Raw genomic sequence first — 111,697 nt, 5'->3', positions numbered from 1 at the left:
TACGCGGCCGACCGGTTCGTCACGGTCGTGCCGGAGATCGAGACACCCGGACACGTCCGCGCCGCGCTGGCCGCGTACCCGGAGCTCGGCGTGCACCCGGAGCGGCAGCTCGACGTGTGGACCGAGTGGGGCATCGCGCACGACGTGATGAACGCCGAGGACAGCACGGTGCGGTTCTTCACGGACGTGCTCGACGAGGTCGTCGCGCTCTTCCCCTCCGAGTACATCGGCCTCGGCGGCGACGAGTGCCCGAAGGACCAGTGGGAGGACGATCCCCGCACCCAGGAGCGCATCCGGGAGCTCGGCCTCGCGGACGAGGAGCAGCTGCAGGCCTGGATCGTCGGGCAGCTCGCGGCGCACCTCGAGTCGCACGGACGCCGGGCGTTCGGGTGGGACGAGATCCTCGAGGGCGGCACGCTGTCCCCGTCGGCGACCGTCGTCTCGTGGCGCGGGTTGCAGGGTGCGATCACCGCCGCACGGCGTGGGCACGACGTCATCTCGACACCGGACGACCAGGTCTACCTCGACTACCGGCAGAGCGACCTGCCGAACGAGCCGATCCCGGTGTCGATCGTGCTCACCGTCGACGACGTGTACGCCTTCGACCCGGTGCCCGCGGAGCTCACCGAGGCGGAGCGGGCACACGTCATCGGTGGGCAGGCGAACATGTGGACCGAGCACGTCGACACCGTCGGCCGACTCGACTACCAGCTGTTCCCGCGCGTGGTCGCCCTGTCCGAGGCGCTCTGGTCGGCGGACGTCGCCCGCCCTCGCGACATCGAGGAGTTCCGGCAGCGGTTGACGCACCACCTCGCCCGGCTCGACGCGCTCGGCGTCGCGTACCGGCACGAGTCCGGCCCGCGCCCGTGGGAGGAACGGCCCGGTGTGCCGGGTCGCCCCCAGACGCGCGCGGAGCGCGCTGCGTACATCGACGCGGTCACCGCGAACATCGCGGACGGCGCGTCGACGCCGTAGTCGCGACCGGGCGGCGGACGGGAGGCTCGTGGCGGCACCGCGCCGCGCCTCCCGTCCGCCACGCGTCGAGACGGAGCCGTGGTCGCGTCGCCGGGACCGGCGTCAGTCCTCGGCTGCGGGGATGATCGACTCGAGCAGGCGGAGCACCCGCTCGCCGTCGACCGCCTCCGGGTCGAGCAGCCACTGCACCTGCAGGCCGTCGGACGCGGCGATGCCGAGGCTGGCCAGGTCGACCGGGTCCAGGTCGGCCCGGATCCGTCCGGCGGCCTGGTCCGCGGCGATCAGCTCGGCGAGGTCGGCGCGGAGCCGGGTGAAGCGCTCGCGCATGAAGTCGCGCGTTGCGGGGTGCCCCTCCTGCACGGCGTCGGCCGCGAGCGTCGTGTAGAGCTGCACGAGCCCGGGGACCGCGCGGTTCCGCGACGCGCTCTCCCGCATGTCGCCGATCGCGGACCGCAGGCGGTCCGGGGCGTCCTGCTCACGCACCTCGTGCTCGCGGTAGACGGCGAGCAGCAGTTCGTCGCGGCTCGGGAAGTAGTGCCGGAGCGCCGCGTGGGTGATCCCGAGCGCGTCGGCGACCGAGCGGAGCGACGACGCGTCGACGCCCTGCGCCGCGACCATGCGGATCATCTCGTCGAGGATCTGCGCACGGCGTTCGGCGCCCTTGCGGTACCCGCCGCGCCGGGGCGGGGTCGCGCCGTCCTCGTCGACCTCGTGCGTCATCCCCCCAACTTACCGCTGGAAGGTTTTCGCACCACCCTGCGGTCGCCGCTAGGAGTCGTTCGGCTCCGCAGCGCCGTCGGGGTCGACCGTGTACTCGTCGACGGGTGTCGGGGTCCCGACCGCGAGGGCATCGGTGATCTGCGACAGGCAGCGCGCGAGCACCTCGTTGTCCTCGCTCGACAGGTGGTCCATCACGCCGACCACGGCCTCGTGGAACCGGGCGTACGACGAGTCGATCTTCTCGGCGGCCTGCACCGTCGGCTCGAGCACCTGCGCCCGTCGGTCGGTGGGGTGCGGGACGCGGACGATGTCGCCCTTCGCCGCGAGCCCGTCGACGATCTTCGTGACCGACGCGTTCGAGACGTTGAGCATGACGGCGAGGTCCTTCGGGCCCATCGCCCGACCGTCCCGGTGCGCCTGCAGCATGTACCGCACCGTCAGGAACTCGTTCTTCGTCAGGCCGCTCTCGGTGCGGGCCTGCTCGAGCTGCTGCTCCTCGACGTGCTGCAGACGCAGGAGCGCGTCGACGGCGACCTTCGCGGCCTTCGACCGCGGCTCCCTGGCGTAGAGGTGGACGTGCTCACGGCGGACGACGGTCAGGGGCATCGGCTGGTGGGGTCTCTCTGTCGGGCGGATCCGGTCGGAGCGGGTGGCTACGCGGTGGGCGCCGTGAAGAAGTCAGCGTACGACGGTTCGCTGCGCGTCGACAGGAGCGACGGGTCCTGGATGCGCCGGGACACCCAGGCGTCGATCACGGCGGGGTCGGTCAGGCCGACCCGCGTGTGGGTCGCGGACATCCGTGTGGTGCGCGGCATCCCGGAGTACGTGCTGTGCATGACTGATCCCGCCTTCCTACGTCGTTGCCGTCCTGGTCGGACGACTGAACTGTTTCACGACGCGAACGATCAGTGCAACGAACCTTTCGCGTTCTGTACGGTTCGCGCGGCACTCGACCGGGCGAGGCCAGGATGGGTCCCATGTCCTACATCGCCGCGGACGACCGCTACGACTCCATGCCCTACCGCCGGACCGGCCGCTCCGGCCTCGACCTGCCACTGCTCTCGCTGGGCTACTGGCACAACTTCGGCGACGACAAGCCCTTCGAGACGCAGCGGGCGATCAGCCGCCGGGCGTTCGACCTCGGCATCACGCACCACGACCTCGCGAACAACTACGGCCCGCCCTACGGCGCCGCCGAGGTGAACTTCGGTCGGCTGATGCGGGAGGACTTCCGTCCCTACCGCGACGAGATGGTGATCTCGACGAAGGCGGGCTGGGACATGTGGCCCGGGCCGTACGGGCAGGGCGGCGGCTCGCGGAAGTACGTGCTCGCCTCGCTCGACCAGTCGCTCGAGCGGATGGGCCTGGACTACGTCGACGTCTTCTACTCGCACCGCCTCGACGCCTCGACCCCGCTCGAGGAGACCATGGGCGCACTCCACACCGCGGTCCAGCAGGGCAAGGCGCTCTACGTCGGGATCTCGTCCTACGACGCGGAGCGCTCCCGACAGGCCGCCGAGATCCTCCGCGACCTGGGCACGCCGCTCCTCATCCACCAGCCCTCCTACTCGATGCTCAACCGCTGGATCCAGGACGAGGGCCTGCTCGACGCCGCGGGCGACCTGGGCTTCGGCGTGATCGGCTTCACCGCGCTCGCGCAGGGCCTGCTCACCGGGCGGTACCTCGACGGCGTGCCGGAGGACTCGCGCGCCGCCGCCGGGAAGTCCCTCGACGCCGGGTCCCTGACGGACGAGGTCGTCGGACACCTGCGGGCGTTGAACGACATCGCGTCCGACCGCGGGCAGAGCCTCGCGCAGCTCGCACTCGCGTGGGCACTGCGCGACGAGCGGGTGACCTCGCTCGTCATCGGGGCGTCGCGCGTCGAGCAGCTCGAGCAGAACGTCGCGGCGCTCGGCAACCTGTCCTTCACGGACGACGAGCTGCGCCGCATCGACGAGCACTCGGTCGGCGTGCTCGACGTCGACCTGTGGTCGGGAGCCCGTTCCGGTCAGGTGAGCTGACCCCGGACCGGCTCCGTCCGGCCTGGCCCGGCGCGGATCACGGAACGCAACGTCGGCGGTCGCTCGCAGCGCTGTACCGCTGCGAGTTGCCGCCGACGTCGCGTCGTGCGGGACGGTGGCGTCAGCGCAGGCCGAGCCGCTCGTCCAGCAGCGCCAGGAGCCGCTCGCGGAAGGGCACCGAGGACCAGGCGTGGTCCGCACCGTCGACGACCGTGAGTCGCGCACCCGGCAGGAGGTCGGCGTACCGGCGACCGTACGACACCGGTACGATCGCGTCCTCGCTGCCGTGCACCACGTCGACCGGTCCGCCGTAGCCCGACACCGGCCCGTACACGTCGAGGTCGTCCTGCACGTCGGCGATGAACGCGCCACCGAGGGGCATCCCGCCGAAGTCGAACCAGCCGCGCTCGCGCACCGGGGCGAGCGGCTGCCCCTGGATCACGTCGTGCTCCGTGATGTCGTCCACGACGACGCCGGCGGGCGACCACAGCGTGAGCGTCTGGACGAGCGAGGGCTCCCGCGCAGCGGCGAGCGCCGACTCGACGGCCCCCAGGCTGTGCGCGACGACGTGCACGCCCTGCCCACGGTCGGCGGCGCGGATCATCGTGACGACCTGCTCCACCTCGTCACGGATGGTGATGTCCGCGAACTCCCCGTCACTGACGCCCTGTCCGAGTCGGTCGTGGCTGCGGACGACCGCGCCTCGGGCGACCAGGTGCCGCGCGGTCTGCACGAACAGCTGGTGCCCGCCGAGCGCACTGTCGCTGAAGCCGTGCACGAGCAGTACGACGGGCGCATCCGCGGCCGCACCGTCCTGCGGCTCCCACTGCCAGCCGCGGACCGTCCGACCGTGGTGGTCGAGCGTGGTCGGGGTGGTGCGGGGATCGGCGCCCCGCAGCGGCACGACGGACATCAGTTCGTCCGGTCCGCCCAGCCGGCCGGCAGGTCACCGGGAGCGGTGTCGATCACGGTCTCGTCGTCCGCACCGACGTGCTCGAACAGGGTGATGTGCGCGAACTCCGGCACGACGTAGATCGGGTAGGTCGGACCCTCGTCGCGGAAGCGGTGCATCTCGTCCAGGTGGTCGTTCTGGAACAGCACGGTCTTCTGCCCGTCGAGCTCGATCCAGCGCGGGAAGAAGATCGTGCCGTGCAGGACGCGCTGCTCCGGAACGACGTTGACGACGACGCTGGTACCGGTCGGCTCGTTCCAGGACACCTTGTAGACGCCGGGGGCGAGGGCGACGAGGTCGACGGTCTGGTCCTTCACCCAGCGGCCGCCGACGTGGCCGGTGTGGATGCGGTAGTCGATGGTCGTCGCGTTCTTGACGTACATCTCGTACTGCCAGCCGTTGGCGTACGTGTAGACGAACCGGTGGCCGACGATGCCGGTGAGGTCCTGGGGCGGTTCGGGGTGCTCGACGGAGGTCTGCGTGGTCATGCGTCGAGTTTGCTACCGAACTGGTTTTGTTGCAAACAAACCTCGCTGCTAGGTTGCCGTGTGTGCAGGGTACGGACGGACCGGGCGGCACGACGCAGGTCGCGCGCAGGCTGAGCGACCGCATCGGCCCGTTCCGACGCGCCCTCCTCCGCACGTCGCGCGAGGTCGCCGACCTGCCGGACCTGCCCGACGCCCAGGTCGAGGTGATGCGGGCCCTGACGGGGACCACGACCACGCCCTCGGCCCTCGCCGGTCGGCTCGGACTCGCTCGCTCGACGGTGAGCAACCTCGTGTCGGCGATGGAGACCGCCGGGCTCCTCGAGCGACGACTGGCAGCGGGTGACGGACGCCGGACCGAACTCCGCCTGACACCCCTGGCCGAGGAACGGCTCGCCGCCTACGACGAGGCGTCGACCGCCGTGCTCGTCGAGGCGCTCGACCGGCTGTCCCCCGAGGACCGAACCGCGCTGGCCGCAGCGCTCCCCGCACTCGAGCACCTCCACCGCGAGATCGCGCACCGCGGCGACCACTGATCGTCGGCGACCCGGTGCTCCCAGCGCCCTCCGAGCGTTCTCTTGGCACTCCTGAGGGGAGAGTGCTAGAACATGACGCAGTTGAGTCGAAGGGACTCAACAAGGACGAAGGAGTTGATCTCGGTGACGATGCAGTTCGACCCGTTCCGCGAGCTCGACCGACTCGCCGGCTCCCTGCTCGGTGCCGGCGCCGGTGCTCCCCGCTCGATGCCGATGGACCTGTACCGGACCGGCGACCACTACGTCCTCGACGTCGACCTGCCGGGCATCGACCCGGGTTCGGTCGACGTCGACGTCGACGGTTCGGTGCTCACCATCCGCGCCGAGCGCACGCTCGGTGCCCCGGAGGGCTCGCAGTGGCTCACCCGTGAGCGCCAGCCGGGCACGTTCGTCCGGCAGCTGACGCTCGGTGACCACCTCGACACCGCGCGCATCAGTGCCGCCTACGACAACGGCGTGCTGAGCGTCACGATCCCGGTCAAGGAGTCCGCGAAGCCCCGGAAGATCGACGTCACCACCGGTGGCGGGGCGCAGCAGCTCGTGGTCGGCAGCGATTCCGCCGAGTAGTCCGGGGGCGTGCGGTGACGACGATCATCAACGCCTTCCTCGCCGTCGCGGTCGTGACGGGAGCGCTGGTCGCGACGAGCCTGGACCGTCGGGTGGCCGTGCTCCTCGGCGCGGCCGGCAGCACGGCGGGGAACTTCCTCACCTGGCTGGTCGCGCCCGGCGCGTGGGCACAGGTCCCGCTCGTCCCCTGGCTCGCCGCGGTTGCCGGCACGGTCGCGCTCATCGCACTCTGGAGCGCGACGCGCCTCTGGTCCGGCATCTTCGAGCCACCGCGCGCACCGCGCGACGACGACACCGCCGCGCTGGCGACGGTGGGCGTGGAGTCGTGACGGCGTGACCACGTGACGGACGGGAGGCGCGGTACCGGCTGGCACCGCGCCTCCCGTCCGTCTCCCGGTCGCGTCGGGTGGTGAGGCCGCGCGACCGGCGGACCGTCACTCCTTGTTGAGCGTGTCCTGCACGAGCCCGGCGGTCTTCTCGACCACGTTCGGCAGCTCCGTCGTGCCGTAGAACCGCACGTCCGGGTGCGTGGGCGGCGGCATCGGCACCGACGACGTGGGGCCGTCGTGGTACGAGTACTCGCCCTTGCCGTCGAACGACGGGCCGCTCGCCCAGGGGCCGTCGCCGGCCTCCTTGCCGTCCGAGAAGTTGAGGTACTGGTAGCTGAACTCGGTGTGCTCCTTCGACTGCGGGAAGTTGCTCGGCACCGGGAAGCCCTCGACGCCCTGCTCGCGGAGCTCGGCTGCGGCGGTCGCCCACATGTTCTGGTGCATGGTGTCGCGGGCGATGAGGAACGACAGCAGGTCCCGCACGCCGTGGTCATCGGTCATGTGGTAGAGCCGGGCAGCCTGGACACGGCCCTGCATCTCGGCGTTCTCGTTGGCCGTGAAGTCCGCGAGCAGGTTGCCCGACGCGGTGATGTAGGAACCCTGCCAGGGGTTGCCGTTGCTGTCGACCGGACGGGCGCCTGCACCCGCGACGATGGCGTGCTGTACGTCGGTGCCGCCGACGATCGCGGCCACGGTCGGGTCGTCCTGCAGCGCGTCCTCGGTGATGCCGAGCGGGCTCTTCTCGAGCAGCTGCGCGATCATCGTCGCGAGCATCTCGACGTGGCCCATCTCCTCGGCCCCGATGCCGAACACCATGTCGCGGTACTTGCCCGGGATGTGCATGTTCCACGCCTGGAACTGGTACTGCAGGGCGACGGAGATCTCGCCGTACTGACCCCCGAGCACCTCCTGCAGCTTGCGCGCGTACACCGCGTCGGGCTTGTCGGGGGTGGCCTTGAACTGGAGCTCCTGCTTGTGGAAGTACAACTCGTTCTCCTGTCTCGATGGTCGTCACGTCGTCGTGGTGCGCGGCGGCGCGGCGGGGTCCGTCGTCGTGGCCGACGCTCCGCTCGGGTGACTGGGCGGGCGTCCGGGGTGGACGGATCGCGCGGGTCCGTTGGCCGGATCGCGCGGACGACGTCCCGCTGCCCCCGGTCCGGGCGCGGGTGATCGGCCTAGCGTGTGGCGCATGGACCTCGAACTCACCGGCCGTGTCGCCCTCGTCGTCGGCGGACGGGGGTACATCGGCTCCGTCGTCGCCGAGACCCTGCGTCGCGAGGGCGCCCGGGTCGTCGTCGCGTCGCGGAACGCCGACGGGGACGACGCCGTGGCGATGGACACCGCGTCGCAGGAGTCGGTGGACGCCGGGGTCGCCCGCGTCCTCGACCAGCACGGACGCATCGACATCCTCGTCGTCGCCGCCGCGCCGGCGGCCGGGACCCTCGACCCGGAGCGTGCGTCGGACCCCGATCAGGTCGCCGCGGCGATCGACGGCAAGGCACTGGGCTTCCTCCGGGTCGCGAACGCCGTGCTGCCCGTGCAGCGCGAGGCGGGCTTCGGCCGCGTGGTGGTGGTGAGCGGGCAGAACGCCTACCTGTCCGGCAACGTCACGACCTCGCTCCGGAACGCGGCGACGAGCATCATCGCGGGGAACCTGGCCGACCAGTCCGTCGGCACGGGGGTCACCGTGAACGTGGTGAACCCCGGTGCGGTGACGGACGATCCCGCCAGGACGGTGCAGCCCGGGGCCGGTGGCGAGTCCAGCCCGCAGCAGATCGCCGACCTCGTCGCGTTCCTGTCGTCCCCGCGCTCGGTCGTCAGCGGGGAGTCGGTGTCGATCGGGCACCGCGTGCTGGGACAACTGACGATCTGACGGGTTCGTCCTGCAGGACGACCCCGTTCGTCCCTCCGCACGATGTCCGACGACCGGGTCGACCGACAGGCTCGGTGGCATGGAGAGCTCGACCAAGCACGTGATCGCCACCCTCGCCACCTGCGCGGCGATCATCGTCGTCACCGCGGTGGCCCTCGTCGCGATGTCCCCCGTGCCGTGAGCCCGCGTCGTGCGATGATCGAGCCGTGACGGACCGGCGCACGTTCCTCCGGCCGATGCGGACCCGGTCGGTCGTCGTCGACCTCCTCTGGGCGGGCCTCGCCGCGCTGGTGTCCGCCGCCCCGATCGACGTCGAGCTCGAGCACGCCAGCCCCCTCGCCGTCGCGATCGCCACCGTCGCCATCGCCGTCCGCCGCCTCTCGCCGAGCGCGGCGATGACCGCGACCGTCGCCCTGGGCGCGGTGCAGGTGGCCGGCGGCGAGCGACCGTCGTTGGTCGACCTCGCCATCGCCGTCGTCATCGGCACCGTCGCCGTCGTCGGGACGCGGTTCGAGGCCGTGCTGGCCGGTCTGCTCGCCGTGGTCGCCGGGGCTTCGGCGTCGATGTACCTTTCCACGACCGGTTACCGCTACGCACTGCTGCTGAACGGGCCGCGTGACCAGGTCGTCCTCGTCCTGGCCGCCCCGGCACTCGTCCTGCTCTCCTTCTGGGCGGCTGGTCTCGCCGGTCGGGCGATCCGGTCGCAGAACGCCGAGGCCGTCCGGCGTGCCGACGCCGAGGCGGCCGCCAGCCGGGCGGAGGCCGTGGCCAACCGTGCCGAGGCCGTGGCCACGCGCGCGGTCGACGAGGCCGAGGCGGAACGCATCCGTGCAGACATCGCCCGCGACGTGCACGACGTCGTCGGCCACTCGCTCGCGGTCATCATCGCGCAGGCGGACTCGGTGCCCTTCCTCGACGACGAGGCGCGGATCCGCGAGGTCAGCGCCACCATCGCCAGCACCGCCCGGAGCTCCCTGGTCGAGGTGCGACAGGTCCTCGGGCACATCGACGGGTCGGACACCGCGAGCGACCCGACGTCCTTCGAGGAGATCGTCCGCGGCATCCGCGACGCCGGGGTGGACGTCGAGCACGCCGTGCGCGGTGTCGCCCGACCGCTCGGCGCGGTGCACGGCACGGCTGCCCGCCGGGTCCTGCAGGAGATGCTCACGAACGCCCTCCGGCACGGGTCGCCGGGCGGTGCCGTCGAGGTCCGGGAGACCTGGCGGTCCGCCGACCTCGTGCTCGAGGTGGAGAACGCCGTCCCGTCGGACGCGCTGCCGGTCGGTCCCGGGCTCGGGCTCGAGGAGCTCGCCGCGGCGGCCACCGGCGCCGTCCCCGTCCGCGCGACCGCGACCGCGACCGCGACCGCAGGACAGCCGACCGCCACCGCCGAGCAGCCGACGGTCACGTCGACCCGTGGCTCCGGCCGGGGCCTGACCGGCATGCAGACCCGACTGACCACGATCGGCGGGTCGTTCGACGCCGCCGTGCTGGACGCCGTGTTCGTCGCGCGCGCCCGCATCCCGTTCGACGTCCGAGGGGGGACGACCCGATGACCGACCCGATCCGCATCCTGCTCACCGACGACCAGGCGCTCTTCCGGGCGGGCCTGCGTGTGGTGCTCGACGCGCAGCCCGACATGCAGGTGGTGGGCGAGGCCTCGGACGGCGCCGAGGCCCTCGACCGTGTCCGGGAGCTGCGGCCCGACGTCGTCCTGCTCGACATGCGCATGGCCGGGATGGACGGCGTCGAGACGGTCCGCCAGCTGTTCTCCGGCGCCGTCCCGGGGCCGCTCCCCCGCGTGGTGGTGCTCACGACGTTCGGCCTCGACCCCGCTGCCGCCACCGCGATCCGGCTCGGTGCGAGCGGGTTCCTGCTCAAGGACACGACACCGCCGTTCCTGTTCGCCGCGGTGCGGGCCGTGCACGAGGGCAGCTCGGTGATCGCCCCGAACGACCTGTCGCAGCTGTTCGGCGCCGACGTCGACCGAGCCCCTGTTCCCCAGCCCGAGGCGTTCCAGACCCTGACGGACCGGGAGCGCATCGTCTTCGGGTGGGCGTCCCGAGGGCTCTCGAACGCCGAGATCGCGGCGAAGGAGTTCGTCACCGAGTCGACCGTCAAGTCGCAGATCTCGAGCATCCTCGGCAAGCTCGAGCTCCGCGACCGGGTGCAGCTCGTGGTCTACGCGCACGACCACGGCCTGGCGGGCGCCCGGGAGGGGTGACCGGCGACCCGGTCAGGACGCCAGGGCCGCCGCCTCGTCGAGCACCGCACCGACCGCCGCGGGATCGTGCGCGAAGCGCCCGAGGAACAGTCCGCTGATCCGCCCGCGTCCCCGGGTGAGCAGCCCGGGTCCGGCGCTGCCCCCGTAGACCACCCGCGACCCGGCGAACGCCGGCCGGGCCGCCAGGGACTGCTCGATCCCCTCGAGGACCCCGACGACGTGCTCGTGCGGCGCCGGCTCGGCGGCGCCGATCGCCCACACGGGCTCGTACGCCACGGTGACCCGTCCGGTCGTCCCGGCCGCCGCGGCCACCGCCAGCGCCCGGTCGAGCTGCCCGGTGACCTCCGCCACGGCCTCCGCACGGGAGGCGCGGACGGCCTCACCGACGCACACCAGCGGTTCGAGGTGGTGCCGGAAGGCCGCGTGCACCTTGCGCGCGACGACCTCGTCCGTCTCGTGGAACCGGGAGCGCCGCTCGGCGTGCCCGATCTCGACGAGGTCGACGCCGATCTCGCGGAGCTCGGCGCCGGACACCTCGCCGGTGGACGCGCCCTCGTCCGACGCCGACAGGTCCTGGGCCGCGAGCCGGATGCCCGACCCGGCGAGCAGCTCGCGCACCGGGACGAGCGCGGGGAAGGTCGGCGCGACGAAGAGCTCCACCGCGCCGGCGGCGACCGCGGGGTGCCGCCGGGCGACGTCCGCCACCGCGCTCGCCCACGAGAGCGTCTGCGCGTGCGAGAAGTACATCTTCAGCGACACCCCGACGATCGTCATGCGCCCGGGTCCGTCCCGTCCCCAGGGGCGTCGGTACCGACCGGCGCGGAGCCGTCGTACTCGCAGATCGCGGCGACCTTCTCCGCGCTCGCGCTCGACGGGTCGAACGTGTACCCGAGCCACTCCTTCGCCATGCGCCGGGCGACCTCGACACCGATCACGCGCTGGCCCATGCAGAGCACCTGCGCGTCGTTCGACAGCACCGACCGCTCGACGCTGAACGAGTCGTGCGCCGTGACGGCCCGGATGCCGGGGACCTTGTTCGCGCTGATCGCGACCCCGAGCCCGGTGCCGCAGACCAGGATCGCCCGGTCGGCCTCACCGTCCGCGACCATCCGGGCGGCGTCGACGGCGACGTGCGGGTACGCCGTGTGGCCGTCCGCGTCGACGCCCACGTCGACCACGCTGGCCACGCGGTCGTCGGCCTCGAGGTCCCGCTTGATGACCTCCTTGTAGTCGAAGCCCGCGTCGTCCGAGCCCACCACCAGTCGTAGCGTCATGCGTCCACTCCTTCCTCGTCGATCGTCGCCGTCAGGGTCTCGACGACGAGCGCGAAGGACACCGCGCCCGGGTCGGGGGTCCCGACGGCCTGTTCCGCGTGCGTCCGCGCGCGGCCCTTCCGCGGCAGCAGGTCCGCGCTCGCGTCCGCTGCCCGGCGGGCGGCGTCCACCGCCGTCCGCCACGCGGCGCCCAGGGCATCGCCGGCCTCGAGCCGGCGCCGCAGTTCCTCGTCGAAGGGGACGAGGGCGTCCACCATCGTCTTGTCGCCGGGCACCGCCCCGAAGGCCAGCACCGCCTCGGTGGCGGCCCGCACCGCGTCCGCGACCGTCGCCGACGTCGGACGCGCGTCGTCCCCGACGACGCGACCCAGCGCCTCCAGGGCGGCACCCCAGATCGCACCGGACGTCCCGCCTGCCCGGTCGGACCAGGCGTCCCCCGCGACCCGCAGGAGCGTCCCCGCGCCCGCACCCCGGGCGCGCGCGTCCGCGGCGGCGGTGTCCGCCGCGTGCGAGCCGCGCTGCATCCCGATGCCGTGGTCGCCGTCCCCAGCGACCTGGTCGATGCGGCCCAGTTCGTCGGCGTGGTCGTCGAGCACCGCGCGCACGGCGCTGATGCCCGCTGCGATGCGACCGGCCGCGGCACGCGAGTCGTCGCCCGCCGGACCGATCACGATGCCCTCCTCGTCGGCGGCGACCACGTCCTCGGCGACCCGCTCCTGCGGGACCGCCCCGCCCTTGCGGACGGCGGGCGTGTCCGCGGGTGCCGACCACAGCTCCTCGAGCTCGTCGTCGAGCCAGAACAGCGTCAGCGAGACCCCGGCCATGTCGAAGCTCGTGACGAGCTCGCCCACCTCCGGCTCCACGATCACGACACCGGCGTCCCGGAGCCGTCGCTGCACCGAGCCGTAGACGACGAAGAGCTCCTCGTACTTCACGCTGCCGAGCCCGTTGAGCACCGGGACCACCCGGGCGCCCTCGACCGTGACGCCCGCGGGCACCTCGTCGAGCAGCCGCTCGACGAGCAGCGCCGCCAGACCGTCGGCGCTCGGCACGTCGGTCTCGTCGATGCCGCGTTCACCGTGGATGCCCATGCCGATCGCCATCCGTCCCTCGGGCACCTCGAACAGGGGCTCCTCGGCACCGGGCAGCGAGCAGCCCGAGAACGCGACGCCGAAGCTCCGGGTCCGGTCGTTCGCGCGGGCCGCCACGGCGGTGACGTCGTCGAGCGGGCGCCCCTGCTCGGCCGCGGCCCCGGCGACCTTGAACACGCAGAGGTCGCCCGCGATCCCGCGCCGGTCGGCCTCGGAACCGGCCGGGGCGGACACGACGTCGTCGGTCACCCGGACCGTGCGGACGGGGATGCCCTCGTCCTCGAGCGTGCGGGCCGCGGCGTCGAAGTTCAGCACGTCGCCGGCGTAGTTGCCGTAGCTGAGCAGCACACCGCCACCGTGCTCGGCGGCACGGCAGACCGCGGCGACCTGCTGCGCGGACGGGCTGGCGAACAGGTTCCCCATCGCCGCGCCGGCGGCCAGCCCGTGCCCGACGAGACCGCCGAACGCCGGGTAGTGCCCCGAGCCGCCGCCGATCACGACGGCGACCGTGCCGTCCGGACTGGTGGTCGCGCGGGCGACACCGCCGTGCACCCTGCGGACCCATCGTTCGTTCGCCGCGACGAAGCCGTCGGTGGCCTCGTCGGCGAAGGCTGCCGGGTCGTTGTACAACCGGGTCATCGCGTCGTCCCCTTCGTCGAGGTGGTGGCCACGTGCGAGGTGTCGAGCAGCTCGTCGGCCTTCGCGCCCCGGAAGAACCTGGTGCAGGAGATCATCACGGCGGCGACGAACGCCAGGACGCCGAGCGACACGATGCCGAAGGCCCCGCTGTCGGTCGGGACCGCCTCGTTGATCGCGGTGCGCATGATCGGGGCGACGAAACCACCGAGGTTGCCGAGCGAGTTGATCAGGCCGATGCCCGCGGCCGCCGCCGCACCGGTGAGGAACGCCGTCGGGTAGGCCCAGGTGATCGGGCCGACCGCCAGGAAGCTCGCGACGGCGAGGGTGATGAACAGGATGCCGAGGACCGGCTGGCCGTTCGCACCCGCCCACGCCGACCCGAGGATCGACAGTCCGGTCGTGATGTAGAACATCGTCCCCCAGCGGCGGCGACGACCCACGGTGTCGGCCTTCGACCCGACGAGGTAGCAGGCGACCAGGCCGACGAGCCACGGGATCGCCGCGACGAGGCCGACCTGCCAGCCGACGTCCTGCCCGAGCAGCGACGACACCTGCTGCGGCAGGTAGAACGTCGTGCCGTACACGGCGACCTGCAGGCAGAAGTAGATGATCGTGAAGTACCAGACGCGGCCGCTCGCCATCGCCTTCCAGATGCCCTTCGGGCCGTCCTCGTTGCGGGCGGTGTCCTCACGGTCCATCGCCGCGGTGAGCGACTGCTTCTCCCCCGGTTCCAGCCACTTCGCCTGCTGCGGGCTGTTCGTCAGGAAGAACAGCGCCGCGACGCCGGCCAGCACCGCGAGGATGCCCTCGCCGAAGAACATGACCTGCCAGCCGTGGAACGGGGTGACCTGGTCACCGACGCTGATGAGCCCGCCGGACAGCGGTGCGCCGATCATCTGCGAGAACGGCTGCGCGAGGTAGAAGATCGCGAACATCCGCACGCGGACCTTGTTCGGGAACCACTCGGACAGGTACATGATCACGCCCGGGAAGAGTCCCGCCTCGGTCACACCGAGCAGGAAGCGCAGGACGATGAACATCGTGTCGTTCGTCGTGAACGAGAACAGTGCGGCGACGATGCCCCACGTGACGGCGATCCGGGCGAGCCAGAAGCGCGCCCCGAAGCGCTTGAGCAGCAGGTTGGACGGGATCTCGAAGATCGCGTAGCCGATGAAGAAGATGCCGGCGCCGAGGGCGAAGGCCGCGTCGGAGATGTTCCGGTCGACGCTCAGGGCCTCCTCGGCGAAGCCGACGTTGGTGCGGTCGAGGAAGGCGACGAAGTACAGGATGACCAGCATCGGCATGAGGTGCTTGGTCGCCTTGGCGATCGCGGACCTCAGTGCCGGGTCGTGGGTGGACCCCAGGGCGGGGCTGCTTGCGGACACGAATCGCTCCTTCGCGATCATGAGTGGTCGTTCTGGTGGTCGGAGCCGTCGGCTCCGGTGCGTGCCGTCGGGTTCAGTGCATGTAGAGGCCGCCGTCGACGTTCAGGGTCTGACCCGTCACGAACCCGGCGTCGGCGCTGACGAGGTAGGCGACCGCGGCGGCGACGTCCCGCGGCGTGCCGATGCGCGGCAGGACACCGTCGGCAGCCATCTCGGCCTTGCGCTCCTCGGAGAGAGTGCCGCCCATGATGTCGGTGTCGATCGGGCCGGGCGCGATGGCGTTCACCGTCACGCCGTGCTGCCCGAGCTCGCGGGCCATCCCGCGGGTGAGGCCGATCACGCCGGCCTTCGCGACCGAGTACGGCGTCTTGCTGAACGTCCCGCCGCCGCGCTGCGCGGAGACCGACGACAGGTTGACGATGCGGCCGTACCCGTTCCGCACCATCGACTCGGCTGCCCGGAGACCGGCGAAGTGCACCCCGTCGAGGTTGATGCTCAGCACCCGGTGCCACTCCCCCTCGGGCAGGTCGAGGTAGGCGTGCGCCGACGAGACACCCGCGAGGTTCACGAGTGCCGCGATCGGCGGGAGCCCGGCCTCGATGGTGTCGAAGGCGGCCCGGACGGCGGCCTCGTCGGCGACGTCCGCGCCCGCGCCGACGGCCTGCACGCCGTGCTGCTCGCGGAGCTCGGCGGCGACGGCCTCGCTCGCGGCCTGGTCGAGGTCGACGATCCCCACGTTCCAGCCCTGCTCGGCCAGGTGGTGGGCGGTCGCACGGCCGATGCCGCGCGGCGACGCTGCGCCGGTGAGGACGACGGTCTGCTGCTCGTTGCGCATCGTGCGCTCCTTCAGTGGATCGGGGCCGGGCCGAGCTCGTCGAGGAGCTCCTGCATGGCGACGTAGGCCTTGTTCCGGTACGCGACGAGCTCCGGCGTGCGGTCGGCGGGCACGTCGAGGTAGCCCGATCCGGTCTTCGTGCCGAGCTCGCCGGCGTCGACGTGCTGCTGCAGCGTCGGCGGGGTGGCGAAGCGCTCGGGCCAGCGGGTCTGCAGCGACTCGAAGCAGAACGCGTAGACGTCGAGTCCCGCCATGTCCGCGATCGCGAACGGGCCGAAGAAGGGCAGGCGGAACCCGAAGGTCGTCCGGACGATCGTGTCGATGTCGTCGGGGCTGGCGATGCCCTCGTCCGCGATCTTCGATGCTTCCTCGAACAGGGCGTACTGCAGGCGGTTCAACACGAACCCGGTCGAGTCCTGCACCCGTGCGGACTGCTTGCCGGTCGCCGCGACGACTGCTTCGCCGACGGTGACGGCGTGCTCGCCGGTGGTGGGGTGCGGGATGAGCTCGACACCGGGGATGAACGGCGCCGGGTTCGAGAAGTGCACCCCGAGGAAGCGCTCCGGACCGGTGACGGCCTCGGCGAGGCTCTCGATGAGGATCGTCGACGTGTTCGAGCCGATGACGGCGTCGGGTCGGGCGGCGGCGCTGATCCGACGCAGGGTCTCGTGCTTGATCGCGAGCTTCTCGGGGACCGCCTCCTCGATGAAGTCGGCGTCCGCGACGGCGGCCTCGATCGACTCGGCGGCACTGAGGTGCGCGGTGACCCGCTCGACGGCGTCGTGTGGGAACAAGCCGTCGGCGACGAACTGGCCCGTCTCCCGGATCAGCCGCTCGAGGTTCTGCTGCGCGATCTCGGCCGAGACGTCGGCGATGCGGACGGTGTGACCGGCGAGGGCGAGGACCTGGGCGATCCCGCCGCCCATGTACCCGGACCCGACGACGGCGATGTCGAGGGTGCTCATCGGACTGCTCCTCCGTGCTTCGTGCCGATGCTCGTCGTGGCGAGCACCGACCGGATGTACTGCTGGTTGGTGGCGCAGACGCCGAGGCTGTCCCCGCCGTACTGCTCGGTCATGACGATCCCGCGGAAGCCGTCGGCAACCGCGTCCCGGAGGACCTGGCGGTAGTTGATGAGCCCGGTCTCCATCGTGCTCGGCGCACTCGTCGCCCAGCTGCCGTCGCCCGCCTCGTCGCGCGTGTAGTTCTTCACGTGCAGGTAGTTCGTGTGGGGCATCGTCTTCGCGAAGAGCTCCCGCCAGTCCTCGACCGGACGGTGCAGACGGATGAGGTTCGCCACGTCGGCGTTGAGACCGACGGTGTCGAGCCCGATCTCCTCGACGAGCCGGACCGCGCTGTCCGCGGTGCCGAGGTAGGTGTCCTCGTACAGTTCGAGGGCCATCGGCAGGCCGACGCTCGCCGCGTGCTCCCCGAGTTCGCGGAGGCGACGGACGGCCGCGTCCCACACGTCGGGGTCCTCGGGGTCCTTCGGCCCGGGAGCCGTCCAGAACCAGAGCGCGCGCTGCTGAGCCTCCGAGAACGGCTGGTGCAGTCCGGTCGAGAACACCTGCATGCCCCACTCGGCCGCCGCGTCGATCGTGCGGTGGGCGTAGGCGAGGTTCTCCTCCTCGTGCCCGGGTTGGATCACGCTCCGACGCTGCAGGTGCACCGACGGGATCCCCACGCCGTGGGCCGCCGCGACCGCGAAGAGCTCGTCGCGCCGGGACCGTTCGAGGTCCGCGGGTCGGACGTGGCTGTCGGCCATCTCGGCGAGCGAGAACCCCGCTGCGGCGATCTGGGCGAACACGTCGTCCCACACCTCGGCGGGGGCGTCGTGGAAGGCGGCGCCGTCCCGGGTGACCCGGTCGAAGCCGTGCAGGCAGACGGCGATCGGCCACGTCCGGTCGGTCCAGCTGTCCGGGTTCCAGTCCTGCTCGACCCAGTCCTGCGGTGTGCTCACGGAATGCTCCCTTGCATGACGCGGTTCATCCTTGAACCTCTTTCCTATAGGAAAGATACTCGCGCTGAGCCAGAGCGCAACCCCGTTCTGTCAGGCGGAGTGTGACGCGTCGGCCCGGGAGCGCACCCGCACCGCGTCGATGTGGTGCCGCATCGCCGCCACGGCGGTGGGCGCGTCCACGGCGAGGGCATCGAGGACCGCACGGTGCTCGGCGACCGCCCGCTCGGTGTCGTCGTCCCCGCCCTCGACGATCTGCCGCATGCGGTGCACCCGCGTCGTGATGATCGCGGACATCTCCTCGAGGAAGGGGTTCCTCGTCGCGTCGAACACGAGCTGGTGGAACCGCCAGTCGGAGCGGAAGAACCGGGCCATCAGCTCCTCGGACGCACAGCGGGCACCGACCCGGGCGACCTCGGCGGCCACGGCCTCCTGCTCGGCGAGCGCCACAGCGAGCCGCTCCCGCAGCACGGCCACGTCCCCGCGTGCCGCGAGCTCGACCGCCCCGCTCTCGACGATGAGCCGCGCGTCGAACAGCGCCTCGAGCTGGTCGCCGGCGAGCGGCGGCGCGACGCGGTACCCCTTGTTGGCCTCGCGCGTGACCAGGCCGGTCCGCTCGAGCTGCACGAGGGCCTCGCGCACCGGGGTCGGGGAGACGCCGAGCGTCCGGGCGAGACCGTCGATCGACAGGCGCATCCCGGGCTCGACGTCGTGCCCCATGAGCACCTCGAGCACCCGGTCGTACACGCGGTCGCGCAACCCGATCTGGGTGATCCGCGCGGAGCCGAAGCCCGGCATCGTGCTCGTCATGCGGTCGATCCTAGAGAGTGCAGGGTCCCGCGACCTGCGCGTCGGGCGGCGGCGGTGGCCGGTGTGCACCGGCGCCCGTGGCGATCGTCAGTACCGGGCGTCGATGCCCAGGGCGTCCCCGAGCCCGAGGCTGCGTTGGGCGACGTCGCACGGCGCGGCCGCGGGCTTCATGACGAGGGCCGACGAGGCTGCGGTGTGGCCGAGGCCGTACGCGTGCCCCCACTCGTGCGTCGCGACGCCGCGCAGGTCGTACCGGTTCCCGGAGCACGTCGCCGTGGACGACCACGCGTACCGGGTGGAGTAGCGCTGGTCCGCCTCGACCGCGATGCCGTCCTGCGACCACACGCACGTGGTCGCGAGCGTGCCCGCGGGCAGGGAGCCCCAGCCGGTGACGCTCCGACGGTCGGGGTCGCCGCAGCCCCCGGTGCTCGAGACCGCGGGGGTCCTCGCCGTCGTGCTGACCCAGGTGTTCGCGGCACTCGACGTGATCGAGCGCCCGCAGGTCCCGAGCCGTCCGCTCCACGCCGTCGCACCCGCACGGATCGCCACGCGGTCCGCCGCCTTCGCTCCCGTCGGGTTCGACCACCACCGGACGTCCCTCGTCCAGCGGTACGCCAGGAGCGTGTACGACCGGTCCGTGCAGCTCGAGGCGGCCGATCCGGTGCCGGTCGTGGCCGCACCCGCACCGGCGTCGTGCCCGGCGGCGATGCGGCTCTCACGCAGTGCGAGCACCCGCCGGACGGCAGCAGGGGCGCCGGACCAGCGCCCGTCGACCGCCACGGCGATGCCTGCCGCGCCGGTGTTCGTCACCGAGGCATCCCCGGGATCACCACCGGTCGTCGTCGCCACGGGCAGCGCGGTCACCGTCGTGCCGGCGTCGGGCACCGCGAAGACGCGACCGTCGGGGAGCACGACCGAGCCCGACGCGACGACGCAGCCACCCGACAGCTCGGCGACCGTGATCCGGTCACCGCGGCACGACGGCGCGGCGTGCGCGGGGGCGACCCCGACGCTGGTGGTGACGACCGCGACGAGCGCGGTCCCGAGTGCGACCACGGCAGCGGTCACGGACGACGTCCGCATGGGTCCTCCAGGAGCAGGCGCACCGGCCCGACCCGGTACGACGCCGATCAGTGTGCGGAGAGCGGCAGCGGAGGGGCAACCCCCAGAACGGGCAGGCCGGCGGTCGCCACCGGGTCGGTGTGCCGACCCGGTCGACGCGCCGAGGGGGACCCGATCCGTGCACGGCTGCGGCCGACGGACGGAGGTGGGACGAGCCTCCAGGCCGGTCGTGGGGAGCGTCGCGCCGGAACGCGGAACGGCCCCCGGATTCCTCCGGGGGCCGTTCCTCATACCTGGTGCGCGAGGGGGGACTTGAACCCCCACGCCGTTTCCAGCACACGGACCTGAACCGTGCGCGTCTACCAATTCCGCCACTCGCGCCAGCCCGGCAACACTAGCACGCGACAGAGGGTGCCCGTGACCACGCACAGACGGGCACGAGCGCCACCCACTACCATGCAGTGGTCCCTGACCGACGAACACGGAGACACATGGGCCTCTTGGACAGCTTCGAGCGAGGGTTGGAGCGCGCCGTCAACGGCACCTTCGCGAAGACCTTCCGCTCCGGCGTGCAGCCCGTCGAGATCTCCAGCGCGCTGCGGCGGGAGCTCGACACGAAGGCCGCCGTGGTCTCCCGCGAGCGGATCCTCGTCCCGAACGAGTTCACGGTGCGCCTCGCGCCACCGGACCACACGCGGATGAACGACATCGGGCGCCCGCTCATCGACGAACTGTCGCAGATGGTGCAGCAGCACGCGGTGGCCCAGAACTACTCCTTCTCCGGACCGGTCTCGATCACGCTGCAGCAGGACGGCACGCTGTCCACCGGCATCCTGCAGGTCGACTCGTCGACGGTGCAGCGTGACGTCGCCTGGGTGGCCGTGCTCGACATCGGATCGCAGCGCCACCGGCTGCACCGCGGCCGCACCGTGATCGGGCGCGGCACCGACGCGGACATCACCGTCGCCGACACCGGGACGAGTCGGAAGCACGTCGAGATCATCTGGGACGGCAAGCACGCGCAGGCCAACGACCTCGGGTCCACGAACGGGTCGAAGCTGAACGGCGAACGCTTCCAGCAGGCCATCGTCGAGCCGGACTCCACCATCGAGATCGGTCGTACCCGTATGGTGTTCCGGGTGATCCCGGAGAACGACGGAGGTGCGCGATGACCACGGGCCTGACCCTGCTCGTCCTGCGCTTCGCCTTCCTCGCGGTGCTGTGGCTGTTCGTGTTCGTCATCGTCTTCGCCCTGCGGAGCGACCTGTTCGGCCAACGTGTCCGCACCATCCCGACCGACCCGAAGGCCGGGGCGTCCGCACCGACGACGCCGACCGTGCCCGCCGCCGCAGCTCCTGCCGCCGCAGCGCCCGGCGCGTTCACGGAGCTGATCGGCCAACCCGCGGGCCCGACACAGCAGCAGTCCGGCTCCGCACCGCCGACCGGCGTCGCGACGCGCCTCGTCATCACCGAGGGCTCCCGCGAGGGCATGGAGATGCCCCTCGGCGGCGGTCCGATCACCATCGGACGCTCCAGCGAGTCGAACGTCGTCATCCGCGACGACTACACGTCGACCAACCACGCCCGCCTCGACCTCCGCGGCGAGGGCTGGGTCCTGTCCGACCTCGAGTCCACGAACGGCACGTTCGTCAACGGTCAGAAGGTGACCGGCCCCGTGACCATCGCGGAACGGACGCCGATCACGATCGGGACGACGACGTTCGAGCTGCGGCGGTAACCGGGACATGACGGCTCGCACGCTGAGCGCCGCTGTGTCCCACGTGGGGCGCATCCGCGCCAACAACCAGGACTCCGGCTACGCCGGCACGCACCTCTTCGCCGTCGCGGACGGCATGGGCGGCCACGCCGGCGGCGACGTCGCGTCCGCGATCGCCATCCGCCGCATCCGCGAGGTCGACCGCGAGTTCCCGTCCGCGCACGACGCCGAGTTCGCCCTGCAGTCCGCGCTCATCGCCGCGAACCAGCTCATCACCGAGACGGTGTTCGAGCACCAGGAACTCACCGGCATGGGCACCACGGTGTCCGCACTCATCCGGGTCGGCGAGCAGATCGCCATCGCGCACATCGGCGACTCCCGCATCTACCGCCTGCGCGACGGCGAACTGCAGCAGATCACGTCCGACCACACCTTCGTGCAGCGACTCGTCGACAGCGGTCGCATCACGCCGGAGGAAGCCGCCGTCCACCCCCGGCGCTCGGTGCTCATGCGCGTGCTCGGCGACGTCGACGCCGCCCCCGAGGTCGACACCGCCGTCATGGACATCCAGACCGGCGACCGCTGGCTGCTCTGCTCGGACGGTCTGTCGTCGTACCTGGCCGAGGAGCGGATCCGGCACGCGCTCGCGTCGACCATGGACGCGAACCAGGTGACGCAGCGCCTGGTCAAGGAGACGCTCGACCACGGTGCCCCGGACAACGTGACCGTCGTCGTGATGGACGTCACCGACACGGAACCCGAGGACGACGACGCCGCCGCCACCACGGTCGGTTCCGCCGCGGCACCCCTGACCTTCGAGGCGTCGACCGGTCGCAAGCCGATCCGCCTCCCCACGATCCTGCTCCACCCCCTCAAGGTGAGCGCCGTGCCGGAGGACTCCCACTTCGAGCCCGAGTCCGACCAGTACTTCGCCGAGCTCATCGCCGAGGACCGCCGTCGCCGCATCCGGCGTCGCGTGGCCTGGTCGATCGCGCTCGTCGTCGCCGTCGCAGCCCTCGTGGGGGCGGTGTTCCTCGGTTGGCGGATCACGCAGGCGCACTACTACGTCGGCACCGACCGCGGCACGGTCGCCATCTACCAGGGCGTGCAGCAGTCGATCGGGCCGATCGCGCTGTCGGACGTCTACGAGGACACCGACATCTCGGTCACGTCGCTCCCGGACTACACGCGCGAGAACGTGCGGTCGACGATCAACGCGACCTCGCTCTCCGACGCGCGCGACATCGTGGACCGGCTGCGGAAGGCCGCCGAGACCGGCCAGGACCAGGCCGGCACGGGCGGCGATGCGGATTCGTCGCCGTCGCCCACCCCGACCCGGTCCGGGTCACCGTCGGGCAGCGCCTCGCCGTCCGGCAGCGCCTCGCCGTCCGAGAGCCCGGGGGACGGCCGATGAGCACCGCGACCGCGCAGTCCTTCACGCAGGCGATCACCATCAAGCTGCGGGAGCCGGCCCGCGCCCGGAACCTCGAGCTCGTGCTGCTCGTCATCGCGTGCGGCATCTGCGCCGGCGCGATGGTGCTCGTCCAGCTCGGCACCAAGGGCCGCATCTTCGACACCGGTGTGCTCTGGGTCGGCGGCGGGATCCTCGGCCTCGCGCTCGTCATGCACGTGGTGCTCCGCGTCGTCGCGAAGCACGCGGACCCGTTCGTGCTGCCCATCGCCCTGGTGCTCAACGGCATCGGCATCGCCGAGATCTACCGCATCGACGTGCACAACGGCCTGACCGGCTGGGACGCCATCGGGGTGAAGCAGATCGTCTGGACGATGCTCGCGATGGTGCTCGCGACGATCACCGTCGTCGCGGTCCGCAACCACCGGTTCCTGCAGCGGTACCGCTACATCTTCATGTTCGCGACGATCGCGCTGCTGCTCCTCCCGATGCTCCCCGGGATCGGGGCGAACGTCGGGGGCGCCCGCGTGTGGATCCGCATCGGCCCGTTCTCGTTCCAGCCCGGCGAGCTCGCGAAGATCACGATGGCGCTGTTCTTCGCCGGGTACCTCGTCACCGCCCGGGACTCGCTGTCCATCGTCGGCAAGAAGTTCGCGGGCATGACGTTCCCGCGCGCCCGTGACCTCGGCCCGATCCTGGTGATGTGGGCGTCGGCCATGGCCGTCCTGGTGTTCCAGCGCGACCTCGGCACGGCGCTGCTCTACTTCGGCCTGTTCCTCGTGATGATCTACGTCGCGACCGCCCGGCTCGGCTGGGTCGTCATCGGCCTCGGGCTGTTCGTCGGTGGTGCCCTCGTCGCGCAGTCGGTCCTGGTCTACGTGCGGGGTCGCTTCGAGCAGTGGCTCGACCCGTTCGACCAGGCGATCTTCGACCGACAGACCCAGGGCAGCTACCAGCTCGTCCAGGGCCTGTTCGGCTTCGCGAACGGCGGGATCACGGGCACCGGCCTCGGTCAGGGCCGTCCGTACATCACACCCGTCGCCAACGCGGACTACATCGTCGCGTCGCTCGGCGAGGAACTCGGGCTGATCGGCGTCTTCGCGATCCTCGCCCTGTTCATCGTCCTGGCGTCGCGGGGCCTCCGCGTGGCCTTCACGGCGCAGGACGACTTCGGCAAGCTGCTCGGTGTCGGCTTCGGCTTCATCATCGCCCTGCAGGTCTTCGTCGTCGTCGGCGGCATCACCCGGATCATCCCGGTGACCGGTCTGACCACACCCTTCATGGCCGCGGGTGGCTCGTCGCTCATCGCGAACTGGATCATCGCGGCGATGCTGCTGCGACTGACCGACTCGATCCCCGCAGAACAGCGCGTCCAGCAGGGCGCGGTCCCCGCCGCCCGTGGCCGTTCCGGACGCGGTGCGACGACCAGGAAGGAGCGCACCCGGTGAACCGACAGCTCCGCGGAGTCTCGACCGTCATCGTGCTCATGTTCGTCGCGCTCTTCGTGTCGACGACCTCGATCCAGTTCTTCGCCGCCGACACCCTGCGTGCCGACTCGCGGAACTCCCGCACGATCCTGGACAGCTACTCGACCAAGCGCGGCGCGATCCTGGTCGACGGCAGCCCGATCGCCGAGTCGACCCCCTCGGACGACCAGTACCAGTACCAGCGCAAGTACACGAACGGTGCGCTGTACTCCGCCGTGACCGGCTACTTCACGATCGGCCAGGGCAACACGGGCATCGAGAGCGCCGAGAACGCCGTGCTCTCCGGCAACTCCGACGCGTCGTTCTTCCAGAACCTCAACGCGATCCTCACCGGGCAGGACGTCCAGGGCGACAACGTCAACCTCACCATCGACCCGGACGTGCAGCAGGCCGCGTACGACGCTCTCGGCGAGAACAGCGGTGCGGTCGTCGCGATCCAGCCCAGCACGGGCAAGATCCTGGCGATGGTGTCGAAGCCGGCGTACGACCCGAACGCCCTGACCTCGCACGACACCGCGCAGGTCAAGCAGCAGTACGACGCCCTGCTGCAGCAGACCCCGACCCCGCTGCAGAACCGCGCGATCGGCGGCGACCTGTACACGCCGGGCTCCGTCTTCAAGCTCGTCGTGGCCTCCGCCGCGCTCAAGGACGGCAAGTACTCGCTCGACTCCGAGTTCCCGAACCCGTCGCGCCTGCAGCTGCCGGGCACCAGCTCGTACATCAACAACGCCGAGGGTGGCTCCTGCGGTGGTGGCGACACGGTGAAGCTCCGGACGGCGATCCAGTTCTCGTGCAACATCCCGTTCGCCGAGCTCGGCCAGAAGCTCGGGTACGACCGGATCAAGTCCGTCGCGGACGAGTACGGCTTCGGTGACGCGATCGAGGTCCCGATGCGCGCCACCGCGAGCCAGTACCCCGACGTCGACTCGACCGCCCAGCTCATGCTGAGCGCGTTCGGGCAGGCCAGCGTGCGCGTCTCGCCGCTGCAGATGGCGATGGTGTCGGCCGGCATCGCGAACGGCGGCAAGGTCATGCAGCCCTCGCTCGTCGACTCGATCACCACGAGCGACCTGAAGACGGTCGAGTCGTTCTCGCCGAAGCAGTACAGCGACCCGCTGTCCGGCTCCGAGGCCGCCGACCTGACCGAGGCGATGCAGAGCGTCGTGAGCGGCGGGACCGGCACCAATGCGAAGATCGACGGAGTCGACGTCGCCGGCAAGACGGGTACGGCGGAAGGCGGTACGGGTGATCCGTACACGCTGTGGTTCACGGGGTTCGCCCCGGCGAAGAACCCGGAGGTGGCCGTCGCGGTCGTCGTCGGGAACGGCGGCGGACTCGGGCAGTCCGGCGTCGGCAACACGGTCGCGGCCCCGGTCGCGAAGAAGGTCATGGAGGCGGTGCTGAACAAATGAGACCCACCAGCGGACTCACCTTCGGTGGGCGGTACCAGCTCTCCTCGCGGGTCGCGATCGGCGGCATGGGTGAGGTGTGGCAGGCGACCGACCTCGTCATCGGCCGGACCGTCGCACTCAAGATCCTCAAGGACGAGTACCTCGGCGACCCGGGCTTCCTCGAGCGCTTCCGGGCGGAGGCGCGCCACGCTGCCCTCGTCAACCACGAGGGGATCGCCAACGTCTTCGACTACGGCGAGGAGGACGGCAGCGCCTACCTGGTGATGGAGCTCGTCCCGGGCGAGGCCCTGTCCACCATGATCGAGCGGGAGCACACGCTGCCGGTCGACAAGGTGCTCGACATCGTCGCCCAGACGGCGAACGCCCTGCAGGCCGCGCACGCCGTCGGCCTGGTGCACCGCGACATCAAGCCCGGGAACCTGCTCATCACGCCCGACGGCCGCGTGAAGATCACCGACTTCGGCATCGCGCGCATCGCCGACCAGGTCCCGCTCACCGCGACGGGCCAGGTGATGGGCACCGTCCAGTACCTGTCCCCGGAGCAGGCGAGCGGCCACCCGGCATCGCCGTCGACCGACATCTACTCGCTCGGCATCGTCGCGTACGAGTGCCTGGCCGGGCGTCGTCCGTTCACCGGTGAGTCCCAGGTCGCGATCGCGATGGCGCACATCAACGAGCAGCCGCCCGCGCTGCCCGGTGACGTGCCCGAGCCGGTCTCGGCACTCGTGCTGTCCTGCATCGCCAAGAAGCCGGCGGACCGTCCGGCGACCGCGGCGAACCTGGCCCGCGCGTCCCAGGCGCTGCGGCGCGGGGACGTCGCCGCAGCGACCGTCGCCGTCCCAGCTGTCGGCGGCGCGGGCACCGTCGCGTTCAACCCGCCGCAGCGTCCGGGCAACGACGCGGCGACCGCGCTCATCGGCACGCAGGCCGGAGCCGTCGCCGGCCCTCCCGGCACGCCGCGGTCACCGGCAGCGCCGGAGGACGAGGAACCGAAGAAGAAGCGCGCCTGGATCTGGTGGCTCGTCGGGGTCCTCGCGGTGCTGCTCATCGGCGGCGCGATCGCCGCGTTCGCGCTCGGCGGTCAGGGCGAACCCGACCCGGCACCGTCCTCGTCGCGGCCGGCTCCCTCGCAGTCCGCGCCGTCGTCGACCCCGTCGCCGACCGCGGACCGGGTGTTCATCAACAAGGGCGACTACGTCGGCCGCAGCGCCGACGAGGTCCGGAACGAGCTCCAGGGCCGCGGCTTCGAGGTCACCGTGCAGGACGGCAGCCCCGCGCCGACCGCGGAGCAGGCCGGCACCGTCGCGGACCTCACCCCGACGGGCAGCGTCGTCGAGGGCACCCTCGTGACGCTCACCCAGTACACGACCCCGCCGACGGCCAACAAGCCGAACACCCCGACCGCGGGGACGGTGTCCGAGTCCGGCCAGGTCACCTTCAGCTGGTCGGGCGCGACGTGCCCCGACGGCTACGACGTGTCGAAGTACACGTGGACGGTCACGGGCGGCAAGGACGCCTCGGGAGCCACCTCCGGGGACACCAGCTCGACGGCCGTCACCATCCAGGCGGACGCCGTGGACGACGAGGTCTCGTTCACCTACACGGTCACGTGCGGCTCGCTCGCTGCCTCTGAGTCGTCCGACGCCGCGACGGCGACGTGGGAACAGGCGGAGGACCCGACGCCCTCGGGCACCCCGACCCCGACCCCGACCGGCCCGCAGGACGCCAACTGATCGTCACCCGAACGGGGGCTGTCGACACCGTTGTGTAACGGTTCGTCGGCAGCCCCCGTCGTCAGCGTTCGGGCAGGAACCCCTGCCGTACACTTGCCCGGACGAACATTCGGAGGAGTACGTGCCAGAAGGTGTGACCGCGGGGATCACGCTCCTCGCCGACCGCTACGAGATCGGTGACGTCATCGGTCGTGGGGGCATGGCGACGGTGCACGTGGGCACCGACACGCGACTCGGTCGCAAGGTGGCGGTGAAGCTCCTCAAGCCGAGCCTCGCCTCGGACCCGACCTTCCGGATCCGCTTCCGGCAGGAGGCCCAGGCGGCGGCCCGCATGGCGCACCCGACCATCGTGCGCGTCTACGACGCGGGCGAGGAGACGGTCACCGAGCCCTCCGGCGCCCAGGTCCAGGTGCCCTACATCGTCATGGAGCACGTCGACGGTCGCGCACTCTCCGACGTGCTCGACGACGGCCCGCTCGACCCGGACGAGGCGGTCCGCATCACCGAGGGGATCCTCACCGCCCTCGAGTACTCGCACCGCGCCGGCGTGGTGCACCGCGACATCAAGCCCGCGAACGTCATGGTGACGCACAGCGGCCAGGTCAAGGTGATGGACTTCGGCATCGCCCGTGCCATCACCGACACGTCCGCGACGGTCGCGCAGACGACCTCGATCCTCGGGACGGCCTCGTACTTCTCGCCGGAGCAGGCCCGCGGTGAGACCGTCGACGCCCGGACCGACCTGTACTCGACCGGCGTGCTGCTCTTCGAGCTGCTCACCGGCCGCCCGCCCTTCGTCGGCGACTCCCCGGTGGCCGTGGCCTACCAGCACGTGAGCGAGCAGCCGGTCGCGCCCTCCACGCTCGTGCCCGAGGTGTCCCCGGCGCTCGACGCGGTGACGCTGCACGCCCTGGTGAAGGACCGCACCCGTCGCTTCCAGACCGCCGCGGACTTCCGGACCGACCTGCAGCAGGCCGCCGCCGGCAAGGTCCCGGTGTCCACGCGCACGCTCCAGCAGAACGCGGCACATGACGCGTCCACGATGCTCTTCGGCGTGAACCCCCGCACCACCTCGAACCCTGCGGTGGCGTTCCGCGAGCTCGACGACGACGCGGCCGACCACCGACCGCAGCGCACGCAGAACCGCCCTCCGGTCGCCTGGATCTGGCTCGGCATCATCCTCACCGCCGCCGTCATAGCGGGCGTTGTGTTCTTCGTCGCGAACCTGCAGCCCGGCAAGGCACCGGTGTCGTCGTCGGTGTCCGTACCGAACGTCGTCGGCGCCACGTGGGACTCGGCGCGGACCGAACTCGAGAAGCGGGACCTGAGTGCCGTCGAGGTCGGCGAGAACTCCGACGACGTCACCAAGGACACGGTCATCCGGACCGAGCCCGGGGAGGGCACGAACGTCGCCCGCAAGCAGAGCATCCGCGTCGTCGTCTCCCTGGGACCGGAGCAGGTCGCCGTCCCGGACGTCGCCAACCAGACGCAGGACGCGGCGGAACAGGCACTGAAGGACGCCGGGTTCGCGGTCGGAGCGATCAACAGCGACTACTCGAGCGACGTGCCCGAGGGCACCGTGATGAGCAGCGACCCGGGGAGCAGCACGCAGCTGACGAAGGGTTCCGTCGTCAACCTGACGGTCTCCAACGGCAAGGTGCAGATGCCGGACGTCACGCAGCAGCCGATCAGCGCCGCCAACGAGGCACTCGCGAACCTCGGGCTGAAGGTCGTGGCGTCCCCGACCTACACGTGCACGGGCAGCACCGTGGTGCAGCAGAGCGTGCCGCAGGGCGACGTCGCGCAGGGCAGCACCATCACGCTGACGTACTGCGCAGCTTCGGCACAGCGGCCGTCACAGGCGCCGTCCGTCCCCGAGCAGGGTGGCGACGACAGCAGCGGCAGTGACGGTGGCGGCGGCGGGGGCAGCGGGACCGTCCAGGGCGGCGGCGGACAGTAGTCCACTCCGTCAGGTCGGCTGCGGCGGGCTCCGTCCGTCGGCCTGGAGGCACGCGGCACCATCCCCGCGGGCGTCGCCTGCGCCGGTGGTCATCGGACGCGTCGGCGGTCGTACCGCTCCGGCGTCAGGACCGGTGTTCGGCGATCAGCGGGTTGAGCGCTGCGGCCCGCTCGGCAGCACCGGTCAGACCGGTGGTCTCGAGCCAGTTGCCGACCATCCGGTACCCGCCCTCGGTGAGGACGGACTCCGGGTGGAACTGCACGCCGTACACTGGGTGGTCACGGTGCTGCACGCCCATGATCACCCCACCTGCGGTCCGCGCCGTGACGGTGAGCTCGTCGGGCACCGTCCCGTCGACGATCGCGAGCGAGTGGTACCGCGTGGCGGTGAACGGGTGCGGGACACCGGCGAAGAGCACGCTGTCGTCGTGGTCGACCTGCGAGGTCTTCCCGTGCATGAGTTCCTCGGCGTGGGTCACCGTGGCACCCATGGCCTCGGCGATCGCCTGGTGCCCGAGGCACACGCCGAGCAGCGGGGTCTCGGCATCGACGGCGGCACGCACGGTCGGGATCGAGACACCGGCGTCCGCGGGGGTGCCCGGCCCGGGCGAGAGCAGCACTCCGTCGTAGTCGGCGATGCGCTCGGCGAGCTCGTCCTCGGGGAACGCGTCGTTCCGGACGACGTCGGTGTCCGCGCCGAGCTGCTGCAGGTAGCCGTTGAGCGTGTAGACGAAGCTGTCGTAGTTGTCGACGACGAGGATCTTGGTCATGGTCGGATCACCGTACTCGTGGGGGATGTGCGCGGGCTGCTGAGGGTCTTCCCACAGACGTGGTCACGGTAGGATACCGGCCATGGCCAAGGACAAGGACCGCACCAAGCCCGCCCGGAGGACCCGAGCCGACTCGGTCGACACGGCGGGCGACCAGCCCAACCCCGTGTGGTTCAAGCCGGTCATGTTCGGCTTCATGCTCATCGGCCTGGCCTGGGTCATCGTCTTCTACATCTCGAACACGACCCTGCCCGTACCGTCGCTCGGGTCGTGGAACATCCTGATCGGCTTCGGGATCATGTTCATCGGGTTCCTCATGACCACGCGGTGGCGCTGACCGCCGCCCAGCATCTCCCGACGCCCGTCGTACCGCCAGGTACGGCGGGCGTCGTCGTTCGTCCCGGCCTGTCGGGCCCGTCCCCGCCCGGCCCGGCCCGTCCCGGCCCGGCCCGGCCCGTCCCGGCCCGGCCCGGCCCGGCCCGGCCCGGCCCGGCCCGGCCCGGGCCGTCCCGTCCCGGATCGGATCCCGGCTCGCTCTCCACAACCCCGACAGCACCCGGACGCATCCGTCCACACCCGGGACCGCATTCTCCACAGTTGTCCACACTTTCCACACAACCATCCACACCGTGGCCCCCGAGTTGTCCACAGGCTCGTCCACAGTGGGGATAATCACACCCGTGTAACTCACCGAGTTGTCCCCAACTGTGGAGAACTTACCGGAGGGCTGTGGAGAGCGGCCTCTGGAGACGCAGAACGCCCCGCCCCACACTGTGGTGGGACGGGGCGTCGCGAGCGGCGGCGAACTCGTCAGCCGATCGCGTAGCCACCGATGCTGATGTACGCGGCGCCGATCCCAGCCACGAGCAGGACCGCTTCGGCGACGAGCAGCCCGATCTGCAGGCCACGCTGCCGGACGTTCCGGGTCTTCGAGAAGACGAAGCCCGTGACGAACCCGAGCACGATGCCGCCGACGTGGGCCTGCCACGAGATGTTGGTCCCGGGCAGGAAGCCGACGACGAGGTTGAGCCCCATGATGACGAGCAGCTGGACGGCGTTGTAGCCGAGGCTGCGCTGGATCACGAAGAACGCCGCGAACAGACCGAAGATCGCACCCGAGGCGCCGACCACCGGCGTACCGGGGGTCAGCAGGGACACCGCGAGGTCACCGCCGAGGCCCGCCAGGAAGTACAGCGCGACGAAGCGCCACGTGCCGAGGAGGTTCTCGAGGATCCGCCCGAAGATGAACACCGCGAGCATGTTGAACCCGATGTGGAAGATCGACGAGTGGACGAACAGCCCCGTGACGAGGCGCCACGGCTGTGTCCCGACCAACGGTGTCCAGTAGCTGAGCCACTGGTTGACGACACCGCCGGACAGCAGGTTCAGCAGCCAGATCACGACCGAGACGGCGATGATCACCGTGGTCGCCTTCTGGTCCATCATCGCGAACCGACGGCGGGCGACGGTCAGGCCGCCCGGGGCCCCGGAGGCACGGCGGTTCGCCTGGAACTGTGCGCGCTGTTCACGCACGCACTCCGGGCAGTGCACGCCGACGGGCGCCGGCGTCTGGCACTCGGTGCAGATCGTCCGCCCGCACCGCTGGCACAGGATGAAGCTCTGCCGGTCCGGGTGTCGGTAGCAGTAGTTGTCCCGCCCCGGGGCCTGGTCGGTCACCGGGTTCAGACGTCCTCGACGTCGATGCTCTCGATGACGACGTCCTCGACGGGCTTGTCGCGACCGTCGGTCGGGACGCCCTCGATCGCGTCGACGACCGCGCGCGACTCGTCGTCGGCGACCTCACCGAAGATGGTGTGCTTGCCCTGCAGCCAGGGGGTCGCCACGGTCGTGATGAAGAACTGCGAGCCGTTCGTGCCGCGCCCGCCCTGGATGCCGGCGTTCGCCATCGCGAAGATGTACGGCTCCTGGAAGGTGAGCTCCGGGTGGATCTCGTCGTCGAAGCGGTAGCCCGGACCACCGATGCCCTGACCGAGCGGGTCGCCACCCTGGATCATGAAGTCCTTGATGATGCGGTGGAAGACGACACCGTCGTAGAGCTTGTCGGTCGAGACCTTGCCCGTGCCGGGGTGCGTCCACTCCTGCTTGCCGGTCGCGAGGTCGACGAAGTTCTTGACGGTCTTCGGGGCGTGGTTGCCGAACAGGTTGACGCGGATGTCGCCCTTGTTCGTGTGGATCGTTGCGACAGCGGTGTGCAGAGACATGTGTCGATTCTCGCATGCACTCCTGACGGTGACACGGATCACACAGCCGACGATCCGTGACCTGTCAGGGTGCTCGGTGGCAGGATGGGGTCACGCCGATCCGATGGAGGTACCAGATGACGACGATCGAGATCCCGCGCAAGCGTCGGAAGCAGATCAAGAAGCTCAAGGGCAAGACGGCCTCGCTCCTCGGCGAGCAGCGCAAGGTCCTCGAGCACGCGAACGCGATCCTCGCCGAGGCCCGCTCGCACGCTGCTGACGCAGCCCGCAAGGACATCGCCCCCCGCGTGCAGAACGCGATCGACAACGGGATCCGTCCCGCCGTCGCGACGGGCGTGCACGCAGCGACCTCGGCCGCGCACAGCGCGTCGCACCGCTTCCAGACCGAGGTCGTCCCCGGCCTCGTGGCGACCGCTGGTTCGGTGATGAGCGTGAAGGACCTCGCGAAGGACCCGCGCGTCAAGAAGATCGTGAAGGACGCCCAGAAGAAGGGCAAGAAGGCGAAGAAGGCCGCGGCGAAGTACACGCCGGGGCAGCAGAAGAAGGGCCTCGGGTTCGGTGGGGTCGCCCTCATCGTCGTCGGTGTGGTCGCCGTTGCCGGTGCCGCGTACGCCGCCTACCAGACGCTCCGCGCCGACGACGACCTGTGGGTCGCCGACGACGCCGACACGGCGGAGAAGCCCGCCGCCTGACCTCCCGGTTCGTACGAAGGGCCCCGGCACCGCGCCGGGGCCCTTCGTCGTCCCCGGCCGTCCCGCACGCCGCAGAACCTGCCCCGGCCCCGGCCCCGTGCCACCTGCCCCGAGCCCCGAGCCCCGAGCCCCGAGCCCCGAACGGGCGACATACGGCCCGCTCACCGCTGAGACTCGACGAGAAGAACCCTGTCGACGCCCCGCACGCGGCACGTCCTGCCCGCTCGACAGCCCCAGCCTCAGGCTCAGGCACAGCACCGGCCCCAGCCTCAGGCACAGGCCCGGCCTCAGCCCCAGCCACAGACTGGAGGCACGCCCTCATCCCGTCAGCCGCTGTTGCGCCGTCGCGCAACATGCCGCCGTCGCTCGCCCAGGTGCCACGACATGCCGCGTCGAAGCACCACAGACGGCATGTCGTGCGTCAGCGCCGGGCCGAACGCCCGCAGCGGCGACACCTCACGCCCGAAGACAACCGAGGCGAGCACCCCGCGCCGGCAGCACCTCACGCCCGAAGACGACCGAGACGACCACCCGCCAGCGGCGACACCTCACGCCCGAAGACGACCGAGACGACCACCCCCAGCGGCGACACCTCACGCCCGAAGACGACCGAGGCGACCACCCCGCAGCGGCAACGCCCGGAAGAAGGCGACCATCGCGGAGCGGCGCGCCGGAGGCGCTGGCCAGCACAGAACGAAGCCCCTGCGAAGCGACGAAGTCGCGAGCAGGGGCTTCTCGAGTGGAGCCTGGGAGAATCGAACTCCCGACATCCTGCTTGCAAAGCAGGCGCTCTACCAACTGAGCTAAGGCCCCGTGAGGACCAGCGTACTGGTCCCGGTGGGAAGTGGTGGGGCTACAAGGACTTGAACCTTGGACCTCTTCGTTATCAGCGAAGCGCTCTAACCGCCTGAGCTATAGCCCCTCAGACCAGATGAAAGCCTACCGTACCGATCTCGGAGAACGAAATCGAGGGGCGACTGCCGTCCGGCCCGGGTGTGTCAGTTGTTCGTGAAGCCCACGAGCAGGCCGCCCGTGATCCGCACACTGAGGTTGTAGAGGACGCTCACGATCGCACCGAGCACGGTGCCGACGACCACGTTGAGGATGCCCACCACGACCGAGAACCCGAGGACCTGCCCGAGCGAGAACTGGTCCATGATCGAGTAGCTGTTCTGCCCGGTGACGTCCTTGAGCAGGGCGTCGATCTGGGTGAACACGCCGGTCTGGTTGAGGATGACCCAGACCAGCGCGGTCGCGACGATGATCACGATCGAACCGGCGAGCGCGATGAGGAAGCTCAGCTTCACCATCGACCAGAAGTCGAGGTACACCAGACGCAGGCGGACCTGCCGGGTACCGCTGGGACGTTTCGCCTTCTTCTGGAGCTTCTCGGCGACACTACTCATTGTTCGACTGGTCCTCTCCGGCCTCGTCCTCGACAGGCTCGGTGTCGGCGGGGTCGGCGGGGTCGGGGGCCGCTTCGTCAGGGCTCACCGTCTCCACCGGGCCCGCAGGCTCGATCTCGGGGTCGGCGTCGTCCTGGTCATCCAGGTTCCGCTCGCTGTTCCGGGCCACCGCGATGATCCGGTCGTTCTCCGCGAACCTCGCGAAGACCACACCCATCGTGTCGCGACCCTTGGCGGGCACCTCGGACACGGCAGACCTTACCACCTTGCCCGATTGCAGCACGACGAGCACCTCGTCGTCCTCGCCGACGATGAGCGCCCCCACGAGGTCGCCCCGATCGGCGGCCAGCTTGGCCACCTTGATGCCGAGACCACCGCGGCCCTGCACCCGGTACTGGTCGACCGAGGTGCGCTTGGCGTAGCCGCCCTCGGTCATCACCCACACGTAGCCGTCGTCCGACACCACACGTGCGGCGAGCAGTGCGTCGTCGCCGCGGAAGGACATGCCCTTCACGCCGGAGGTCGACCGGCCCATCGGACGGAGGGTGTCGTTGGTCGCGGTGAAGCGGAGCGACATGCCGTGCTTCGACACGAGCAGCAGGTCGTCGGTCTCGTCGACGAGCAGCGCCTGGCGGAGCTTGTCGCCCTCGCGGAGGTTGATCGCGATGATGCCGCCGGTGCGGTTGGTGTCGTACTCGTTCAGCGCGGTCTTCTTGACCAGACCCTGCTCTGTCGCGAGCACGAGGTACTGCGCCGCCTCGTAGTCGCGGATGTCGAGCACCTGCTGGATCTGCTCGTCGGGCTGCATGGCGAGCAGGTTGGCGACGTGCTGCCCCTTGGCGTCACGGCTCGCCTCCTGCAGCTCGTACGCCTTGGCGCGGTACACGCGACCCTGGTCGGTGAGGAAGAGCAGCCAGTGGTGGGTCGTCGTGACGAAGAAGTGCTCGACGATGTCGTCCGCGCGGAGCTGCGCACCCTTGACGCCGCGACCGCCGCGGTGCTGCGACCGGTAGTTGTCGCTCCGCGTGCGCTTGACGTACCCGCCGCGGGTGATGGTGACGACCATCTCCTCCTCGGGGATGAGATCCTCGATGGACATGTCACCGTCGTAGCCGAGCATGATCTCGCTGCGACGGTCGTCGCCGAAGCGGTCGACGATCTCGGCGAGCTCGTCACCGATGATCGTGCGCTGCCGGGTCTCCGACGCCAGGATGTCCTGGAAGTCGGCGATCTTGCGCTCGAGTTCCTCGGCCTCGTCGTGGATCTTCTGGCGCTCGAGGGCGGCCAGGCGGCGGAGCTGCAGCTCGAGGATCGCGCGTGCCTGGATCTCGTCGACGGACAGCAGGTCCATCAGGCCGGTCCGCGCCTCCTCGACGTCGGGCGACCGACGGATGAGCGCGATGACCTCGTCGAGGGCGTCGAGCGCCGCGAGGTAGCCGCGCAGGATGTGCGCGCGCTTCTCGGCCTCGCGGAGCCGGTACTGGGTACGGCGGACGATGACGTCGATCTGGTGGTCGACCCACGCCGAGATGAAGCCGTCGAGCGACAGCGTGCGCGGCACCCCGTCGACGATGGCGAGCATGTTCGCGCCGAAGTTCTCCTGCAGCTGCGTGTGCTTGTACAGGTTGTTGAGCACGACCTTCGCCACCGCGTCGCGCTTCAGCACGATGACCAGGCGCTGACCGGTGCGGCCGGAGGTCTCGTCGCGGATGTCCGCGATGCCGGCGAGCTTGCCGTCCTTCACGCCCTCGGCGATGCGGATCGCCAGGTTGTCCGGGTTCACCTGGTACGGCAGCTCGGTGACGACCAGGCACGTGCGACCCTGGATCTCCTCGACGTTGACGACCGCGCGCATCGTGATCGAGCCACGACCGGTGCGGTAGGCGTCCTGGATGCCCTTCGTGCCGAGGATCTGCGCGCCGGTCGGGAAGTCCGGGCCCTTGATCCGCTGCATGAGCGCGCCGAGGAGCTCCTCGCGCGTCGCGTCCGGGTGTGCGAGCGCCCACTGGGCGCCCTCGGCGACCTCGCGCAGGTTGTGCGGGGGGATGTTCGTGGCCATGCCGACCGCGATGCCCACCGATCCGTTGACCAGCAGGTTCGGGAAGCGCGCCGGCAGGATCGACGGCTCCTGCGTGCGGCCGTCGTAGTTGTCCTGGAAGTCGACGGTGTCCTCGTCGATGTCCCGGACCATCTCCATGGCGAGCGGTGCCATCTTGGTCTCGGTGTACCGCGGGGCCGCGGCGCCGTCGTTGCCCGGGGACCCGAAGTTGCCCTGGCCGAGCGCGAGCGGGTACCGGAGCGACCACGGCTGCACGAGGCGGACGAGCGCGTCGTAGATCGCGCTGTCGCCGTGCGGGTGGAACTGGCCCATGACGTCACCGACGACGCGGGAGCACTTCGAGAACGCCCGGTCCGGCCGGTAGCCGCCGTCGAACATCGCGTAGATGACGCGGCGGTGGACCGGCTTCAGGCCGTCACGGACCTCCGGCAGCGCACGTCCGACGATGACGGACATCGCGTAGTCGAGGTACGACCGCTGCATCTCGAGCTGCAGGTCGACCTGCGAGATGCGGTCGCCGGAGACCACGATGTCGCCTACCTCGCCGTGCACGATCTCGGGCTGCTCGTCGGCGCCGTTCTCGTTGTCGTCAGCCATGTGGCTTGGTCACCTTTCTGGTGGCCCTCCGGTCGTCGGCCGGGAGGCACTGGTTCCGTCGGTCGCGCCGGGCGCGACCACAGGGGGTCGGGACTGGTCGACGCGGTTGGCACCGCGCCTCCAGGCCGGTACTAGATGTCGAGGAAGCGGACGTCCTTGGCGTTCTGCTGGATGAACTGGCGTCGCGACTCGACGTCCTCACCCATCAGCGTCGCGAAGACGCTGTCGACCGCGGCGGCGTCCTCGAGCGTGACCTGCAGGAGCGTGCGGGTGTCCGGGTTCATCGTGGTGTCCCAGAGCTCCTTGTAGTCCATCTCGCCCAGACCCTTGTAGCGCTGGATCCCGTTGTCCTTCGGGATGCGCTTGCCGGCGGCGATGCCCGCCTGCATCAGGGCGTCGCGCTCCCGGTCGCTGAACACGTACTCGTGCGCCGCGTTCGACCACTTCAGGCGGTACAGCGGCGGCTGTGCGAGGTACACGTACCCGCGCTCGATGAGCGGACGCATGTAGCGGAAGAGCAGCGTGAGCAGCAGCGTCGTGATGTGCTGGCCGTCGACGTCGGCATCGGCCATCAGCACGATCTTGTGGTACCGGGCCTTGTCCGGGTCGAAGTCCTCGCCGATGCCGGCGCCGAACGCCGTGATCATCGACTGGATCTCCTGGTTGGCCAGGGCGCGGTCGAGACGGGCCTTCTCGACGTTGAGGATCTTGCCGCGCAGCGGCAGGATCGCCTGGGTCATGGGGTTGCGACCCTGCACGGCGGAACCACCGGCGGAGTCGCCCTCGACCATGAAGATCTCCGACAGCGTCGGGTCCTTCGACTGGCAGTCCTTGAGCTTGCCGGGCATGCCGCCCGACTCGAGCAGCCCCTTGCGCCGGGTGGTCTCGCGGGCCTTGCGGGCGGCGAGCCGGGCCTGCGACGCCTGGATCGCCTTCCGCACGACGTCGCGCGCCTGGGACGGGTTGCTCTCGAACCAGTGGGTGAGCTCGGTGCCGACGACGCGCTGCACGAACGACTTCGCCTCGGTGTTGCCGAGCTTGGTCTTCGTCTGGCCCTCGAACTGCGGCTCGCCGAGCTTCACGGAGATGACGGCGGTCAGCCCTTCGCGGATGTCGTCACCCGTGAGGTTGTCGTCCTTCTCCTTGATGATCTTGGTCTCGCGGGCGTACCGGTTGACCAGGCTCGTCAGGGCCGCACGGAAGCCCTCTTCGTGGGTGCCGCCCTCGTGCGTGTTGATCGTGTTCGCGAAGGTGTGGACGCTCTCCTGGTAGGAGGTGTTCCACTGCATGGCGATCTCGAGCGCGATCTTGCGCTCGGTGTCCTCGGCCTCGATCGCGATGACGTCGGGGTGGACGAGGTCGGCCTTCTTCTGCGCGTTGAGGTACTCGACGTAGTCGGGCAGCCCGCGCTCGTAGCGGAAGGAGTCACGGCGCGACTCCTCGCCCTCGTCCGGGGTGCGCTCGTCGGTGAGGTTGATGCGGAGGCCCTTGTTGAGGAAGGCCATCTGCTGGAAGCGCGTGCGCAGCGTCTCGTAGTCGAACTCGACGGTCTCGAAGATGTCGGCGTTCGGCCAGAACGTGATCGTGGTGCCGGTCACGTCGGTCTCCTCGTCCTTCGAGACGGGGGCGACCGGGACGCCGTCGGTGTAGCTCTGGCGCCAGACGTGGCCCTGGCGGCGGACCTCGACGTCGAGCTCGGAGCTCAGGGCGTTCACGACGGAGGAGCCCACGCCGTGCAGACCACCGGACACCGCGTACCCGCCGCCACCGAACTTGCCGCCGGCGTGCAGGACGGTGAGGACGACCTGGAGCGTCGAGACGCCCTCGGCCGCGTGGGTGTCGACCGGGATGCCACGGCCGTTGTCGACCACGCGGACGCCGCCGTCCTCGCGGATGGTGACGTCGATCGTGTCGCAGTAGCCGGCCAGTGCTTCGTCGACGGAGTTGTCGACGATCTCCTGCACCAGGTGGTGGAGACCACGCGGACCCGTCGAACCGATGTACATGCCCGGGCGCTTGCGGACCGCCTCGAGCCCCTCCAGCACCTGAATCTGGTCTGCGCCGTACGATGGTTCCGTCGCTGGAGCCTGCTCGGTCTCGTCCTGCGGGATCGTCCGGTCGTCGTCAGATTCTGATGCCATGTCGGGATTGCTCCTGCCTGCGCGCGGAACGCCCGCACACTGCACTCGCCAGTCTACCGCAGGAGCCCCTCTCCACGGGGCTCATCCGCCCGCTGGACGGGTGTTCTTCATCCCCGAGGACGATTTCGTCGCGTCAACCGTAGGTGTCGCGAGGACCACGCCCCTGGACGGTCCTGGGACCGCGTTTCCAGGTGGGGACGTCCGGGCCGGAAACCCGGATCGACTGCACGCCCGCTCCCGGGTGCCGTTCGGCGATCGTCGTCGTCACGGTCGCGCGCATCAGACGGAGCTGCGTCGCCCACGCCGTCGAGTCGCAGCGGATGACGAGCGTCCCGTCGTCGATCGTCATCGGGCGGGAGTGCTTCGCGAGTTCGTCGCCCACCACCGCGGGCCAGTCGACGAAGAGCTCCGAGCGCGCCAACGGCTCCGACCACCCGAGTTCCTGGGCCAGCGCGCCGACCACGTCACCGAGCCCCCGGGGTTCGCGACCCTTGCCGTACGGGACCGTGTCGGCGTCGAGCTCGCGGGACCGGCGGCGTCGAGCGTCGACGGTGCGGAGGGACGGGTCGCCGAACACGGCGCGCAGGTGCCGGTACACCCGCGAGGGCTCGGAGGGCTTCCACGGCTTGGGCATCAGGCGCGAGCCTCGTCCGTCACGATCGTGCCCGCCTCGATCCGGACGGTGTGGGCGGCGAGCTGGTCGGGCACGTCCCCGAACACCGCGGCGGTGATGAGCACCTGCTCGTAGTCGGCGACCGCCCCCGCGAGCCGTTCACGCCGTGACTCGTCGAGCTCGGCGAACACGTCGTCGAGGATGATGATCGGATCGCCGAGCGTCGACTCCGCCCGGAGCACCGCGGCGCCGGCGAGCTTGATCGCGAGGGCGAACGACCACGATTCTCCATGGCTGGCGTACCCGCGCGCAGGTAACCCGTTCAGCTGGAAGAGCACGTCGTCGCGGTGCGGTCCGACGAGGGTCAGTCCGCGGTCGAGTTCGTCCCGACGCCGACGCTCGAGCGCACCACGGAAGGCCTCGGCCGCAGCGGAGACGGACACCGGTTCGTCCGGCGTCCCGAGCACCGGGTCGGTCGCGGCAGCGTCCTCGGGGTCACCGCCGCGCACGCTGAGCACACCCGAGATGGTCGCCTCGTGCCGTTCGCCGGCGACCGTGGCGTAGGCCTCGGTGACGAACGGCGCGAGCCGACGGGTGAGGTGGTCACGGGCCGCGATGATCTCGGAACCGAACGCGACGAGCCGGTCGTCCCAGACGTCCAGCGTCGCGAGGGACCCGGACCGCGCACCGGTCGCCCGTGCCGACTTCAGCAGGGTGTTCCGCTGCTTGAGCGTCCGGTCGTAGTCGGCGAGCACGCCCTGCATCCGGGGTGCGATCTGGCCGAGCAGCTCGTCCAGCATGCGCCGACGGCCCGAGGGCTCACCGCGGACGAGCGCCAGGTCCTCGGGGGCGAAGAGCACGCTGGTGCAGTACCGCGGCAGTTCGCGGGGCTTGATCGCGGCCCGGTTGACCTGGGCTCGGTTCGACCCGGTGCGGTTGATCTGCACCTCGGCCAGGATGCTGCGGTCCTCGTGCGCCAGTCGAGCGCGCACGATCGCGGCGTCGCAGCCCTGGCGGACGAGGGCGGCGTCGGTCGGGACCCGGTGCGACCCGAGGGTCGACAGGTAGCCGATCGCCTCGACCAGGTTGGTCTTGCCCTGTCCGTTCCGACCGACGAACAGGTTCGGCCCGCGTGCGAGGTCGACGTCCGCCTCCCGGTAGTTCCGGAAGTCGGTGAGTTGCAGGTGGTCGACGTGCACGCGGGCCGGGACGAGCTCAGGTGGTGACCTGAACTACGCCTTCTTCACGGCGTGACCGCCGAACTGGTTGCGCAGGGCCGCGACGGCCTTCATCGTCGGGGACGCACTGCCCTGACGCGAGACGAAGCGCGCGAAGATCGACGCCGAGATGGTCGGCATCGGCACGGCGTGCTCGATGGCCTCCTCCACCGTCCAACGACCCTCGCCGGAGTCGTCGACGTAGCCCTCGATGGCGTCGAGCTTCGGGTCCTCGTTCAGCGCGAGGACCATCAGGTCGAGCAGCCAGGAGCGCACGACGGTGCCGCGCTGCCACCCGGCGAAGACCGCGGGGACGTCCTTGATGATGTCCTTGGCCTCGAGGAGCTCGTAGCCCTCGCCGTACGCCTGCATGATCGCGTACTCGATGCCGTTGTGGACCATCTTGGCGTAGTGACCGGCGCCGACGGGGCCGGCGTGCGAGAAGCCCTCCTCGCGGGGGCCCTCGGGGCGGAGCGCGTCGAAGACCGGCATGGCGAACTCGACGTCCTCGGGGGCGCCACCGACCATCAGGCCGTAGCCGTTGTCCTTGCCCCAGACACCACCGGAGACACCGGCGTCCATGTACCGGATGCCCTTGGCGTCGAGCTGCTCGGCGTGGATCGTGTCGTCCAGCCACTTCGAGTTGCCACCGTCGATGACGAGGTCGCCCTCGCCCAGGACGCCGGCGAGGTCCGTGATCACGTCGTCGGTGATCTTGCCGTGCGGGACCATGACCCACACGAGCTTCTTGCCCTCGGGCAGTGCGGCTGCCAGGGCGCCGAGGTCCGCGACGTCGGAGACGGCGGGGTTCGCGTCGTACCCGGTGACCTCGATGCCTGCGTTGCGGAGACGGGCACGCATGTTGTTGCCCATGCGACCGAGGCCGACAAGACCGATGTGCATGATTTCCTCTTCTGTTCGTCGTCGCGCTGGTGGCCTGAGGCGCGTCAGCGCAGTGGTACGGCTGTTGCGCTATCGCAGCAGGAGATTGGGCTGCAGCAGGTACCGGTATCCGTCCGTCGCCGCGGCCTCTTGCGAGGTCTGCCCGGTGATGAGCACCGGACCCGGCTTGTTGGGGTTCTCCGTCTTGGTGAAGGAGATGCGGACGAACTCGGAGTGCACCGCGTTCAACCCGTCCAGGAGGAAGGCGGGCTTCAGCGAGACCACCGTTTCCTCCCCGGTCAGCAACGCACTGATCGACTCTGACGCCTGCGCTTGTTCGGATCCGATCGCCTCGAGCGTGAGCCCGTCGACCGAGAAGGAGAACCGGAGCGCCGCTTCGCGCTCCAGGACGAGGGAGACCCGTCGGACGGCCTCGACGAGTTCGGCGGTGTTGATCACCGCGTGGTCGTTCACCGTCTCGGGGAAGAGCCGGCGGACCGGCGGGTAGTTGCCCTTGATGAGCAGCGAGGTCACGGTCTTGTCGTCGGCGTGGAACGCGATGAGCTCGCGGTCCGACGACCCGCTGATCGAGACCGACACCGTGGACGCCGACCCGAACGTGCGGCCGACCTCCTGCAGGGTGCGGGCGGGGACGAGCGCGTGCAGCGGGTCGGATCCGACACGACCGGAGTCCCACGCGATCGTGCGGACCGCGACGCGGTAGCGGTCGGTCGCGATGAGCGACAGGTCGTTGTCGCCGACCTCGAGCTGCACACCGGTGATGACCGGCGTGACGTCGTCGCGGCTCGCGGCGACGGCCACCTGGGACACGGCCTCGGAGAAGGCGTCGCCGGGGACGACCCCGGTCTGCTCACCGATCTCCGGCAGCGTCGGGTACTCCTCGACCGGCATGGACAGCAGCGTGAAGTGCGCCGATCCGCAGGTGACGGAGATCTTCGTGTCCTCGGTGGTGAAGGTCACCGGGGCGTTCGGCAGTCGGCTCGAGATGTCGTTGAGCAGACGGCCGGAGACGAGCACGGTGCCCGGTTCGTCGATGTGCGCCGTGATCGAGGTCTGCGCCGAGACCTCGTAGTCGAACGACGACAGCGTGAGCCGATCGCCCTCGGCGTGGATGAGGACTCCGGACAGGATCGGGAGGGTCGTGCGCTGTGGGAGGAGCTTCACCGCGAAGGAGACGGCTTCGGAGAAGACGTCCCGGTTGACCTCGAACTTCACAGCTGGGACCCCTGTCGATCGGTGCGGACTGTCCGGCCGCCCCATTGTGGCACAGCGGAGCAGGGCCCGGATTTCTTGTCATCCCGCCGTCCACAAGGTTGGCCCGCGGAACTTCATCGTTAACCAGGATCAATGGTGTTAACGCCTGTGCACAGTGTGGATAACTCTGTGCATCCCGCTTCTCCACAGGGAACTACACACGTGTGAGTTGTGAGTCCCGTGTTGGCAGCGTCTGGATGAACAAAGCTCATCTATCCGCTTCCATCCCCAGTCTCCACAGGTGGGTACAGAACTGTGAACAACCGGACCGCGTGTCCTCCACAGTTATCCACAGGCTTTCCACACTGGGGGAAACTCGGCGCATGGAACCGTCTCAGATGGTGGATGCGCGCCGAGGCGGGCCGATCCGGGGCCGTGGGGCGGGCCTCCCGGTCGGACACCGGTGCGACGGATGTCGGGTCGAGGGGAGACGACGGACGGGAGGCACGGTGCCGTTTCGCACCGTGCCTCCCGTCCGTCAGCTGGTCGCTTCCGCGTCCTGCTCGTGTCCGCGTCCTGCTCGTGTCCGCGTCCTGCTCGCGTCCGCGTCAGCGGTAGCGGCGGTCCTGCTTGATGCGGCTCGTCAGCTCGGTGACCTGGTTGTAGATCGACCGTCGTTCCTTCATCAGCTCGGTGATCTTCTTGTTCGCGTACATGACCGTGGTGTGGTCGCGGTTGCCGAACAGCTGCCCGATCTTCGGCAGCGACAGGCTCGTCATCTCACGGCACAGGTACATGGCGATCTGCCGCGCGGTCGCGATCGCCTGCGACCGGGACGAGCCGTACAGGTCGTCGACCGAGAGCTTGAAGTACTCCGCGGTGTGGTTGATGATGTCCGTCGGCGCGATCACGTTGTCGTCGTCGAGGGTGATCAGGTCCTTGAGGACCGTCTGCACCAGGGCCATGTCGACGGCCGTCCGGTTCAGGCTCGCGAACGCCGTGACGCGGATGAGCGTCCCCTCGAGCTCACGGATGTTGCTCGAGACCTTCGACGCCATGAACTCGAGGATGTCGTCGGGGACCTGCAGGTGGTCGGACTGCGCCTTCTTGCGCAGGATCGCGATGCGCGTCTCGAGGTCCGGCGCCTGCACGTCCGTGATGAGGCCCCACTCGAACCGTGAGCGCATCCGGTCCTCGAAGCCGGTCAGGTGCTTCGGCGCGACGTCCGACGTGATCACGACCTGCTTGTTGTGGTCGTGCAGCGTGTTGAACGTGTGGAAGAAGGCCTCCTGCGTGGAGTCCTTCCCCTGCAGGAACTGGATGTCGTCGATCAGCAGGATGTCGATGTCGCGGTAGCGCTGCTGGAACTGGTTCGACCGGTTGTTCGCGATCGAGTTGATGAAGTCGTTGGTGAACTCCTCGCTCGACACGTACCGGACACGGATGCCCGGGTAGAGGCTCTCGGCGTAGTGGCCGATCGCGTGGAGGAGGTGCGTCTTGCCGAGACCGGAGTCGCCGTAGATGAAGAGCGGGTTGTACGCCTTGGCCGGAGCTTCGGCGACCGCGACCGCGGCGGCGTGGGCGAAGCGGTTCGACGAGCCGATGACGAAGTTGTCGAAGTTGTACTTCGGGTTGAGTCGCGACTCGGGGCGACCGCCGGTGCCCGGGGAGTCGATCTGGCTCGGGACGAACGGTGCCTCGATGTACTGGCGGGGTGCCGCGCTCTGCTCCACCGGCGCCTGCACCGGCTCGGCGTACTCGGGGACGTGGCTCGGGACGACCGCCTCGACCCGCGGTTCCGACGCCATGTCCGGGTTCACCGTGATGGCGAAGTTCGCGACCGAGTCGTCACCGACCCGCGAGACGGCCTCGGTGATCGGGACGCGGATCCGCTGCTCGAGCATGCCCCGCGTCAGGTCGTTGGGGACCTCGAGGTAGAGGGTGCCGGCGAGGACGCCCTTCGGTTCGACCAGGTTGAGGAAGCCGTGCAGCTGCGGGGTGATGCGGTCGTCCTCGGAGAGGAGGCCCAGGACGGAGGACCAGAGGTCCTCGACGGGGTCGGCCGGCATCGTCATTCGCGCTGGTCTCCTGGTCTGGTGTCGGTGTGCTGGTGTCGTGGTACCGGTCCCGTGCCGTGGTGCTCGGTACGGCGGGACACGGGCGCGCCCGGTCGGTGCCGCTCCGCGAGCGTGTCCGGCGCGGCCGATCCACGGGCCGGACCGCCGTCACGCCGTGGCGGTGATCCACAGGGTTGTCCACAGTCCTGTCCACGGTGGCCCGGCTGCGGACGGTGAGGTGACTCCCCCGTCGCTCCGCGGAACGGGTCGATCGATCACACCACTGTAAAGGGTCTGACCGAGTCGTACCGAACGCACGTTTTCCCCAATGTGGATGATGATCGTGCGCTCACCTCGAACGAGGGCGGCCGTCGCCGCCGTTTGACCTCACCGCCGCTGTCACGTACCGTTAACCAGTTGACTGCGGCCACCTGGTCGCGCCCATCGTGTCGTTCGGCCTCGTCGAGCGGCTGTCCAGACATACGTGTCGGCTCGCGCTGAGCCCGTCCTCGAGCGCAGCCGTGTGGAGATCATCATGAGCAAGCGCACCTTCCAGCCGAACAACCGTCGTCGTGCCAAGAAGCACGGCTTCCGCGCCCGCATGCGCACCCGTGCCGGCCGCGCCATCCTGGCCGCGCGCCGCGGCAAGGGCCGCACCGAGCTCAGCGCCTGATCGGGCTGCGCCCCTCGGGGCAGCGCCTGATCCGGTCCCGAATCGGAACCCGGTAGCGATCGTGTTGGCTCGCGCCAACCGCATCGTCCGCGGTGAGGACTACCGGTCTGTCGTGCGTCGTGGTCGCAGGAGCGCCACGGCGCACGTCGTCGTATCCGTGGTCCGTCGACCCGTCGGGGCCGAGCCCGGTCCGGACGGTCCGACCCGCTTCGGGTTCATCGTCGCGAAGACGGTCGGCAACGCCGTCACCCGCAACACGGTGCGACGTCGGTTCAAGGCGATCGCCCACGATCTGCTGACCGAGGTGCCGACCGGCCACGACGTGGTCATCAGGGCCTTGCCAGCCGCGGCGCAGGCCGGATGGCCTAGCCTGCTCGGAGACGTCTCGCGCTCCTTCGCGCGCGGGGTGGAGAAGGCAGCATGAACCGCATCCAGTGGACCCGGCTGGCGTTGAACCGACTGGCCTGGGTCGTCGCGTTGCTCCCGCGCAACGTGTGCGTCGTCGTGCTGCGCGCCTACCGCGCGGTCATCTCTCCCCTGTACGGGAACGTCTGCCGCTACCACCCGTCGTGCTCACGGTACGCGCTCGAGGCCATCCAGCAGTACGGCGTCGTGCGCGGGTCGGCGATGGGGGCCTGGCGGATCGCGCGGTGCAACCCGTGGGCCGCAGGCGGGATCGACGACGTGCGTGACCGCCGCCGCCCCTACCGCCTGACCCGGTTCGGGTTCGTGCTCCCCCCGTCCCAGCTGCACCCCCAGCCGTCCGGCGATGCCCGTCGTCCGGTCCTGCTCCCCCAGCGCACTCGAAAGGCGTGACCGTCCTCATGGACTTCATCGGAACGATCCTCTGGCCACTGAAGTGGGTGGTCTCGGCGATCCTCGTGGCCTTCCACTGGATCTTCGAGTCGATCGGCATGGACCCGTCGGCCGGCATCACCTGGGTGCTGTCGATCATCTTCCTCACCTTCGTGGTGCGGGCCGCGCTCATCCCGATCTTCGTCCGGCAGATCAAGTCGCAGCGACGCATGCTCGAGGTGGCGCCGCAGCTGAAGAAGATCCAGGACAAGTACAAGGGCAAGAAGGACCAGTTCTCGCGTGAGGCAATGAGCCGCGAGACCATGGCCCTCTACAAGGAGACCGGGACGAACCCGCTGAGCTCCTGCCTGCCGCTGCTCATCCAGATGCCGATCTTCTTCTCGCTGTACTCGGTGCTGCACGAGGCGCAGATCAACAAGACCGGCATCGGTCTGCTCACGAACACCCTGGCGCAGGACTTCGGCAACGCGGCCCTGTTCGGCGCTCCCCTGCACGAGACCTTCACGAACGCCTCCGGGTGGGAGGTCCGGGTCATCGCGGGCTTCATGATCGTCGTGATGACCGCATCGCAGTTCGTCACCCAGCTGCAGCTCGTGGCGAAGAACATGTCGCCGGAGACCAAGGCGTCGCCGATGTACCGCCAGCAGAAGATGATGCTGTACATCCTCCCGCTGGTGTTCGTGATCTCAGGTCTGAGCTTCCCCCTCGGCGTCATGTTCTACTGGCTGGCCTCCAACATCTGGACGATGGCGCAGCAGTACTTCGTCATCCGCAGCATGCCGACCCCGGGTTCCGAGGCCGCACTCGCCCGTGAGGCCCGCCTGGCCAAGAAGGCCCAGCGTCGCGGCACCCCGGTGCTCGCCGAGGCCGGCGCTGGCTCCACCGCGGTCGAGGTCGAGCCCGTCCGCGTGACCACGCAGCGTCAGCAGCCCGTCGGCAAGAACCGCTCCAAGAAGAACGGGAAGAAGTAAGTGACCGAGCAGGACATCGCACCCACCGTCGACGCCGCGGCGGAGACCGAGACCGACGAGGTCCGCGACGAAGCGGACATCGCGGCGGACTACATCGAGGAACTCCTCGACATCTGCGACCTCGACGGGGACATCGAGATCGAGGAGCGTGGCGGACGGGTGTACCTGTCCGTGAGCGACGAGGGCGGCGCACTGCGGGTGCTCTCGAAGCCGGACACGGTGTCGGCCCTGCAGGAGCTGACCCGCATCGCCGTGCAGGCCGAGACCGGCGAGTTCAGCCGCCTCATCCTGGACGTCGGTGGCTCGCGTGACGCCCGAGCGACGGAGCTCCAGCGTCTGGTCGACACGGCTGTCGAGCGCATCGAGAGCGGTTCGTCGTCGGCGGCGCTCCCCCCGATGTCGTCCTACGAGCGCAAGCTCGTGCACGACCTGGTTGCCGAGAAGGGCTTCCACTCGGAGTCCGAGGGCGAGGGACGAGACCGCCACACGGTCGTCACGCGATGACCGACGAGGTCACGCCGGTCCTCGAGCGGGAGCCGGCTGCCGCTGCGCAGCTGTTCGGCGACCGGATCGAGGTCGCGCGGTCCTTCACGGCCGAGCTCGCTCGTCGCGGCGAGGAACTGGGCCTCATCGGACCCCTTGAACTCCCCCGCCTGTGGACGCGACACATCCTCAACTCTGCCTTGCTTGCGCCGCTCCTGGAGGCCGATGGTCGCGTCGCGGACGTCGGTTCCGGAGCGGGGCTCCCGGGCCTGGTGCTCGCGATCGCCCGTCCCGACGTCTCCTTCACGCTCATCGAACCGATGGAGCGTCGCTGTGACTGGCTGAACGCCGAATCCGAGCGACTCGGGCTGGGGAACGTCACCGTCCTCCGCGGGCGGGCTGAGGACGTCGCAGACTCGGTCGTCGTCGACCAGGTCACGGCTCGCGCGGTGAGTGCGCTGTCGAAGCTCATCCCGCTCACGGTCCCGCTGGTGCGGTCGGGTGGTCAGCTCATCCTGATGAAGGGTGCGCGGGTCGACGAAGAGATCGAGAAGGCTCGGAAGGTGATCCTCCGGAAGCGCCTGGCTGATGTCGAGGTGCTCGAGCTCGGAGACGGTGTGGTCGAGGAGACCACGCGAGTCTTCCGGGCTACAGTTGACTGACGCCGCGGCTGGGTCTGGCTGTGCTGGACCAGAGAGCCCGACGTTCCACGTGGAACACTGACCCGGGGAAGAGGTCTTCGTTGAGTTCATCGACCGACTACGACTCGTCGACGCCCCTGGCTCGCGAGATCGCTGACCTCAACCGGCGGCGGCGAGCGATCGCCACGCAGCAGTTCCCGCTCCCCGCGAAGACTCGCGTGTTCACCGTGTCGAACCAGAAGGGTGGCGTCGGGAAGACGACCACCACGGTGAACCTCGCGGCTGCCCTCGCGCACGGTGGTGCCCGTGTCCTGGTGATCGACCTCGATCCGCAGGGCAATGCTTCGACCGCGCTCGGGGTCGAGCACCAGGCCGAAGTGACCAGCGTCTACGACGTGATCGTGGACGAGGCGCCGATCGCCGATGCTGTTCAACGATCGCCAGAGTCCGAGACGCTCTGGTGTGTCCCGGCGACCATCCACCTGGCGGGCGCGGAGATCGAACTCGTCTCCCTCGTGGCGCGCGAGCAGCGGTTGCGTACGGCGCTCGACCAGTACCTGTCGTCGCTCGAGGAGCCGTACCACTACGTCTTCATCGACTGCCCGCCTTCGCTCGGCCTCCTGACGATCAACGCATTCGTCGCCGCGCAGGAGGTGCTGATCCCGATCCAGACCGAGTACTACGCGCTCGAGGGCCTCAGCCAACTCCTGCGGAACATCGAGCTGATCGAACGGCACCTCAACCCGGACCTCCGGGTGTCGACGATCCTGCTCACGATGTTCGACGGACGCACGAACCTGTCCAACCAGGTTGCAGCGGATGTCCGTGAGCACTTCGGCGAGCAGGTGCTGAAGGCCGTGATCCCCCGGTCGGTGCGCGTCAGCGAAGCACCGAGTTACGGACAGAGCGTCGTGTCGTACGACGTCAACTCGTCGGGCTCGCTCTCGTACCTCGAGGCAGCCGCCGAGATCGCAGCACGAGGAGCGCAGGACTGATGGCACCCAAGCGAACTGGACTCGGACGAGGCATCGGCGCCCTGATCCCGACGGCGTCGGACCAGCAGGACCGGCCCGTCGACGTGTTCTTCCCGACGGGCGGCTCGCCGGCCTCGGCGCCCTCCGCCGGTGCGACCGCTGAGGACCTCGTCGCCGTTCCCGGCGCACGTCTGGCGAACCTCAATCCGCTCGACGTCGTGCCGAACGCACAGCAGCCGCGCAAGGAGTTCCGCGAGGAGGAGCTCCAGGAGCTCGTCCACTCGATCCGCGAGATCGGTGTGCTCCAGCCCATCGTCGTCCGTCCGATCGCGGGCGCATCAGGCACCGAGGCGCAGTACGAGCTCATCATGGGTGAGCGTCGTCTGCGTGCCACGAAGGAGCTCGGGCTCGCGACCATCCCCGCGATCGTCAAGGACACCCCTGATGACGCGATGCTTCGGGACGCGCTGCTCGAGAACCTGCATCGTGCACAGCTCAATCCGTTGGAAGAGGCGTCGGCGTACCAGCAGCTGCTCGCGGACTTCGGGATCACGCAGGAGCAGCTCGCGCAGCGCATCGGCCGGTCGCGTCCGCAGATCACGAACACGATCCGTCTGCTCCGGTTGCCCTCCCCCGTCCAGCGCCGCGTCGCTGCCGGTGTACTGTCCGCGGGACACGCACGTGCCGTCCTCGCGGCACCGGACGCCGAGGCGATGGAGTACCTCGCCGAGAAGATCGTCAACGAGGACCTCTCCGTCCGGGCCGCAGAGGCGATCGCGCAGCAGTTGTCGGCCAAGACGCCGGTGAAGCCGAAGGCGGAGCCGACGAAGCGACAGGCGCACTTCAACGACCTCGCCGAGCGCATCGGTGATCGGTTGAACACACGCGTGAAGATCGCGGTTGGTGCTCGCAAGAGCTCGGTGACGATCGACTTCGCGAACGGCGATGATCTCAACCGCATCCTCGGCGAGCTGGGCATCAGCGACATCGCTGGCTAGACGCGCTCGGAGGCCGTCGTTGGTGCAGGGACGGCGCCCTGTGGCCGTGTGCGGGGCGTACCGTGCGTCCCCGTCATCCAGTCCCCGATCGGACCTGTTCGGCCGCCTGCGGGGCGAACGGCGGCGTTGACGAGGCGCCGAGGGCGACAGCTGCGCTCGCGCGTACGCCAAGGCCGTCTGAGGCGGTGTTCCACGTGAAACGTCTTGATCCAGTTGTTCGGGTCAGCCATCTCGTCTCGCGACGTTGCTCGGGCTTTCGCGGCCTGCACATCTCGACGATGCGACAATGTGCCTGCCTGCCTGCCTGCCTGCCTGTGGTCCCTGCAAGCTGGAGAAGACTGCGTACGTCGCCGAGTTCTTCCGGTGCTACCGATCGGAGTCTGTGCCGGCGTACGGCTCGCGGAGTACAGTTGGGGTGAGCGGGCGGCAGTACGCGGATCGCATGGTCGCTACGCGATGAAGGGCCACCGGACGTGCTGGCACGACCACTTTCCATGGTCTCTCTCCCCACCTTGTCCTCCGAGTGCATCGGTCGTCGACCTCGACGTCGACCACGATCCTCGTGTTCGCGGTACCGGCTGTGCGCCCATCAAACGAGTGGTCGTGCGCGACAGAAACGGCTTGGTGCTCGGCCTCCCTGGCGACGGCGACGGCGCAACGATGCGTGTGTCGGCGTTCGATCAGAACAACCCGGGACGGGTGCGGCTCCGGACCTCGGGCGGATGACGGCCGCGTGGCTTGGTGCTGGGACCCGACCTCACACCGTGAGCGGGCAGCGCATCCTTCGTCCTCACGCTGGTGGCACGAGCGATCGGGCGCTGTGGACTTCGAACTGAGGAGGTCGGCCCAACCCGGATGTGCGCAAGGTGTGACACCGAGCGGTCCGTCTGCGGCTACGGGCGGCACGGCTCCCTGGCCGTCGGCAGTACCGTCGGGCGCCGCGGACGGTCGACGGTGGTGCGACGACCTCGACGGCGCCAGGTGGTGCCTACCTCGCCGCCTTGTGACGGTAGCGGCACGTCTGGGATGAGGATGCAGATGCCCGCACGATCCAAGGGAGGAGCCCTGCGAGGGGTGACGTGCGTATGGCCCGCGTCCCGCGGCTGCAGTGCACCACTATCGGAAGGGGCGTGCTCTACTCGAACTCGTCCGCACTGATCGTTCTGCAGCACTGCCCTCCCCCGCTCGGCCCGCGAAGCGCGCGAAGTGAACCGGGCCGCGGGATACGGTCTCTGGGCTGGCGGAGGTTCATCGAGGAGAACGAGGATCGATGCGACCGACGGCATCGGCTCAGGTGAGGCTCGAGCAAGCCGTTCGGAGGTGCGAGCGCGAACCCGATGCATCCTGCGACGCCCGTAGGCCACCGTCAGGGTCGACCAGGACCGGAGCGATGTGCGGCACCTGTGCACCGGATGCACCAATTGACCACCGGTTTGCCCGTGGTGCACGAGGCGCCTTGGGTCCGCTCCTGCACCAATGCGAGGGTCGGGGCTGCACGAAGGGTCGAGGTTGGAGGGTCGGCGGCGCGGTGCACCTCGACGACGACCGTCGTACCGGAGCTGTGCGCACTCGATCAGCAGCCGAGGGACCGGTCGGAGGAATCTCCGCGTGAGGATCGGCACTGCGGTACCCCTCCCGCGCTGGCGAGCGTGATCGACCTCCGCGCCCCTCTCGCGATCGAGATGACGAACGCACGCCGGCTCTGTTCCCCGCGTCCGGATCACCTGGTTCGGCGCGCTCCCCGGAGACGTCCTCGTCAACCTCCCCGTGAGTGACGACAGCGGGTCCGGCCCCACGCGCCGGAGTGTTTCACGTGGAACAGCGGCTCCGCAGGAGCTTCCAGATCCCGACGGCGGCGAAGACCGGCTTCGCCCAGAGCATCTCCCCGGCGCGATAGTCCAGCGCTGGGGCCAGTTTCGACGCCAGGTTCGGGTCCTGGCGGCGGAGGTACGCTCGCCCCTTCGCGGCGTGGAGTCCGTTCGAGCAGATGACGACGCGGTCTGCGGCGGCGATCATCGGCCTCGCGTTCGCGATGTTCTCCCATGTGGAGACGCTGTCGCGGTCCTTCCTGACCGCACCGGTCCACCCGAGCCGGCGCACCGCATCCTCGAGCAGATCAGCTTCGGGGACCGCCCCGCGCACCGCTCCGCCGCAGCACACGATGATGGTTGTGTCACCCGCTGCTTCGTACCGCCGCGCGGTGCGCACGGCGATACGGGCGCGCCACCGGTTCACCGCGTTCGGGTTCGATCCTGCGTTCGCGAAACCGAGGACGACGATGGGCGTCACCGCTCCGGTGCCCGCTGTCCTCCCTGCGGTGCGAGTCGGAATCGTGCCGAGCGCGCGCCGCGCAGTCATCGATGCCACAGCATGAGCAACCTCGCCGACGATCGCGGCAGCGCCCAACGGGACGGCCACAACGAGCAGGGGCAGTGTTCCACGTGGAACACTGCCCCTGCGTCGTACCGACATGGTCAGCTGCGGTGGTCGCGGATGGCCTGTTCCGCGAGCTCCGCGTAGGTCCAACCGAGATCGAAGCCGGAGGCACTCAGCGCCTGCGGAACGAGGGAGGTCTCGGTCAGACCCGGGAGGACGTTGGCTTCGAGGAACCACGGCGTCCCTGCCGCATCGATGATCAGGTCGACGCGCGAGATGTGGCGGAGACCGAGCGCCGTGTGCGCTGACACGGCTGCGTCTGCGGCGGCGGAGGCGAAGTCGCTCGACAGTCGGGCGGGCGTGAAGAAGGTCGTCTCCCCCGCGTTGTAGCGCGCCTCGAACCCGTACGTCCCGCTCTTCGGGACGATCTCGACCGCCGCGAGCGCCACGGGGCCGTCACCCGTGTCGATGATCCCGACGGCGACCTCGGTGCCGCGGATGAGCTGTTCCACCACGACGTCGTCGCAGTAGGTGTACGCGCTGACCATCGCACGCGGGAGATCGTGTGCGTCCTCGACGAGCGTGACTCCCTGGGCGCTCCCGCCTCGTGCCGGCTTGACGGCGAGCGGCACCGGGTGTTCCGCGGCGATGGCATCGAGGACGCCCACGGCACCGAGCTCGCGGAAGACGTCGTGCGACAACGTGACCGACCGAGGGGTCCGCACACCGGCCCGCGCGGCGAGCGCGGACGAGGTGGGCTTGTCCCATGCCAGCCGGGCTGACGTGGAACGGGAGCCGACGAACGGGATGTCCAGAGCCTCCAGGATGCCCCGCAGCGCGCCGTCCTCGCCGGACGCGCCGTGCAGGGCCGGCCAGACGACGTCCGGGCGTGACTCGCGCAGCGCGGGCAGGAGCGACGCGTCGGCATCGCGCAGGTCGACCGTCCAGCCGTAGCCGGTCAGTGAGTCGGCGACCCGTCGCCCTGACCGCAGGGAGACGTCTCGTTCGTGCGAGATCCCTCCCGCGACGACGACGACGTGACGACGGGTGAGCTCGGCCATGCGAGGGTCCTCCGGGAAGAGCGAACGGTGAAAGTGCTGATCAGGACACGTTCGGCGGCGGCGCGACGACGGTGGAGCGCGACTCGGACACCGCGCTCGGACGGGTTGTGTGTCCGAAGGTCTCGAGGAGCTCGAGCTCGTCGTTGATGACGGTGGCCAGGCGCTTGACGCCGACCCGGATCTGATCGGGGGTCGGGTAGCAGAAGGACAGGCGGATGTTGCCGCCGCCACGGCCGTCGGCGTAGAAGGCGGTCCCCGGTGTGTACGCGACGAGTTCCTTCACGGCACGGGGCAGCATGCCCTTCGAGTCGAGGGCGTCGGGCAGCGTCAGCCAGACGAAGAACCCACCGTTCGGCTTCGTCCAGGTGAGGTCCGGCAGGAACTCCCCCAGGGCGGCCATCATCGCGTCCCTGCGCTCCGCGTAGAGGCCCCGGAAGGTGTCGACCTGCCCCTTCCAGTCTGCGGCGTCCAGGTAGGCGTTGACGACGTACTGACCGAAGGAGTTCGGCGCGAGGACGGCCGACTCGTTGGCGAGCACGAGCTTCTCGCGGATGGCGTGCGGGGCGAGGGCCCAACCGACACGGAAGCCGGGAGCCAGGGTCTTCGAGAAGGACCCGAGGTACACGACGCCCTCGTCGTCGATCGACCGGATCGCCTGCGGAGCGGGCTCGTCGAACCAGAGCAGTCCGTACGGGTTGTCCTCGAGCACGAGGATGCCGTTCGAGCGGCAGATGTCGAGGACCTCGATGCGGCGCTCACGGCTCATCGTGACACCCGCCGGGTTGTGGAAGTTCGGGATCGTGTAGAGGAACTTGATCCGCTTGCCCTGCGTGCGCAGGTTTGCGATCGCCTCGCGCAGCGCTTCGGGGACCAGGCCGTGCTCGTCGGTGGTCACGTGGACGGTCTCCGCCTGGTACGAGCGGAAGACCCCGATGGCGCCGACGTACGACGGCGACTCGGCGAGCACGACGTCGCCCGGATCGATGAAGAGCCGCGTGACGAGGTCGAGCGCGTGCTGCGAGCCGGTGGTGACCACGACGTCCTCGGCGCTGGCACGGATGCCCTCGAGGCTCATCACGTCGACGATGTGCTCGCGGAGGGAGCGCAGGCCCTGTCCGCCGCCGTACTGCAGCGCCATCGCGGCGTCCTCGGTCATCACGCGGTCGATGGACCCCGTGACGAGCTCTCGCGGGAGCGCCGAGACGTACGGCATCCCGCCGGCGAGGGAGACCACCTCGGGCCGCGATGCCACGGCGAACAGGGCTCGGACCTCGGAGGCGCTCAGCCCGGCGGTGCGCTGGGCGTAGGAGTCGTACCAGGGGTCGAGGCTGTTGCCGTTCGTCATCGTGTGCTCCGTTCAGTGGGACATTCCCGCCACACTACGACATGCGTTGCCGGATCCGCGGTGGGAGGCGGGGGCCGATCCTGAAGCTGTGGCCCTCGCACGCGCAGCCGGCATCCGGGAACGGCGACGGCCCCGCCCTCCGAGGAGAGCGGGGCCGTTCGCGGTCTGTCGGTCGGACTACGCCAGGAACTCGGCGAGGTCGGCCTCGAGCGCCGGCTTCGGCTTGGCGCCGATGACGGTCTTGACGACCTCGCCGCCCTTGAACACCTTCATCGCCGGGATCGACGTGATCTGGTAGTTCATGGCCGACTGCGGGTTGTCGTCGACGTTGAGCTTGACGATCTCGATCTTGTCGGCGTGCTCCGCGGCGATCTGGTCGAGGATCGGGGAGACGGCGCGACACGGACCGCACCACTCGGCCCAGAAGTCGACGAGGATGGTCTTGTCGGACTTGAGGACCTCGTCCGAGAAGGTGGCGTCGGTGACGGCCTTTGCGTTGGACATGTGTGCTCCTTCGAGAAGTTCAGTTGGTGCAACGGCTGGGCCGCTGCGGTATTCCGGTCTGGGTCAGGCCCGTGCGGCCTCGACATCGATGATCGCCGGCCCCTCGGGCGTGACGCCCTCGGCCTGGTCGACCAGCGCGTCGTCGAGTTCGGCGAGGTACTTCTCCGCGTCGAGGGCGGCGACGGTACCGGAACCGGCTGCCGTGATCGCCTGGCGGTAGGTCGGGTCGATGACGTCGCCCGCGGCGAAGACCCCGGGGAGGTTGGTCTTCGACGAACGACCCTGGACCGCGATCGTGCCCTCGGGAGCGAGGTCGATCTGCCCGTGGATGAGGTGCGTCCGCGGGTCGTTGCCGATCGCGATGAACAGGCCGTCGAGCTGGAGCGAGGACTCCTCCCCGGTGACGGTGTCGCGGAGGGTGACGCCCTCGACCGAGGAGTCACCCGTGATGCCGGTGACCTCCTTGTTCCACGCGAACTCGATCTTCGGGTCGTTCATCGCACGGTCCTGCATGATCTTCGACGCGCGCAGGCTGTCCTTGCGGTGGATGACCGTCACCTTGTCGGCGAACCGGGTGAGGAACGTGGCTTCTTCCATCGCTGAGTCGCCGCCGCCGACGACGGCGATGTTCTTCTGCCGGAAGAAGAACCCGTCGCACGTGGCGCACCAGCTGACGCCGTGGCCGGACAGACGCTCTTCGTCGGCGAGACCGAGGTGGCGGTACGCCGATCCGGTCGCGTAGATGACCGCGAGGGCCTCGTACGTCTCGCCGGACCCGACGGTGACCTTCTTGACCTCACCGGTCAGGTCGACCGAGACCGCGTCGTCGTACAGGACCTCGGCGCCGAACTTCTCGGCCTGTTCCTGCATCTTGATCATGAGGTCCGGGCCCTGGATCCCCTCGGGGAAGCCCGGGAAGTTCTCGACCTCGGTGGTCTTGGTGAGCTCGCCGCCGGTCTCGACGCTGGACGCGACGATCAGGGGCTTGAGCTCCGCGCGCGCGGCGTAGATGCCGGCGGTGAACCCGGCGGGACCGGAACCGATGATGATGAGCTGGCGCATGCCTCGCTGCCCTTCCGTTGAGTGCTGACCGGGTCAACACATGGTAGCGGCGGGACATTCCGGCACACCGGTGAGCGGACAACCGATGAGCGGACAGCCGGTGTGCGGACGATCGGCGGTCAGCGTCCGAGCCGCTTGCGGAGCAGCGCGACCGCGTTCGCGATCTCGCCGTTCTTCGACACGATCAGGGCGCCGAAGTACACGAGCGCCATGACGGCTCCGGTCAGCGCGATGGTGACGAGCGCGCCCGTCCGGTCGGACATGGCGAAGCCGTCGGGTGAGAAGGTCCCGAGGGCGGTGACGACGGCCGCCCCGGCGACGCCGGCGATGAGTGCCGCGATGACGAACTGCACGTGGGAGCGGGTGACCACGGGGCCCTCGATGCCGTTCAGGCGACGACGGACGAGCACGAGCGCGATGATCGTCTGCGCCGTGCCGGCGAGCGTCGTGCACGCCGCGATGGAGACGCCGACGATGCTCTGCGGGAACGTCGCGACGGCCAGGGCTCCGATGACGAACAGCACCGACTGCACGCACTGCATGAGGAACGGCGTGCGGTGGTCGTGCATCGCCCAGAAGACCCGTTGGATGATGAACAGCATGCTGAACAGCACCAGGCCGGGCATGTAGGCGAGGAGCACCGCGCCGATGGAGAGCGCCTGCTCGAAGGTGCCGGCGAACATGCGACCGAACGGCACGGACACGACGATCAGCGCCACCGACGCGAACACCGTGAACAGCCCGACGATCCGCAGGGACAGCGACAGGTTGCGCCGGACGGCGTCGAGGTCGCCGCGACCGGCGTCGTGGCTCATCCGCGTGAAGTACGCCGTCGCGATCGACACCGCGAAGATCGAGTGCGGCAGCATGAACAGCAGCCACGCGTTCTGCAGCACCGCGTTGCCTGCGGCGCCCGTGCCGAGCGACGCGACGCGCGACTGCACGATGCCCGCCAGCTGCGTCACGAGGATCATCGCGAACAGCCAGCCGGCCGCCGTGCCCGTCGCCTTCAGGCCCACGCCGCGCCAGCGGAAGTCCGGGCGGAACGACAGGCCGGCGCGCCGCCAGAAGAACGGCAGGAACGCGGCCTGCGCGAAGACGCCGAGCGAGGCACTCCCCGCGAGCACCGCGATCTTCAGCGGTGTCCAGCCGTCGACCGAGGAGTTGACGTCCTGACCGCCGAACATCGCGATGAAGACGACGAGACCGGCGATGGCGATGACGTTGTTGATGAGCGGTGCCCACGTGAAGGGGCCGAAGACCTGCTTGGCGTTGAGGACCTCACCGAGGAGCGAGTACAGCGCGTAGAAGAGGATCTGCGGGAGGCACCAGAAGGCGAACGCCACGGCCAGGTCGGTCTGTGCCGGCGTGAAGCCCTTGCCGTCCCCGGTCGCCTGCTGGCTGTAGACGAACACGAGGAACGGTGCGAGGACCGTCGCGACGATGGTGATCACCACGAACACCGTCGCGCCGAGCGTGACGATCTTGTTGACGTAGGCCGTACCGCCGTCGCGGCTCTCCCGCATCGACCGGACGATCTGCGGGATGAGCACCGCGGAGAGCAGACCACCGGCGATGAGCGCGTAGATGTTGTTCGGCAGCTGGTTCGCGAGCGCGAACGCGTCGGCGCCGGGCGACTTCGCCTGGCCGATCGCGTAGGCGAGCACGAACGTCTTGCCGAAGCCGAGGACCCGCGAGAGCATCGTGCCCGCCGCGAGCATCGCGCTCGCCCGACCGAGGTTCCGTTCGGCCGCGGGCTCCGCGTCGACGGCGGGTTGCTGCTGCGTGCTGATGGTCGGCTCCTCGGGATCTGGCGTGGTGTCGTCCTGGTCCGGACGGCCGGCCTGGAGGCGCGGCTCGCCGCCGTCGCGCACCGTCGCGTCCGCAGGGCGCGCACCGGCCTGCTGCGGTGCGACGCGCGCGGGACCGGACGCGGCAGTGGTGCCGACCACGGCGGCGGCGGGCGCCGCCTGTGCGACGTGGGACGGGCCTCCCGATCGTGCAGGGGCGCCGGGGGCATCGGGCTGGACCGCGAGCGGACGGTTCGGGTCGTCGTCGTCCTCGTCGTCGAGCTCGCCGTTGCGGCGGCGGATGCGCTTCCGGATGCTGCGGAAGATCCCGAAGCCGAAGATCGCGACGAGGCCGATCGCGGCCACCGCGGTGATCACGGTCTCCCACTGCGCCTGCACGTTGAGCTCGACCGTGGTGGGCTGCGACACGGTGACCCCGGTCGGCGTGGTCAGGGACATCGTCAGGTTGACCGTGCCGTTCGCGACCGACCGGACCGGGATGGTCGTGCGGGCGGAGGACTGCGGCTGGAGCTTCACCTCGATGTCGTTCCGCACGACCTGCAGCGCCGAGCTCGACGGCTGGACGTTGAGGCGCACGGTGACCGGGTAGTCCGTCCGGTTGCGGACCGACACGGGCAGCGACGATCGGTCCCCGAGCAGCGTCAGCGAGCTGGAGTCGGGGATGCTCACCTGGTCGGTGGTCTGCGTCCAGGACCGGGCCTGCCGGTCGACGGCGGTGGTGAGGGCGTCGGGTTCGTCCCGCCAGGCGTTCGACGCCAGGGCGAGCAGCTGGAGCCGCGCAGGGGCGGTGACGGTCGCGGGGTCGTCGACGGCCGATGCGAAGGCGACGAGCTCGCGCTCGCTGTCCACCAGGGTCCGCAGGCGGTCGAGGCGGGCGTCGCCGTCGTCGGCCGGCGCCAGGGTGAGCGAGCCGGCGGTCGCCTTCGCCGCGGTCGACAGGTCCGAGGGCGACACCCACGGGGTGTCCTCGAGCGCGTCGAGCACGGCGCTCAGCCGACCGGTCTCGGTCGGCCAGCTGCGGCTGAGGGTCAGGAGCACGGGGCTCTGCGCGGTACCGGCACGCGCCGCCGTCGCCAGGGTCGCGGTGAGTTCCGCCACGGCCGCGTCGTAGGCGCGCTGGTCGGTGGCGTCGGCGGCGTCCCGCAGCAGGGCAGACATGCCCTGGTCGGCGACGAGGACCTTCTGGTCGCCGATGCGCTCGGCGGCGGAGACGGTGGTGTCCGGGCCGGCGGAGGTGTTGCCGCTCGCGATGATCGTCGTCTCGGTGCCGGCCTTCGCGAGTGCGGGCAGGTCGTCGGTGGCCACGGTGTTCTCGACCGGCCACGCGACGTCGTCGAGTGCGTACGGGAAGTCCAGCAGGCTGGCGGTGGTCGGCAGCGTCGTGGTCGTGCCGTCGGTGTCGTCCTGCCCCGAGCCGTCCTGACCTGTGCCGTCCTGGGTGCCGGCGGTCACGTCGTCCGAGGGGGTCGGTGTCGCGTCCGGGGTCTCGTCGACGGGGGCACCCGCGCTGGCCGAGGCCGTCGGTGTCCCGGTGGCCGTCGGGGTCGGGGTCGGCGTGCTGGCACCGGGGAAGTTCCGCTCGTCGATCGCCTGGTCGAGCGAGATCACCTCCGGGATCCCGTCCGCCCCGGCCTGGCGCAGCCCGGTGACGTCGGCGTCGGCGTACGACAGCGCGAAGGTCTCGTTCCGGAGCCCCTCGAGCCGGTCGAGCCAGTTGCGCGCACTCGACGGGGCGTTCTCGCCGAGCAGCCGGATCGAGGCGATGATCCTCGGGTCGACGCCGACGGCCACGTTGTGGTCGACGGCGGCGTCGAGCTGCTGGGTGAGGGTGCCGTCCACCGCGGTCGCCGCCGCGAGGTCGTTGGCACCGATCACGCCGTCGGCCGTGCTCGGCAGGGTGATCGGCATCGCGACCGAGACACCGACCGGGGTCTGCTGGAAGTCCGGGTACCAGGTGATCGCGGACCGGGCGACGGCGAAGGTGTCGCCCGCGGTGTACTCGGCCGCGATGCGTCGGGCGCCGAAGGACGAGTAGCCGCCGAGTGCGACGTTGCCCGGCACGATGGTCACCGTCTGGGTCACCGAGCGGTGCGCCGGGACGACCGGGACGTCCGCAGAGTCCATCGGGGCGCCGAGGTAACCGGTCGTGGTGGTGTCGGAGAGCCAGTCGGAGAGGACGTCGCGCGTGCTCTCGGAGCGGAAGATGTCGAGCTCGACCGACCCGGCGGGGACGTCCGTGTCCGTGTCGTTGGTCACCGTGACCGTGACCTCGAGGTCCTCGTCCCGTCGGACGATCCCGCGGTCGGCCGGGGCGATCGACACGGTGGTCTTCCCCTGGTCGGCTGCGGCCGGAGCCGCGGTGCGCGTCGTGGTGCGGTCGACGGAGGCGGCGTGCGCCGGGTCCGGACCTGCGGGCGTGGCGACGAGGCCGACGGCGACGAGGGCCGTGGCAGCGGCGGCGAGCGTGGAGCGGAGGATGTGCATACAGGAGGGCCCGAGGGTCGGTTCCGGCCGAGCACGAGTGTACGAGGGGCGGACGGGGACGATCCCGTGCGCGCGGGCCGTGTGGAGAACTCGGCGCACCGATCTGGGAGGATGAGGTCCGTCATGCAGTCCGTTGCCCAGGCCGTCGAACGACTCGACGCACTCGCAGCCACCGAGCCCGTCGCCGTCCTCGCTCGGGCGTTCGCCGACGCCGGACACGAGCTGGCGCTGGTCGGCGGCCCCGTCCGCGACGCCTTCCTCGGCCGTGCCGTCACCGACCTCGACTTCACGACCGACGCCCGCCCCGACGACGTCCTGCGCATCGTCGAGCCGATCGCGAGCGCGACGTGGGACGTCGGTCGGCAGTTCGGCACCATCGCCGCCCGGGTCGCCGGCGAGCAGGTCGAGATCACGACCTACCGCAGCGACGTGTACGACGGCGAGACCCGCAAGCCCGAGGTGGCGTTCGGCGACACCATCGAGGACGACCTGCTCCGCCGTGACTTCACGGTGAACGCCATGGCGCTCCGCCTCCCCCAGCGTGAGCTCGTCGACGTGCACGGCGGGGTCGAGGACCTGCTCGCCGGGCGCCTGCACACCCCGCAGGCGGCGCCCGTCTCGTTCCGCGACGACCCCCTGCGCATGATGCGCGCCGCACGATTCACCGCGCAGCTCGGCTTCACGGTGTCCGACGAGGTGCGTGCCGCGATGACGGACCTCGCCGACTCGATCGGCATCGTGTCGGCCGAGCGGGTGCGTGACGAGCTCGTGAAGCTGCTGAACACGTCCGAGCCGGTCCCCGGCATCCGCCTGCTCGTGGACACCGGGCTCGCCGAGCGCTTCCTGCCCGAGCTCCCCGCCATGCGGCTGGAGATCGACGAGCACCACCACCACAAGGACGTGTACGAGCACTCGCTGACGGTGCTGTCCCAGGCCATCGGGTACGAGGCCGAGCGGCACCCGGGCGAGGCCCCCGACACCGTGCTCCGACTCGCGGCGCTGCTGCACGACATCGGCAAGCCGGCCACCCGCAAGCTCGAGCCCGGCGGTGCCGTCAGCTTCCACCACCACGACCTGGTCGGCGCGAAGCTCGCGAAGAAGCGACTGCGGGCGCTGCGGTTCGACAACGACACCATCGCCGCCGTCTCCCGACTGATCGAGCTGCACCTGCGGTTCTTCGGCTACACCGAGGGCGCCTGGACCGACTCCGCCGTCCGCCGCTACGTCCGGGACGCCGGCCCGCTGCTCGAGCGCCTGCACGAGCTCACCCGCTCGGACGTCACGACGCGGAACCGTCGCAAGGCCGACCGGCTCGGCTTCGCGTACGACGACCTCGAGGACCGCATCACGGCGCTGGCCGACCAGGAGGAACTCGACTCGATCCGTCCGGACCTGACGGGCGACGACATCATGCGGATCCTCGGCATCCCGCCGGGGCGTGCCGTGGGCGAGGCGTACCGCCACCTGCTCGAGGTCCGCATGGACGAGGGTCCCCTCGGCGCCGACGAGGCCGAGCAGCGCCTGCGCGCCTGGTGGGCCGAGCGCGACGCGACCGCCTGACGGCGCGACCGCCTGACGACGCCGGCCGCTCTGCACGACCGGTGGCGCGCCTCCAGACCGTGGGCTAAGCTACTCGAGTTGTCCACGCGCTCCTGCGCGTCCGGACACATGCATCAACCCTCCTGCTCCGGGAACCGCCCGGAGCCGCCGAGACCAAAGGAGGTGGGTTCCGCATGCACCAGTACGAACTGATGGCGATCCTCGACCCCGAGATCGACGAGCGCACCGTCGCTCCCAGCCTGGACAAGTTCCTCGCGGTCATCCGCAACGACGGTGGCACCGTCGACAACGTGGACGTCTGGGGCCGTCGTCGCCTGGCCTACGAGATCGCGAAGAAGTCCGAGGGCATCTACGCCGTCGTCGACTTCACCTCGACGCCCGAGGCCGCCAAGGAGCTCGACCGTCAGCTCGGTCTCTCCGAGGCCGTGCTCCGCACGAAGGTCCTCCGCGCCGAAGAGGCGATCGCCCAGGTCGCCGCGCAGAAGCAGCGCGACGAGGCCCGCGCGGCCCGCAAGGCCGCGAACGCGACCGCGAGCGCCGAGTAGCTCATGGCCGGCGAAACCGTCATCACGGTGGTGGGCAACCTCACCGCAGACCCGGAGCTGCGGTACACGCAGAACGGGCTCGCGGTGGCGAACTTCACCATCGCCTCCACCCCTCGCACGTTCGACCGTCAGGCGAACGAGTGGAAGGACGGCGACGCGCTGTTCCTCCGTGCGAGCGTGTGGCGCGAGTTCGCCGAGCACGTGGCGGGCTCGCTGACGAAGGGCTCGCGCGTCATCGCGCAGGGTCGTCTCCGTCAGCGCTCCTACCAGGACCGTGAGGGCCAGCAGCGCACGAGCATCGAGCTCGAGGTCGACGAGATCGGCCCGTCGCTCCGCTACGCGACCGCCCAGATCACCCGCGCTGCGGGTGGCTCCGGTGGCGGTCGTGGCCAGGTCGGTGGCGGCAACGCCTCCGGCGGTGGCCAGGGCGGGAACGGCGGCGGCTGGAACAACAACAGCGGCGGCGGTCAGTCGGACGCACCGTGGTCGCCCCAGGGCGGCCAGCAGGGCGGCAACGCACAGTCGAACGACGTGTGGAGCCAGCCCGGCGGCTCGTACGACGACGAGACCCCGTTCTGATCCTCAGCGGTCTGACGGACACACAACTTCTTCTTCTCTAAGGACAAACAATGGCTGGAAAGAGCACCGGCGACCGCCGGAAGCCTCGCGGCAAGGGCGGCAAGAACGCCGCTCCCGCGAAGTCGATCAAGGTCGGCGTCATCGACTACAAGGACGTCGCGACCCTGCGCAAGTTCATCTCGGAGCGTGGCAAGATCCGCGCCCGTCGCATCACCGGCGTCTCCGTCCAGGAGCAGCGCCTCATCGCCCGTGCCGTGAAGAACGCCCGTGAGATGGCGCTCCTCCCCTACGCCGGCTCCGGCCGCTGATCAGGAGGATCACCATGTCGAAGCTCATCCTCACCCACGAGGTCTCCGGCCTCGGTTCCGCCGGTGACGTCGTCGACGTCAAGAACGGCTACGCCCGCAACTACCTCATCCCCCAGGGCTTCGCCGTCGCGTGGTCCAAGGGCGGCGAGAAGCAGGTCGAGTCGATCCGTGCGGCCCGTGCCGCCCGCGAGCTCGCCACCATCGAAGAGGCCCAGGACCTCAAGATGAAGCTCGAGAACGCGACCATCAAGCTGACCGTCAAGGCCGGCAAGGACGGCCGCCTGTTCGGCTCGGTCCGCCCGGCGGACGTCGCCGACGCGGTCCAGGCGCAGGGCGTCGGTTCGCTGGACAAGCGCAAGGTCGAGGTCCCCGCGACCATCAAGACCGTCGGTGACCACGAGGCCACCGTGCGTCTGCGCGAGGACATCACCGCGGTGATCTCCCTGCAGGTCGTCGCCGCCAAGTAAGCAGCGTCACCACCGTCGAAGGGCGGGTCTCCTCCGGGAGGCCCGCCCTTCGTCGTGCGCGCGGCTCGCCGTGCGCAGGTGTTGCTGTGGGACAGGTGTTGCTGCGTTGGCCGGTTACCTCTCGCGCCCGTCCGGGCTTGCTGGGAACGAACCGAGAACGCCCCCCACGGGAGGGCCTGTTGTCAAGTCGTTTTACACAGTCGAAACGCCCCGAATCGGAACCTTCAAGGTGTACTTGAACCGCGGTTCTCCACACACGGTGTGGAACGGAAAAGCCCAGGTCAAGGGCAAGAACACGTGTTCGAACGCCGACTTGTCCACACGTCCATCCACAGTTGTGCACATGCGTGTCCGGCGTGTTCCGCATCCTCTCCACAGAGTTATCCACAGGGCCGTTTGCTGGGGATAACTCTGTCCCCGTAGCTTGGCCCAGCGACTCGGCGGAGGGCAGGGGATGTCGGTCGTCCGGGGTAGGAAAGCCGGTGTGGGCCGAGGCCCGCACCGTCACGACAAGAGGGAGTCCGTGTGTCGATCGCGCATCTCGATCCGTCCCCGCAGGACCTGTCCGAGCGGGGTTCGGAGCGGACGCCGCCGCACGACCTGCTCGCGGAGCAGTCCACCATCGGCGGCATGCTGCTGTCGAAGGACGCCGTCGCCGACGTCATCGAGACCGCGCGCGGGGTGGACTTCTACATCCCGAAGCACGAGGTGATCTTCGACGCGATCCTGTCGCTGTACTCGCACGGCGAGCCCACCGACGTGATCGCCGTCACGGACGAGCTGACCAAGACCGGACTGCTCTCCCGCGCCGGCGGTGCCGAGTACCTGCACAGCGTCACGAGCATGGTGCCGACCGCGGCGAACGCCGGGTACTACGCAGCGATCGTCGCCGAGAAGGCCGTCCTCCGCCGTCTGGTCGACGCGGGCACCCGCATCGTGCAGATGGGCTACGCGTCCGAGGGTGAGGTCACCGACCTCGTGAACAGCGCGCAGGCCGAGGTCTACAACGTCGCCGGCGGCGTGCAGACCGAGGACTACGTGCCCCTGACCGACGCCATCGGCGCCGCGATCGACGAGATCGAGGCCGCCAAGGGGCGCGACGGTCAGATGACCGGCGTCCCGACGGGGTTCAGCGGCCTCGACGCCCTGACGAACGGCTTCCACCCCGGGCAGCTCATCATCGTCGCCGCCCGCCCCGCGCTCGGCAAGTCGACGCTGGCCCTCGACCTGTGCCGCGCCGCAGCGCTCAAGCACGACCAGACCGCCGCGTTCTTCTCGCTCGAGATGGGTCGCGCCGAGATCGCGATGCGTCTGCTGTCCGCCGAGTCGAGCGTGCCGCTGCAGAACATGCGCAAGGGCACCGTCGACTCCCGTGACTGGACGACCATCGCGCAGACCCGCGGGCGCATCAACGACGCCCCGTTCTTCATCGACGACTCCCCCAACATGACCCTGGTGGAGATCCGGGCGAAGTGCCGCCGGCTCAAGCAGCAGCACAACCTCAAGCTCGTGGTCATCGACTACCTGCAGCTGATGACCTCGGGCAAGAAGGTCGAGAGCCGTCAGCAGGAGGTCTCGGAGTTCTCGCGTGCGCTGAAGCTCATGGCGAAGGAGCTCGGCGTGCCGGTCATCGCGCTGTCACAGCTGAACCGTGGTCCGGAGCAGCGCGCCGACAAGAAGCCGATGATCTCGGACCTGCGTGAGTCGGGCTCCATCGAGCAGGACGCCGACATGGTCATCCTGCTGCACCGTGAGTCGGCGTACGAGAAGGACAACCCGCGTCAGGGTGAGGCGGACCTGATCGTGGCGAAGCACCGCAACGGTCCGACGGACACGATCACGGTGGCGTTCCACGGGATGTTCTCGCGGTTCGTCGACATGCCGCAGTAGGGCGTCGTTGTTGTGACTGTTCACGGAAACGGTCGCCTGCCCGCCGAAAGTGTCGCTGGACCATCTGAGCGACAACTTCGTTGAGCAACCTTCGACGCAGCAGGACCTAACTCCCCGGTCCCCTGCCTGCAACTCGCCGCTGTCGCTGTTGCTGTCGCTGCCCCTGCCGCCGATCCGGGTCCTTCAGGCTGGACGCCCCGCTTCTCATGTGTCGTTCGCCAGCTAACTTGTCCGGCTGCCACACAACGCGTCTGAGATACGGACATGGACAGGTTGTTGGCGGTGATTGCGATGAGTCTCTTCGTGCTCGCGGTCAGTGCTGGAGGGTTCTGAGTTGCGCGATCGGTCGTCGTTCCTCGGCTCGTGATCAGGTGCGTCACGACGGGAGCAGATCCAGCTCGAACGACCCGTAGCCCTTGGGCCCCTTCGCCAGTCAGAGGGATCGACACGCGCGCCGTCGCCAAGACTCGTGAGCGGCGTTGGGACGGGCAACGAGCTCGTCGACAGGATTCTTCTGGCGATCGCCGCCGGGGAATTCAACGAACGCGAGCTCCGACGACACGCTCTCCTGCAAGATCGCCTCTGATGATGGACCTGCGCGATTCATGGGAGCAGCGCGGCCGCACAGATGATTCGCCAGAGGGCTGTCATCGCCGGTGATCTTTGCGCACGGGTAGGACATTCGTGATCAGCGCGATCGCCCCAACTCCACCTACTACGGGTAGTCCCGCCGAGACCCCTTGCAGCAGTCCCGAGTTCGTGGCGACCACACCGAGGCCGAGAGCGACTGCCACCTGGATGACGCAGCCCACGAGGTACGCGGTCGAGAGGCTCGTTACCCGGAACGACTCCGGGATTGACGACGCGAGTGCCGCCACACCGGACGCGAACAACAGGCTGTAGCCGATGCCCCCGAGGACTGCAAAGACGACGAAGAGCACGAGCGAAGAAGCCTGTGCGGTTCCGATGAGCGTCGCAGTAGCGGCTACCGACGCCACGCCGCCGGACACGCCGGACACTCGTGCGGACAACCGTCTCGCTGCGATCGCCACGACACCGATGACCAGGCTCGTGATCGAGATGATGGAGCCGATCGCGAAGGCGTTGGACGTCCCGATGAGCTCCTTGCCGATGTCCGCTCCGAGGGACAGCTCCAGCGCGCCGAGCGAGTACGCGGCCGCGATCGAGATCGACGCCCGGACGAGGACGCTGCGGAACGGGGCGGGAAGCCGGAGGTCTCTCCTCCCCTCACTGCGGGCCTGCGCCGGCCGGTCAGGAGGGAGTCGGAGGAGCATGAGCAGGACCACGACCGCGACCGCGAAGAGGACCCAGTACGAGAAGTGGAGCGGCGCCGGTGCGTACTCGACGAGCGCCCCGCCGATGAAGGTGGCGAATGCCAGCCCGATCGCCGTGGACGCGGTCGCGATCGAACTCGATCGGCCAGGAGCAGCATGTGACGCGGATTCGACCATGACCGCCGTCGCCGGGCTCAAGCCCAGCCCGACGCCCACGCCCATCAGAGCTCTGCCGGCGATGACCGACCCGAGGTCGGGCGCGACGCCGAAGACCAGCGCTCCGCCGGCGATCGAAGCGACTCCGGCGAGCATCGCCGCACGACGGCCGATGCGATCCGACACTCCTCCGAGACATGCGAGTACCAGGGCGAGGGCGAAGGGGTAGACGGCGAAGATCGTCGTGGCTTCGACCTGACTCAGATCCCAATCGGTTCGGTAGACCGGGTAGACCGGTGTCGACGCTCCGCTCCCCCACAAGGCGAGTGCCGGGACACTGGCCGCTGTCCAGAAGGACATGCGCTGCAGCCCTGACGTGGTCCGGTCACGATCCGCGGCACCCAGGTCGGCGATGTCAGGACTCCTCTGCCGCGGCCAGCGCCGCCGGGGCGCCGTACCAGACCGGACTGGGGTTCAACCGCTCGGGCCAGCGTCTGAGCATCTCGTCGAAGAAGCCGATCCGGTCGACGCCGGAGGCAGACACCTCCATGACGTCCGACAGGTACCGCCGCGTCTCCCCGATGGCTTCAGGCCGGTCGGCTCGTTGCGCGTCCTTGTGCCCGGCGACCACGGACGTCGGGTGCAACTCGGCGACCTGGTCGAGCGCCTGCTGCCAGCGCCGATAGCCGCCGTGCGCACCCTCGGCGAGGAACTGGTGGACGCCGTTGTAGACGACGTCTCCGGCCACCACCAGTCCGATCGAGGGAACCCAGAGCACGGTCGTCGCCTCGGTGTCGGAGTGCCCGACCTCGACGGGGACGAGCTCGGCGCCCTCGAGCCAGAGCCCCTCCTCGGGGACTGGCTGGGCCACGACCGGCGTCGCGGGGAGCAAGCCCGGGAAGATCCGGTCCCAGAGTGCTTCTCGTGCGGTGGTCGCCTGGAGGCGCATGAGTTCGATGGTCCCGGGGGTCGCCCACGCTTGTGCGTCGCGGAAGCGCTCCTGGATCCGTGCCGTGCCGAACCAGTGATCGCCGTGACCGTGCGTCGCGTAGATCCCCACGAGGCGTTTCCCGCTCCGCGCCACCCAGTCGATCACCTCGTCGATTTGATCGACGAGGAACGGCGGATCGACGAGGAACGCGTCGCGATCCCCCTCGATCAGGACGGTCGAGAGTGGGCTCCACATCAGCGGCGAGCCGTCCGGCATCCGGTCATCGCCAGCGCGCTCGCGCCCGTGCGAGACGTGGACCGAGTACTCGATGTCCATCAGGTCCCCCGTCAGCCGAGCCGCTCGATGACCATCGCGTCCGCCAGCCCGCCTGCTTCGCAGATGACCTGGAGGCCGTAGCGGCCCCCTGTCGCGTCGAGCACGCCGAGCAGTGTCGCGGTGAGACGTGCGCCGCTGGCGCCGAGCGGATGGCCGATCGCGAGGGCGCCGCCGTGCACGTTGACCTTGGCAGGGTCAGCGCCGGTCGCCTTGAGCCACGCGAGCACGACGGACGCGAACGCTTCGTTCACCTCGAACGCATCGATGTCGTCGAGCGACAACCCGGCGCGGCGCAGAGCTTGCTCCGTGGCCGGGACGATGCCCGTGAGCATCATGATCGGATCGTCGCCGACGACCGCGGTCGCGACGACGCGGGCCCGGGGCCGCAGTCCGAACCGCTCCACCGCTCCCGATCCGGCGACCAGCACCGCAGCGGCACCGTCATTGACCGGACTCGCGTTCCCGGCTGTGACGCTCCAGGCGATCTCGGGGAAGCGCTCGGACCAGCGAGGGTCTTCGAATGCCGGACGCAGCGCTGCCAGTGCCTCCGGCGACGTGCTCGGGCGGATCGACTGGTCGACGTCGCCCGCGGACAGGGGGACCGTCTCGCGCTCGAACAGCCCTGTTTGCTGCGCCCGGGCCGCTCTGCGATGGCTCTCGAGCGCGAAGGCGTCTGCGTCCTCCCGCGAGATGGCCCAGCGCGCCGCGATGAGCTCGGCGCTGATGCCCTGGGGAACGAGTCCGGGGGCGAACCGCCGCTGCACGGCCTCACCGAACGGGTCCCTGCCGGCCATTTGGCTGCCGATCGGGATTCGGCTCATGGACTCGGCGCCCGATGCGACGACGACCTCGTAGGCTCCTGCCTGGATACCCTGCGCTGCGAAGTGCAGCGCCTGCTGGCTGCTGCCGCACTGCCGATCGATGGTGACGGCAGGCACGCTCACCGGCAACCCGGCGGCCAGCGCCGCCCAGCGAGCCGTGTTCGTGCTCTGTTCGCCGACCTGTCCGACGGCGCCGGCGATCACGTCGCTCACGGCTGCACCGGGCAGGCCCGCCCGTCGGACGACTTCTCGGATCGCGTGGGCGTGGAGATCGACGGGATGCGTGCCCGCGTACTGTCCGTCGGGCTTGCCCTTGCCGAACGGGGTCCTGATCGCGTCGATGATGAACGCTTCTGCCACGACTGCCCCTCCCTCACAGGTGGTGACGGTCACGTGACCATCACTGCTGACTTGTTTATCACAAGTCAGCAGTGTGACCTAGACCCGGCTGAACTCCACGGCCTCAGGCGGGAGGCTGTTGTCGTCGTGGCGGACGAATCCCACACGGACAGGCGCGTCGCTGCTCTGCTCGTGTCGCGTCATCGTCGCGCCGTCAGCTCGCGGCACGTTGTCGTCGCCCCATTGCTGGAGCGCACCGAGTACGATGAGGAGCTGTCGTCCCTCGGCGGTCGGGCGGTATGCAGAACGCGCTCGGCGACCGGGCTCCTGGTAGTCGACTCGCTCGAGCACTCCGCCGTCGACGAGCCGCTTCAGTCGATCGGTCAACACGTTTGTGGCGATCCCCAGTCGCTCCTGGAAGTCAGCGAAGCGCTCGACCTGGTACAGCAGGGACTCGCGGAGGACGAGGAACGCCCACCGGTCACTGAGGATGGTCAGCGTCCGTTCGATCGAACAGAACGGCTCTACGGGTCCGAGTTCGGGAGTCCGTGCGCGCGACATCCCTCCATCGTACTGCGCAAGTCAGCTGCGCGGCTGCGCGTCATTCACCCATCGACGCCGCTGCTCGTGCGGCTCGGAGAAAGGTGCGGCGGGCGCCTGATCGGTCGTCGAGGTAGCTCCCCACCAGGACCGCGTCGCGGAGCATGACGAGTTCGTCGGCTCGGTCCCCGGCGTCGACCCGACCTGCGGCGTCGAGATACCGCTCCAGCTGTGCCCGGAACCAGCGCCGATGGGACGAGACGACATCCCGTACCGGACTCTGGGCGTCGGCGTACTCGGCGGTGGCGTTGATGAAGGGGCAGCCCCGCGTGTGGTGCCGGTTCGCGTCCTCGGCGATCCCCTCGATCGCGAGCTCGAGGAGGTGTTCTGGGTCCGTCGCCACCGACTCCGCGCCCTGGAAGGCAGCCTTGAGCATCGCGTCCTCGCGCTCCAGGTAGGCGACCACCAGTGCCTCCTTGCCGGCGAAGTGCCGGTAGAGGGTCGCGCGGGTGGTCCGCGCTTCGGCGACGATCCGGTCGATGCCGACGCCCGTGATGCCTTCTCGATAGAAGAGCTCGCCTGCTACGGCGAGCAGGTGCTCGCGCGGGGACGTCATGTGCGGCGCAGCGGTGGCGGTCATCGGCCGATGCTAGCACAGAAAGAACGTTCATTCTTTGTGTTGGATTGCTTGACGCAAGCCAGGCATGCATGCCATGCTCGTGAAAGAAAGAAAGAACGATCGTTCTTTCCATCCTGATCGGAGTCCTCATGACCACCTTGTCCCGTCGCATCACAACTCGCCTCGCCATCGGTGCCGCTGCAGCCGCTCTCATTGCAGTTCCGACCGCAGCGCATGCTGCTGGCACCCCGTCCACGTCGTCGTCCGCGCCCGCGGCCTCCACGACGAAGAGCGCAAAGCCGACGATCGTGCTCGTGCACGGCGCATGGGCCGATGCTTCGAGCTTCGCCCCCGTGGTCAAGCGTCTCCAGGCGGACGGCTACACGGTGGTGAACGCGCCGAACCCGCTTCGCGGTCTGTCCGCCGACGCTGCCTCGCTGAAGGCATTCATCGAGCAGGCCACCACCGGACCCGTCGTCCTCGTCGGCCACTCGTACGGCGGTGCAGTCATCACGAACGCCGCGACCGGTATCACGCGGGTGACTGACCTCGTCTATGTCGACGCCTTCGCGCCGGACAAGGGCGAAACGATCGTGCAGCTCTCCGGAGCGAAGCCGGGATCAGCTCTCGCAGCCGACCCCAAGACGGTGTTCGACGCCGTGCAGGACCCGAACCTGCCTGATGGCGACCCTGACCTCTACATCAAGCGGAACCTGTTCCGTTCGATCTTCGCGGCCAAGATGGACGCGAAGGATGCCGCGGTGCTGGCTGCTTCGCAGTCGCCGATCGCTGGCGGCGCACTGCAGGAGCCCTCGGGTGACCCTGCCTGGAAGACCATCCCGAGCTGGTTCGCCATCGGAGCTAGCGACAAGGTGATCCCGGCCGCTGAACAGCGAGCGATGGCAGCACGTGCCCACGGGCGGACGACGACGCTGCGAGCCACTGATCACCTGTCGATGCTTGAGGCGCCCACGAACGTGGCGAATCTCATCGAGACCGCCGCAAAGACGAAGTAGCTGCTGCCATGACCCCAGTGCTCTTCATCCACGGCCTGTGGATCCACACGTCGGCTTGGCGCCCGTGGCAGGACCTCTTCGAGGAGGCCGGCTACGACGCGCAGGCGCCCGGATGGCCCGGCGACGGCGCCACGGTCGAGGAGACCCGCGCTCACCCGGAGCGTCTCGCCGGCATCGGCGTGCGTGCGATCACCGACCACTACGCGGGCATCGCAGCACGCCTGCCCGAGAAGCCGATCGTGATCGGCCACTCCTTCGGCGGTCTCGTCGCGCAGAAGCTCCTCGCTGCTGGGGTGGCGCGGGCAGCGGTGGCGATCGATCCGGCCCCCATCAAAGGCGTCCGCGCCCTCCCGTTCGCGCAGATCCGTTCGGCACTCCCCGTCGTCAGCAAGAAGGCGAACGCCGACCGCTCGGTGTCGCTGACACCGCGACAGTTCCGGTACGGATTCGGCAACGCGATCAGCCGGACCGAGTCCGACCGTCTACACCGGCAGTACGCGATCCCCGGTCCCGGTCGACCCGTGTTCGAGCTCACCGCGGCGAAGAAGGACGCGTCCTCACCGACCGAGGTCGACCTCGACGACCTGCGACGCGGCCCACTGCTGGTGATGGGCGGCAGCCGTGACCACACCATCCCGGAGATCGTGGCCCGCCAGGCGGCCCTGCTGTATGAACCGGGCCTGCACACCTCGTACCGACGCGTCGACGGGCGAGGCCACTCCCTGGTCTTCGACAGCGGCTGGGAGACGGTGGCGAAGACGGCGCTCGAGTGGGTCCGTCAGAACGAGCCGAGCGTCGCCCGCTGACGATGCTCGGGAACACCGTGGTCCGGCGCGCCTTCCCCCATGCGGCGCGCCGGACCACGACCGACAAGGAGAGACCATGCCCTGGATCAACCTCACGATGCGCAAGGGCGCACTCGACCAGCAGCAGCAGGCTGCGGCGATGGCGCGTCTCACCGACGCGCTCATGCACTGGGAACACGTGCCGGACACTCCGGTCGCGCGCAGGGTGATGAAGGGGTGGGTGTACGAGGTGGAGTCCGGTGCCGACTACGTCGGTGGCTCGTCGGAGCACGCGCGGCCCTCGTACTTCGTGGAGGTGCGCATCCCCGCCGGCCGGTTGACGCGTCTGGACAAGTCCGGCATCATGCGCGACTTCGCGCAGATCCTCATCGAGGCCGAGGAGCGCGTGCCCCTGCCCGAGGAGCTCCGCCGCGTCTGGGTGACGATCGTCGAGCTCGAGGCTGAGGACTGGGGCATCGGTGGTCACACAGATTGGTTGCGCGCGTACGACAGCGCCCTCCCCAACCCCGTCGGGCAGGTCTGACGTGGCGGCCACACGCTCGATCAGACGGAACGTGCTCCGTCGGATCTCGACCCGCTACGGCCGCGTCGCCGCCCACGACCACGACGGGCACGGTGCCCCCATCGTGCTACTCCACGGCTTCCCGGACGACAGCCGGATCCACGATCGCGTCGTCCCGCTCCTCTACCGGCACCGGGTGGTGACCATCGACTTCGTCGGCTACGGCGCATCCGAGCGCACGCAGAGCTCGCTCGTCCGCCCGGGGCAGCGTGTCGACGAGGTCGTGGCCGTCCTGGAGGCGCTCGACCTGAGCGACGCCGTCGTCGTCGGCCACGACAGCGGCGGGCCGGTGGCGGTGGAGACGGCACTTGCGTCCGAACGGGTGACGAGCCTTTTCCTCCTGAACAGCTACTACGGCCGTGAGCCGGCGCTCCGTCTGCCGGAGATGATCCAGATGTTCGGCGACCCTCGTCTGGCGCCGCTCTCCGATGCCGTCATCGCCGACCCGGCGCAGCGCGCTTGGTTGTTGGGGCACACCGCGAGGCGCTTCGGGTACGACCCGGACGCGCCGGACAGTGTCCGTTCGCGGGCCGTCATCCCCCAGTTCTTCGGGGATACGTCGCAGCCGGACGCGCTGCGCGCCGTCCGGGCGTGGACCCGTGCGCTGCCGCGGGACCTCGGTGAGCAGACCCGTCGTGCGGCCGCTGGCGAACTCCGCGATCTGACCAAGCCGGTGACGTTGGCGTTCGGTGCGGAGGACCGGTATCTCAGTCCAGCGCTGGCGCGGCAGATGGCGGACCGGTTCACCGGTGCCGTGGTGCACGAGGTAGCCGGCGCATCGCACTGGCCACAGTGGGACCAGCCCGAGGTCGTCGCCGGTCTGATCGCCGACCGCCGCTGACCCGGTGTCGCCCGACCCGACCCGACCCGAACGGGCCGGGCCGGGTCGACGCCGTCAGCGGACTTTGTCGACTTCGGGGAAGACCGCCCTCGTCATCACGCCGGCGCTGCGCACGAGTTCGTCGGCGTCGATGTCGGCCGCTCCGGCGACGGCGTCCGTCGCTGCTCCGCAGTACCCGTGGTAGAGCGCTCGGGCCAGGAGTTCCGGACCGTCCGCGGTGATCACCCCCGCGCGCACGCCTGCTGTTGCGGCGGCGGCGATCATCGAGATGAGCCGTTCGTTCACGTCGTTCTTCACCGCGTCGGCACCGGACGTCCCGTACAGGGCCCGGTGGACGTCGCCGTGATCGAGTGCGAACCGGGTCAACTCCTCGAGCACGGTCACGAGCCGTCCCGCGACGGTCCTGGTCTCGTCCGAGAGGATCTGCGCTCCCACGTCGAGGAACGATTCCATGTGACGCGCCCACGCTGCCGAAGCTAGGTCTTCCTTCGTGGCGAAGTGCAGGTAAAACGACCCCTTCGACATGCCCGCGGTCCGAGCGATTTCGTCGACGGTGGTGTCGGCGATGCCGCGCTCCGTGAACACCAGAACTGCTGCGTCGAGCAGGTCGCGCCGGCGCTCCTCGGCGGGCTTGACCCGGCGTGGTGGCCGCGTCGATCGGGTTGCCGTTGTCATGCGTCCTCCTGATTCGCCATCTTATGCACCTGATTTCCGCACCGATCGGTCTCAATCTGCGCTACGCTCGGTCCGTGGCACGGAGCAAGGAGTTCGACCCGGATATCGCCCTCGATCGCGCGATGGGGCGGTTCTGGGCTGCCGGATACGAGGGCACCTCGACCCAGGAGCTCATGGCCGTGATGCGCGTCGGGAAGCGGAGCATGTACGACACGTTCGGCAACAAGCGCGCGCTGTACCTCCGCGCGCTCGACGAGTACGTCCGGCGGGCGGAACTCGTGCACCAGACCGTGCTCGACGCAGACGGGCCAGTGGCAGACCGGATCGAATCGCTGTTGTGCTCCGGCCTCCGACTTGCGGACGCGACCCCGCCGGGGTGTTTCGCCGTCAACGCGGGGACGGATCTCGGTGGCGACCCGGATGTCCGCGCGATCGTCGACGGGCACTTTGAGCGCAGCACCGACCGCATCGCGGCGGTGCTGCGTCAGGCGGCCGGTGCGCAGGCAGCAGCACTCGCTCCACTCGTCCACACCGCCTGGATCGGGCTGCGCGCGCGATCCGCCGCGGGTCTCTCCGAGGACGGACAGCAAGCGGTCATCCGGCAGATCGCCGCACTGGTGTCCTGAGCGGGCTGCGGGTTCGTCCGTCGAATCCCCTTCCGCCACCATCCACACACCCGACTGGGTCCACGGGGTCGTTCCCGACCCCGTCTCGATCCGACCCTTCATTCCGCACCGATCAGTCTCAACAGGAGAAGCATGTCTCAGAACTACCTCGCCCCGCGGGGCCGCCGGCCCCTGGCGGCCGTCTTCGCCATCGCCCTCGGCTCCTTCTCGGTCGTCGTCGCCGAGTTCGTCCCGGTCGGCGCCCTCTCCGCCATCGCCCGCGGGCTCCGCGTGTCCGAAGGGGAGGCAGGCTTGCTGGTCACGCTGCCGGCGGTCGTCGGCGCGGTGGCCGCGCCGGTCGCCACCGTCCTCATGCGGCGTCTCGACCGTCGTGTCGCAGTCCAGGTGCTCACTGCGCTCATCGCAGTGTCCTGTGTCCTCAGCGCGGTCGCGCCGACCTTCGGCGTGATGCTGCTGGGACGTCTGCTGCTCGGCGTCAGCGTCGGTGGCGTCTGGGCGACCGCCGTGTCCGCAGCGGCACGGCTCGTCCCTGAGCGGATCGTGCACACCGCCAGCTCGATGGTGTTCGGCGCCATCGCCGTGGGATCGGTGATCACGGTGCCGTCCGCGACCCTCGCTGTGGCCCACTTCGACTGGCGCTGGACCTTCGCCGGTGCTGCGGCCGTCGCCGTGTTCGCCGTCGTCATGCAGCTCGTCCTCGTACCGCGCATCCCCGCGGCGGACCGTGTGACGGGGGCGGACTTCCGGACGATCCTCACGTCTGCCCCAGCGGTTGCGCTGCTCGCGATCGTCCTGTTCGTCGTGTTCGGCCAGTTCAGCGCGTTCACGTTCGTCGTCCCCTACCTCGTCTCGGTCGCCGGGCTGTCGGCCGCCACGGCATCGCTGCTCCTGTTCGTCTACGGGGTCCTCACCATCGTCGGGAACTTCGGTGGAGGTGCACTCCTCGGACGGAGCATCCGAGGAACCGTGGTCGCCACGCTCGTCGCAGGAGGGGTGGGGCTCCTGCTGCTCGCGCTCGGTGCTTCTGCGGTCGTGGCGGTCGTCGTCGCGCTCGTGCTGTGGGGCCTGTCGTGGGGCAACGCACCGGTCGCGCTCCAGCACTGGCTCTTCACGTTCGACGGCAAGCGGTTCTCGGCAGAGGCCGTGAACGCCTCCTTCACTGCCGTCGTGCAGGTCGGTGTGGCTGCTGGTTCGTTCCTCGCGGGCCTCGCGGTGGATGCGGTCGGGACCAGCAGCAGTGTGCAGCTCGGTGCGGCGTCGGCCCTCGTCGCCCTCGTGATCGGGCTCGTGCTCATGGCTGCCACGGCCCGTCGGTACCGCGTCTCGGTCGAGACGCGCTGACTGCTCCTGTCGGTCGAGGGCGGGGCGCGCACCACGGTGCGCGCCCCGGCCTCCGTCCGTCATGCGGCGAGGAACCGCAGTGCGGTGGCGCCGAACTCCTCCGGGTGCTGGAAGAGGAAGCCGTGGCCGGCATCGCTGTAGATCACCGTCGTGGCATCAGCCAGCCGCTGCGCCATCTTGAATGAGTGCTCGGCGTGCACCATCACGTCGTGCGCTCCGTTCGCGACGAGTACGGGGATGTCGAGCTCCTCGAGACGCTCCCACGCCGATCCCTCGTCCTCTCCCCACGCGCCGATGGCGTGCAGCTGCGCCTGGATCGTCTCGGGGCCGACCTGCGGTGCATCCGGCGTCAGACGGGACTCGAGTCGACGGAGCGACTCGCTGCCGCGGCGTCGCCCGTCCTCGTGCTGACCGAAGAACAGGTAGAGGAAGTCCTCGTCGTCATTCTCCGGCTTGACCATGACCTCGATGGACTTCGGCTCGGGACCGGGAGCGCCGTTCTGGCCGCCGGGGCCGGAGCCGAGGACGAGGAGGCGGCGGACGAAGCCCGGCTCGTCGAGTGCCACGAGCTGCGCGACGAAGCCGCCGATGGACCAGCCGACCGCGTCGATCTGCGCGATCCCGAGCGCGCGGAGGAAGTCGACCGCCGTGCTGGCCATGCCGCCGAAGGTGTCGGGCGAGACGCCCCCGCTCCGGCCGACGCCGATGTTGTCGAAGAGGATCACGTCGTGCTCGGCGGCGAGGACGTCGACAAAGGCTGGGTCCCAGTGGTCCATCGTTCCGCGGAAGCGCTGGAAGAACACGACCGGGGTGCCTCCGGTCGGGCCGAACCGGCGGTAGGCGACAGGTCCGGAGGGGGTGTCGACGGTGTGCGTCGGCGCGGTCTCGGTGCGGTTGGTCATGGCGGGATCCGTTCTCGTAGTCGGTGCGCGGGGTGCGCGCCGGGCGCGTCCATCATCTCACTTGTTTCGCAAAAGTTAGTTGTGACCGACGGTCAGTCAGTGTTACGTTCCCCCGTGTCGGTCGGCCGATCGGCACTGCACTCGCACTGGAGGAACGATGACCCGCAACACCACGCCCCCGCCGTTCGACGCTGAACTCGAGCCCGTCCTCGCCCAGGCCGGGATCTCCCCGACTCTCCTGCCCGAGCACCTCGAGGTCCTGCGCGGCCCGGGCTTCACCCCGTCCCTGGAGCAGCTCCTCGAGGGGCGTCCGATCGTCCACGAGGAGCACGTCGTCCCCGGGCCCGCCGGCGACCTCGTCGTCTCGGTCTTCCGCCGCACGGACCACACCGAGCCCGGTGCCGCGTTCTTCTTCACGCACGTCGGCGGGATGATCTTCGGCGACCGGTTCGTCGGGGTCGCCCCGGTAGTCGACTACGTCGTCGAGTTCGACGCCGTCGTCGTCACCGTCGAGTACCGCCTCGCGCCGGAGAACCCGGCACCGGCCGCGCTCGAGGACTCGTACGCTGCGCTCGTCTGGACGGCCGAGCACGCCGAGGAGCTCGGCTTCGACCCGTCGAAGCTCATCACGATCGGTGGCAGTGCCGGAGGGGGCCTCGCCGCCGGGATCACCCTGATGGCCCGAGACCGCGGAGTGCCGGCCCTCGCCGGCCAGGTCGTCATGTACGGCATGCTCGACGAGCACAACGACAGCACCTCGGCGCAGCAGATCGACGGCATCGGCATCTGGGACCGCACCAGCAACGAGACCGGCTGGAACTTCTACCTGGGCGACCGCCGGGGCACCGAGGACATCACGTCGTACGAGTCGGCGAGCCGTGAGCAGGACCTGAGCGGCCTCCCGCCGACGTACGTCGAGGTCGGCTCGGCCGAGGTGTTCCGAGACGAGGACGTCGCCTTCGCGAGCCGGATCTGGGCCGCTGGCGGCGAGGCCGAGCTGCACGTCTGGCCCGGCGGGTACCACCTCTTCGAACTGCTGGCACCCGACGCCGAGCTCTCGAAGGCAGCACGCCGCACCCGTGGCGAGTGGGTCCGGCGTCTGCTCGCGCGCTGACCGCGCGCCGGCGTGCGTGCAGACGGACGGGAGGCGCGGTGCCAGCCCGCACCGCGCCTCCCGTCCGTCACGGCCGCGGGTCCCGACCCGCCGCTCCGGTCATTCCGGCCACGTGTTGCCGCGGATGACCTCGACGAAGTCCGTCCGCCGGAAGCCGGGCAGGAAGTGCGCCAGCACGTCCGCGTTGACGTTCCCGAACACCGTCTCAGGCCGGTGCCGGTTGCCCTCCGCGAAGCGCTCGAGGATGCGTCGCTTGAAGTCCGGCCGCGGGTGCGCCGCGATGACCGCTCCGAGGGTGTCCTCCGGGAGGTCGTCCCGGCCGACACCGAGGACGTCCGTCTCGACACCCGCGGTCACCAGCGCGATCTCCGGCTCGAGGAACTCCGGCACGCCGGGTGTGGTGTGCAGCGCGATGCCAAGCCACACGTCTCGGGCCGCCTGGGTGTCCACGCCGTGCTCGAGGAGGAAGGTGCGGGCGTCGTCCGCACCGTCGACCTCGAACCGCTGCCGGGAGTCGCGGTGTCGATCGGTCAGGCCGAGGTCGTGGAACATCGCGCCGACGTAGAGCAACTCCAGGTCGGGGCGGAGCCCGCGCCGCTGACCTTGCAGGGCGCCGAAGAAGAACACCCGGCGCGAGTGGTGGAACAGCAGGTCGTCCTCGGCGGCACGGACGTGTTCGGTCGCCGCGCGGACGAGGGCAGTGTCCGGCACGGTGATGCCGGCGATGGTGTCGATCATGGATCGCGTCCTCTCTCGTGGATCGTGTACTCCAGGGTGGGTGGACGGCGCGACCGGCGACAAGAGACATCAGGACGGAGATGAGGCACCGATGGACATGCAGGGGACGACCGTCGCGATCGTCTTGTTCGACGGGGTCAAGTTCCTGGACGTGACCGGGCCGGCCGAGGTGTTCGCCGAGGCCAACCGGTCCGGAGCCGACTACGTCCTCCGGTTCGTCTCCCCCGATGGACGGCCCGTCCGCACGTCGGTGGGACTGACCGTCCCCGTGGATGCCTCCCTGGCGGACCTCGACGCGCCGGACGTCCTGCTGGTCGCCGGCGGCGACGACCTCGTCGATCGATCGGCACCCGACGGACTCGTCGAGGGTGTGCGTGCGGTCGCCCGCTCCGCCCGTACCGTCGCATCGGTGTGCACGGGCGCGTTCGTCCTGGCCCAGGCCGGACTGCTCGCGGGCCGGCGCGCGACCACGCACTGGCGACACGCGGGGCTGCTGGCTCGGGTCGCGCCGGACACCGAGGTCACACCGGACTCGATCTGGGTCCAGGATGGGGACGTCGTCACCTCCGCCGGTGTGACAGCCGGGATCGACCTCGCTCTGGCGCTCGTCGAACGCGACCACGGAGGTGACCTGGCCCGCGACGTCGCTCGAGCGCTCGTGGTGCACATGCAGCGTCCTGGCGGTCAGGCGCAGTTCTCGGCGGGGTTGCGTGGGCCTGCTCCGCGCTCCTCGCCGGTGCGGTCCGTCGTGGACGTGGTCCTGGCGGATCCAGCGTCGCCGTTCAGCACCCGGGACTCGGCCCGAGCCGTGGGTGTCAGCGCCCGACACCTCGCGCGGCTCTTCGTCGAGGAGCTCGGCACCACTCCGGTCCGATTCGTCGAGCGTGCGCGGGTGGACCTCGGTCGGCAGCTGCTCGAGCAGGGCTCGACCGTGGCGGAGGCCGCTCACGGAGCGGGCTTCACCGACCCGGCCGCGTTCCGCCGAGCGTTCCGGCGTGTCTCTGGCACGACGCCGAGCGCGCACCGCCACCGGTTCGGGACCACCGGGATCCGCCCACCTGACTCTCGTTGAGAAAGTAAGCTAGGTGGATGCCGACCACAGCCACAGAGCTCCTCCGCATCGCGGAACACGCCGAAGCCGATGCGCTCGCCGACCTCGTCGGTCGGACGCCTGCGCAGGCCCGAGCAGCACTCGGACTGACTGCGGAAGCTTTCGCCGACGGCGTGCTCGTCTCGATGCCCCACGACCCGACCGACCAGTGGAGTCGCGTCGTCGGCGTCACGCGGTGGACGGGGAACGCTGACGACCTCGTCGCGCTGGCACGGGAGCGGTTCACGCGGAGCGGAGTGCGTCAAGCGTCGCTGCAGATCGCTCCGGCGTTCGAGCCGGACGGCTGGCGGGAGACGTGCGAGCGACTGGGACTGTCGGCGGGGCCGGCGCTCGTGAAGATGGGCGCGGAAGTCGAGGAGCTCACCGTGTCCGCCGCGCCCACCGGGCCGATGACGGTGCGTTCGGTCCGGCCCGAGGAGGCGCTGTCGTGGTCCGCGACGATGTTCGAGGCCTTCGGGGATCCGGCTGACCCGCACCTCGCCGCCATGGGAGCCGGCTCCGTGGACGCCGACGGCTGGGTGGCGCTCGGGGCATGGGACGGTGCGGACCTCGTCGGTGTCGGCGCGGTCTCGGTCCGCGGACCCGGTGCCGAGCTATTCGGAGGCGCGACGCTGCCCCGCGCCCGACGCCGCGGTGTCCAGGGTGTCCTCATCCGCGCTCGCATCGAGGCGGCGAGGCGCGCCGGCTGTAGATGGGTGTTCGCAGAGGCTGCCCTCGGCTCCGTGGATCGGCCGGGGCAGTCGTTGCGGAACCTGCGCCGGGCGGGCCTCCGGGACCTGGGCCTCCGGACGGGCTGGACGCTGACGGTCTGAGTGGTGCGTCCGACCGAGGAGGACCCGAGCCGGACGCACCAGACCACTCCAGCTCGGCGTCAGCGCAGGAAGAGGTCCACGGTCGCAGCGAAGTGCTCCGCGTGCTGGAACAGGAACGCGTGACCGGCGTCGCCGTAGAGCAGAACGGCCCCGTGAGGTGCGTGCGTCGCACCGAACACCGAGGCCGAAGCCGGGATGCCCACGTCCTGCACTCCGTTCGCGAACAGGACCGGTTGCGTGGTCCTCGCGAGTCGGGCGATCAGGTCGGGCACCGGCACTTGGTACGCGACGGACGCCGCGACTAGCTGAGCCCCGGCCGCACGGTCGGACACCACGACGGCGTCCGTCGGACGGGCCGCTGCGATCCGCGCGTCGGACGCGGCGGCGGCTGCTCTGCCGTCGTCGGTGTCCGGGTAGAAGAGGTACGCCATGTCCCCAGCAGTGGCGTCTGGCTTCATCTGGATCTCAGTGACACGGGCGTCGGGCGCCGGGGTGTCGGGTACCAGCCCCGGCGTGCTCGCCGCCACGACGACGCGTCGGACCAGGTCCGGGCGGGCGTCGACGACGTACTGGGCGACGACGCCGCCGAGAGACCATCCGAGCAGGTCGACCTGCGTGAGCTCGAGGGCCTCGACGAAGTCGATGATGCCCGCTGCCGCGCCCTCCATCGAGTCGCGCGGTTCACCGGTGGAGCGCCCGGTGCCGACGTTGTCGACCAGGATGACGTCGCGGTTCCGGCTGAGGGGCTCGATGAGGGCTGGGTCCCAGTCGTCGATGGTTCCGCGGAAGCGCATCAGGAGGACGAGTGGGACCCCGCCGACCGGACCGGTCCGTCGGTAGGCGTACGTTGCGGACGCCGTGTGGACGGTCGTCGTCGAGGGTGTCGTGGACATGGTGTTCCTCTTTCTGTTCGTGCTCGAACGGACCGCCGCGGTGCGGCAAGTCGGGATTGGTTCGCGCGGAGGGGGTCAGAGTGCGGCGGAGAAGCCGGTGAGTGCCGATGCGCGCTCCCACAGGACGAGCGCAGTGGCGTGGTCGTCCTCGTGGCGGGCACGGCGCTGCTCGCGGACGACCGACGGACGGCTCGGTGGTGCGAGGTACGAGCCTCCGGCGACGTCCGCAGTGAGGGCCTGGAGGACCGATCGGGCACCGATCTCGGGAGACACGCCGCGCCAGCGAGCGGCACCCCGGAGGACGACGCCCATCGCACCTGTCGCGTTCCCGTTCCCGTAGAGCCCCGTCCGCGCGACTCCGGGGTGGGCCGTCACCGCGCGGACGCGGCTGCCCACGAGGTCGAGGCGGCGCTGCAGCTCGTCGGTGATCAGGAGGTCAGCGAGCTTCGACTGTCCGTACGCCCGCCACGGGCTGTACCGGCGTCGCTGCCAGTTGAGGTCGTCGAGGTCGATTCTGGCGAAGGACGCGAGCACGGACGAGACGTTCACGATGCGGTCGATGACGGACGGCAGGAGCAGGCGGGTCAACGCGAAGTGGCCGAGGAAGTTCGTCGCGAGCTGGGACTCGAAGCCGTCGGGCGTTCGTGCGAACGGCGTGGCCATCACGCCGGCGTTATTGAGCATTCCGTCGAGCCGACCAGACCAGTCCCGAGCGAACGCGCGGACGGAGTCGAGGCGGGAGACGTCGAGCACGAGCACTTTGGTCGGGCCCGGGAAGGTCGCGGCGACCGCCGCACCGCGGTCGAGGTCGCGCACCGCCAGCACCACTTCAGCGCCGGCCGTGCTCAGCGCACGGCCAGCAGCGGCGCCGATGCCGCCGGTCGCCCCGGTGACGAGGTAGCGCCGCCCGTGTTGGTCGGGGAAGTCATCGCTCATGGTGTCCTCTCTTAGATGTCGGTCGACATCTTTCGACCAGACGATAGATTACTGTCAGCATCTACGGAAGGGGCAACATGGGGCGCGTCTCACGGGACCAGGCGGACCGGCACCGTCAGCAGATCGTCGAAGCCGCATCGCACGTGTTCCGGGACCGGGGCGCCGCGTCCGTGAGCATTGGCGACGTGATGCGCGAGGTCGGGCTCACCAACGGCGGGTTCTACCGGCACTTCCCGTCGAAGGACGCGCTCGTCGCCGAGGCCACCGCGAACGCGTACGAGCAGATGAACACGGGCCTCGCAGGCCTCGAGGAGACGTCGGTGGACCACCGTGCCGCGCTCACCGAGCTGGTCCGGGGGTACTTGTCGGAGCACAACCGGGACGACTGGGCCGGGGGATGCGTAACGACCGGCTTCGGCTCGGACGTCGCGCGGTCGGACGACCGATCGGTGCGGACGGCGTTCGCCCAGGGGGTGCGGGACTTCGCAGCGTGGCTATCCGACGAGGGTGACGCCGTCACACCGGCTTCCTTGGTCCGGATGTCGACGATGGTCGGCGCGCTGTTCCTCGCGCGCGCCACCTCGACCACCGACTTCAGTACCGACGTCCTCGGGGCGGCACGGTCACATCTCCTCAGTGAGCTCGGCGAGGCCGGGTCGGAGGGTGCCGGGCCGCCCGCGGCCTGAGGTTGTCCGGCCCTCCTCGCGCGTCACACCACCGCGACGTCGGCGAGTCGGATGGACACCAGGTGCTGGTCAGCGACGATCCCACCCGCGGGGTCCCGGGGGAACACGTCGCGCGCTGTTGCGATGACGATCCCGTCCACCTCGGTGTGGCCGGCGACGAGCTGCGCGCTCGGGACCCCGCCCATCACGTCGGCTTCGTAGTCCCGCCGTCGCACGAGGTCGTCCCCGTCGACGTAGAGCGTCTGCACGCGACTGTGGGTCGTGATGCTCGACGGGTAGGTGACCCGCAGGCGACGCAGGCTCGTGCCCGCTTCGGTCCACGTGCCGTCCTCTTCGGTGTCGACTCCCGGGAGCTGCAGCGACCAGGCCTCGGTGGTGTACGTCCACATCGTGTACCCGACGAAGTAGGCGACCTGTGCTGGTGTCCAGGGGGTGTCGACACCGTGCCCGGCGAACGACTCCCTCGGGTGGTCGAGCACCTCGGACTCCCCGGTCGCCTCGTCGGTGATCGTCACTCGGTCGGGCGTGTACTCCGCGAAGCCGCCCGTGGGACCGAAGGAGTCGATGCGCGTCCGCTGACGCCGGACGTCGACGTGGGTCAGCCCGTGCTCGACGGTGCCCGTTGCGCGCTTCAACCCCCACACCGCACCGCCGAGCGTCCGAGTGAGGTCGATGCGTTCGACCTCTGACCAGCGGGACCCGCCAGCGGCTGCGGTCACGGCGATGGCGAGCGAGATGGGCATGGGGACCTCCAGGTGGTGTCGCGCGAGGGTCGGCCCGACCTCGCTAGCTTGTATTCTACAAGTCAGGTGGAGCACGTGAGGAGCACGATGGACGACGGATCAACACGCCCCCTCTCCCGGCAGCTGGTCACACTCGGCTCGTTCGGCGTCCCGCTCGGCCTCGCAGGGCTCGCTGGGTGCTGGACGGCCGCGACGGCAGACCTGCACGCTGTGCGATGGCCGTCCGAGGCACTCTTCGCGGTGACAGGCGTCCTGTGGGCCCTGCTCGCCGTCCTGTACGTCGTGCCCGGCCTGCGGCGATCCGGGGCGTTCCGCGCAGACCTCGAGCACCCGGGTTCCGGGCCCTTCGCGGCGTACATCCCCTTGGTCGGCCTGCTGCTGGCCTCGCACTACCGCACCGTCATCCCCGGAGCCCACCTGGACTGGGTCTGCGTCGCGTTCGTCGTCCTGCTCGGCTCCGTCGCAGCGCAACTGGTGGCGCACTGGATCGCAGGGGGTGTCGAGCTCGCCGCGGTCCACCCGGGGTACTTCGTCCCGGTCGTCGCGGGGGCGAACGTCGCGAGCATCTCCCTGTCGAGCGTCGGACTCCACCAGGCCGCTCTCGGTGCGTTCGGCGCGGGCCTGTTTTTCTGGCTGATGATCGGGACGGTCGTCCTCATCCGCTTGATGACCGGGTCGGCGTTGCCCGACACCCTGAAGCCGGCGATGACCGCGTTCCTCGCCGCCGCAGCCACCTCGAACCTCGCGTGGATCGTCGCGCATCCGGGACCCATCCGCGAAGTGCAGTCGATCCTCATCGGCATGCTCGTGTTCATGCTCGCCGTCCAGGCCGTGCTCGTCGTCGGGACCTACCGGTCGCTGCCGTTCGGCGTCTCCTGGTGGACGTTCACCTTCCCGGTCGCGTCGACCACGAACTTCGCCATCCGCTGGGCGGCCACCGTGCAGGTACCCGGATGGGAGGCGGCCGCATGGTCGGTCCTGGGCGTCGCCTCGGCGTTCGTCGTGCTGGTCGCCGCAGGTTCGGTGGCGCGACGACCCAGGCGACGAGGGGCGCACCGGGGCCGGCAGCACCCGACGGGTGGGCGCGGAGCGGTGGTGCAGCGTGGGTGACTCCATCGACGGTGCACCCCACACCGTCGCGCTGGTGACGGAACCGGACAGTGACCCGTTGGAGACAGCGGTGGTGTCGCAGGTGTTCGCGACGGCAGGGCCCGTGCCCGGGCTCATGCCCCCTGGTCCGGGCTACCGGCTCCGGGTCGTCGACGCGACCGACGAGGGGACACTGCGGACCGTCGGAGGTGCGGGCACGGTCGTGGTCCCCGGATCATCGGAGCCGTTCCGGCCTCGGCCGCCGGCGCTGTTGCAGGCGCTCCGGAACGCGGCAGCCTCGGGGGCACGGGTGGTCGGACTGTGCGCAGGTGCCGTCGTCCTCGCGCAGGCGGGCCTGCTCGACGGGCGGACCGCGACGACGCATTGGGTGCACGCCGAGGAGTTCTCCGCGCGTTTCCCAGCGGTGCGGATGCGAGCGGGGCGCCTTTTCGTGGCCGACGGTGCGTTCTTCACATCCGGCGGAGGCCTCGCCGCGGTCGACCTCGCGCTACACCTGACCGCTCGCGACCTTGGACGGGCCTACGCGAACGATGTCGCCAGGTACCTCGTGGCCGCCCCGAACCGAGCTGGAGGGCAGGCACAGTTCGCGAAGGACGCCCTCCGTGCTCCGACGGCAACCCCGCGCCTCCTCGAGTGGATGCGCGAGCACCTCGACGAACCACTGTCCCTGGAGCGGCTTGCTCGTGTCGAGCACGTCAGCCAGCGCACGCTCGTCCGCTGGTTCCGACGCGAGGTGGGCACCAGCGTCGCGGCATGGGTCACGCACGAGCGGATCGAGCGGTCGAAGGTGCTGCTCGAGACAACGCGGCTGCCCCTGTCGCAGATCGCAGCCGCAACGGGATTCGGGACGGCGGAGACCCTCAGACGGAACTTCCGGGCCCAGGTCGGCGTCACGGCCTCCGCATACCGGACGACGTTCGCCCACCGGGACGGGACGACCTCAGGAGGACTTGGCGGAGACCGCGGTGCTGGTGGCCGGATGCGTGGGGTGCCCGGCCCGTCGTCGATCTAGCGTTGAAGCGAGGCCGGATCGGCCAGACAGGAGGAACGACAGATGGTGCAGAACGGATTCGTCGTGGAGTTCACGGCAGCAGCAGGACGCGAGGACGAGGTGGCGGCATTCCTCGTCTCGGCACGTGCGATGGTCGAGCGGGAGCCGGAGACGATCACGTGGTTCGCATTCCGGAAGGACGAACGGACGTTCGGGATCTTCGACGCGTTTGAGACCGAGGAGGGGCGTGCGTTCCACCTTCAGGGTGAGGTGCGGCAGGCGATCGACGCGAACGGGGACCTCTTCGCCGTGCCCCCGACGATCACGCCGGTCGACCTCGTCGCGGCCAAGCTCCCGCAGTGACGTGACGCTGCCCGCGGGTCCCGCCAGCAGGGACCCGCGGAGCGGTGCCCGTCGGTCACGGATGCGCGGTCGCGCGGTCGAGCCGCCGGCGCAGTCGATCGGCATCCACGAACCACGTGCTGTGGACCCGTCCGTCCACGATCACGACGGGGACGTCCTCCGCGAACTCCTCGCGCAACGCCCGGTCGTCGAGGAGCGACCGCTCCGTCAGGACCACCGCGGGGAACGCGGCGAGGACCTCGGCGACCACGCCGCGAGCGTCGTCGCACAGGTGGCAGTCGACCGTCGTGACGAGCGTGACCTCGGTCATCGGACCAGCTCCAGGGACGCCTCGTGGACCCGGAGTCGCACCGCGGCGCTCGCGAGCAGCGGCACATCGACACCGAGGGCCCGCGCCTCGTCGAGCAGCCCTCCGAGGACCGGTTCGACCTCGGTCCGCCGACCGATCGCGAAGTCCCGGTACATGGACGTCGTGAACGGGGAGCCCGGCCGCGTCAGGGTGTGGCGGATGCTCTCGACCGCGGCGGGCCGGGGAGGATGCCCTGCAGCGGCCGCCACCGCACAGGCTTCCGCGAGGACGGCTTCGACCGTCTCGAGGCCTCTCGGGACGGCGATCACCGTGCCGATCGGACCGCCGAGCAGGACCGTGGCGGCCCCGCCCGCCGCCATGAAGATCCACTTCTCCCACATGTCCTGCGTGATCGTCGAGGAGACGACGGTCCGGAACGCGGCGGGCCTGAAGCGTGCCGCGAGGTCAGCGCACCGTTCGGACGCTCCGCCGGTCAGTTCACCGAAGGTGATGCTCGCGTCCTCGCTCAGCCGACGGACGACGTGGTCTGGATCGGACATCACTCCGGCGACCGCGACCCCACCGAGCACCCGGTCGCCGAAGTGCTCGGTCAGCGGCGCGAGGTGTCGCATGCCGTTGAGGAGTGGGAGCACGATCGTCGACGCGCCGACGGCGGGCCGCGCCTCCTCGATGGCGGCGTCGAGGTCCGGCGCCCGGACCGCGAAGACCACGAGGTCCGATGCCGGGACGTCGTCGCGCACGACCGTTCGGACCGCGAGCCGTCGCACGGATCCGTCCGCGACGGACGACGCGATGGCGAGGCCGGACTGCAGCAGCTGTGCACGTCGGTGGTGACGCACGAGGAAGGAGACGTCCACCCCGGCATCGAGGAGGAGGGATCCGAACAGGCCGCCGACGGAGCCGGCGCCGACGAAGAGCACACGCATGACGCCATGATGCTCCCCTTGCTTGCTCATAACAAGTTAGATGGCACCAGCGTCCGTGGCATGCGCTTGGATCGCCACCGCGCGCAGGCCCTCCTGCGTTCGCACCACTGTGAAGTGCACGGCCAAACGCTCGATCTCGCTCTCGTCGCGTCGGACCCTGGCCCAGAGGACGTCCACCGTGCCGCCGTATGCGGTGTGCGCGACGACCCGCTGGCTGAGGACCGCGGTGCGGGCGTAGTCCTCGCTGCGCAGGCGCGCGAAGGTGCTCGCAACCCAGTGGCGGACGGCGTCGTCGTCGCGCATCAGCGTCGCCGGTCCGCGGTCGTCACCGACCCAGAGCGGTGACGCCCAGTACGCGCCGATGAACGCAGGGTCGTCCCGGAGCGCAGCTGCTGTCCACGCTGGGAGGTAGTCGTCGAAGAACCACACCGTCAATTCGGCGGTGGTCTGAGCAGACGGGATGGAGTTCATCGGATCCTCGTGTTCGTCGGTAGGCGGTGATGGCGGGGTCGGTCTACTCAGCTGGAGCCACGGTGGATGACGTGCACCCTGGCAGCCGCATCGCGGTCCGGTTCGGAGGCGCTGTCCAACCCGGCCGCGGCTGCAACGCTGAGCGCGAGGTAGCGACCGATGCGCTCGTTGTCGAGCGAAACGGTGGTGAGCGGGGGTGACGTGAAGGCCCCGACGGGAAGGTCGTCCGCCCCGACCACCGCCACGTCGTCCGGGACGCGGCTCCCTGCGTCCTGGAGTCTCGACAGTGCGACGAGGGCGACGTCGTCGTTGAAGCAGCACACGCCGTCGAAGCCTCCGTCGAGGATCCGGTGCACGGCCGTTCCCACGAACTCGGACGTGAAGTCGAAGTCGAGTCGCTCGAGGGTGACTCCCTGCCTGGCCGCGGCGCCGGCCGCGGCACCGGCGCCGGCAGCCCGAGCGGTGGACTGCGCGCGAGCTCGCTCGTCCACCAGGTCGAGGAAAGCGAGCTTCCTCCGGCCAGCAGTGACGAGGTGCTCCACCTGCGCCCGGCCGATGTGCTCGTCCAGTTCGAGGTGGTCGCCGCCCCGGCCACCGTTCCCGACGTCGAGGCGCAGCAGTGGCACGGACTGCGTGGCGAGCAGTTCCGCGTCGTCCTCGGAAAGCGGAACGAACGAGAGCACCAGTCGTGGGACGAACGTGGTCAGGACCTGCCGGAGTGAGGTCGCCACGCCCGCGGTGTGGGAGAAGACGCAGACGAGACCGACTTCCGCGAGCGACGTGCTCAACGACGACCACAAGCGGGCTGACGTCGACGACGGCATCCAGTCCGGCTCGAGCACGAGGACCGTCTCTCCGAGACCTTGGCGCAGTGCTCGGCCGTGGGCCGAGGGGATGTACCCGAGTCGATCCGCAGCTGCGCGCACCCGATCGCGCGTCGCGTCGGGGATGGACTGGTTGGGCGTGGCGTTCAGCACGTAGCTCACCGTGGCGCGCGAAACCCCGGCGGCCCGCGCGACGTCAGCACTCGTGGCACGGCGGTCAGGGGTCCGCCTTGACGTGGTCATGCAGCGAGTCTACTGTGCTGACACGTGTCAGCACTGACACGTGTCAGCGATTCGAGGAGGAACCGTGACCCACCAACTGCAGACGAGCCCGCCCACCCCACGGACCATTGGGACCACCCGCGTCTTGTCGACGCTCTTCCCCGGCGTCATCGGCCTCTACGGGGTCTACCAGGGCATCCAGCAGGCCCTGCTCCCCGCGCAGGTCGCATCGATCGACCCCACCAACAAAGTCGCCGTCGTCGCGCTCACCGCGCTCGTCTCGTCCGTGGCGGGGACGGTCGCCCTCCCGCTCGGTGGCGCACTCTCCGACCGCACCAGAGGACGTCTCGGACGACGGACGCCGTGGTTGCTCGTCAGCGCCGTCCTCACCGCGGTGGCATGCATCCTGATGGCGCGAGCGACGACCGTTCCGCTCCTCGCGGTCAGCATTGGCTTCGTCTGGTTCTTCGCGAACATCTACCAGAGCACGATCTACGCGGTGATCCCCGATCGCGTTCCGGTGCGACTGCGCGGCACCGCCTCGTCCGTCGTGGGCCTCGGTCTCCCGCTCGGGATCCTCGCGTCCGTCAACGTCGTGACGCGCACCGGGCAGTTCTGGGGGTACTCCGTCCTCGGCATCTTCCTCGTCCTGGCGACCGTGGTGTTCGTCGTCGTTGCGCCCGAAGCGCCGGTGCGCGCACCCGAGCTCAGGACGTCCGAACCACGCCGGAGTGTCCCCGCGCGCATCGCCGGCTTCTTCACCGGCTTCCGTCACCGGGACTTCACGCTGGTCTTCCTGTCTCGGCTGTTCTTCTTCCTCGGCTTCTTCGCGGTGATCGACTACGTGTTCTACATCGTCAGTGACTACGTCGGACCCGAGAACACGCCGTTCAGCGGTGTGAACGACGCCGTCGCGGCCGTCGCGTCGATCAACACCATCAGCCAGGTCGTGGCCATCGTGGCCTTCGGCTGGCTCGCAGACCGTCTCGACCGACGGAAGGTCGTCGTGGCCCTGAGTGCGGTGGCCATGGCCGCTGCGTTCGTGTCGCCGATCATCGCCCGAGACTGGGCAGGTCTGCTCGTGTACGCCGTCCTCGGCGGTGCTGCAACCGGCGTGTACTTCGCGGTGGACATTGCGATCATGTCCCTGGTCCTGCCGAGCCGCGCAGACGAGGGCCGCGATCTCGCGCTCCTGGCGCTCGCGACGTCGGTCCCCGCGGCGACTGCTCCACTCGTCGCTGCCGGTGTCTTCGGGCTCACCGGTTCCTACACCTGGGTACTCGTCCTGGGTGCTGCCGCGGCGGCCATCGGAGCTGCGTTCATGTTCGGGGTCAGGAGCGTCAAGTGACGGCGGCACCGGCGCCCGATGGGTCCTCGTCCTCGTCCCCGTCCCCGGACTTCTCGTCCGTACGACTGACGGCTCGCGTCACACGCATTTACGACCGGCTCGACGCGCAGATGTACCTCGTCGAAGGACAGGACCGTGCCCTGCTTGTGGACACCGGTTTCGGTGTCGGCGATCTCGCGGCCTTCGTCCGGGACCTCACCGACAAGTCGGTCACGGTGGTGATCACCCACGGCCACCTCGATCATGCCTTCGGCGCGGGTTGGTTCGACGACGTCCACATGGCGCACGCCGACCTCGCCGTCCACGCAGTCCACCGCAGCTGGATCGCGGACGTGCACGACGAGGCGCGTCGGGAAGGGCGGGTCCTCGCGCCGACCGCATCGCCGGAGCGCTTCCACGACCTCGGTAGCGGCATGACTTTCGAACTCGGTGGCATGACGGTTCGCACGATCCCAATGCCGGGCCACACCCCTGGCTCCCATGCGGTCCTCCTCGGCGAGGAGCGGACCCTGATCACGGGAGACGCGGCGAACCAACGCACCTTCCTCTTCGCAGACGACTCTGCAACGGTCACGGAGTACGCCGAGACGCTGCGACGGGTCCGTGACGACCTGAGCGGACTCTACGACCGGGTGTTCATCTCCCATGCCACCGGCGACGCGCCGGTGACCGTCCTGCAGGACCTCATCGACCTGACCGCCGAGGTGGTCGCCGGAACCGACGACCGGGCGCCCTTCTCGTTCCGAGAGTTCTCAGCCCTGCTGGCGCGGAAGGTGCTCGAAGGGATCGAGGACCCTCGGGCGAACCTCGTGTACCGCCCGGATCGCCTCTGATCCCGAGGTCGAAGCGAGTGCGCGGGCGGGAGCACGACGCCCAGCAGAACCCCTCCGAGCGGATCGAACCGTCGAATCGGAGGGGTTCTGCCCCGCGTCAACGGACCAAGACCGGGAACTGCTCCTCGAGCGGCGCGGACAGGAGGTGCCGCACGCGGTCCGTCATCTCATCCGCGATAACCTCGTACCGGCCGTCGCGGAGGCCATCGAGTGCGACGCGGACGACATTGGCGGGGTCGTTCTTGTCCACATCGAACGACTCGATCATCGGGGTGTCCGTGTACCCGAGGTGGAGCCCGGTGACGAGCGTGCCTCGGGGAGCGAGTTCGAGTCGCAGGGCGTTGGTCAACGCCCAGAACGCCGCCTTCGTGGCTGCGTACGCGCCTCCGCCCGGGAAGACCGTCCAGCTCAGGATCGAGTGGACGTTCAACAATGCTCCGCCACCGTTCCGCTCGAGGACGGGAGCGAAGGCGCGCGCGACGTTCAGCGCGCCGAACACATTCGTCGAGAACATCTCCTGGATCTCGTCGGCGGGCTGCGTGAGCAACGACCCGCCCGTGAAGGTCCCCGCGTTGTTGACGACCACGGTGGTGTCAGACGCGGCTTCGGCGGCAGCTGCGATCGCGCCCTCGTCACCGACGTCGACGACCAACGGCACGACGCGGTCGTCCTCCCATTCGAGCGGGCGACGGGTCGTCGCGTACACGCGTCGCGCCCCTCGATCGAGTGCTTGTCGGACGAACTCCCTCCCGAGGCCCCCACTTGCTCCTGTAACAAGAACAGCCGCGCCGTTGATATCCATCGGTCTTCCAGTCTCTAGTCTTACTTGCCAAACGCAAGTCAGAACCAAGTCTACGTCGCATCGGCGCCGAACTCGTCAAGCGGAACGGGCGTCGAGCGTCGTCGGCTACACGGCCCCGAGAGACCGCCCGAAGGCGCGCGTGTCACTCGAGTTGGTCGAACATCTCGTCGCCGAACTAGCCTGAGCCCGAACACCTCTGTCCATGCGCGACGGGGGCCAGCTCAGGACGGCCGAGCCGTCCACGCTGTTCGGCAGACGATCCGTCAGCGGGCAGCGGGTCCTGGAAGGAGAGATTCGGCGGCCCGCGGAGCGGCCTTTCTGCTGGGCGGGCTCCTCTGTCCTAGAACTCACGCCCGAGCAGGCCGCCGACCTCAGTGTCAAGGATGGATCGCACGATGCCGCCCTTGAACCACGGCTCCTCCAGTACGTCGGGCGGAATGTCGTTGCTGTTGATGGTGCAGATGTACTGCCCACCTGTGGTTTGAACCATCTCCTGCGCGAAGCGAAGCGCGTTCGCGAGTTGGCGAGGGTCGACGCCGTCGAAGACCACCGAGTCATGGACGAGGAAGTCGGGATGTCGAGCCGAGGCAGCGCCCTCTTCAAGCAGCGTGAGGTCGAAGCAGAAGAGCTTCATCCGGTCTACTCCACTGCTTCCCGACCCCGGGACGGTTACGGTGAACTTGTAGCCCGCGTTGTCCACCTCTACCGTGAGAGCAGCGTCCTTGCCGTACAGCCGGTGCATCTTCTGACTGAACTGAGCGCCGACGTGGTCGAGTTTCTGCCGGGAGCCCGCCAGCTGCTCGCTTGCGCCCTTGCGAAGAGTCGACTGCTGAAGTTTAAGGTCTTCACGGGTGGTGACAAGTTCGCGGGCCTGCTCGATTTGAAGATCTACCGCGGCGAGGTGCGCTTGGACAGTCGCGAGTTCGTTTCGCAGCGCGTTCAATTCGTCCAACGCGCCTCCCGCGTCGAGCGTGTGGAGCATGCCAGCGCGCTGTTCGTCGAGTCGGGAGAGTTCGGCCTTGCGGACCGCAATGCGGTCGTCGAGGCTATCGATTTCGCTGTGCAGGAACGCTCGCCGGTTCTTGAGGAGGCTGGCGTGGAAGGCGGCAACATCTCGCATCTGCCGAACGAACCCATCTGCGAGAACGGCGCCGGCCGCGGCAAAAAGCACCTCGACGTCGACGGCGGTAGCGGGCGCGTCGGTGTCGTCGGTGAGTGATGAGACGTAGAGGCTGCGCATGCGGCCATCGACGACTGCTTCGTCGCGGAGGACGGATATCTGCGCCGTCAGTTCGTCCGCCCGTTGCACTAGCGAGTTAGGGTCTTCCAAGATGCGGAAGCCTTCGATCCGCCCTTCCCACTCCTCGACTTCATTGAGGAGTGCCGCTCGTTCGAGGGCAAGGTCGCTTTCGGGTCGGAGGGTAGTCACGAGGCCATCGCGCGCCGCGGCCGTAATGGTCTTGAGCTGCTGAAGCCCCCTGTCCACGTTTGCGAGGTCGAGGACGACGGTCCAGTCGAGGTCGAGAAGGAACGCGATGTGCTCGCGGCTGCTGGTGGCGCTCTGGACAGTCACGATCTTGAGCGGGTCCTTCGGCGCCTCCGTGCGGATGACATACGAGAGCAGCGTCCGCACCGAAATGCCGCCGGTTACCTTCTCCTCAGAAGGTTCCAGACGGAACAGCCCCAGTCCCAGCAGCTCCTTCCACTCCTCGACCGTGATTTGACCCTCAGCCAGATATGGTGCGATGAACGCTTTCGCATCGCCCGTGGCTGTGACGTGCAGCTTTTTGCCGGCGGCGAGTGCGCGAGTGGCGCTTAGGGTGCCGCCGAACAGCTGGAGCTCAAGGGTGAATTCCCATCCGTCGTCGGCGAGCAACTGCATCTTCTTATCGAATGTGCCGCCGAGGACAAAGTTTAGGATCGCAAGGAGCGTCGACTTACCACGGGCGTTGCGGCTGTCCTGGTCGGTCGAGTCAGGCGCTCGCTCGGCGACGACAGCGTTGAAGCCGGGCGTGAACGTAATGGGCTTGAACTCGGCTCTGTTGGAACTAAGACGAAGCAGCACTAATCGGCCCTCAGGATTCCGTCGTGGTGGTTGATCGCGCCGGCACCGTAAAGCAAGGTCAGCGCCGCGGCGAACGAGTCATAGGGCGAGCTCGGCGCCGCTTCTCGATACTCGACGAACAGCTGACCCACGCTGAGACTACGTGTGCCAATGAGCCCGAGGATGGTCGCAGCCTCCCCCACAAGGGTTTTGGCAATAGGGGTGAATTTGTCGGGGAACAGCTCACTCACGCTCGAACACCTCGCAGATTTCGAAGAGATAGGCGACCACCGCGAGGGCAGCAGCGCGCAACTGGGGCGTGTCCTGAGGGCCCGCGTTGTCCCATGCGCGCTGGACGAGGTAGTCGAACACTTCGTCGGGCTGAAGGCCGTCCGCAACCGCCGAGTAGTAGTCACTCTTGCACCGGGCTGCCAGCGTCTTGCCGAAGCCGGGATTCCAGTTGGACTGGAAGGCGATGAAGCTTGCTACGCGGTCTGCTTGCGAAAGGCCAGCGGTAATGAGCTCAACTGCGCCCGGACCGAGCTTGTTGAGCTGGATTTTCTGCTGAACGGGAAGCGCGATGTCCACTTGCACCGCCGTCAGTGGTTCACTCGCTCCGACCAAAACCATGCAGACCGTAGACAGCTCTGCGTATGTCACATGGCCAAGTCCGGCTCGAACGCCGCGCGCCACCTTCGCCTCGTGCACGCGCTTGGCTTCGCGTAGGAACTCGACCGTGTGCAGTTCGAGCTGGGCGTCCACGGCGTCATGATGCGGGCCGCACAAGTAGATGAGGTTGTCCGCCGACCCCCGCTGTTGTTTGGTCATCGCCTCGTCGTACCGCGGGCCGCCTGGACTCGCAGCGCAGATGTGCGCCACCTTCCCTGTCGCCTTCGGTCGATCGTCGTCTGCGAGCGACTCGATGGTGAGGATCAACCCGCAGCTGGGGTATGCGCAGGTGTTTCCGCTGCGCGACACCACGACCTTCTCCTGGGCCGGAGGCGCGGCTTCGCGCGGGATGAGTTTTGACATCACCTCAGCGTATTGGTGACGAGATGCAGTCGCTCGCGCGACACTTCCTCATGTGACCATCGATCGGCCGCGAGAGCGAGACTCAGATGTGCGTGCCATGGGTGCGGGTGCCAGGAGATCGTTCGGCGACTCTATGCCCGTAGAGCGGTCCTTGAATGGACGCGCCAGCGTGACCTGCTCTCACCGCAGCTTCTTCTGTCTCAGATGACTGGTCCGGTGGTGTTCTTGATGAGGGCCCCGTATGCCAACGTCGGTGTCGGCCCCTACTGTCGCGGTCATGGGTCGTCGTCGTTCGGATCGTTGGGTGCCGGATTCGCCGTTCTCGCTGGAGGAGGACGCTCGTGCCATGGAGGTGCGTGAGCTTCCGGAGCCGTTGCCGGTGCATGCGTGGTTCCAGCTGCCCGACCGGCTGATTCGTCGAAGTGATGCTCGAGCGTATCGCTTGACCCGAGACGCAGTTTGGGTGGAAGCCGGTCGCGGTGAAACCAAGCTGGCTGCTTGGGTCTGGCGCAGTTCGGTGAAGCATCGACGGCAGGTTGGTGCGGCTCCGATGTGATCGACCGGTCTTCGTCAGCTCGGCAGGTTGTGGCGAGGTCGTAGCCGGTGTCCGCGAGGAACTGCAGCCGGTTCCGTACTTCGTCGAGCGATGCCGCGTCGTCGGCGTTGCGGAAGTCTGCTCGGGGGAGCGTGTGATGGCGAGGCCACAGGTGCGCCAGCCTGCGCTGTTGCATCGGAGCGCACTCCGCGGGTAGGCGGTCGGCCCGCAGGGCGTAAACCTCCAGACAGGCGGCTGACAAGAGGCCCACGGTCACCTACCGCGGTCTGGCGCTGCTGGCGATCTCGCCGATGATGTCCAAGTGGATGTCTTTGATGTCGTGTGCTTCGCGGCCACGTCTCCGTAGACACGGAACGGCCTCGACTCCGAGGAGCCGAGGCCGTTCGGTGCTTGACAGCTACAGCCCGATGCCGTAACGAATGGCCACGTAGGCTGCGATCGCAAACTTCATCAAGTCGATGATTGCTCTCAGGTCGGGCGAGACCGAGATGACAGAACGCGAGGGCTTCACGATCTGCAACTCGACACGCCCAAGGCGCGCACGGATGTTGGCCAAAGTGGGCAGTTGGGGCCTAAACTGATAGCCATGAAGGGCGGGAGTTGACATGTTCCTGACTTTCGTGTAATGGACTGATCTCCGATCCGCGCCGGCAAGCTCGATCCGGAGTAGTAGTCCCGTTTGCGCCTCCAGTCGAAATCGACTGGAGGCTCTTGCGTTGTGAGGGTCGAATCTGTGTTCGGCCTCGACTCGATCCTACGACGGACCACTGCCCTGCCGCACTTGTGTCCGTAGGAAGTGTTACAGCCGTGTAGTTCTCCACAATGTCTTCCACAGTCTGGACAGCTCGGGCAGTCCCGGAAGATCAGGCAACCACGGCTGACCACCGACACTTCCCCACACCCGTGGATGGGCTCGATTCACATGTGTGGAATCTTTGTCTCGGCGTGTCGGATTCACTCAAAGTCGCGTGTCGGACTTGTCTGCAGTCCGGCAGAAGTGAGATGGTGCTTGGTTCCTGATCGAAGTGCACTCCCTTGTGGTTTTCGTCAGCTGGGCAGGTTGTGGCGGAGGTCGTAGCCGGTGTCGGCGAGGAACTGCAGCCGGTCGCGTACTTCTTGCAGGGACGCTGCGTCGTCGTCGTTGCGGTAGTCGGCGCGGAGGAGTGTGTTCGCGGTGATGATGTCGTCGGTGCGGTCCGTATATCCGGCGGAGGCTGCGGTGAGGAAGATCATGGGGTCGGCGGGCCGGATGAGCTCAGTGCCTGCGAAGCCGATCGTGTCGGGCTCGAACCCGAGCGCGGCCATGTCGACCTCCTCCTCGGTAAACGCGACGAGCCGGTACGGCATCTCACGCTTGCTGATGGCGGGATAGCCGGGACGGTCGGAGATGGCACGGCCGGAGATGAGGCAGCCCGCACTCATGAGCCGTTCCGCCTGCTCGATCAGCGGCACGTCCGACGTCCACCGGGTCCTGACACCGCCGGGTCCTGGGTAGCAGGCGATGGCGAAGTCGACGAGGCCGCCGACCTGCCGTGACTCCCATCCAATGTCAGTGCGGTGCACGCGCTTCCCGAGGCGTGCGAGCCCGTCGTCCACCTGCCCAGCGGTCAGCCCTGCCCGGACGAGCCTGTCGAAGGTGGCGCCGTTGACGGCGAGCATCCGTGCGATGGCGAAGGTGACGTAGATGGGGGCGGCGTCCTTCCACCGTTCCTTCGTGCCGAGGGTTTGTCTGCCGTCGATCCAGACGCGGCGCCGGTCCACGTCGACCAGCAGCACCGTCGCCGTCTGCTCCGCGAGCGCTATCTGCGTAGCGGTCACGGTGCGTGGTGCCAGAAGGAGCAGTTCCGCGTCGTCCGGGTCGTCGTCGCGGGGTCGTTGGGTGAGGGTTGGGAAGCGTGCGCGGCGGCCGTCGGCGAGGCGGATCGTGTCGTGCGACTCCACGACCGCGCGAAGCCCAGCGAGTTTCAGGACAGTGAGGGTGTTGGTGAGGTCGGTGGTGTCACCGAGCCCGTACGGCATCGTGATCTGCGGCTGGCCGGCGTATGCGGCGGCAACCCATTCGAGTCTTGGCCCCATCAGCTGCGCGCTTCGAAGGTGTCGGGCCGTGTGAGGGCGATAAGCCAGCGGGTCTCTTCGAGGAACGGTTCCCACCCGTCGCGGGTGTCGCCGTGTGCTGGTTCGCAGATGTTGCCGGTGTCGGTGCTGCGGATGATGACCTGCCGCAGCGTGGTGCTGGGTGGGTCGCGGAAGAACACATGCCCGTGCACCCCGGTGACGTCGTAGGCGACGTTGAGGAGGAACAGGTCGGGTCGGCTGGTCATGGTCGCCACCGTCGTCCGCGGAACAGGGCGATGATCGTCGTCAGCGGCCGGCCTTCCCGCATCCAATCGAGCGGCGTCAGGACGCGGTCGTCGACGGTGAGGAACTCGAGGGGCGTGGTCATGAACTCGGTCATCGCGGCTGCGTCGAGGAGCGGTTGGGGTGCTGCCGCATAGAGGACGTCGAGGCCTGGCAGCAGTGACGACGGGTCGCCGAACTCGGGGAGTGCGGGCTTGACGAGTTGCCAGTCGGGGATGCGTTCTTCGCCGTCGAGGTCGAAGCTCGTCAGCCGGTTCGCTTCAAACAGCTCACCGACCTCGTCGATGCTGATCTGCAGGGCTGCGGCGACCTCCGGTTCGGTGAGGGTGGTGGTGAGGAAGTTCCTGCGGATGCGGGCCTGTGTGGCCCGCCACCAGTCCTCGGGCACGTCAGCCGGGCCGACCGCGGAGCGGTCGGGTTGGCGGGGGATCTGTCGGCCTTCGTCCGCGTACGCGCTGAGTTGTTCGCGGGTGACTTCCCCTCGGGCGTACATCCACAGCTGCGACTGCCAGGGCATGTCGTCCGGGAACCCTTCCAAGTAGCCGGAGTGGATCACCGCCCGGACGGCTTTCTCCCTGCGCGCGATCTCCGAAGCGGGGATCAGGAGGGTCTGCACGATGCGGTTCGCTTCCCGCACCGCCGGCACCGAAAGGTCCGACAGGACCGTGTTGGTCCTGTCGTACAGCTCGTACCCCGGCTCCTTGTCGATTGGGCGGACGAGGATCTGCGCCAGGTGCGCGTCCGGGTTTTCCGTGTCCTCAAGGAGGACGTGTCCCCAGAGGATCCGGTCGTTCGAGAGGTGCAGGGACACCAGACGCATCATCAGCAACTACCTCCAAAGAGTCAGGCGTGAGTCGAGCAGGTCAGAGCTGCGGGAAGTCGGCGGCGGCGCGGCCGATGCGTTCGGGTGTGTAGCGGAGAAGGAACCGCATGATGCGATCCGCTTCGACCATCGCCGGAACCGACGGCGCCTGGCCGTCCGGGTCGACGTTCGTGAGGCGGAACCAGGGCGATTCGCCGGTGTAGTCGATGAGGACCGTCGCCGGCTTGTCGTCCGGGTGGGTGGGGTCGGTGAACATGACGGCCCCGAAGAACCGGGTGTCGTCGTACGCCAGAGTCAGCGAAAGCAGCTGCGGTGTCACGAGTTGCTGCCGGGGTGCCAGCGGAGGTCGTGGGCGAGGTCGGACCGGAAGTGCAGCAGCTGCCGCAACCCGTTCACCGCATCCGTGTTCGCGGCCACCCAGCTGTCCTCGTAGAGGACGTGCGCGGTGATGAAGTCGTCCGTGCAGCACCCCTCAGCGCCGGTCAGGACGGTGGTGTCCTGTGGGATGACCACCGACACTGTCGCTTCATTCGCGGTGGCGGGCTCGTAGCCGAGCGCTTGCATGTCGGGGTGCTGTGCGAAGAACGCCGTCAGCCGGTCCGGCGGGACGATGACGCCGGACTGCTGCGCGGCCCATCGGTCCGACATCACCCCACCCAGCGCAATCAGCTGGTCCGCTTGCTCGTCGATGCTGGTGTCTCGGCGCCAGCAGGTACGTATCCCGCCGTAACCCGGGTACGCCGCCAAGGTCCAGTCGCACAAGGCGGACTGGTCGGCTGCTTCCCACCCGATCGGCGTGTGGAACACGTGCGTTCCGAGCGTTGGCATCGCGGCACGCACGTCGTCGAGTGGAATGCCGATGCGGTCCGCGATCGACTGCGAACCGCCGCCGTGCAGGGCGATGCTGCGGGCGATCGCGAACACGGTTCGCCAGCCCGGTGTTGCGTCCCGCTCCATCGAGGACCCGTACACCTGCTTGCCGTCCGCCCAGACGCGTTGCCGTTTCCCGTTCACGAACACCAGGTCCGGGTAGCGGCGGGCGAGCGAGAGGACGCCGCCTTCCGACCCGCCGGGGATGACGATGAGGTCCTCGGTCCGTTCGGCCGGTGTGCCGTCGTCGTTGATCGTCGCGGTCGGGTTCGGGGTGGACAGGAACCCGGACCGGCCGTCCTCGAACCGGAGCCGGTCGAACGCCTCCACACGAGCGGGCATCCCCGCAGCCTCGAGCGCGACCAACGTCTGCGTGATGTCGATCGTCCACCCGAGCCCGAACGGCAACGACAGGATCGTCTGCTGATGCCGGATGTCCTGCACCCACTGCCGATCACCCATCAGCGCCACTTCCGTCCGGCCTTGACGGCCGGGGCGCATCACGGCCAGCAAGCCGGGGGTCGTCCTCGGAGAGCCGCTCAAGCCCAAGCCCGGACGCATCGAGGATCGCGTTCTCGGACTCCTCCGTGGCAACGAACGACCCGATCTGCGCGTTGACCGCGACAAGAGTCCCAATACGACTCCGCGCGTCCAACACGACCGCGGCGACCTCCTCAGCCGTGCAGTCGGAGGTCAGCTCCGGCTTCGACGGATGCAGGGCGGGGAACTCGAGCTGCTGCACCGGCGGATGCCACTTCACCCCGACCCGCAGCACGCGGCCGTCGGCGTCATTGCGGTAGAACATCGACCCGAAGGGGTGTCCCATGTCGAGAGTCAGATCGGCGCCGTAAAGCGTCCAGCCGTCGGCGGCATAGGCCGGGTGCCATCGTTGGACCGTCAGGGCACCGAGACCCATCTTGAGGGCCGGGATGAGGGCCTGACCGTCCTGAAGCTCGGCGTACAGGGCGTCAAAGTCCGGGGGACTTTGGTCGCGCAGATCCGAGAGCGGGATGCGCATCAAGCCTCGAATTGCGCCGAGCTGCTGCTTGTGATCCGCAGGTTCGTTGTCGCGATTCGGCATCGGCTCGTCTCCCAACTGGCTGCGCTCATCCGGATACTACAGTATACACAAGGACTCCGCTTGTAGCTGTTGGTCTACAGGTCGATCAGTAGTGCCACGCTGCATCTTGTCTTCGCGAGCGTGACCTCCTGCGCCCTGGATGGCTGTGCCAGGGGCCCGCTCAGGTGACCGTGTCAGCTACTAGAGCCCCGCGACCCATGCTCACGGCTGCTGCGCCAGGACTTCCGGCGCGGCTGCGAGTGTGAGGCGATGCGAGATTGCGCTTCTTCAGCGTCGACTCGCTCGAAAGCTGTCAACCAGGCTTGGGCGATCGCGCCGGCTTGTGCCCTGTCGTGGATGAGGAGCCAGCCGATAACGATGGCGGCGAGTACGACGCCACCGAGAGTGAAGACAATGTCCGTGCCTGATTGCAATACGTCACCGACAGCACGCATCGCCTTCATTCCGACCGATGCCTGTTCAACCTTCCCTGCATCAGTCAACGCGTCGATACGAGCCTGTGTATCTCTGCCCACGGCGACAGCGGATTGCTGCAGAAACAGCGCGTAGGTGCCGAGCACCCCGACGTAGGCTGCTACGGCCGCAATACCCGCTCCGAGCATGGTGGTGAAGCCCGAGTGAGCGCCCTTGGCCACCTGCGCGGTCAAGACGGCGACCGCTTCGAGGCGTTCAGCCCGTGCGGCGTTGCGATAGTCGTCCAAACGGATAGCAAAGTCGTGCAGATTCGCGTGCACATGCGGCACGGGTTTCGATGCTGCTCGCACTCGCGCCCAGAGTGAGCTGCGCTCGTTCTTCACCAGGCGATTCAAGCAGGTCAGAGACCTGCCTCAATGCGGAGTAACCTTCGCAGAAGGCTGGCTTGGCATCACCGGAGCTCGGCGCCGTCGAGACCAGCGTGACTCAAGACGGTCCGCTTGGTGGCGTTGTCAAAGGCGAGCTGAGTGCCGACCTCCGTGAAAGCGGCCCAGATCGTCGCCGTGCGCGCTCGAGCATCCCGTTCAAGACAACGGCGTTCTGCACTCGAGACAGGCTTGGAGCGAGCGCCTCTGCGTGCGCGGGCGCACAACTCGGCCGAGGCGACGTTCCACCAGACGGCAACTTCGAGCGTCACGAGGTCCTCGTTCCGCCGGTACTGAAGCGTCCCGACCGGCTTGCCCTGTAGGAGCTGAACGACTCCCGAGGTTGGACGCCAGCGTGCGGCGGGATCTGGCGCAGGCTCGATGTCGATTTCGACGAGGCCGGGTAGTTCGTGCGGTAACCGGATGGCGAGCCTGCCCGCAGGCAGTGAGGGTGCTGGTGCAGGTGTGTTGCCGGTAACGATGATCAGATGCTGCCCCGCTCGTTGGAGCGCCCTGGTCAAGCGGAGCAAAGCTATTGCGAAGCGTGCATCGCCTCGTGCCTCGGAATCAAGGTATTGATCGATTTCTGCTCGAAGGACAGCCAGCAGGTCGACGTCCGAGCGCGAGTAGCCCGCGTCGCTAGCCGGTGCCCCTGAGCCTCCAAGTTCGGCCCGCAGTGCCTGGAGTACCGCAACGTCGGCGGCCTGCTCGAGACGCCTTGAATCCTGCTCGAATGCATCACCGCTGAGCCTCATGCCCTGGGGCTCCTTCGGACGCCGCTTGACTACTGCACGCTGTATACTACAGTATCCACATGCAGGATCGGCCAACGCGCATCACCGTGACAACCAGCGGGTCGCAGGAGCTCGATCTTCGCTGGTTGCGCTCCCTGGTTGTTCCGGCGCACGTGCAGATGGACGTCGTCGACTTGGGCTGGCGATGTGATGTGTCGCTTGCACGTCGCGGTGAGCACGTAGTCGTCATCGGCGACCTCCTGACGGGTCAACGGGTAGTGCAGAATGATGGGGCGCGCGCTTCGCCCCTCGTGCAGTTCGCGCTGTTTGTCTTTCAGCAGCGACAGGCCGTTGCCCGCACGATTCGCTTCTCCGAGAGCGGGCACGATGAGTCAGCGATCGGGCAGATCGCAGCGGCGGATCCGGAGGCCCTCCTGCTGCCACCGGGCGCGAGCCTCTCCGACCTCGTCAGCGATGAACTCGAAGAGGGATGAAAGAGTCAGCCACGAGGACGCCCCGGCCACAGGTCGGCGCCGAGCGTGCGCTCGAGTCGAGCGATCGTGAGGAGGTCCGGCCATGAACCGCCAGCGAGCAACTTGTTGAGGCCGGCATGGTTCAGGCCAGCGTCCTTCGCGACTGCTCGCACGCTCTGATCCCCCATCGCCTTACGAAGGCGGGTGACGAACAGTCGAGCGACCTCCGCGTGGGGGTCCGGCGACGGGTCGAAGGGCCACGAGCCGGGCGACAATTCAGCCGGCGTCGCGCGCGCAACCCGGCCTGCCATGCCTCAAGGCTAAGGCTCAAGGCGAAGCAGTTGCGCAACCACGCCCACTCGCTCTTCACCTCACCACTGACTTGGATACTGAAACATCCGGACAACCGCGCCGGTTGAGCGCACAATCAAACGATCCGCGGCCCGTCGGGCCGCACACAACACGTAAGAGGAGCCCGACGCCGGGCCGGGCCCCGCTCACTGCGAACGCCGCAGGAGGTAGCGATGAACGGCTCAACAACGCTTCGGGCGCCGGATCACGACTGGATCCACTGGGACAAACACTGGTGGCCAGCAGAACCGCACACGACCGACGACGAGCTCACACGACTGCTCGCCCGCGACCTGAAGATCAACCCGCCCGGTATTCGGGCCCGCATGCACCGACCGGTGCAAGGCGTCCGCCACCTCAAGTTCAACTCGGACCGGCGCTACCCGTATCCGCGCTTGTGGTTCAGCAACGACGGCGAACATACGCACTGGCGGGACCTACACGCCGTACGACTCGAGGACCTGATCCTCGCCCACCCGACCAGGGACTTCTCCCGGCGCAAAGGGCAGAAGAACAAGCCCATCGCACGATGGGTAGAAACTAACGACGACCTCGTCACCTGCGAGTCGCAATGGGAGGGGTTCTTCGTCCTCCTTGCGGACTGGGACCAACGGGTGCGCCGTATCTCCGCGCAACCCTTCACGCTTGAGTTCCCGCGCGGGGCGCTCCTGCACCTGCACACGCCCGACTTCGTGCTCCTCACCGACGACGAAGTACCAATCGTGATCGACATCAAGACCCCAGAGGAAGCGCTCACGGAATCCTGGCGCAGACGAGCACGCATCGTCGCCGCCGAACTGCGCCGCGCCGGCATGCTTCACCTCACCTTCACCGGGATGCCCCGCTCAGCGCGCGAAAGCTTGAGCGAGTTCCGCTCTGCGCTCCCGGACGACGAGGAGGTGGAACGGCTCCGAGAGCCGCTTCGTGACGCTGCATCCCACGGGGCGACCGCAACAGAACTCGCATCAATGGCCGCAGCCCAAACCGGGATCCCCTACCCCGAGGCTATGAGCGTCATTCGACGACTGCTCTGGCAACACCAGCTACACGCGGACCTCGCAGTCCGCTTCACCGAAGAAAGCCTGGTCTGGGCACCATGAGCGACACCGACGTCATCATCCGGCCCGGCAAGGAAGTGACACTCGACGATCGAACGCTCACCATCGGCCAGATCGGAGCCAGCGTCACCCTGCTCGACGGCTTCGGCAACGTGGTCGAAACGGCGCCGCTGCCCGAGGTCGTTGCTGCGCTGCAGACCGACGACGGACCGCCGGCGTTTCTCGAGGTCCTGCAGTTCGAGGAGAAGCTCACACCGCACCAGCGGGAGCGGTTGGATGACTTCCTAGACGTGCTGAGCATCATGGAAACCGGACTGCCGCGTAAGGCTTCGAAGAACCAGCCAATCCCCAAGCGATACAACCCAGCCCTTAGAACCTGGGGCAAGCGTCTGCGAAGCCTGGCGAAGGACCGAGCTAAGACGTACCGCACTTCAGGTGCGGCAGACGGGCGAGCAGTGAAGAAGAAGTCGGAGCTTCGAGCCCTGCAACGCGCTTTCAAGCGATACCGCGAGGGAGGCATCGTCGCAGTCGTCGACCCCCGGCCAATCAGGACCCGAGGCTCGCGGGCGCCCGAGGCGATCTGGGATGAGATGGAGACTCTTATGTCCGAGGACATGGGGCGCTCCATCGTGTCGGACCTTGAGTACATCCGTCGCCTCTGCACCACTCATAAGGTGAGAACGCCGGGCCAGGGCGGTGTCCCCAGCCTGGCGACTATGCGGAGGATCTGCGCCACCATTCGCACGCGCAACAACGACACGATGCACGGCATCGCAGCCACCCGCCGGTCGGCCAGCAACGTCCCGGAACCGTCCGAGGTCCTTCGAGCAGCGACTCGGCCGGGAGAGGTGGTCCTGTTCGACACGAGCGTCGTGAACGTCATGCTCGACCATCCAGCATTCAAGAAAGCCATCCGTGTCGAATACACCCTCGCCGTAGATCTCTATAGCCGCTCCTTCTGCGGCCTGTCAGTGACCATCAACACCTCGGGGCAAGGGGTCGCCCTGTGTCTCGCAGATGTGCTTCGCCCGAAGACGGGCGAGGAGGTCCGAGACTGGACCGAACCCTGGGACCACCTTCGACCCCAGCCCTACATCGGAATCCCGACCCTCTGGGGTCACGTTCCAGCGTTCGTACCCGAAGACCTCGTTACCGACAACGGCAGCATCTACACGAACGCGTACTTCGTTCAGCAGGTGGCGGGCATGAAGATCAGCTACGAGCCGCAGCGCACGTACACCCCCACCGATAAGGCTCAGGTAGAACGGGCGTTCCGCACCATCAAGGACCAGTTTGAGGCAGGCCTCGCCGGCTTCCTCGGCGGCGGCGTCCACGAGCGGGGTGCTCACCCGGAACTCGAGGCGCTACTCACAGTCGACATGTACGAGCGTCGCCTCCGGCAGTACATGGACCTCCACAACAACACACCTGTCGAAGGGCTGTACTTCCCACCGAACGACGACAAGCTGCACCGCGACCGCACCCCCTTCGAGATGTGGGACCACTGGACGCAGAAGGGAACAATCCGGGCTCCAAAGGCAAACGCGCAGTGGGTGCGCATGATGCCGCACGTGTCTGTGACAGTGACCTCGTGGGGGGTGAAATACCGACGGCTGAAGTACGGCGATCCGGCACAGCTGCACGAGCTGCTCCGCGACCCGAGAATCGCGGAAGGGCGGAAGATCAACATCTTCTTCAACCCGAGCGACCTCCGCTCTGTCTGGCTAATCGACGGAGACGGCAAGCCCTGCGAACTGCACTGGCGCCTTCGTCGGCGCGACACTGAGCGCTTCGGGGAAGCTATTCGCGGCAAGGTCATCTCCTCCCTGACACAGCGCAACTTCACTGACGAGGAGTTCCTCGACAGGCTAACCTCCATGCGCGCAGAGTGGCGGCGCGAGGAGCTCGGACACGTTGCGCTCAAACCCAAGCGGAAGGCGTGGAAGTCGGCACCCGCGAAGCCCAAGCAGGCGGGCCCGGCAAAGCGCGCTTCGGCGCCCAACAACGCTGAACTTAAGCGACTCGCGGCAGAGGACCTCCTCGAGCAGCAGCGGAACCGGATGCGCGCGCTCGACCCGGCCCCGTCAACGCCCCTGCCCGCGGAGCCTGCTTCCGCTCCTGCAGCGAAGAAGGGCAACGCCACTCCTCGCAGCCAACGCCACCGTGGCCTCGAAACATACGGGCCCGGCTCCTCGCTATGGAGTTGACGATGGATCGCAACGACGAGGATCGGCCCTGGCTTTCGCTCCTCACCGAAGAAGATCAGTGGTTCATCCAGCAAGCAACAAGCGGTGACGAGGTCGATCCCGGGCTGCGGACGCCAACCGAGCTTCACGCGATGAGTCCCGTAGACCGCCTGTTGTATGCACAGGATCGCGCCGACTGGCACGCCGCGCTCCCTCTGATGCAGACCACCCAGGTCAGAGAAGCGCTACGAAGGCTACACGCGTCTGGGAACGCCGCGGCATCGCGACGAGAGCACCGCATCCACAACAGTTTCGTCGTACCCGGTGGCAGCTCTCAGCACCAAGAGAGCGTCATGGTGCTGAACGGACCAGCCGGCGTCGGTAAGTCCTTGACCATGCGTGCCTACATCGCCCGCGAGATGGAACGGTACGCACAGCTCCGCTTCCTCAACATCAAGCGCGGTCGCGACCTACCCGCAGGCGACCTCGATGCGGTCTACCGCCCCTGCATCTACGTGTCGCTTCGCCCCAGCGCCACGCGAGTCGACATCGAACGGCAACTCTGCGCCCAATACGGCTGGCCGCATCCCACTAACGCCGGTTACATGCTCAATCGGCTCATCGCGATCGGTGGCACACAGGTCATCGGGCTTGACGAGATTCAGTTCATCGGGTTCGCCGGCGCGATGGGCCGCCAAGTGCACAACCTGATCCGCGACCTCGGCAACCAAGGCGTGCGTGTCATCCTCGGCGGGAACGACCTGGACTGGGTTCTCCAGGAACAGCTCGGGATGGTCGCTGACCAAAGCCGGGGCCGTTGGCGCCGCGTCGACATCGAACGCCTCCCCTACCGCGACAAAGCGGACAGGGCGGAGTGGCGACACGTCCTCGAGTCAGTCGAGGATCATCTGCGCCTCGTCAACCAGGACGGTCCAGGTTGGCTGTCCAAAGAACTCGCCGAGTACGCCTGGGAGGCCTCGATTGGCAGCTTCCGGAGTCTCACCACGCTCATCCGCGACGCGGCGCGATCAGCGATCGACGACCACAGCGAACGCATCACCCGTCGAACCCTCGATGGGGTGGAACTCGAGATGACAGCAGAAGAGGGACGCGACGAGCGCATGGCCACAATGGCACGGATGCGCGACCGCACCGCCGCCCGGAGATGATGATGAACGACCGAAGCAGGCCGGAAGGGTCGCTCCCAATCCGACTGCACCCTCACGACGACGAGTGGCTTCCTACGGCGCTTAATCGTTGGGCCTGGAACGACTTCGACTCACCCCCGGCCGACCTGGACGCGGCGCTCGAAATCGACACACTGCATCCGAACGAAGTGCGGGCTCTTGGGACCAGTATCCAGCCAGCCGAGATGGCCGCACTCGTACGCGCTACCGGACTAACGCCGATCCGACTCCAGGGCATGACCCTCAGCCAGTACGACGGGCGGGCACTGACGCTGAAGCGGACCGCCAACCACCTGGAAAGCCTGAGAAGTGACTTCCCATGGGTTCGTCGCAGCGGCACTCGGTTCTGCCCTCCCTGCCTGGCCGAAAAGCCCGGCGTGTTCCTGATGGGCTGGCGATTCAACTGGACGTTCGTCTGCCTCGAACACCGACAGGTTCTGTCCGATGTCTGCCCCGGGTGCGGTCTCGAACTTCCTGAGCCACACGGTTCGCGCACCCGTCCTCGTGACCCCAACCGCTGCAATCGCCGGATCTGCACGTCGTTCCAAGACTTCTACTGCGAGACCCGACTCGACGGCGACACCCACAGTGAACAGCTCCCCGCTGACTCTCCGATACTCCGCGCCCAACGCCTGATCAACGACGTGATCGAACGAGCCGCGAGCCCGAGTCGGGAACTGCGCGCGCTCGTAAGCCTGATGGGCTCGGTGCGATCCGCGGCCTCCACCGCCTCCATCGCCGACCTCGCCGGCGTAGCGGTCAGCGAACTCGTCGGGCTTATCGAGCCCGAGCCGCATGCGGGCGGATCGCCGCCACCCGACGCGCTCTCCTTCGGCGCGCTAGCTGCAGCTGCGGTCCGACTTCGAGACGACCCCGAACCGCAGGTCGCGAAAGCTCTCCGCGAAATCACGTTCAATCGGCCGCCGACCCCTGCGCCTCGCTCAGCCGGCCTCGGCCCGGGAAGTATCAAGGAACTCCTCGGGCGATGGGGCAAGGTGCGTGCCCCGATGACTGACCGGATCGTCCGAGCGCTCGACAAGGACCTGTCACCAGTGACACGAGTCCGCACTCGTAGTGCTGTGTCCGCTCCCGAGGCGGCGACCGTGGTCAAGACGACGCCAGCACAGAACCGATACCGTGCCGTGTCACTGCCGAAGCGTCTCTGGTCCGCATGGGCCGTTCCGCTGCATCTCGACCTCGGCGCGAACCTCGAGACCGTCGCGGACGCCTTCGCTGCAACTCTGGACATCGACGCGTCAAAGCCCGAGCTTCGACCAACAATGATCGGTCACGGAGAGCAGCGCGAAAAGGTTGTACGAGCTCTCGCCCTACTGGAAACCCAGCTTGTGGTGGGAGGCTCCCCAATTGACTATGGCCGTCGGCGGGGCCTCCCTTGGCAACGCCTCCTCCCTGACGAGGCCTGGCAGCAAATCTGCGAATCGGACGGTAGCGATCCAGGGACTGGGCGTCGGGCAGTCCTGGCACGCCGATACATGCACATGCGTCTCACCGGAGGCGGACCGCAGCACCTGCCCGAACAGTTCAAGCGGACCCGACGTGACGACGCAGCACAGGAGACCGCGTTCCTCCTACGACTCACCGACGACCTGCAGAAAGCGATGGACGCGTACACGCGGGCCTTCCTTGTGGACGAAGAGTGTGAGTTGCTGTGGACCTACGGGTACTCGCCGACGAGGCTCACCACCGAGCCGCTCGTCTGGTCACCGGAACGCTCGGACCTTGCTCGACGTCTTGCCGTAGGACCTGAACTCGGCGACATCGACACGAGTCAGCTACACGCCCTGATGGCCGACGGGGACTGCACGTTGACGGAACTGTCGTCTGAGCTCGGGCGGACCGTCGCGCACGTCAAGCTCGCGATTGACGCCTGGCCGCCGCCAGTATCTCGAGGTGGCGAAGGCAGGGATTGGTGATTGCGGTCCAAGGTGTCACAGATCGCGCCGCCGCAGCGTCGGCCCACGAGCGCTGCACCGGGTCAGCGGGACATGATGATGACGTCGTGCGTGGCGGTGGCGACGGCGACTCCGTCCTTCACGATCCAGGCCTGTACCCAGTGAGCGCCGGGGAAGTCGCTGGTCTCGCGGATGATCTCGCCACGTTTGAGGATCTCGCCACGGAAGGCCTTCCTATTCGCAGCCTCAGGCCCGGCGTTGCGCACCTTCCAGTACACGT

General features: G+C 69.0%; 112 protein-coding genes and 3 tRNA genes (2 of these 115 only partly in view). 52 read left to right on the top strand and 63 right to left on the bottom strand.

Annotated features, from left to right (window positions below):
- Positions 1-975, top strand: the 3' portion of a protein-coding gene (locus tag J2X59_RS06100) for a beta-N-acetylhexosaminidase (protein ID WP_326496047.1). Its footprint begins 729 nt before the window's first position; the window shows 975 of its 1,704 coding nt (coding positions 730-1,704); the start codon falls outside the window, past its left edge; it ends in the stop codon at positions 973-975.
- A 102-nt stretch (positions 976-1,077) separates the two neighbouring features.
- Here the strand turns inward: J2X59_RS06100 and J2X59_RS06095 are convergent, their stop codons facing one another.
- From J2X59_RS06095 to J2X59_RS06085, 3 genes are read right to left on the bottom strand one after another with little or no spacing between them, the layout of a single operon-like run.
- A complete protein-coding gene (locus J2X59_RS06095; RefSeq protein ID WP_326496046.1) occupies positions 1,078-1,695 on the bottom strand; it encodes a TetR/AcrR family transcriptional regulator in 618 nt (205 codons plus the stop codon).
- Between the two features lie 48 nt (positions 1,696-1,743).
- Positions 1,744-2,301, bottom strand: a complete 558-nt coding sequence (locus J2X59_RS06090; protein WP_066651217.1) for a MarR family winged helix-turn-helix transcriptional regulator — start codon at positions 2,299-2,301, stop codon at positions 1,744-1,746.
- Positions 2,302-2,348: 47 nt separating this feature from the next.
- A complete protein-coding gene (locus tag J2X59_RS06085) occupies positions 2,349-2,531 on the bottom strand; it encodes a hypothetical protein (protein ID WP_066651213.1) in 183 nt (60 codons plus the stop codon).
- A 141-nt stretch (positions 2,532-2,672) separates the two neighbouring features.
- On the opposite strand from J2X59_RS06085, the gene mgrA reads away from it, so the two are divergent.
- The gene (gene mgrA / locus J2X59_RS06080) at positions 2,673-3,716 is read left to right on the top strand and encodes an L-glyceraldehyde 3-phosphate reductase (RefSeq protein WP_326496045.1); all 1,044 of its coding nucleotides are present in this window, start codon (positions 2,673-2,675) and stop codon (positions 3,714-3,716) included.
- Positions 3,717-3,837: 121 nt separating this feature from the next.
- Here mgrA and J2X59_RS06075 read toward each other — a convergent pair whose 3' ends face one another.
- A complete protein-coding gene (locus J2X59_RS06075) occupies positions 3,838-4,629 on the bottom strand; it encodes an alpha/beta hydrolase (protein WP_326496044.1) in 792 nt (263 codons plus the stop codon).
- The gene (locus J2X59_RS06070) at positions 4,629-5,156 is read right to left on the bottom strand and encodes a phenolic acid decarboxylase (RefSeq protein WP_326496043.1); all 528 of its coding nucleotides are present in this window, start codon (positions 5,154-5,156) and stop codon (positions 4,629-4,631) included. The genes J2X59_RS06075 and J2X59_RS06070 overlap by 1 nt, the downstream gene beginning before the upstream one ends.
- A 62-nt stretch (positions 5,157-5,218) precedes the next feature.
- Here J2X59_RS06070 and J2X59_RS06065 point away from each other — a divergent pair, with 62 nt between their 5' ends.
- From J2X59_RS06065 to J2X59_RS06055, 3 genes are all read left to right on the top strand, one after another.
- A complete protein-coding gene (locus tag J2X59_RS06065) occupies positions 5,219-5,689 on the top strand; it encodes a MarR family winged helix-turn-helix transcriptional regulator (protein WP_326496042.1) in 471 nt (156 codons plus the stop codon).
- Positions 5,690-5,818: 129 nt separating this feature from the next.
- Positions 5,819-6,256: an Hsp20/alpha crystallin family protein gene (locus J2X59_RS06060; protein WP_326496101.1), complete on the top strand. Its 438-nt coding sequence runs from the start codon at positions 5,819-5,821 to the stop codon at positions 6,254-6,256.
- 14 nt (positions 6,257-6,270) lie between these two features.
- Positions 6,271-6,585, top strand: a complete 315-nt coding sequence (locus J2X59_RS06055; RefSeq protein WP_066651202.1) for a hypothetical protein — start codon at positions 6,271-6,273, stop codon at positions 6,583-6,585.
- A gap of 105 nt (positions 6,586-6,690) precedes the next feature.
- Here J2X59_RS06055 and J2X59_RS06050 read toward each other — a convergent pair whose 3' ends face one another.
- Positions 6,691-7,572 carry a manganese catalase family protein gene (locus tag J2X59_RS06050; protein WP_326496041.1) on the bottom strand — a complete coding sequence of 294 codons (882 nt, stop codon included), beginning with the start codon at positions 7,570-7,572 and terminating at the stop codon, positions 6,691-6,693.
- Positions 7,573-7,774: 202 nt separating this feature from the next.
- On the opposite strand from J2X59_RS06050, the gene J2X59_RS06045 reads away from it, so the two are divergent.
- The 3 genes from J2X59_RS06045 (at position 7,775) to J2X59_RS06035 (ending at position 10,682) form a co-directional block, all read left to right on the top strand.
- Entirely contained in the window at positions 7,775-8,458 is a 684-nt protein-coding gene (locus J2X59_RS06045; protein ID WP_326496040.1) for an SDR family oxidoreductase, read from the top strand.
- 206 nt (positions 8,459-8,664) lie between these two features.
- Complete coding sequence (locus J2X59_RS06040; RefSeq protein WP_326496039.1) at positions 8,665-10,014, top strand: sensor histidine kinase; 1,350 nt, start codon at positions 8,665-8,667, stop codon at positions 10,012-10,014.
- Complete coding sequence (locus tag J2X59_RS06035) at positions 10,011-10,682, top strand: response regulator transcription factor (RefSeq protein WP_326496038.1); 672 nt, start codon at positions 10,011-10,013, stop codon at positions 10,680-10,682. Before J2X59_RS06040 ends, J2X59_RS06035 begins: the two co-directional genes overlap by 4 nt.
- A gap of 12 nt (positions 10,683-10,694) precedes the next feature.
- Here the strand turns inward: J2X59_RS06035 and J2X59_RS06030 are convergent, their stop codons facing one another.
- The 10 genes from J2X59_RS06030 to J2X59_RS05985 form a co-directional block, all read right to left on the bottom strand.
- Positions 10,695-11,456 (bottom strand): triose-phosphate isomerase family protein, encoded by a 762-nt coding sequence (locus J2X59_RS06030; protein ID WP_326496037.1) that lies wholly within the window; start codon positions 11,454-11,456, stop codon positions 10,695-10,697.
- Positions 11,453-11,956: a ribose-5-phosphate isomerase gene (locus tag J2X59_RS06025; protein WP_326496036.1), complete on the bottom strand. Its 504-nt coding sequence runs from the start codon at positions 11,954-11,956 to the stop codon at positions 11,453-11,455. Before J2X59_RS06025 ends, J2X59_RS06030 begins: the two co-directional genes overlap by 4 nt.
- The gene (locus J2X59_RS06020; RefSeq protein WP_326496035.1) at positions 11,953-13,686 is read right to left on the bottom strand and encodes a dihydroxyacetone kinase family protein; all 1,734 of its coding nucleotides are present in this window, start codon (positions 13,684-13,686) and stop codon (positions 11,953-11,955) included. The genes J2X59_RS06025 and J2X59_RS06020 overlap by 4 nt, the downstream gene beginning before the upstream one ends.
- Positions 13,683-15,071, bottom strand: coding sequence for an MFS transporter (locus J2X59_RS06015; RefSeq protein WP_311205679.1), 1,389 nt, complete (start codon positions 15,069-15,071; stop codon positions 13,683-13,685). Before J2X59_RS06015 ends, J2X59_RS06020 begins: the two co-directional genes overlap by 4 nt.
- Positions 15,072-15,144: 73 nt before the next feature.
- Entirely contained in the window at positions 15,145-15,906 is a 762-nt protein-coding gene (locus J2X59_RS06010; protein WP_209684746.1) for an SDR family NAD(P)-dependent oxidoreductase, read from the bottom strand.
- Positions 15,907-15,917: 11 nt separating this feature from the next.
- Positions 15,918-16,871: a 3-hydroxyacyl-CoA dehydrogenase family protein gene (locus tag J2X59_RS06005; RefSeq protein ID WP_326496034.1), complete on the bottom strand. Its 954-nt coding sequence runs from the start codon at positions 16,869-16,871 to the stop codon at positions 15,918-15,920.
- Entirely contained in the window at positions 16,868-17,866 is a 999-nt protein-coding gene (locus J2X59_RS06000; protein WP_326496033.1) for a sugar phosphate isomerase/epimerase family protein, read from the bottom strand. The genes J2X59_RS06005 and J2X59_RS06000 overlap by 4 nt, the downstream gene beginning before the upstream one ends.
- A gap of 90 nt (positions 17,867-17,956) precedes the next feature.
- Positions 17,957-18,673 carry a GntR family transcriptional regulator gene (locus J2X59_RS05995; RefSeq protein WP_326496032.1) on the bottom strand — a complete coding sequence of 239 codons (717 nt, stop codon included), beginning with the start codon at positions 18,671-18,673 and terminating at the stop codon, positions 17,957-17,959.
- Positions 18,674-18,760: 87 nt separating this feature from the next.
- The gene (locus J2X59_RS05990) at positions 18,761-19,756 is read right to left on the bottom strand and encodes a matrixin family metalloprotease (protein ID WP_326496031.1); all 996 of its coding nucleotides are present in this window, start codon (positions 19,754-19,756) and stop codon (positions 18,761-18,763) included.
- Between the two features lie 273 nt (positions 19,757-20,029).
- A tRNA-Leu gene (locus J2X59_RS05985) sits at positions 20,030-20,116 on the bottom strand.
- 110 nt (positions 20,117-20,226) lie between these two features.
- Here J2X59_RS05985 and J2X59_RS05980 point away from each other — a divergent pair.
- The 7 genes from J2X59_RS05980 (at position 20,227) to pknB (ending at position 29,455) form a co-directional block, all read left to right on the top strand.
- Complete coding sequence (locus J2X59_RS05980) at positions 20,227-20,907, top strand: FhaA domain-containing protein (RefSeq protein WP_066651163.1); 681 nt, start codon at positions 20,227-20,229, stop codon at positions 20,905-20,907.
- A complete protein-coding gene (locus J2X59_RS05975; RefSeq protein ID WP_251154391.1) occupies positions 20,904-21,473 on the top strand; it encodes an FHA domain-containing protein FhaB/FipA in 570 nt (189 codons plus the stop codon). Before J2X59_RS05980 ends, J2X59_RS05975 begins: the two co-directional genes overlap by 4 nt.
- Positions 21,474-21,480: 7 nt before the next feature.
- Positions 21,481-22,866, top strand: coding sequence for a Stp1/IreP family PP2C-type Ser/Thr phosphatase (locus tag J2X59_RS05970; RefSeq protein ID WP_066651160.1), 1,386 nt, complete (start codon positions 21,481-21,483; stop codon positions 22,864-22,866).
- Entirely contained in the window at positions 22,863-24,311 is a 1,449-nt protein-coding gene (locus J2X59_RS05965; RefSeq protein WP_326496030.1) for an FtsW/RodA/SpoVE family cell cycle protein, read from the top strand. Before J2X59_RS05970 ends, J2X59_RS05965 begins: the two co-directional genes overlap by 4 nt.
- Entirely contained in the window at positions 24,308-25,762 is a 1,455-nt protein-coding gene (locus J2X59_RS05960; RefSeq protein ID WP_326496029.1) for a peptidoglycan D,D-transpeptidase FtsI family protein, read from the top strand. The genes J2X59_RS05965 and J2X59_RS05960 overlap by 4 nt, the downstream gene beginning before the upstream one ends.
- A complete protein-coding gene (locus J2X59_RS05955) occupies positions 25,759-27,495 on the top strand; it encodes a protein kinase domain-containing protein (protein ID WP_326496028.1) in 1,737 nt (578 codons plus the stop codon). The genes J2X59_RS05960 and J2X59_RS05955 overlap by 4 nt, the downstream gene beginning before the upstream one ends.
- 121 nt (positions 27,496-27,616) lie before the next feature.
- The gene (gene pknB / locus J2X59_RS05950) at positions 27,617-29,455 is read left to right on the top strand and encodes a Stk1 family PASTA domain-containing Ser/Thr kinase (protein ID WP_326496027.1); all 1,839 of its coding nucleotides are present in this window, start codon (positions 27,617-27,619) and stop codon (positions 29,453-29,455) included.
- A gap of 124 nt (positions 29,456-29,579) precedes the next feature.
- Here pknB and J2X59_RS05945 read toward each other — a convergent pair whose 3' ends face one another.
- Entirely contained in the window at positions 29,580-30,224 is a 645-nt protein-coding gene (locus tag J2X59_RS05945) for an aminodeoxychorismate/anthranilate synthase component II (protein ID WP_326496026.1), read from the bottom strand.
- An 82-nt stretch (positions 30,225-30,306) separates the two neighbouring features.
- Here J2X59_RS05945 and J2X59_RS05940 point away from each other — a divergent pair, with 82 nt between their 5' ends.
- Positions 30,307-30,561 (top strand): cell division protein CrgA, encoded by a 255-nt coding sequence (locus J2X59_RS05940; protein ID WP_022907010.1) that lies wholly within the window; start codon positions 30,307-30,309, stop codon positions 30,559-30,561.
- A gap of 473 nt (positions 30,562-31,034) precedes the next feature.
- Here the strand turns inward: J2X59_RS05940 and J2X59_RS05935 are convergent, their stop codons facing one another.
- Both J2X59_RS05935 and J2X59_RS05930 read right to left on the bottom strand, forming a co-directional pair.
- Positions 31,035-31,901, bottom strand: a complete 867-nt coding sequence (locus tag J2X59_RS05935; protein WP_326496025.1) for a rhomboid family intramembrane serine protease — start codon at positions 31,899-31,901, stop codon at positions 31,035-31,037.
- Between the two features lie 5 nt (positions 31,902-31,906).
- Entirely contained in the window at positions 31,907-32,446 is a 540-nt protein-coding gene (locus J2X59_RS05930; protein WP_066651135.1) for a peptidylprolyl isomerase, read from the bottom strand.
- 116 nt (positions 32,447-32,562) lie between these two features.
- Between J2X59_RS05930 and J2X59_RS05925 the strand changes: the two genes are divergently transcribed.
- Positions 32,563-33,138: a hypothetical protein gene (locus J2X59_RS05925; protein WP_066651134.1), complete on the top strand. Its 576-nt coding sequence runs from the start codon at positions 32,563-32,565 to the stop codon at positions 33,136-33,138.
- Positions 33,139-33,878: 740 nt separating this feature from the next.
- Here J2X59_RS05925 and J2X59_RS05920 read toward each other — a convergent pair.
- The 10 genes from J2X59_RS05920 to dnaA all read right to left on the bottom strand — a co-directional run bounded on the left by J2X59_RS05920 (position 33,879) and on the right by dnaA (position 45,343).
- A tRNA-Ala gene (locus tag J2X59_RS05920) sits at positions 33,879-33,951 on the bottom strand.
- Between the two features lie 32 nt (positions 33,952-33,983).
- A tRNA-Ile gene (locus J2X59_RS05915) sits at positions 33,984-34,060 on the bottom strand.
- A 76-nt stretch (positions 34,061-34,136) separates the two neighbouring features.
- Complete coding sequence (locus J2X59_RS05910; protein ID WP_066651132.1) at positions 34,137-34,544, bottom strand: DUF3566 domain-containing protein; 408 nt, start codon at positions 34,542-34,544, stop codon at positions 34,137-34,139.
- Positions 34,537-37,200: a DNA gyrase subunit A gene (gyrA, locus tag J2X59_RS05905; RefSeq protein WP_326496024.1), complete on the bottom strand. Its 2,664-nt coding sequence runs from the start codon at positions 37,198-37,200 to the stop codon at positions 34,537-34,539. Before gyrA ends, J2X59_RS05910 begins: the two co-directional genes overlap by 8 nt.
- A 131-nt stretch (positions 37,201-37,331) precedes the next feature.
- Complete coding sequence (gene gyrB, locus J2X59_RS05900) at positions 37,332-39,341, bottom strand: DNA topoisomerase (ATP-hydrolyzing) subunit B (protein WP_326496023.1); 2,010 nt, start codon at positions 39,339-39,341, stop codon at positions 37,332-37,334.
- Between the two features lie 133 nt (positions 39,342-39,474).
- Positions 39,475-39,975 carry a DUF721 domain-containing protein gene (locus J2X59_RS05895; protein WP_066651128.1) on the bottom strand — a complete coding sequence of 167 codons (501 nt, stop codon included), beginning with the start codon at positions 39,973-39,975 and terminating at the stop codon, positions 39,475-39,477.
- The gene (recF, locus tag J2X59_RS05890) at positions 39,975-41,153 is read right to left on the bottom strand and encodes a DNA replication/repair protein RecF (RefSeq protein ID WP_326496022.1); all 1,179 of its coding nucleotides are present in this window, start codon (positions 41,151-41,153) and stop codon (positions 39,975-39,977) included. The genes J2X59_RS05895 and recF overlap by 1 nt, the downstream gene beginning before the upstream one ends.
- Positions 41,154-41,186: 33 nt before the next feature.
- Entirely contained in the window at positions 41,187-42,074 is an 888-nt protein-coding gene (gnd, locus tag J2X59_RS05885) for a phosphogluconate dehydrogenase (NAD(+)-dependent, decarboxylating) (RefSeq protein ID WP_066651124.1), read from the bottom strand.
- Between the two features lie 69 nt (positions 42,075-42,143).
- A complete protein-coding gene (gene dnaN, locus J2X59_RS05880) occupies positions 42,144-43,289 on the bottom strand; it encodes a DNA polymerase III subunit beta (protein WP_326496021.1) in 1,146 nt (381 codons plus the stop codon).
- Between the two features lie 587 nt (positions 43,290-43,876).
- Positions 43,877-45,343: a chromosomal replication initiator protein DnaA gene (gene dnaA / locus J2X59_RS05875; protein ID WP_066651121.1), complete on the bottom strand. Its 1,467-nt coding sequence runs from the start codon at positions 45,341-45,343 to the stop codon at positions 43,877-43,879.
- Between the two features lie 517 nt (positions 45,344-45,860).
- Between dnaA and rpmH the strand changes: the two genes are divergently transcribed.
- The 8 genes from rpmH (at position 45,861) to J2X59_RS05835 (ending at position 50,881) form a co-directional block, all read left to right on the top strand.
- On the top strand, positions 45,861-45,998 hold the full coding sequence (gene rpmH, locus J2X59_RS05870) for a 50S ribosomal protein L34 (protein WP_043595303.1): 138 nt from the start codon (positions 45,861-45,863) through the stop codon (positions 45,996-45,998).
- A complete protein-coding gene (rnpA, locus tag J2X59_RS05865) occupies positions 45,937-46,422 on the top strand; it encodes a ribonuclease P protein component (RefSeq protein WP_442781412.1) in 486 nt (161 codons plus the stop codon). Before rpmH ends, rnpA begins: the two co-directional genes overlap by 62 nt.
- Complete coding sequence (gene yidD / locus J2X59_RS05860; RefSeq protein WP_081985178.1) at positions 46,419-46,814, top strand: membrane protein insertion efficiency factor YidD; 396 nt, start codon at positions 46,419-46,421, stop codon at positions 46,812-46,814. Before rnpA ends, yidD begins: the two co-directional genes overlap by 4 nt.
- Positions 46,815-46,822: 8 nt before the next feature.
- Positions 46,823-47,785 carry a membrane protein insertase YidC gene (gene yidC, locus J2X59_RS05855; protein ID WP_066658860.1) on the top strand — a complete coding sequence of 321 codons (963 nt, stop codon included), beginning with the start codon at positions 46,823-46,825 and terminating at the stop codon, positions 47,783-47,785.
- Between the two features lie 15 nt (positions 47,786-47,800).
- Positions 47,801-48,289, top strand: coding sequence for a Jag family protein (locus tag J2X59_RS05850; RefSeq protein ID WP_326496100.1), 489 nt, complete (start codon positions 47,801-47,803; stop codon positions 48,287-48,289).
- A complete protein-coding gene (gene rsmG / locus J2X59_RS05845; protein ID WP_251154397.1) occupies positions 48,286-48,930 on the top strand; it encodes a 16S rRNA (guanine(527)-N(7))-methyltransferase RsmG in 645 nt (214 codons plus the stop codon). Before J2X59_RS05850 ends, rsmG begins: the two co-directional genes overlap by 4 nt.
- 80 nt (positions 48,931-49,010) lie before the next feature.
- Complete coding sequence (locus tag J2X59_RS05840; protein ID WP_326496019.1) at positions 49,011-49,904, top strand: ParA family protein; 894 nt, start codon at positions 49,011-49,013, stop codon at positions 49,902-49,904.
- A complete protein-coding gene (locus tag J2X59_RS05835; RefSeq protein WP_326496018.1) occupies positions 49,904-50,881 on the top strand; it encodes a ParB/RepB/Spo0J family partition protein in 978 nt (325 codons plus the stop codon). Before J2X59_RS05840 ends, J2X59_RS05835 begins: the two co-directional genes overlap by 1 nt.
- A 1,809-nt stretch (positions 50,882-52,690) precedes the next feature.
- Here the strand turns inward: J2X59_RS05835 and J2X59_RS05830 are convergent.
- The 6 genes from J2X59_RS05830 to J2X59_RS05805 form a co-directional block, all read right to left on the bottom strand.
- Positions 52,691-53,239 carry a YdcF family protein gene (locus J2X59_RS05830; protein ID WP_326496099.1) on the bottom strand — a complete coding sequence of 183 codons (549 nt, stop codon included), beginning with the start codon at positions 53,237-53,239 and terminating at the stop codon, positions 52,691-52,693.
- A 116-nt stretch (positions 53,240-53,355) separates the two neighbouring features.
- A complete protein-coding gene (locus tag J2X59_RS05825) occupies positions 53,356-54,318 on the bottom strand; it encodes a D-alanine--D-alanine ligase family protein (RefSeq protein ID WP_326496017.1) in 963 nt (320 codons plus the stop codon).
- Between the two features lie 40 nt (positions 54,319-54,358).
- Complete coding sequence (locus J2X59_RS05820; protein ID WP_209684773.1) at positions 54,359-55,663, bottom strand: aminotransferase-like domain-containing protein; 1,305 nt, start codon at positions 55,661-55,663, stop codon at positions 54,359-54,361.
- A gap of 177 nt (positions 55,664-55,840) precedes the next feature.
- A complete protein-coding gene (trxA, locus tag J2X59_RS05815) occupies positions 55,841-56,167 on the bottom strand; it encodes a thioredoxin (protein ID WP_022832611.1) in 327 nt (108 codons plus the stop codon).
- Positions 56,168-56,230: 63 nt separating this feature from the next.
- On the bottom strand, positions 56,231-57,229 hold the full coding sequence (trxB, locus tag J2X59_RS05810) for a thioredoxin-disulfide reductase (RefSeq protein ID WP_271825893.1): 999 nt from the start codon (positions 57,227-57,229) through the stop codon (positions 56,231-56,233).
- A 119-nt stretch (positions 57,230-57,348) separates the two neighbouring features.
- On the bottom strand, positions 57,349-61,524 hold the full coding sequence (locus J2X59_RS05805; RefSeq protein WP_326496016.1) for a DUF6049 family protein: 4,176 nt from the start codon (positions 61,522-61,524) through the stop codon (positions 57,349-57,351).
- Between the two features lie 123 nt (positions 61,525-61,647).
- On the opposite strand from J2X59_RS05805, the gene J2X59_RS05800 reads away from it, so the two are divergent.
- The 6 genes from J2X59_RS05800 to dnaB all read left to right on the top strand — a co-directional run bounded on the left by J2X59_RS05800 (position 61,648) and on the right by dnaB (position 66,873).
- Entirely contained in the window at positions 61,648-63,084 is a 1,437-nt protein-coding gene (locus J2X59_RS05800) for a CCA tRNA nucleotidyltransferase (protein WP_326496015.1), read from the top strand.
- Positions 63,085-63,257: 173 nt separating this feature from the next.
- Complete coding sequence (gene rpsF, locus J2X59_RS05795; protein ID WP_058728349.1) at positions 63,258-63,629, top strand: 30S ribosomal protein S6; 372 nt, start codon at positions 63,258-63,260, stop codon at positions 63,627-63,629.
- A 3-nt stretch (positions 63,630-63,632) separates the two neighbouring features.
- A complete protein-coding gene (locus J2X59_RS05790; RefSeq protein ID WP_209684775.1) occupies positions 63,633-64,208 on the top strand; it encodes a single-stranded DNA-binding protein in 576 nt (191 codons plus the stop codon).
- A 50-nt stretch (positions 64,209-64,258) separates the two neighbouring features.
- Entirely contained in the window at positions 64,259-64,516 is a 258-nt protein-coding gene (gene rpsR, locus J2X59_RS05785) for a 30S ribosomal protein S18 (protein WP_017887834.1), read from the top strand.
- A gap of 14 nt (positions 64,517-64,530) precedes the next feature.
- Complete coding sequence (rplI, locus tag J2X59_RS05780; RefSeq protein ID WP_058728351.1) at positions 64,531-64,983, top strand: 50S ribosomal protein L9; 453 nt, start codon at positions 64,531-64,533, stop codon at positions 64,981-64,983.
- A gap of 525 nt (positions 64,984-65,508) precedes the next feature.
- Positions 65,509-66,873, top strand: coding sequence for a replicative DNA helicase (dnaB, locus tag J2X59_RS05775; RefSeq protein WP_066657525.1), 1,365 nt, complete (start codon positions 65,509-65,511; stop codon positions 66,871-66,873).
- Positions 66,874-67,520: 647 nt separating this feature from the next.
- On the opposite strand, the gene J2X59_RS05770 is transcribed toward dnaB, so the two are convergent.
- The 5 genes from J2X59_RS05770 to J2X59_RS05750 form a co-directional block, all read right to left on the bottom strand.
- Complete coding sequence (locus J2X59_RS05770) at positions 67,521-68,684, bottom strand: MFS transporter (protein ID WP_326496014.1); 1,164 nt, start codon at positions 68,682-68,684, stop codon at positions 67,521-67,523.
- A gap of 55 nt (positions 68,685-68,739) precedes the next feature.
- A complete protein-coding gene (locus J2X59_RS05765) occupies positions 68,740-69,591 on the bottom strand; it encodes an MBL fold metallo-hydrolase (RefSeq protein ID WP_326496013.1) in 852 nt (283 codons plus the stop codon).
- Between the two features lie 11 nt (positions 69,592-69,602).
- On the bottom strand, positions 69,603-70,772 hold the full coding sequence (locus J2X59_RS05760) for a thiolase family protein (protein WP_326496012.1): 1,170 nt from the start codon (positions 70,770-70,772) through the stop codon (positions 69,603-69,605).
- A 78-nt stretch (positions 70,773-70,850) separates the two neighbouring features.
- Positions 70,851-71,312, bottom strand: coding sequence for a winged helix-turn-helix transcriptional regulator (locus J2X59_RS05755; protein ID WP_326496011.1), 462 nt, complete (start codon positions 71,310-71,312; stop codon positions 70,851-70,853).
- Between the two features lie 40 nt (positions 71,313-71,352).
- Positions 71,353-71,931, bottom strand: coding sequence for a TetR/AcrR family transcriptional regulator (locus J2X59_RS05750; protein ID WP_326496010.1), 579 nt, complete (start codon positions 71,929-71,931; stop codon positions 71,353-71,355).
- A gap of 128 nt (positions 71,932-72,059) precedes the next feature.
- Between J2X59_RS05750 and J2X59_RS05745 the strand changes: the two genes are divergently transcribed.
- The 4 genes from J2X59_RS05745 to J2X59_RS05730 all read left to right on the top strand — a co-directional run bounded on the left by J2X59_RS05745 (position 72,060) and on the right by J2X59_RS05730 (position 75,135).
- Positions 72,060-72,926: an alpha/beta fold hydrolase gene (locus J2X59_RS05745; RefSeq protein WP_326496009.1), complete on the top strand. Its 867-nt coding sequence runs from the start codon at positions 72,060-72,062 to the stop codon at positions 72,924-72,926.
- An 8-nt stretch (positions 72,927-72,934) separates the two neighbouring features.
- Positions 72,935-73,732, top strand: a complete 798-nt coding sequence (locus J2X59_RS05740; protein ID WP_326496008.1) for an alpha/beta hydrolase — start codon at positions 72,935-72,937, stop codon at positions 73,730-73,732.
- A 76-nt stretch (positions 73,733-73,808) separates the two neighbouring features.
- The gene (locus tag J2X59_RS05735; RefSeq protein ID WP_259411586.1) at positions 73,809-74,255 is read left to right on the top strand and encodes a tautomerase family protein; all 447 of its coding nucleotides are present in this window, start codon (positions 73,809-73,811) and stop codon (positions 74,253-74,255) included.
- A gap of 31 nt (positions 74,256-74,286) precedes the next feature.
- Positions 74,287-75,135 (top strand): alpha/beta fold hydrolase, encoded by an 849-nt coding sequence (locus J2X59_RS05730; RefSeq protein WP_326496007.1) that lies wholly within the window; start codon positions 74,287-74,289, stop codon positions 75,133-75,135.
- Positions 75,136-75,189: 54 nt separating this feature from the next.
- On the opposite strand, the gene J2X59_RS05725 is transcribed toward J2X59_RS05730, so the two are convergent.
- A complete protein-coding gene (locus J2X59_RS05725; protein ID WP_326496006.1) occupies positions 75,190-75,810 on the bottom strand; it encodes a TetR/AcrR family transcriptional regulator in 621 nt (206 codons plus the stop codon).
- Between J2X59_RS05725 and J2X59_RS05720 the strand changes: the two genes are divergently transcribed.
- Together J2X59_RS05720 and J2X59_RS05715 are read left to right on the top strand one after the other, a co-directional pair.
- Positions 75,780-76,436 carry a TetR/AcrR family transcriptional regulator gene (locus J2X59_RS05720; protein ID WP_326496005.1) on the top strand — a complete coding sequence of 219 codons (657 nt, stop codon included), beginning with the start codon at positions 75,780-75,782 and terminating at the stop codon, positions 76,434-76,436. The two genes, J2X59_RS05725 and J2X59_RS05720, sit on opposite strands and share 31 nt — an antisense overlap.
- Before the next feature lie 132 nt (positions 76,437-76,568).
- Entirely contained in the window at positions 76,569-77,777 is a 1,209-nt protein-coding gene (locus J2X59_RS05715) for an MFS transporter (protein WP_326496004.1), read from the top strand.
- Between the two features lie 59 nt (positions 77,778-77,836).
- On the opposite strand, the gene J2X59_RS05710 is transcribed toward J2X59_RS05715, so the two are convergent.
- Positions 77,837-78,679 carry an alpha/beta fold hydrolase gene (locus tag J2X59_RS05710; RefSeq protein ID WP_259411591.1) on the bottom strand — a complete coding sequence of 281 codons (843 nt, stop codon included), beginning with the start codon at positions 78,677-78,679 and terminating at the stop codon, positions 77,837-77,839.
- A 157-nt stretch (positions 78,680-78,836) separates the two neighbouring features.
- Here J2X59_RS05710 and J2X59_RS05705 point away from each other — a divergent pair, with 157 nt between their 5' ends.
- Complete coding sequence (locus J2X59_RS05705) at positions 78,837-79,793, top strand: alpha/beta hydrolase (RefSeq protein ID WP_144711693.1); 957 nt, start codon at positions 78,837-78,839, stop codon at positions 79,791-79,793.
- A 99-nt stretch (positions 79,794-79,892) separates the two neighbouring features.
- Here the strand turns inward: J2X59_RS05705 and J2X59_RS05700 are convergent, their stop codons facing one another.
- On the bottom strand, positions 79,893-80,531 hold the full coding sequence (locus J2X59_RS05700; RefSeq protein WP_326496003.1) for an HD domain-containing protein: 639 nt from the start codon (positions 80,529-80,531) through the stop codon (positions 79,893-79,895).
- A 91-nt stretch (positions 80,532-80,622) separates the two neighbouring features.
- On the opposite strand from J2X59_RS05700, the gene J2X59_RS05695 reads away from it, so the two are divergent.
- Both J2X59_RS05695 and J2X59_RS05690 read left to right on the top strand, forming a co-directional pair.
- Positions 80,623-81,603 (top strand): GlxA family transcriptional regulator, encoded by a 981-nt coding sequence (locus tag J2X59_RS05695; protein WP_309778554.1) that lies wholly within the window; start codon positions 80,623-80,625, stop codon positions 81,601-81,603.
- Between the two features lie 17 nt (positions 81,604-81,620).
- Positions 81,621-82,454: a GNAT family N-acetyltransferase gene (locus tag J2X59_RS05690; RefSeq protein WP_326496002.1), complete on the top strand. Its 834-nt coding sequence runs from the start codon at positions 81,621-81,623 to the stop codon at positions 82,452-82,454.
- 59 nt (positions 82,455-82,513) lie between these two features.
- On the opposite strand, the gene J2X59_RS05685 is transcribed toward J2X59_RS05690, so the two are convergent.
- Together J2X59_RS05685 and J2X59_RS05680 are read right to left on the bottom strand one after the other, a co-directional pair.
- On the bottom strand, positions 82,514-83,347 hold the full coding sequence (locus J2X59_RS05685; RefSeq protein ID WP_326496001.1) for an alpha/beta fold hydrolase: 834 nt from the start codon (positions 83,345-83,347) through the stop codon (positions 82,514-82,516).
- Between the two features lie 75 nt (positions 83,348-83,422).
- Complete coding sequence (locus J2X59_RS05680) at positions 83,423-84,283, bottom strand: SDR family NAD(P)-dependent oxidoreductase (protein WP_326496000.1); 861 nt, start codon at positions 84,281-84,283, stop codon at positions 83,423-83,425.
- 77 nt (positions 84,284-84,360) lie between these two features.
- On the opposite strand from J2X59_RS05680, the gene J2X59_RS05675 reads away from it, so the two are divergent.
- On the top strand, positions 84,361-84,969 hold the full coding sequence (locus tag J2X59_RS05675) for a TetR/AcrR family transcriptional regulator (RefSeq protein ID WP_326495999.1): 609 nt from the start codon (positions 84,361-84,363) through the stop codon (positions 84,967-84,969).
- Between the two features lie 23 nt (positions 84,970-84,992).
- Here J2X59_RS05675 and J2X59_RS05670 read toward each other — a convergent pair whose 3' ends face one another.
- Positions 84,993-85,712, bottom strand: a complete 720-nt coding sequence (locus J2X59_RS05670) for a hypothetical protein (RefSeq protein ID WP_326495998.1) — start codon at positions 85,710-85,712, stop codon at positions 84,993-84,995.
- Positions 85,713-85,799: 87 nt separating this feature from the next.
- Between J2X59_RS05670 and J2X59_RS05665 the strand changes: the two genes are divergently transcribed.
- From J2X59_RS05665 to J2X59_RS05655, 3 genes are read left to right on the top strand one after another with little or no spacing between them, the layout of a single operon-like run.
- Positions 85,800-86,822, top strand: a complete 1,023-nt coding sequence (locus J2X59_RS05665; RefSeq protein ID WP_326495997.1) for a TDT family transporter — start codon at positions 85,800-85,802, stop codon at positions 86,820-86,822.
- Between the two features lie 58 nt (positions 86,823-86,880).
- Positions 86,881-87,834 (top strand): GlxA family transcriptional regulator, encoded by a 954-nt coding sequence (locus J2X59_RS05660; protein ID WP_326495996.1) that lies wholly within the window; start codon positions 86,881-86,883, stop codon positions 87,832-87,834.
- 42 nt (positions 87,835-87,876) lie between these two features.
- Complete coding sequence (locus J2X59_RS05655; RefSeq protein WP_326495995.1) at positions 87,877-88,176, top strand: putative quinol monooxygenase; 300 nt, start codon at positions 87,877-87,879, stop codon at positions 88,174-88,176.
- Between the two features lie 55 nt (positions 88,177-88,231).
- On the opposite strand, the gene J2X59_RS05650 is transcribed toward J2X59_RS05655, so the two are convergent.
- The 4 genes from J2X59_RS05650 to J2X59_RS05635 are packed head-to-tail and all read right to left on the bottom strand — an operon-like array spanning position 88,232 to position 90,950.
- Positions 88,232-88,486, bottom strand: coding sequence for a glutaredoxin family protein (locus J2X59_RS05650; protein ID WP_144711684.1), 255 nt, complete (start codon positions 88,484-88,486; stop codon positions 88,232-88,234).
- Positions 88,483-89,412: a ketopantoate reductase family protein gene (locus J2X59_RS05645; RefSeq protein ID WP_326495994.1), complete on the bottom strand. Its 930-nt coding sequence runs from the start codon at positions 89,410-89,412 to the stop codon at positions 88,483-88,485. The genes J2X59_RS05650 and J2X59_RS05645 overlap by 4 nt, the downstream gene beginning before the upstream one ends.
- Positions 89,413-89,448: 36 nt before the next feature.
- Positions 89,449-89,883 (bottom strand): DUF6841 family protein, encoded by a 435-nt coding sequence (locus J2X59_RS05640; RefSeq protein WP_326495993.1) that lies wholly within the window; start codon positions 89,881-89,883, stop codon positions 89,449-89,451.
- Between the two features lie 47 nt (positions 89,884-89,930).
- Complete coding sequence (locus tag J2X59_RS05635) at positions 89,931-90,950, bottom strand: LacI family DNA-binding transcriptional regulator (protein WP_326495992.1); 1,020 nt, start codon at positions 90,948-90,950, stop codon at positions 89,931-89,933.
- Between the two features lie 64 nt (positions 90,951-91,014).
- Between J2X59_RS05635 and J2X59_RS05630 the strand changes: the two genes are divergently transcribed.
- Positions 91,015-92,277, top strand: coding sequence for an MFS transporter (locus J2X59_RS05630; protein WP_326495991.1), 1,263 nt, complete (start codon positions 91,015-91,017; stop codon positions 92,275-92,277).
- Positions 92,274-93,110, top strand: a complete 837-nt coding sequence (locus tag J2X59_RS05625) for an MBL fold metallo-hydrolase (protein WP_326495990.1) — start codon at positions 92,274-92,276, stop codon at positions 93,108-93,110. Before J2X59_RS05630 ends, J2X59_RS05625 begins: the two co-directional genes overlap by 4 nt.
- 97 nt (positions 93,111-93,207) lie before the next feature.
- Here the strand turns inward: J2X59_RS05625 and J2X59_RS05620 are convergent, their stop codons facing one another.
- From J2X59_RS05620 to J2X59_RS05605, 4 genes are all read right to left on the bottom strand, one after another.
- Positions 93,208-93,912 (bottom strand): SDR family oxidoreductase, encoded by a 705-nt coding sequence (locus tag J2X59_RS05620; protein WP_144711678.1) that lies wholly within the window; start codon positions 93,910-93,912, stop codon positions 93,208-93,210.
- A gap of 340 nt (positions 93,913-94,252) precedes the next feature.
- Positions 94,253-95,977: a DUF2326 domain-containing protein gene (locus J2X59_RS05615; RefSeq protein ID WP_326495989.1), complete on the bottom strand. Its 1,725-nt coding sequence runs from the start codon at positions 95,975-95,977 to the stop codon at positions 94,253-94,255.
- Positions 95,977-96,207: an ABC-three component system middle component 6 gene (locus tag J2X59_RS05610; RefSeq protein WP_326495988.1), complete on the bottom strand. Its 231-nt coding sequence runs from the start codon at positions 96,205-96,207 to the stop codon at positions 95,977-95,979. Before J2X59_RS05610 ends, J2X59_RS05615 begins: the two co-directional genes overlap by 1 nt.
- Positions 96,200-96,988, bottom strand: a complete 789-nt coding sequence (locus J2X59_RS05605) for an ABC-three component system protein (RefSeq protein WP_326495987.1) — start codon at positions 96,986-96,988, stop codon at positions 96,200-96,202. The genes J2X59_RS05610 and J2X59_RS05605 overlap by 8 nt, the downstream gene beginning before the upstream one ends.
- Positions 96,989-97,265: 277 nt before the next feature.
- Here J2X59_RS05605 and J2X59_RS05600 point away from each other — a divergent pair, with 277 nt between their 5' ends.
- Positions 97,266-97,544 (top strand): hypothetical protein, encoded by a 279-nt coding sequence (locus J2X59_RS05600; RefSeq protein ID WP_326495986.1) that lies wholly within the window; start codon positions 97,266-97,268, stop codon positions 97,542-97,544.
- Positions 97,545-97,941: 397 nt separating this feature from the next.
- Here J2X59_RS05600 and J2X59_RS05595 read toward each other — a convergent pair whose 3' ends face one another.
- The 8 genes from J2X59_RS05595 to J2X59_RS05560 form a co-directional block, all read right to left on the bottom strand.
- Positions 97,942-98,151 (bottom strand): hypothetical protein, encoded by a 210-nt coding sequence (locus tag J2X59_RS05595; RefSeq protein ID WP_326495985.1) that lies wholly within the window; start codon positions 98,149-98,151, stop codon positions 97,942-97,944.
- Positions 98,152-98,591: 440 nt separating this feature from the next.
- Positions 98,592-99,695, bottom strand: a complete 1,104-nt coding sequence (locus J2X59_RS05590; RefSeq protein WP_326495984.1) for a hypothetical protein — start codon at positions 99,693-99,695, stop codon at positions 98,592-98,594.
- Positions 99,620-99,865 carry a hypothetical protein gene (locus J2X59_RS05585; protein WP_326495983.1) on the bottom strand — a complete coding sequence of 82 codons (246 nt, stop codon included), beginning with the start codon at positions 99,863-99,865 and terminating at the stop codon, positions 99,620-99,622. Before J2X59_RS05585 ends, J2X59_RS05590 begins: the two co-directional genes overlap by 76 nt.
- Positions 99,862-100,713: an antitoxin VbhA family protein gene (locus J2X59_RS05580; RefSeq protein ID WP_326495982.1), complete on the bottom strand. Its 852-nt coding sequence runs from the start codon at positions 100,711-100,713 to the stop codon at positions 99,862-99,864. The genes J2X59_RS05585 and J2X59_RS05580 overlap by 4 nt, the downstream gene beginning before the upstream one ends.
- Before the next feature lie 52 nt (positions 100,714-100,765).
- Positions 100,766-101,044, bottom strand: a complete 279-nt coding sequence (locus J2X59_RS05575) for a hypothetical protein (protein ID WP_326495981.1) — start codon at positions 101,042-101,044, stop codon at positions 100,766-100,768.
- Complete coding sequence (locus tag J2X59_RS05570) at positions 101,041-102,057, bottom strand: hypothetical protein (protein ID WP_326495980.1); 1,017 nt, start codon at positions 102,055-102,057, stop codon at positions 101,041-101,043. The genes J2X59_RS05575 and J2X59_RS05570 overlap by 4 nt, the downstream gene beginning before the upstream one ends.
- Positions 102,050-102,676, bottom strand: a complete 627-nt coding sequence (locus J2X59_RS05565; protein ID WP_326495979.1) for a hypothetical protein — start codon at positions 102,674-102,676, stop codon at positions 102,050-102,052. The genes J2X59_RS05570 and J2X59_RS05565 overlap by 8 nt, the downstream gene beginning before the upstream one ends.
- 173 nt (positions 102,677-102,849) lie before the next feature.
- Positions 102,850-103,473 carry a hypothetical protein gene (locus J2X59_RS05560; protein WP_326495978.1) on the bottom strand — a complete coding sequence of 208 codons (624 nt, stop codon included), beginning with the start codon at positions 103,471-103,473 and terminating at the stop codon, positions 102,850-102,852.
- 856 nt (positions 103,474-104,329) lie between these two features.
- Here J2X59_RS05560 and J2X59_RS05555 point away from each other — a divergent pair.
- The 5 genes from J2X59_RS05555 to J2X59_RS05535 all read left to right on the top strand — a co-directional run bounded on the left by J2X59_RS05555 (position 104,330) and on the right by J2X59_RS05535 (position 111,438).
- A complete protein-coding gene (locus J2X59_RS05555; RefSeq protein ID WP_326495977.1) occupies positions 104,330-104,743 on the top strand; it encodes a hypothetical protein in 414 nt (137 codons plus the stop codon).
- Between the two features lie 503 nt (positions 104,744-105,246).
- Complete coding sequence (locus J2X59_RS05550) at positions 105,247-106,173, top strand: hypothetical protein (protein ID WP_326495976.1); 927 nt, start codon at positions 105,247-105,249, stop codon at positions 106,171-106,173.
- Entirely contained in the window at positions 106,170-108,338 is a 2,169-nt protein-coding gene (locus J2X59_RS05545) for a hypothetical protein (RefSeq protein WP_326495975.1), read from the top strand. Before J2X59_RS05550 ends, J2X59_RS05545 begins: the two co-directional genes overlap by 4 nt.
- A gap of 2 nt (positions 108,339-108,340) precedes the next feature.
- Positions 108,341-109,486 carry an ATP-binding protein gene (locus J2X59_RS05540; protein ID WP_326495974.1) on the top strand — a complete coding sequence of 382 codons (1,146 nt, stop codon included), beginning with the start codon at positions 108,341-108,343 and terminating at the stop codon, positions 109,484-109,486.
- Positions 109,483-111,438 carry a TniQ family protein gene (locus J2X59_RS05535; protein WP_326495973.1) on the top strand — a complete coding sequence of 652 codons (1,956 nt, stop codon included), beginning with the start codon at positions 109,483-109,485 and terminating at the stop codon, positions 111,436-111,438. The genes J2X59_RS05540 and J2X59_RS05535 overlap by 4 nt, the downstream gene beginning before the upstream one ends.
- A 62-nt stretch (positions 111,439-111,500) precedes the next feature.
- Here the strand turns inward: J2X59_RS05535 and J2X59_RS05530 are convergent, their stop codons facing one another.
- Positions 111,501-111,697, bottom strand: the 3' portion of a protein-coding gene (locus J2X59_RS05530) for an SMODS domain-containing nucleotidyltransferase (RefSeq protein ID WP_326495972.1). 1,165 nt of this gene lie beyond the right edge of the window; 197 of the gene's 1,362 nt are visible here — the last part of the coding sequence; its start codon lies beyond the right edge, outside the window; it ends in the stop codon at positions 111,501-111,503.

Origin of the sequence: Curtobacterium sp. 260, assembly GCF_030803485.1 — a bacterium.
GTDB lineage: Bacteria > Actinomycetota > Actinomycetes > Actinomycetales > Microbacteriaceae > Curtobacterium.
Note: the sequence above shows the minus strand (reverse complement) of the source record. Positions and strands in the feature narration are given on the sequence as shown.

Bases quoted from the DNA above. Each gene is read 5' to 3' on its own strand.
- J2X59_RS06095 (WP_326496046.1), bottom strand. From the start codon at position 1,695: ATGACGCACGAGGTCGACGAGGACGGCGCGACCCCGCCCCGGCGCGGC.
- J2X59_RS06090 (WP_066651217.1), bottom strand. From the start codon at position 2,301: ATGCCCCTGACCGTCGTCCGCCGTGAGCACGTCCACCTCTACGCCAGG.
- J2X59_RS06085 (WP_066651213.1), bottom strand. From the start codon at position 2,531: ATGCACAGCACGTACTCCGGGATGCCGCGCACCACACGGATGTCCGCG.
- mgrA (WP_326496045.1), top strand. From the start codon at position 2,673: ATGTCCTACATCGCCGCGGACGACCGCTACGACTCCATGCCCTACCGC.
- J2X59_RS06075 (WP_326496044.1), bottom strand. From the start codon at position 4,629: ATGTCCGTCGTGCCGCTGCGGGGCGCCGATCCCCGCACCACCCCGACC.
- J2X59_RS06070 (WP_326496043.1), bottom strand. From the start codon at position 5,156: ATGACCACGCAGACCTCCGTCGAGCACCCCGAACCGCCCCAGGACCTC.
- J2X59_RS06060 (WP_326496101.1), top strand. From the start codon at position 5,819: ATGCAGTTCGACCCGTTCCGCGAGCTCGACCGACTCGCCGGCTCCCTG.
- J2X59_RS06045 (WP_326496040.1), top strand. From the start codon at position 7,775: ATGGACCTCGAACTCACCGGCCGTGTCGCCCTCGTCGTCGGCGGACGG.
- J2X59_RS06035 (WP_326496038.1), top strand. From the start codon at position 10,011: ATGACCGACCCGATCCGCATCCTGCTCACCGACGACCAGGCGCTCTTC.
- J2X59_RS06030 (WP_326496037.1), bottom strand. From the start codon at position 11,456: ATGACGATCGTCGGGGTGTCGCTGAAGATGTACTTCTCGCACGCGCAG.
- J2X59_RS06025 (WP_326496036.1), bottom strand. From the start codon at position 11,956: ATGACGCTACGACTGGTGGTGGGCTCGGACGACGCGGGCTTCGACTAC.
- J2X59_RS06020 (WP_326496035.1), bottom strand. From the start codon at position 13,686: ATGACCCGGTTGTACAACGACCCGGCAGCCTTCGCCGACGAGGCCACC.
- J2X59_RS06010 (WP_209684746.1), bottom strand. From the start codon at position 15,906: ATGCGCAACGAGCAGCAGACCGTCGTCCTCACCGGCGCAGCGTCGCCG.
- J2X59_RS06005 (WP_326496034.1), bottom strand. From the start codon at position 16,871: ATGAGCACCCTCGACATCGCCGTCGTCGGGTCCGGGTACATGGGCGGC.
- J2X59_RS05995 (WP_326496032.1), bottom strand. From the start codon at position 18,673: ATGACGAGCACGATGCCGGGCTTCGGCTCCGCGCGGATCACCCAGATC.
- J2X59_RS05990 (WP_326496031.1), bottom strand. From the start codon at position 19,756: ATGCGGACGTCGTCCGTGACCGCTGCCGTGGTCGCACTCGGGACCGCG.
- J2X59_RS05980 (WP_066651163.1), top strand. From the start codon at position 20,227: ATGGGCCTCTTGGACAGCTTCGAGCGAGGGTTGGAGCGCGCCGTCAAC.
- J2X59_RS05975 (WP_251154391.1), top strand. From the start codon at position 20,904: ATGACCACGGGCCTGACCCTGCTCGTCCTGCGCTTCGCCTTCCTCGCG.
- J2X59_RS05970 (WP_066651160.1), top strand. From the start codon at position 21,481: ATGACGGCTCGCACGCTGAGCGCCGCTGTGTCCCACGTGGGGCGCATC.
- J2X59_RS05965 (WP_326496030.1), top strand. From the start codon at position 22,863: ATGAGCACCGCGACCGCGCAGTCCTTCACGCAGGCGATCACCATCAAG.
- J2X59_RS05955 (WP_326496028.1), top strand. From the start codon at position 25,759: ATGAGACCCACCAGCGGACTCACCTTCGGTGGGCGGTACCAGCTCTCC.
- J2X59_RS05945 (WP_326496026.1), bottom strand. From the start codon at position 30,224: ATGACCAAGATCCTCGTCGTCGACAACTACGACAGCTTCGTCTACACG.
- J2X59_RS05940 (WP_022907010.1), top strand. From the start codon at position 30,307: ATGGCCAAGGACAAGGACCGCACCAAGCCCGCCCGGAGGACCCGAGCC.
- J2X59_RS05930 (WP_066651135.1), bottom strand. From the start codon at position 32,446: ATGTCTCTGCACACCGCTGTCGCAACGATCCACACGAACAAGGGCGAC.
- J2X59_RS05925 (WP_066651134.1), top strand. From the start codon at position 32,563: ATGACGACGATCGAGATCCCGCGCAAGCGTCGGAAGCAGATCAAGAAG.
- J2X59_RS05910 (WP_066651132.1), bottom strand. From the start codon at position 34,544: ATGAGTAGTGTCGCCGAGAAGCTCCAGAAGAAGGCGAAACGTCCCAGC.
- gyrA (WP_326496024.1), bottom strand. From the start codon at position 37,200: ATGGCTGACGACAACGAGAACGGCGCCGACGAGCAGCCCGAGATCGTG.
- gyrB (WP_326496023.1), bottom strand. From the start codon at position 39,341: ATGGCATCAGAATCTGACGACGACCGGACGATCCCGCAGGACGAGACC.
- J2X59_RS05895 (WP_066651128.1), bottom strand. From the start codon at position 39,975: ATGCCCAAGCCGTGGAAGCCCTCCGAGCCCTCGCGGGTGTACCGGCAC.
- gnd (WP_066651124.1), bottom strand. From the start codon at position 42,074: ATGCACATCGGTCTTGTCGGCCTCGGTCGCATGGGCAACAACATGCGT.
- dnaA (WP_066651121.1), bottom strand. From the start codon at position 45,343: ATGACGATGCCGGCCGACCCCGTCGAGGACCTCTGGTCCTCCGTCCTG.
- rpmH (WP_043595303.1), top strand. From the start codon at position 45,861: ATGAGCAAGCGCACCTTCCAGCCGAACAACCGTCGTCGTGCCAAGAAG.
- yidD (WP_081985178.1), top strand. From the start codon at position 46,419: ATGAACCGCATCCAGTGGACCCGGCTGGCGTTGAACCGACTGGCCTGG.
- yidC (WP_066658860.1), top strand. From the start codon at position 46,823: ATGGACTTCATCGGAACGATCCTCTGGCCACTGAAGTGGGTGGTCTCG.
- rsmG (WP_251154397.1), top strand. From the start codon at position 48,286: ATGACCGACGAGGTCACGCCGGTCCTCGAGCGGGAGCCGGCTGCCGCT.
- J2X59_RS05835 (WP_326496018.1), top strand. From the start codon at position 49,904: ATGGCACCCAAGCGAACTGGACTCGGACGAGGCATCGGCGCCCTGATC.
- J2X59_RS05830 (WP_326496099.1), bottom strand. From the start codon at position 53,239: ATGACTGCGCGGCGCGCGCTCGGCACGATTCCGACTCGCACCGCAGGG.
- J2X59_RS05825 (WP_326496017.1), bottom strand. From the start codon at position 54,318: ATGGCCGAGCTCACCCGTCGTCACGTCGTCGTCGTCGCGGGAGGGATC.
- J2X59_RS05820 (WP_209684773.1), bottom strand. From the start codon at position 55,663: ATGACGAACGGCAACAGCCTCGACCCCTGGTACGACTCCTACGCCCAG.
- trxA (WP_022832611.1), bottom strand. From the start codon at position 56,167: ATGTCCAACGCAAAGGCCGTCACCGACGCCACCTTCTCGGACGAGGTC.
- trxB (WP_271825893.1), bottom strand. From the start codon at position 57,229: ATGCGCCAGCTCATCATCATCGGTTCCGGTCCCGCCGGGTTCACCGCC.
- J2X59_RS05805 (WP_326496016.1), bottom strand. From the start codon at position 61,524: ATGCACATCCTCCGCTCCACGCTCGCCGCCGCTGCCACGGCCCTCGTC.
- J2X59_RS05800 (WP_326496015.1), top strand. From the start codon at position 61,648: ATGCAGTCCGTTGCCCAGGCCGTCGAACGACTCGACGCACTCGCAGCC.
- rpsF (WP_058728349.1), top strand. From the start codon at position 63,258: ATGCACCAGTACGAACTGATGGCGATCCTCGACCCCGAGATCGACGAG.
- J2X59_RS05790 (WP_209684775.1), top strand. From the start codon at position 63,633: ATGGCCGGCGAAACCGTCATCACGGTGGTGGGCAACCTCACCGCAGAC.
- rpsR (WP_017887834.1), top strand. From the start codon at position 64,259: ATGGCTGGAAAGAGCACCGGCGACCGCCGGAAGCCTCGCGGCAAGGGC.
- rplI (WP_058728351.1), top strand. From the start codon at position 64,531: ATGTCGAAGCTCATCCTCACCCACGAGGTCTCCGGCCTCGGTTCCGCC.
- J2X59_RS05770 (WP_326496014.1), bottom strand. From the start codon at position 68,684: ATGTCCTTCTGGACAGCGGCCAGTGTCCCGGCACTCGCCTTGTGGGGG.
- J2X59_RS05765 (WP_326496013.1), bottom strand. From the start codon at position 69,591: ATGGACATCGAGTACTCGGTCCACGTCTCGCACGGGCGCGAGCGCGCT.
- J2X59_RS05755 (WP_326496011.1), bottom strand. From the start codon at position 71,312: ATGTCGCGCGCACGGACTCCCGAACTCGGACCCGTAGAGCCGTTCTGT.
- J2X59_RS05750 (WP_326496010.1), bottom strand. From the start codon at position 71,931: ATGACCGCCACCGCTGCGCCGCACATGACGTCCCCGCGCGAGCACCTG.
- J2X59_RS05745 (WP_326496009.1), top strand. From the start codon at position 72,060: ATGACCACCTTGTCCCGTCGCATCACAACTCGCCTCGCCATCGGTGCC.
- J2X59_RS05740 (WP_326496008.1), top strand. From the start codon at position 72,935: ATGACCCCAGTGCTCTTCATCCACGGCCTGTGGATCCACACGTCGGCT.
- J2X59_RS05735 (WP_259411586.1), top strand. From the start codon at position 73,809: ATGCCCTGGATCAACCTCACGATGCGCAAGGGCGCACTCGACCAGCAG.
- J2X59_RS05725 (WP_326496006.1), bottom strand. From the start codon at position 75,810: ATGACAACGGCAACCCGATCGACGCGGCCACCACGCCGGGTCAAGCCC.
- J2X59_RS05715 (WP_326496004.1), top strand. From the start codon at position 76,569: ATGTCTCAGAACTACCTCGCCCCGCGGGGCCGCCGGCCCCTGGCGGCC.
- J2X59_RS05710 (WP_259411591.1), bottom strand. From the start codon at position 78,679: ATGACCAACCGCACCGAGACCGCGCCGACGCACACCGTCGACACCCCC.
- J2X59_RS05705 (WP_144711693.1), top strand. From the start codon at position 78,837: ATGACCCGCAACACCACGCCCCCGCCGTTCGACGCTGAACTCGAGCCC.
- J2X59_RS05700 (WP_326496003.1), bottom strand. From the start codon at position 80,531: ATGATCGACACCATCGCCGGCATCACCGTGCCGGACACTGCCCTCGTC.
- J2X59_RS05695 (WP_309778554.1), top strand. From the start codon at position 80,623: ATGGACATGCAGGGGACGACCGTCGCGATCGTCTTGTTCGACGGGGTC.
- J2X59_RS05690 (WP_326496002.1), top strand. From the start codon at position 81,621: ATGCCGACCACAGCCACAGAGCTCCTCCGCATCGCGGAACACGCCGAA.
- J2X59_RS05685 (WP_326496001.1), bottom strand. From the start codon at position 83,347: ATGTCCACGACACCCTCGACGACGACCGTCCACACGGCGTCCGCAACG.
- J2X59_RS05680 (WP_326496000.1), bottom strand. From the start codon at position 84,283: ATGAGCGATGACTTCCCCGACCAACACGGGCGGCGCTACCTCGTCACC.
- J2X59_RS05675 (WP_326495999.1), top strand. From the start codon at position 84,361: ATGGGGCGCGTCTCACGGGACCAGGCGGACCGGCACCGTCAGCAGATC.
- J2X59_RS05670 (WP_326495998.1), bottom strand. From the start codon at position 85,712: ATGCCCATCTCGCTCGCCATCGCCGTGACCGCAGCCGCTGGCGGGTCC.
- J2X59_RS05665 (WP_326495997.1), top strand. From the start codon at position 85,800: ATGGACGACGGATCAACACGCCCCCTCTCCCGGCAGCTGGTCACACTC.
- J2X59_RS05655 (WP_326495995.1), top strand. From the start codon at position 87,877: ATGGTGCAGAACGGATTCGTCGTGGAGTTCACGGCAGCAGCAGGACGC.
- J2X59_RS05650 (WP_144711684.1), bottom strand. From the start codon at position 88,486: ATGACCGAGGTCACGCTCGTCACGACGGTCGACTGCCACCTGTGCGAC.
- J2X59_RS05645 (WP_326495994.1), bottom strand. From the start codon at position 89,412: ATGCGTGTGCTCTTCGTCGGCGCCGGCTCCGTCGGCGGCCTGTTCGGA.
- J2X59_RS05640 (WP_326495993.1), bottom strand. From the start codon at position 89,883: ATGAACTCCATCCCGTCTGCTCAGACCACCGCCGAATTGACGGTGTGG.
- J2X59_RS05635 (WP_326495992.1), bottom strand. From the start codon at position 90,950: ATGACCACGTCAAGGCGGACCCCTGACCGCCGTGCCACGAGTGCTGAC.
- J2X59_RS05620 (WP_144711678.1), bottom strand. From the start codon at position 93,912: ATGGATATCAACGGCGCGGCTGTTCTTGTTACAGGAGCAAGTGGGGGC.
- J2X59_RS05605 (WP_326495987.1), bottom strand. From the start codon at position 96,988: ATGTCAAAACTCATCCCGCGCGAAGCCGCGCCTCCGGCCCAGGAGAAG.
- J2X59_RS05600 (WP_326495986.1), top strand. From the start codon at position 97,266: ATGGGTCGTCGTCGTTCGGATCGTTGGGTGCCGGATTCGCCGTTCTCG.
- J2X59_RS05595 (WP_326495985.1), bottom strand. From the start codon at position 98,151: ATGTCAACTCCCGCCCTTCATGGCTATCAGTTTAGGCCCCAACTGCCC.
- J2X59_RS05585 (WP_326495983.1), bottom strand. From the start codon at position 99,865: ATGACCAGCCGACCCGACCTGTTCCTCCTCAACGTCGCCTACGACGTC.
- J2X59_RS05570 (WP_326495980.1), bottom strand. From the start codon at position 102,057: ATGGGTGATCGGCAGTGGGTGCAGGACATCCGGCATCAGCAGACGATC.
- J2X59_RS05565 (WP_326495979.1), bottom strand. From the start codon at position 102,676: ATGCCGAATCGCGACAACGAACCTGCGGATCACAAGCAGCAGCTCGGC.
- J2X59_RS05555 (WP_326495977.1), top strand. From the start codon at position 104,330: ATGCAGGATCGGCCAACGCGCATCACCGTGACAACCAGCGGGTCGCAG.
- J2X59_RS05550 (WP_326495976.1), top strand. From the start codon at position 105,247: ATGAACGGCTCAACAACGCTTCGGGCGCCGGATCACGACTGGATCCAC.
- J2X59_RS05545 (WP_326495975.1), top strand. From the start codon at position 106,170: ATGAGCGACACCGACGTCATCATCCGGCCCGGCAAGGAAGTGACACTC.
- J2X59_RS05540 (WP_326495974.1), top strand. From the start codon at position 108,341: ATGGATCGCAACGACGAGGATCGGCCCTGGCTTTCGCTCCTCACCGAA.
- J2X59_RS05535 (WP_326495973.1), top strand. From the start codon at position 109,483: ATGATGATGAACGACCGAAGCAGGCCGGAAGGGTCGCTCCCAATCCGA.